The following is a 114,319-nucleotide window of genomic DNA, read 5'->3' on the forward strand; positions in this document are numbered from 1 at the left end:
CAGCATGCCGACCACCACCTCGTCGTAGTTCTGGATGTTGTAGGAAGCCCAGGTGTAGTAACCCAGTCCCCATTGCCCGGAGATCATCTCGGCGGTCACCAGGCAGAACCAGGAGGTGCCCATGCCGATCGCCAGGCCGGTGAAGATGCCCGGTCCGGCGCCGGGCAGCAGCACCTCGCGCAGCAGCGCCCGGCGCCCCGCCCCCAGGCTGCGCGCCGAAGCCAGCAGGCGCGGATCGAGCGCCTCCACGCCATGCACGGTATTGAGCAGGATCGGGAACAGCGCGCCGGTGAAGGTAATGAAGATCATCGAGGCCTCCGACGAAGGGAACATCAGGATCGCCAGGGGAATCCAGGCCACCGCCGGGATCGGCCGCAGCACTTCCAGCGGCGGCAGCAGCAAGGCCTCGGCCCAGGCCGAGCGGCCGATCGCCAGGCCGAGGGCGATGCCCAGCGCGGCGGCCAGCAGATAGCCGGCGAAGACCCGCGCCAGACTGGCGCCGAGGTGCGCCAGGAGCACGCTGGACTGGGCCAGGTTGCAGGCCGCCAGCAACACCGCACCGGGCGTCGGCACGTTGGCGAAGGTCACCAGGCCCAGATTCAGTTGCAGACCGGCGGCGAGCTGCCAGAACGCCAGGCAGGCCGCCAGCGAAGCGGCGCGGGTGGCCCAGCGCCAGGGTCGGGAGATCGGAAGCGAACTCATGGGCGGACTCCGAAGACGCCCGCCTCAGCGGAGCGCCAGCGCCTGCTGGCTGGCGGCGGCAAAGTCGCGTACCTCGCCGCCATGGCGGCGGGCATAGTCCTGGGCCTGCTCGCGGAGCAGGAAGGCGTTGAGGCGACCCTCGCCGTCGCGGACGAACCACGCCTGGTTGGCCAGCAGCTTGATCCCGCTGTCACGATCCTGGGCGTAGATCGCACGAATCGCCTTGCCCTGCGCCTTCAGCTCGGCAAGATCGGCCAGGGCCGACTCCGGCGAAGCGTAATGGCGCACCCTGGCCTCGCCCTTCACCCAGATCTGCGCTACCCGTTCGAACTCCTCGATCGGCCGGCCGCTGCGCGCGTCGCTGGCGCGCAGCGGCGACGGTGCGTAGTCTGCCAGCGCCGCCTGGTAGTCCAGCCCGGCCTGACGGTAGGCCTCGCGGATGTAGCGGTCGTCGACGAAACGCTCGACGTCCAGCCCACGGTCGGCCTTCTTCAGCAGCTTCAGGGTGTCGATGGAGGTCGCCAGCGCCTGGCGGTATTCGGGTTTCCAGGCCTGGTCGCGGGTCTGCAGGCCGAGCGGACCGTGGAACAGGTAATTGACCTCGGCCTCGATGCCGGTGACCTTCTCGATCAGCTCGCTGTATTTCTCCGGTTCGGCGGCCAGCAGTCGATTGGCTTCGATGCTCGCCCGCAGGTAGGCCACCACCACCTCCGGATAGCGCTCGGCGTAGGCGGCGTCCACCAGCGCGCCATGGAAGGTCGGCGCGTTGGCCTGGGAACCGTCGTAGATCTTGCGGGCGAAGCCGCGATTGGGGAACAGCTCGGCGAAGGGTACGAAGTCGGCATGGGCGGCAATCTTGTTCGCCTGCAAGGCCGAACCGGCGATTTCCGGCGGCTGGGCGATGATGGTCACGTCGCGCTGCGGGTCCCAGCCTTGCGCCGCCACCGCGCGCAGCAGCATGCCATGGGCGGTGGAGGCGAACGGTACGGAGATGGTCTGGCCTTTCAGTTCGGCCAGCGACTGCACCGGCGAGCCGCTCGGTACCACGATGCCGTTGCCGCTGCCACGGGTGCTGCCGGACAGCACGCTGATGAACAGGCTGCGCTTGCCGGCGGCGGCGAAGGCCACGCCGTTGAAGGTGCCGGGAAAGTCGGCCATGGCGCCGAAGTCGAGCTTGCCGGCGACCATCTCGTTGGTCAGCGGTGCGCCACTGGTGAAGTTCTTCCACTCCACCCGGTAGTCCGCATCCTTGTAGCGGCCGTCGCGCGGCAGGTATTTCTCCAGCAGGCCCAGCTCGCGGATCAGCAGCCCGCCGGCGGCGCAGTTGATGGTGGTGTCCTGAGTGCCGATGGCCACGCGGATGGTTTCCGCCTGGGCACCCAGGGAAGTCAGGGCCAGCGCCAGGCTGGCCAGGATTGCACGCAGTCGCATGGGGATTCCCCTCGAATCATGGTCATGGGAATCGTCTCCGCCACCCGGACGGTGGTGGGAAACGAGGGGTGTTTCAGGGTGGCGTCCGGGAGTGGCCGGATGGCGGGTTCTGCCTCGCTTGCCGGGAGCGGGCGTCAGCGCAGCAGGTAGGGAATCTCGACCTTCACCGCGCCGGTCGGGCAGTCCTTTTCGCAAGGCATGCAGTACCAGCACTCGTCGTAGGCCATGTAGGCCTTGCGGGTCGTCGGATCGATGGCCAGCAGGTCCATCGGGCAGACCTCGACGCAGACGGTGCAGCCCTTGTCGGCGATGCAGCGGTCTTCGTCGATGGTCACCGGGGCGCTGCTGCGGAAGAAGATGTCCTGGGGTCGGTAGGCCATGGCACGCGGTCCTCGTGGTTCGATCTGGCCCGCTTTCGTGGCGGCGGGCTCGGTGTCTAGCGGTACTACGCCGGGGCGTGGGGCCCTAGGCGGCGTCGTTCCTCAGCCGCAGGCGCTGGTAGGCCTGCTGTTCGCCCTCGTCGATGGCGAACAGGTAGGGTTCGACCGGTTTCCTGAAGCTGGCCATGCGTCCCTGCTCGTCCTTCTTCAGGTGCGCGTGGCAGAACCAGGCAGCGTCGTCGCGCCGCGGATAGTCCACCCGGTGGTGGTACAGGCCCCAGCGGCTCTCGGTGCGGAACAGCGAGGCGCGCGCGGCCATCTCCGCGCAATCGCGGATAACGCTGACTTCCAGGGCGCGCATCAGCTCGTGGGGGTTGTCCGCCTTGATCCGCTCCAGATCCTCGGCGATGGCCTGGATGCGTTGCAGGCCCAATTCCATCTTGCGGGTCACCTTGGGCGGTTGCAGGTAGTCGTTGACCAGCCGGCGCAGCTTGTACTCCACCTGCGCCGCCGGCAGGCCATGCTCGCGCAGCAGCGGCGCCTCGATCCGCGCACGCTCGCGCTCGACCTGGGCGCTGTCGACCGCGCTGAAGGCGCGCCCGGCGACGTATTCGGCGGCGTTGCGCCCGGCGAACCAGCCATAGGTGAAGGCGCCGAGCATGTAGTTGTGCGGCACCGCGGCCATGTCGCCGGCGGCGTAGAGGCCCTTCACGCTGGTCTCGGCCTTCTCGTTGACCCACACGCCGGAGGCCGAGTGGCCGGAGCAGAAGCCGATCTCGGAAATGTGCATCTCGACCATCTGCTGGCGGTAGTCGGTGCCGCGCCCGGCGTGGAACTGCCCGCGACTGGGGCGTTCGTTGCCATGGAGGATGTCCTCGATGGTCTGGATGGTTTCCTCCGCCAGGTGGTCGAGCTTGAGGAACACCGGGCCATTGCCGCCTTCGAGTTCCTGGTGGAACTCCCACATCATCTGCCCGCTCCAGTAGTCGCATTCGATGAAGCGCTCACCCCTGGCGTTGGCGGTATAGCCGCCCAGCGGGCCGGTGACGTAGGCACAGGCCGGGCCGTTGTAGTCCTTGATCAGCGGGTTGATCTGGAAGCATTCCAGGTTGGCCAGCTCGGCGCCGGCATGATAGGCCATGGCGTAGCCGTCGCCGGCGTTGGTCGGGTTCTCGTAGGTACCCATCAGGTAGCCCGAGGACGGCAGGCCCAGGCGGCCCGCCGCGCCGCAGCAAAGGATCACCGCCTTGGCGCGGATCACATGGAAGTCGCCGCTGCGGCAGTCGAAACCGAGTACGCCGTTCACCGCGCCCTCGGCATCGGTGAGCAGGCGGGTGCAGACCAGGCGGTTGGCGATGGGGATCCGCGCACGCTTGAGCTGGCGGTAGAGCACCTTCTTGATGTCGTGCCCTTCCGGCATCGGCAGCACATAGGCGCCCATGTGGTGGACCTTCTTCACCGCATAGTCGCCGGTCTCGTCCTTTTCGAACCTGACGCCCCAGCGATCCAGTTGCCGCAGGGTCTCGAAGCTGTGGCTGGCATAGGCGTAGACCGCCGCCTGGTTGACGATGCCGTCGTTGGCCACGGTGATTTCCCGGGTGTACTGCTCGGCCGTGGCGTGGCCGGGGACGATGGCGTTGTTCAACCCATCCATGCCCATGCTGATGGCGCCGCTGCGCTTGACGTTGGCCTTGTCCACCAGCAGCACGCGCAGTTCGCGGTCGTGCTCCTTGGCCTTGATCGCCGCCATCGGCCCGGCGGTGCCGCCGCCGATCACCACGATGTCGTATTCCTGCTCCAGGGTGTTCATGCCCGCTCTCCCTTCTGCCGATCGATGCGCAGGCGATACTGGAAAGCGTCGCCGCGGTAGTAGAGGTATTCGAAGTCCAGCGGCGCGCCGTCGGCGGCATGGGTCAGGCGCTCGATACGCATGATCGGCGCGCCCTCCTCGACCGCCAGGGCGCGGGTCAGGTCGGCATCGGCGAGCACCGCGTCGATGGCCAGGTCGGCATGGCCGAGGGGAATGCCGCAATCGTTCTCGAGAATCAGGAAGATGTCGCGGGTCACCAGGTCGGCCTTCTCCAGGCGCTCGCCGAGCGCCTGCGGCAGGTAGGTGACTTCCAGCGAAACCGGCTCGCGGTTGACCAGCCGCACCCGCTTGATCTCGCACACAGGGCTGCCCTCTTCCACCCGCAGGCGCTCGGCCACCCGCGCGCCGGCCGGCACGTAGCGCAGGCCGTGCAGGCGGTTGATGACCTCGTAGCCCATCTGCGTCATGGACTCGCCCAGGCCTTGCAGGGTGCTGACGTTCTGGAACGCCTTCGGCCGGGCGACGAAGGTGCCCTTGCCGTGGATCTTGAAGATCAGCCCTTCCTTCTGCAGGTCGCCGAGCGCCTGGCGCACGGTGATGCGGCTGACGTCGAAGGCCTTGCCCAGCTCGTTCTCCGAGGGCATGCGGCTGAGCGGCGGGTAGACGCCGTCGAGGATGCGCCCGCGCAGCAGCTCCTTGAGCTGGCTGTACAGCGGCACGGGGGAAAGCGGGAGCAGTTTGCCCATGGTCGGATTCGCTTGCAGGAGTGGCTGGAATACTTGTTATAACAAGTTATACCGTGATGGTAAACGCCATGAACGATCAAGCGGAAATACCGAAAACGCATATGGATATGGCGCCACCCGTGCGTGGCTCTCGCCGGCCAAAGGACCGGCCCGCAGCGCGGACCGGCCCGCCCCCTCAGCGCAGCGGCCGCCAGAGGGTGAAGGCTACCGGCGGCGTCCAGCCGCTGTTGGAGGTGTGCGCCTGCAGGCAGAGATAGCGCAGCCCCTCGTAGGTCACCCCATCGTCGACCCGATAGGCCTGGTTCTCCCGCCATTGCGGGAATTGCGGATCCACCGCCCCGCCGCTGGTGCTGACCTCCAGGCCTTCGCTGGGCAGCGACTGGTTGCCCTGGGTATCGGTGGCGGTGACGAAATAGCTGTAGCGGGTGTCCGCCGTCAGGCCGCTGTCGGTGGAACCCAGCGCGGCGCTCTGGCCAACCATGGCGCCGTCGCGATAGAGGCTGTAGTAATCGATCGGACGCTGCCCGCTGGAGGCGTTCCAGGCCAGCACCAGGCTGGTCTCGCCGCGCTCCAGCAGACGCAGGCCCTGCGGCGCCGCCGGGCGCTGGTCGCCGCCCTCGCCGTCATGGATGAGGCTGGCGTAGCGCTTGCGGAACTCCCAGTTGTAGCGCTCGCCGCGCTTGTTCAGGCCATCGTCCCAGTTCACCGACCAGGTCATCAGGCCCTTGATCGCGTGACCGGCGGCTTCCAGGCGGCGAAACGCGTTGCTCACCGCGGCGGGATCGATCACGTAGCCGGTAGCCGCCGCATCGACGTTGCTCGGCAGGCCGATGGCCAGGCGCTGCGCCGGGATCCGCACGAAGTCGCGGCTGCCGGTGGCCAGGCTCTCGGTGAGGTAGTAGAGGAAGTCTTCTTTCATCGCGTCGTTGTTCTGCGCGATCCAGGCGCCCTTGCCGCCGTTCGCCTCCTGGACCCACAGGCCGTCGCCGCCCTGGTTGTAGTACTGCGGCGCGATGAAGTCGTAGACGCCTTCCAGGGCCTGCAGATAAGGCACGTACTTGCCGTTCTTGTGCAGATAGGGAAACTCCGGGGCCATGCTGACGATGAAGTGCTTGCCCTGCCCGGCGTAGTGCTCGCGCACCAGCTTGAGGGCCGCCGGCAGCACCCGCTGGTTGTCGGCCAGGTCGATGGCGCTCTGCTCGAGGTCGATGTCCAGGCCGTCGAAACCGTAGGTTTCCACCAGACGGACGATCTCGGCGGCCAGCGCCTGCTCCTGCCCGGCGTGCAACTCGATGTGCGCGTCGGCGCCCCCCAGCGAAATCAGCACCGCGCGGCCCTGGGCGTTGAGCACGCCGACCTGGCGGCGAAACTCCGCGTCGGACAGGTTGTATGGCTGGAAGGTCGGGATGCCGCGCCCTTTCATGAAGGCCACGGCGACCACGTTGTACTCGCTCGGCACGTCATCCAGCGCGATGTTGGCGAACGAGCCTTGCTGGTAGCCGTCGGCGGCGCCGGCCGGCCAGTTGTGCCAGAAGCCCATGAGAATCTTCTTGCCGGCGATGCTCGGCATGGCCGCCGCGGCATCTTCGCGGGCCTGGTGCAACTGGGAAAAGTCGATCCTGATCATTTACCGCTCCTCGGATGAAGGTAGGAAACGCATCCGGAGGGGCTGTCCGACGAACCGCGCCGTGGCCGCCGCGAACGCTTAGAAAAAACAGGCGCGAGCGTCTACCACGGGGCATTCCGGCGTTTGTCACGATCAGGGCGGGGGCATGGTTGCAGAGACGGCGGAAGGCTTCACCTACCACAATTGGCAGAGCCGCGGCGGCGATGCTCCGCGCCGGGTTCAACCGGCTTCGCTGAGTTCGGCGACCACCACTCCGGGAAGGTCTTTCAGCAGTGCCGGGGACAGCAGCAGCTTGGTCTCGCGGACCCCGGCGCCCATCACCACCAACGGCCGTTCGAAGACCGCCGCGTCGACCAGCAGCGGCATGCCTTCGGGCAAGCCGAACGCGGTGATGCCGCCGAACTGCATGCCGGTCAGCTCGGTGGCGACCTCGCGGGCGGCGAAGGACAGCCGGCGGGCCCCGAGCAGCGCCTTGACCGCGCCGTTCACGTCGAGCCGCCGCGAGCCCAGGTTGACCACCGCGGCATAGCCTTCGGCGCCGTCGCGCTTGTAGCGCAGGACCAGGGTGTTGGCGCAGTCCTCCAGGCCAAAGCCGTAGCGTGCGCTGAACGCCGCGGTGTCGGAATGCTCGTCGGCGACGCGGAACACCACCAGCTCGGCGGAAGGCAGGCCGCGCGCGACCTGCTCCGGCAGATGGCGGTGGTAGTCGGCCGGGGCGACGGCGTCGAGCCGGTGGCGTTGGGTGTATTCGCGCAGAACCATGGGCAACCTCGAATGAAGACGGACGGCACCGGCCCCTGCCGCCAGGGGGGCGGCAGGGGCCGGCGGTTCAGGTTGCCAGGTTCGCCGGCACGCCGCCAGGCACATCGGGCGCCAGGCGCTGCCGCAGGATCGCGCAGACCTCCTCCGCCGCCGTCACCACCAGGCCGTGGCCGCCGGCCAGGGTCTCCAGCTCGTAGCGGCTGGTGTGCCGCCGCCAGCCGTCGATGGCCGCCCTGGAGACGCCCGGGTCCTGCTCGCCGAGGATCGCGGTGATCGGTATGGCCAACGGCTCGCGCGGGCGGTAGCGATAGTCGGCGGCCAGGCGCGAATCGGCGCGCAGGGTAGCCAGGCTGATCTCGCGCAGCTCCGGGTCGTCGAGCACTTCCAGCGGCAGCACGTCGTACTCGCGCAGGGTTCGCAGCAACTCGGCGTCGCCCATCGCATGGAAGCGCGGGTATTCCAGGTCCGGCCCCGGAGCGCGGCTGCTGATCACGAACAACTGCCTGGCGCGCAGGCCGTGCAGGCTTTCCAGGCGTGCCGCCAGTTCGTAGGCGAGCATGCCACCGAGGCTGGCGCCGACCAGGGCGAACGGACGGTCGAGCAATGGCAGGAGCGCGTCGTCGATGGCACAGAGCATGGCCTCTACATCGGTGACGAATGGCTCGTCCTGGCGTTCCTGGCGCCCCGGATACTGGATCGCCAGCAGCTCCACGTCCGCCGGCAGGCGCGCGTCCCAACCACGGAAAGTGCCGGCGTTGCCGCCCGCGGGCGGCAGCGCGATCAGGCGCAGGCGCGGCTGCGCGCTCCCGCTGCGCTGCAACCACAGGGCCCGGGCGCGCTCGGTGGCGGGCGGCAACGGCGGCGCGTCGGCGGCATGGCAGCGGCGCACCACTTCGCGGGCATCCGGATCGCCCTGCAACAGCCCCAGGCTCAGTTGCCTGCCGGTCAGCCGGCGCAATTCGGCGATCGCCTGCACGCCCAGCAGCGAATGCCCGCCGGCACTGGCGAAGCCCTGGTCGGCCGCCAGCGGCCGGCCGAGCACCCGGGACAACACCTTGAGCACCCGCCGCAGCTCCACGCTGTCCTCGGCCTGGGCCGCCGTGGGCGGCTGCGCCGGGTCCTCGAGCAGCGCCAGCAACGCCTCGCGGTAGGCGTCGGCCAGCGCCTCGGCGCGCTCGGCGGGGAAACGTCCGGCGGCGTACTGGAAGCCCACCTCGAGGCGCTCGCCGGCCACCTCGAAGTCCACCGCCAGCGGCACGTCGACGTCCACCACCACCTGGTCGAGGATGCCGCCGTGCCTTACTCCCGCCGTCGGCGCGGCGTCGTCCTGGTGGAAGTCGACGAAGTTGAACAGGCTGTCCAGGCGCAACTCGCGGTTGCGCCTGCGAATCGCCGCCAGCGGATGGCGCCGATGTTCCAGGCTCGCGCGCTCGTAGTCGAATGCGCGACGGGCGCTGTCGAGCAGATCGACGGAAGCCGACAGCCGGCACGGCAGGGTGTTCAGGAACAGGCCGAGCAGGCGGTCCGCTCCCGGCTCCTCGGGGCGCCCGTGGCTGACGAAGCCGGTGACTACTTCATCGGCATCGCTGAAGCGGCACAACGCTCGGCCATGCGCCGCCAGCAACAACGAACGCAAGGGCAAGCCGCTGCGTTCGGCCAGGGCGCGCAAGCGCGACAGGCTGTCGGCCGGCACGTCCACGCGGACCGCCGCCATGCGCCGGGGTCCCTCCTCCGCCAGGCCGGGCAACGGCCGGTAGCGGGCGCCGGCCAGGTAGTCGAGCCAGAACAGCGCCGAGGCGGCGTTGGCCTCGGCCTCACGCTCCAGCGCCACGTAGTCGCGGAAGCCTACCGCGGGCGCTTCCGCTTCCCGCGCGACGACACCGGCGAGAAGGTCGGCGTAGACCGCCAGCAGCTCGTCCACCAGGCTTTGCAGGCTCCAGCCGTCCAGCACGCTATGGTGTTCGGCGACGCCCAGGGCGAAGCGCCGCTCGTCCAGCGCCAGCGCGGCGAGGCGCACCAGCGGTGGGCGGCTCCAGTCGAACGGGGTGGCCTGCTCTTCCTCGATCCAGGCACGCAGGCGCAGGCGCCGTGTTTCCCCATCGAGGCCACACAGGTCGTGCACCGGCACCTCGGCGGCGACCGCAGCGGCCGGGTGGACCCATTGCAGGGGAACCTGGCCACCGTGCAGGTCGAAGCCGGTACGCAGGATCGCGTGGCGGCCGATCAGGATCGCCCAGGCGCGCGCCAGCAACTCGCTGTCCAGGCGTCCATGCACCTCGTGCAGGACGACGTTGTGCAACAGCCGTGGATCGCCGCTGGCCTCGCTTTGCAGGAGCATGCCCTGTTGCAGGCTGGTCATCGGATAGGCGTCGTCGAGCCCCTCCGGCAGGCGCTTGCGTTCCGCCGCCGACAACAGGGCGAACGGCTCCAGCGCCCGCGGCGCCGAGCTCGCGGCCGCATCCGCCGGACTCGCCGGAGCGGCCAGCAGGCGCGCCAGTTCGCGGATGCTCTGGTGGTTGAACACGTCGCGCAGGGTAAAGGCAAGCCCCGCCTCGCGCGCCATGACCTGCATCTGGATCAGGCGGATGGAGTCGCCGCCGACCTGGAAGAAATTGTCGCTGACGCCGATCGCCGGGCGTTTCAGCACGCTCTTCCAGATCTCCAGCAGGGCCGCCTCGGTGGCATTGGCCGGCGCTTCCAGGGTCTGCGCGGCCGCCTCGGCGGCCAGCGCCGCCAACAGCGCGCGACGGTCGAGCTTGCCTTCGGCGGTCAGCGGCAGGCGTTCGACCCGGGCGATCCGGCTCGGCAGCATGTAGGCCGGCAGGCGCGCCTCGAGGAAGCCACGCAGGGCCTGCTCGCTCAGCTCGCCGCCGAGGGCCGCGGCGGGGCGCGGCGCGAGCGCGCGCCAGTCGATGCGCTCAGCCAGCGACTCGGCATAGCCCGGGCGCACCGCGTAGCAGTTGTAACGGTCGGTACCCTCCAGCAGCGCGTCCTGACGGATGCTCACCTCGAAGCCATGGCGGCGCAGCAGGTCGCTCAAGGCATCGGCGCGGCCGGCGGTGGCACCGTCGCGCTTGTCATGGACCTCCAGGACGATCTGCCGGACCTTGGCCAGCGCCGCATCGTCGAGACCGAGCAGCACATCCATTTCCGCGCGCTGCACGTCGATCTTCAGCAGGTCGATACGCTCCAGGCCCAGTTCGTCGATCACCTGGTCGAGGCGGCGCAGGCGGCAGCGGTGGGCTTCGGCGCGCAGGCGGTCGTCGAGGATTTCGTCGATGTTGTCCAGCAGCAGGTTGGCCCCGCCCTCCTCGCCCTGGTTGCTCAGGTAGCGTCGGATGACGTCGCGTTCGCCGCTGGCGTCGGCGTACTCGGCGATCCCGGAGAAGGTCGAGTAGCCCGGATAGTAGGTGAAGGTTTCCTCACGCTCGGCGTCGGACAGACCGATGCCGAATACCTCGACCTGCGGTGCGTAGCGTCCGAGGTTGGCCTCCAGGCGCCGGCGGATCGGTGCCAGCGGCTCGAAGGCGACCACTCGCGCGCGCGGCGCGCGGCTGGCGATGTACAGCGAGAACAGGCCGATGTTGGCACCGACGTCGAGGACCACCGCGTCCGGCGGCAGGACGATGCCGTCGCGGCTGTAGACCTCGTCGACGAAGATTTCCTGGTAGACGTACTCGGTTTCGTTGAGGTTCAGTCCGGCGACCCGGTGCCCGCTGGGCAGGTCGACTTCCAGCCAGGACTCGTCCGCGGTCTCCCCGGCGGCGGTGACGAAGGCGACGATCCGGCGATCCGCGCCCGGCTCGGCCGCATCGGCCTCGTCGGTGAGTACCGCCGCCTCGCCCACTGCCGGGTGTTCCAGCAACGCGCTGCGGATCTCGCCCAGTTCGATGCGGTAGCCGTTGATCTTCACCTGTTCGTCGATCCGCCCGAGGAACTCCAGGCAACCGTCGGCGCGCCAGCGCACCAGGTCGCCGCTGCGGTACAGGCGGCCGCTGCCCGGCCAGCCCTCCTCGAGGAAGCGCCCGGCCGCCTCGCCGGCGTCGCCGGCATAGCCGCGCGCCACCCCGGCGCCGCCGATCCATAGTTCGCCGCTGGCGCCACGGGTCTTGCGACGACCGAGGCCATCGACCACATGCAGATCGACGTTGGCCAGGGCGCGGCCGATGGTCGGCCGCGCATGCTCGGCGACCCGCGCCAGGCTGGCGTTCACCGTGGCTTCGGTAGGACCGTAGAGATTGAACACCTGGCAGCGGCGCCAGCCGGCGGCGACCTCCCAGGACGCTTCGTCGAAGCGCTCGCCCCCTACCAGGATGCGCCCGGGCAGCGCCGGGTGGGCATCGTCGAGGCCGGCCTGGAGCAGCAGGCGGAACAGCGACGGGGTGCAGTCGAGCACGTCGATGCGCCGTTCTTCGAGGAACCCCAGCATCCGCTGCGGATCGCTGCGCACCTCCTGCGGCACCAGGACCAGGCAATGGCCGGAGAGCAACTGGAGAATCTGCTTGATCGAGGAGTCGAAGGAGAACGGCGCGTTGACCGTCACCCGCAGGCCCTCGCCCACCACGTTCGCGTATACCGTGCGCGCCAGGGCCTGGGACAGGTTGAGCGCGCTGGCGTGCTCGACCACCACGCCTTTGGGCTGGCCGCTGGTGCCCGAGGTGAAGATCATGTAGGCCGCATCGCGCCCGCCCGGCGCCGGCAGGCTCATGCCGCTGCCGGCAAGCGGCAGCGTCGACAGGTCCAGGCAGGCCCCGGCGAAGGCCTCGCGGGCGCGCCCGGCGCACTCGGCATCGGCAAGAGCGAAGACGATCCCGCCCGCTTCGCGCATCCGCTCCACCCGCGCCGCCGGAAACTCCGGATTGACCGGGGTGTACACCGCCGCCGCGCGCATCACCCCGAGCAGGGCGACGATCGCCTCGCGGTTGCGCCCGGTCATCACCGCCACCGCCTGGCCGGGCCGCACGCCGGCAGCCAGCAGCGCTTCGGCGACCGCTTCGCTGCGCGCGCACAGCGTGGCGAAATCCAGGCTGCCGTGGGCATCCAGCAACGCCGGCGCCTGCGGCTGCAGGGCGGCCCGCAGATCGAACGCGGCCACCAGGGATTCCACCGGCGCGGGCTCCACGCGCTCGCCCTGCCAGGCCTGGTAGCGCTCGCGCTCGGCCGCGCCGATCAACGGCAGCCCGGCCAATGGCAGTTGCCTGTCGGCGGCGATGCTTTCCAGGCATTCGACCCAGGCGTCGAGCAAGCGCCCGGCCAGCGTTCCGTCATGGTCGCGGCGGACCCGCAGGCTGGCCAGCCGGCCTTCGCCGTGGGGCAGCACCTGCAACTCGAGGAACCCGCCCAGCGGCGGCTGACGGCAATCCAGCTCGGCCACCCCGGCGCCATCCAGTTCGCCCGCCAGCCAGGCGAAGCCCAACTCGGCGAGCGGCCAGTCGGGGGCAAAGGGATCGCGCAGGGCCGCTGCCTCCTCCTGGGCGAGGATCGCCGCCTGGAGGGCGTCGAGCCGCTCGCCGACGCTGCCCGCGCGGACATTCTCCAGGCACAGCGGCGCGACCCCGGCGAACGGTCCGGCCAGCTCGGCGAACTCGTTGAACAGGCGCCCCGAGACCAGTCGCGCCATTTCCAGCGGGAGGCCCTCGTCGCCCTGGAACTGCCCGGCGACCTGGGTCCAGGCCAGCAGGGCGGCCGCCTCCGGCAAGCCGTTGGCTGCCAGGCGTTCGAGCAGCGCGCGCGGCAGCAGGCGCCGCGCCGTCCACTCGCCTTCGCCCAGGTCGTCCGCCAGCGCCAGCGGACTCTCCGCCGCAACGGCCGCCTGCTCTCGCCAGTAACCGCTGGCGCTTTCGCCGTCTTCGCCGGCCAGCGCCTCGTTGGCCCACTCGGAGAAATGCTGGAACAGCAGCGCCTCGTCTCCCTCGTCCGCGCTCGCCTGGCCGGCCGGCCCCAGGCCGCGGCGCAGCAGCGCCACCAGGCTGGCCGCATCGACGACGAACGCCGGCGCCGCCAGCAACAGCCCCTGGAGCGTCTCTCCGGCGGCGTCCAGCAGCAGGCCGAGCGCCAGTACCGGCTGGCCTTCCCCGCCCAGGGGCGAAGCGGCGAGACGCGCGCTTTCGCGCGCGAAGCGTCCGGCCCAGTCGCCATCTCCCGGCAGGCGCTCGACCAGCAGATCGGCCGCGCGCCCATCCAGTACCTGCACCGGCAGGCTCATGCCCGGCATCGTCCGGTAGGCCACGCGCAGTTGCGCCTCGCCGTCCAGCGCCCGGCGCAGCCGCTCCAGCGTCGCCACGGGATCGGCCGGGGCGTGCAGGCGCACGCCGACAACCGTATTTTCCGGCCGCTCGGCATGGCGGCGCCAGGCGCGGGTCTGCAAGGGAGACAGCGGGAATCCTTCGAGCGCTTCGCTCGCGGCCGGTTGCACAGCGGATTGCAGGTCTTCTGACGCACTCATGGCTATCCCTCGCACGGGTTCAGGGTTGGTGGACATGCAGGTCGGTCATCGCCACCAGCACCTTGCGCTCGCCGGTGTACGGCTCGCGGCCGTGGACGCTGATGAAGTTGTCGAGCATCAGGACATCGCCGCGCTCCCAGGCGAACGCGCGGGTTTCCTCGCGGTAGGCGGCGCGGATGGTGTCCAGCACCTCCGCCTCGATCGGGCTGCCGTCGCCGTAGTAGGCGTTGCGCGGCAGGCCCTGTTCGCCGACCTCGTCGAGCAAGGCCCGGGCCAGGGCCGGCGGCATGTTGGAGACATGGAACATGTGCGCGTGGTTGAACCACAGCGTCTCGCCGCTGAGCGGGTGGCGCACCATCGCCTGGCGTACCTGGCGGGTATTCAGGCGCTGGTCGTCGAGCCAGGTCCATTGGGTACCGGTCTGCCGGCAGTAGGCCTCGACCTCGGCGCGACTGTCGGTCTGGAAGCCTTCCTGCCAGGTCAGGTCGATCTCCGGCCCGTAGTTGCGCACGTAGCACACCCCATGGCGGAGGAAGCGCTGCCTGATCGCCTCGGGTATCCGAGCGCTGACCCGGCGCTCGTCGGCCAGGGGCGTGCGGCCCTGGGTGGCGGGCGGTGTCTGGCAGTAGAAGTGGATATAGCTCGGCCAGTTGTGCGAGTAGGACATCTCGTGGTGCGGCGGAATCCAGCCGTCCGGCGAGAACTCGGTGGAGGTGAACACCCGGTGCGCCACTTCCTGGCGTGCCGCCGCGCGCTCCAGGTAGTCGAGCATGTTCGGCGAAAAGCTTTGTACCGCCTGGGAGAAGCCCTCCGCTCCGTCTACCGCGAAGCCACGAAACAGGATGCCGCCATGCCGCAGCAGGCTGTCGCGCAGCCCTGCGCCGGCGGCGGCGATCCATTGCCGCAGGTCCATGCCCGGCTGGCGCGCGCGGACGATGCGCAGGTAGTCGTTGGCCGGGTCGAGCAGGCTTTCCTCCACCAGGTCGCCGGCCGAGAGCTGCCGGGGGCGCAGGCGCGGCGCGCTGAACGAGGCGCTCATGCGGCACCTCCGAGCGCCAGGCGCGAAGGTGTCGGCGGGACGTCGGCGGGCGCCAGGCTGGAATACGGCGTGGACATGATGGTGAGGATCCGTCGCGGCCCGCGGAACGGCTCGCGGCCGTGCTGGGCGAGCATGTTGTCGAGGATCAGCACGTCGCCCACGCGCCAGTCGAAGCGCCGCATCTCGCGGTCTATGGCGCTGCGGATGGTCGCCAGGGTCTGCGCCTCGATCGGGCTGCCATCGCCGTAGTAGGTCTGGTACGGCAGGTCTTCCTCGGCGACGCTGCGCAGCAGCGCATCGCGCAGGCCCGGCTCGAGACTGGTGGCATGGAAGAACATGCCGTGGTTGAACCACAGGCGCTCGCCGGTATACGGGTGGCGTTGGAACGCCGCGCGCCTCTGCCAGGTGCGCAGGTGCTCGTCGCCGATCCAGGCATGGGCGATCCGGTGCTCAGCGCAGAACGCCTCGACCTCGGCGCGGCTGTCGGTCTGGAACGCTTCGCGCCAGGACAGGCCGAGGCCGGCGCGGTAGTTGCGCACGTAGAGGATGCCCAGGCGCCCGAAGCGTTCCAGCAATTCGTCCGGCAGGTGGCGGAGCACCAGCCGGTTGGCCGCCACCGGGGTGGCGCCGCCCTCGAGCGGCGCGACCTGGCAATGGAACATGATGTACAGCGGCCAGTCGGCGGTATAGGACTGCTCGTTATGCAGGAAGATCGGCTGGTCCACCGGATGCTCGGTGGAGGTGTAGACCTCGCCGCTGACCTGGCTACGCGGCGAGGAACGCTCCTTGTAGTCGAGCAGTTGCGGGGCGAAGGCAGCGGCGGCTGCGCGGAAGCGCTCTGCCGAGTCGACCTCGAAGCCTCTCAGCAACAGGCCGCCAGCCAGGTTCAGGTCGTCGTGCAGGGACTGGCCCTGCTCGCGAATCCAGTCGGCCAGGGACAGGCCGGGAGCCTGTGCCTCGATCAGCAGCGGCAGGCCGTCGCGCTCCGCCGCCGGGCGCCGCACCAGCGCCTCGCTGCTGCGCGGGCTGAGATTGCGCGGCCGGGCGAAGCCGCGACCGGTGAGACTGGGAGCTGTTCGTTCCATCGCTGTTCTCCGTGGGAGGCTCGGGGTCGTCAGGAAGCGTTGCAGCCCTCCGGCGACATGCGTTTCGAGATAGGTTCGCCGGCATTCGCCAGCAGGCGCCGCTCCCAGGCCTGGTGCAGGCGCTCGATGCGGTGCAGGTCGAAGATCGCGCTGACCCCGGTCCAGACGGCCAGCCAACCCTGCGGCTGGTCTTCCAGCCACAGCGTCAGGTCGAGGCGCGCGCCAGGCACCGGGATGAAGTCGGCTTCGACGCGCACCCCGGCATCCACCGCCGGGGCCGCCCGACCGTTGTGCGCGCCGCAGGCGATGCGGATCGGCAGGCCGCTGGCGCCGCGCTGGCGCAGGGCCTGGGTCACGCATTCGAGGGGCACGTCCTGGTGTTCGAGCAGTTCCAGCAGATCATGGCCGACCTGGCGCAGGCGCCACTCCACGGACTGCTCCGGACGCAGGCCGACCGCCAGCGGCAGGAGGTTGACGAAGCAGCCGACCAGCCCCTGCATTTCCAGGCGCGAACGCCCGGCCAGGGCCACGCCGACGAGCAGGTCGTCGACGCCCAGTTCGGCGCCGAGCACTTCGGCGAAGGCCTGTAGCGCAGCACTGAACGGGCTTACCGAGGTGCGTTCGGCCAGCGCCCGGCAGGCGGCATGGACGGCGGCGGAAACCGGCAGGGCGAGGCGTTGGCCGGCGCGCCCGCCGCTCTCCTCCGGGCGCGCCGGCGCGGCGCCGGGAGCCTTCGCCAGCGGCAACAAACGCTCAGCCCAGCGCTCGGCAACGCGGTCCAGGCGTCCCGAGGCCAACGCCGCGCGCTCGCGGGCGGCAACCTGTTCCGGCGTGCTGGCGAGCACGCCCAGGCGACCGCCATCGAGCAGTGTCTTCAGTTCCGCGGCAAAGACCGCCAGCGACACATCGTCGAAGGCGTAGTGATGGACGCTGAGCAGGAGGTCGGCGCGCGCGCTGTCGCGGGTGACGACCAGCAGCAGGCGTGCCGGCGCCTCGTGGGCGAGGTCGAAGACTCGCGCGCCCTCACGGCGCACGCCATCCTCCAGCAACCGCTCGGCGTGGACGGCGTCGCTCGCCAGCAGGCGTTGCAGGGGCACCGCATGCGCCGCCAGCGCATGCGGCTGCGGCCCGTCGACGCCCGTTTCGACACGCCGGCGCAGCGCCACATGCCGTTCCAGCAACTGGCGCAAGGCCTGTTCGATGGCGTCGGCCGTGGCGCCGACTATGCGCAGGTGGGCCAGCAGGTTGTAGGAGGTGTCCTCCGGCGCCAGTTGCTGGGCCACCCACAGGCGCCGTTCGGCGAGGCTCAGCCCGGCGGCGCCGGCGCTCGGCTCCGGCTCGTCGCCCTCGGGCGCGGCCTGGCGCAGCAGTTCCAGCAGGGCCTCGGGGGTCGCCGGGCCACCGGCGAACGCCTGCAACGGTACGCGTCGGGACAGTCGCTGGCGCAGCGTCGCGAGCAGGTGCACCGCCCGCAGGGAATCGCCGCCGGCGGCGTAGAAGCCCTGTCCGGCGCGCGGCGGCGCACCAAGCTGCGCCTGCCAGGCCTGGTGTAGCGCCTGCTCCAGCGGATCGCTGGGCAGCGCCTGCGGCTCGGCGCCGGTCGCCTGGGGACGCGGCAGGGCCTTGCGGTCGATCTTGCCGTTGAGCGTCTTGGGCAGCTCCGCCAGGACCACGAACGCTGACGGCAACATGTAGTGCGGCAGACTTTGCCCAAGGTGCTCGTTCAGCGCCTTGAGCGGCGGGGCGAACGGCGCCGCCAGGTAGCCGACCAGCCGACGCAGGCCGGCGCTGTCCTCGGTGAGCATGGCGCAGGCTTCGCTCACCCCGGGAAAACTCGCCAGGCACGAGGCGATCTCGCCCAGCTCGATGCGGAAGCCGTTGAACTTGACCTGGTCGTCGAGCCGGCCGAGGTGTTCCAGCACGCCGTCCTCGCGCATGCGTACGCGGTCGCCGGTGCGATAGCGGCGCTCGCCGCTGCCCGGATCGACGCGGAAACGCTCGGCGGTCTGCTCCGGCTTGCCGAAATAGCCACGCGCCAGGCCGATGCCGCCGAGGTACAGCTCCCCGGCCACGCCCAGCGGCAGCGGCGCCTCGAAGCCGTCGAGCACCTCCACCGTGGTGCCGGGCAGCGGTCGGCCGATGGGCGGCTCATCGAGCGCTTCGGCGTGCAAGTCCAGTTCGTGCGCCGTCGAATAGGTGGTGTCCTCGGTCGGCCCGTAGAGATTGACCAGGCGCCGTACCTGGGGTTGGCCACGAATCTGTCGCACCAGGTGGCCGCGCAGCGGTTCGCCGGCCAGGTTCAGCGTGCGCACCCCACCCGGCAGGTCGCCGAGGGCAAGCAGCGCGGCACACACCGAGGGCACGGTATTGAGCAGGCTGATCTCGTCGCGGCGCGGGTAGTCCGGCAGGCTGAACAGGTTTTCCACCAGGTGCAGCGTGCCGCCTTCGGCCAGGGTGCCGAACAGCTCGTAGACCGACAGGTCGAAGCACACCGAGGTCGCCGCCAGTACCCCGCTCCATTCTTCGGCGGCATAGTGCTGGCCGGCCCAGCGCAGGAAGGCATGGGCGCTGCCGTGCTCGATGGCGACGCCCTTGGGGCGTCCGGTGGATCCGGAGGTATAGATGATGTAGGCGAGGTGGTCGGCGCCGACCTCGCTCGCGGGCAGCGCCAGGTCGTTCGCCTGGTCGCCGCCCTCCTCCAGCGTCAGGCATGGCCGGCCCAGCGCGGCGACCCGCTCGCGGGTGCTCGCGTCGACCAGCACCAGCAGGCAGTCGGCGTCGTCGAGCATGTAGGCCACCCGCTCCTCCGGATAGGCCGGGTCCAGCGGGACGTAGCAACCGCCGGCGCGGAGCACGCCAAGCAGGCCGACCAGCAGGCCGCTGTCGCGCCGCAGGCAGACCCCGACCCGCTGCTCCGGAGCCACCCCGGCGGCGCGCAGGCGCACGGCGAGCGCGGCGCTTTCGCGCTCCAGCTCGGCATAGCTGAGGCTACGGTCGGCGGCGTGCACGGCGATGCGCTGCGGTGTGCGCCGCGCCTGGGCCTCGAACAGATGGTGGAGTACGCCGCGCGACGGGGCGGCCTGGGGCTCGCTGCGCAGGGCCTGCAAACGGCGCTCTTCGTCGGCGTCCAGCCAGGGCAGTCGGCCGACGCAGGCCTGGGCGTCGACCAGGCCGCGCGCCAGGCGCGCGAGATGGCCGGCGATACGCCGCAATTCGTCGTACTGGGGATCGCGCAGAGCCAGGCCGACGCTGCCGTCCGCCGCCAGCACCAGGGCCAGCCAGCCGGGGCTGCTCGCCGTCGGCCGCGCCGCCAGCACCTGGACCGCGCAGAGCCCGGCCAGGGCGGCGCGCTCCTGGCCGTCGGCGGATAGCTGCCGCCGGGCGTCATCGAGTTCTTCCGCCAGCCGCGCGCTACGTTCGGCGGACGACTCCATCGCCCGGTAGGAGGAACGCAGCAGCGCGGGCGCCTGCCGCCCGCGAACCGTGATCGGCTCGGGAAAGCCCAGGGTGATCTCTTCGTTGCCGTAGCGTCCCAGCAGTACCAGGAACGCCGCCAGCCAGTGCGCCGCCGGGAACGCTTCCGCGGCCGCCTCCGGCTCGAACCATTGCCAGGCGCAATGCGGGTCGCGCAAGGCGATTCGTCCCGGCAACTCCATCCCCAGCGGGGCGCCTTGCAGGTAGCGCCGCTCCTGCGCAACCTCCGGGCGCACTGCGCGTCCCGCGGTCAGCGCCTTGCCCGACGAAAAGCTGCGTAACGGTAAGCCATGTCGCTCCTGCATCGCTCTCCCCCTTCCGAGGCTGGGCACCGAGCGAAAAACTCTTCACGAAATGGCGACGAGTTACGAGCTAATACAATTGATAGGGTGTTGACAGGTCAGGCCGAATGGCTTTCCGCGAGGATCGGGTACAGCGACGCGACCAACAGCAGCGCCATCCCTACGTTGAACACCCTCAGCCAGCGCGGATCGCGCAGCACGTTGCGCAGCATGCTGCCGAAACCGGCCCAGATTCCGATGGTCGGCGCATTGATCAGGGCAAATACCGTCGAGATCACCACCACGTTGGTGAAGTAGCCCTGCAACGGCGTATAGGTGCTTATGGCGCCGACCGCCATCACCCAGGCCTTCGGGTTGACCCACTGGAACGCCGCCGCGCCCCAGTAGCTCAACGGCTTGCCACGTCCCTCCGGGTCGTTGCCGGCCGGGCCGGACGTGGCGATCTTCCAGGCCAGGTACAGCAGGTAGGCCGCGCCGACGTAGCGCAGGATGGTGTACAGCACCGGATAGGCCTCGAACACCGTGCCCAGGCCGAAGCCCACCGCCATCACCATGATGAAGAAGCCGCAACTGATCCCGAGGATGTGCGGGATGGAGCGGACGAAACCGAAGTTGACCCCCGAGGCCAGCAACATGGTGTTGTTCGGACCGGGCGTGACGGAGGTGACGAAGGCGAACAGGGAGAACGCCAGCAGCAGATCCACGGAGAGCGACATTCGTTCCATCCTTTGAAGTGGGTGCGGGCAAGACGTTACTCCGCTTTGCCGCCGCGCCAGCGCAACAGTTGCCGAGAAAGTTGCCGTAACACTCCACCCGTCCGCCGCCCTAGCGTTGCACTCCCCAGCGCTTCACCGTGAGGCGCTCGATGCTGCCGAACACCAGGTTCTCCACCAGCAGGCCGATCAGCACCACCACGGCCAGGCCGGCGAATACCTTGTCGGTGTACAGCTCGTTGCGGTTCTGGAAAATGTACCAGCCGAGCCCGCCCTTGCCGCTGCTCGCGCCGAACACCAGTTCCGCGGCGATCAGCGTGCGCCAGGCGAAGGCCCAGCCGATCTTCAGCCCGGCGAGAATCGACGGCAGCGCCGCCGGCACCAGGATCAGCAGGACGAAGCGCAGGCCACGCAGGCCGTAGTTGCGCCCTGCCATGCGCAGGGTCTCCGAGACACCGAGGAAACCGGCATAGGTGTTCAGCGCCAGCGCCCAGAGCACCGAATGCACCAGCACGAAGATCAGGCTGTTCTGGCCCAGGCCGAACCAGAGCAGCGCCAGCGGCAGCAGCGCGATCGCCGGCAGCGGGTTGAACATCGCCGTGAGGGTCCCGAGCAGGTCGCGGCCCAACTGCGTGGAGACCGCCAGGCTGGTCAGAACGAAGGCCAGGACGATCCCCAGCAGGTAGCCCTTGAACAGCACCAGCAGGGAGATCCCCGCCTTGGCCGGCAGTTCGCCGCTGGCCAGGCCCTCGCCGAGGGCCCTGGCCGTCTGCAGGAAGCCTGGCAGCAGCAGGTCGTTGCCCTGGACCCGCGCCGCCAGCTCCCAGGCCAGCGCCAGCAGCGCCAGGATCAGCCCCTTGCGCAGCCAGCCCTGTTGCCAGAGACGCTGGCTCAGGGGCAGGCGCCGCTCCAGGGAGACCTCCAGCAGGGGTTCGAGCTGGACTTCGTATTCTTCGCGAACGCGCGTGACTCGACTCATCGATCGGTTCCTCTGCTCAATGGGCCAGCCGGATATCGGCGAAGTCGAGGGTCGCGGCCGCCGTCGGTTCGCCGCCCTCGTCGAACAGCAAGCGGTGGATGCGTCGCGCCGCGGCTTGCAGCGGCTCGCCGCCAAGGCTGTGCAGCCCGAACGGGTGGCCGTGCACTTCGGCCCGGACCCGCCCCGGGTGCGGCGAGAGCAGCAGGATGCGGTTGCCCACCACCAACGCCTCCTCGATGGAGTGGGTGACGAACAGCAGGGTGAAACGCACCTCTTCCCACAGGCGCAGCAGTTCTTCCTGCATCTTTCGCCGGGTCAGCGCGTCCAGCGCGGCGAACGGCTCGTCCATCAGCAGGATCTTCGGCTGCATCGCCAGCGCCCGGGCGATCGCCACCCGCGCCTTCATGCCCCCGGACAGCGTGTGCGGGTAGGCCTCGGCGAAGCCCGCCAGGCCGACCTTCTCGAGGCATTCGTCGGCGCGTCGCTCGGCCTCGTCGCGCGTCACCTGGCCGGACACCCGCAAGGGGAACAGCACGTTCTGCCGTACGGTCTTCCATGGCGGCAACTGGTCGAACTCCTGGAACACCACGATACGGTCGGGGCCGGGCGCCCTGACCGCCTGTCCCTGAAGGCGGATCTCGCCCTCGCTGGGCGTGATGAAGCCGGCCACCGCCTTGAGCAGGGTCGACTTGCCGCAACCGGACGGGCCGAGCAGGACGAAGCGATCGGCCGGGTCGACTTCGAAGCTGACCCGCTGGGTGGCCCGCACCACGCGCGAGCGGGTGCGGTATTCGAGGCTGACTCCGTCCACCGCCAGCAGGGCGTCAGCGGGGAGCGTGGAAGGTTGGCGGGAGGCGGCGTTCATCGGCGTCTCAACTCCCCTGCAACGGCGCGCCGTCCTGGAAGAAATAGTCCTGCCAGGAGGCCGGCTTGTTGCGGATCGCACCGACCCGGTAGAGAAACTCCGCCAGCGGATAGGTGTTCTTCGGCGTGACGCTGAACTCCACCTGCGGATTGGCGATGATCTTCAGCAGCGCGGCTCGGTCGATCTTCGCCCCGGTCACCCGGATATAGGTATCGGCGGCGGCCGCCTTGTCGTTCTGGGCGAAGGCCGCCGCTTCCTTCAGCGCCTCGACGAAGGCCCGGTAGGTCTTCGGGTTGTCCTGGCGGAACTTCTCCGTGGCGAACAGCACGGTCGGCGAATTCGGCCCCAGCAGCTCGTAGCTGTCGAGCACCACGTGGACCTTCGGGTTGGCCAGCGCCTGGTCCTGGAACGGCGGGTTGGAGAAATGCCCGGTCAGCTCGGTGCCGCCGGCCACCAGCGCGGCGGTGGCGTCCGGATGCGGCAGCGCCACGGTGTACTTGTCGAGGCGGTCGAACTGCTTGTCGCCCCACTGCTTAGCCGCGGCGTACTGGAGGAAGCGCGACTGCACCGAAACCCCCACCGCCGGCACGGCGATGCGATCCCCGGCGCCGAAGTCGGCGATGCTCCTGACCCGCGGGTCGTTGCTCAGCAGGTAGTAGGGGAAGTTGCCCAGCGAAGCCACCGCCTTGACGTTCTGGCGCCCGCGGGTACGGTCCCAGATGGTCAGCAGCGGACCGACGCCGGCACCGGCGATATCGATCGCCCCGGACAGCAGCGCATCGTTGACCGCCGCGCCGCCGGACAGTTGGGTCCAGTCGACCTTGATTTGCAGGCCCTCGGCCTGGCCGTGCTTTTCGATCAGGCGCTGGTCGCGGACCACGTTGAGCAGCAGGTAGACGATGCCGAACTGCTCGGCGATGCGGATCTCGCCCTCGGCCTGCGCCGGCCGGCTGGCCAGCAGCGTGGTGGCGAGGCTCAGGCCCAGGCCGAGCGCGGCGACCAGGCGGGTGAAACGGGGAATGCGGTTCATGGAAACGCTCCTGGCGAAAAGGGGGAAGCGCGTGCCGTCGTCAGAACGGCGCGTCGCCCTGGATGGTGGTGCGGTAGAGCTTGCGCCGCAGGTGGGCCGGGCAACCGCCGGCGAGATGGATCAGCGAGCGGTTGTCCCAGAACACCAGGTCATGCGCCTGCCAGCGATGCCGGTAGATGTGCTCGGGGCGCACGCTGTGCGCATACAGCTCGGCGAGCAGTTGGGCGCTCTCGTCGGCCGGCAGGCCGACGATGCGGGTGGTGAAACCTTCGCTGACGAACAGCGCCTTGCGCCCGCTTTCCGGGTGGGTGCGCACGATCGGATGGACCACTTCGCGCACCTCGGCGAGCTGGGCGGCGCTCAGGGTCGGCCGCCAGTTACCCTCGAAGCGCGGTTCGCTGTAGCGGGCGGTATAGGAATGCGCCGCCGTGCGTCCCTCGATCGCCTTGCGCAGGGCCTCCGGCAAGCTGTCCCAGGCCTTGTGCATGTCGGCGAACAGAGTATCGCCGCCCTCCTCCGGCAGCTCCTGGGCATGCAGCATCGAGCCGAGGCTCGGCAGCTCCTTATAGGAAAGGTCGGAGTGCCAGAACTTGCCGGCATCGCCGAGACCGACGGGCTGGCCGTTCTCGACGATGTTGGAAACGATGAGGATCTCCGGATGCCCTGGGAGCAGGAACTGCTTCAGCACATGGATCTGCAACTCACCGAAGCGCCGGCTGAAGGCGATCTGCTGCGCCGGGGTGATGCGCTGCTCGCGGAACACCAGCACATGGTGGTCCAGGTGCGCCCGGTGGATACGGCGGAAGTCCTCGGCGGCCAGGGGCAACCCGAGGTCGAGGCCGAGCACCTCGGCGCCGAACGCGGCATCGAGGGCACGGATCTGCAAGGGAACGTCGGCGCGCGCTGGCGCCGGAAGGGAAACGGACATCGCTGACTCCCACGCAAGCCCGGACACGCCAGGCACGAGATACCGCGCAAGGCGGCATGGATTCGGTGCGGCGCGCCGATTGGTCGGCAGGTACGCGAGAGCCTTTAATTTATTGGAATAAGAAAATTAATTTAAATACCTTTAAAGAATATAAATATGCTGCTCCGTACGGTTCGGCGTCCCTTTGTAAGCACAAAAGTGAATTAATAAATAAAAACTTAGTATTTATGGCTCTAAGCGGCGAAGGGATAGTCTGGCTGCCATCGAACCCGCCGCCCGAGGAATGCCTCATGGACCGCACCGACAACGTCATCGATTTCGCCCGCTACCGCTCGCGCCGCCAGGCACGCCGCCTGGGCGAAATGATGTGGGCGGTGTACGCCTGGCGGGCCGGCTACGCCGTGCCGCAACCGCCAGCCAGGCACGACGAGCGCAGCCGCCGGGCCTGACCGATGAACCTGCCCGCCAGCGATGGCGTTGCCCACCTGGAACTGGCCGCCGGCGTGCATACCGAACCCGATGATCTGATTGGCCAGCGCGTCGCCCACAACCTGCTACGCCTGCGCGGCAAGCGCAATCTCTCGCTGGACGCCCTGGCGCGGATTTCCGGTGTCAGCCGGGCGATGCTGGCGCAGATCGAGTCCGGGCGCAGCGTGCCGTCGATCAAGGTGCTGTGCAAGATCGCCCAGGGTCTCAAGGTGTCGGTGGCAGCCTTCCTCGACGATCGCGCCTTCGCCGGTGTCGCCGTGCTGCCGGCGCAACAGAGCAAGCGCCTGGTCAGCGCCGACGGCGCCTTCACCAGCCGCGCGCTGTTCCCCTTCGATGTGGCGCGCCAGGTGGAGTTCTACGAACTGCGCCTGCGCGGCCTCGGCCAGGAAGACGCCGAAGCCCACGCCCCCGGCACCCAGGAGAACCTGGTGGTGGCGCAGGGGGTACTGGAAGTGCGGGTCAACGAGGAGCGCTTCCTGCTCGCCACCGGCGACTCGATCCTGTTCTACGCCGACCAGCCGCACAGCTACCGCAACCCCGCCGATAGCGAAGCCCTGGCGTACCTGGTGATGACCTACCCGGAGCGCCTGGACTGACCCCCGGCCTTGCTGCCATGGACGAAGAAAGGCCCGCCCGGTCATCCCGGGCGGGCCTTTTCCATCCGGCGACGGATCAGCAGGTGCAGCACATCATCGGCATGCCGTTGCAACTCATCATCATCGGCATGCCGCACTCCATCATCTTCGCCATCAGCATGCAGCAGTTCTTGAACATCTCCATGTCCATGCCCTGCATCGGCATCATCCTGCAGTGCATGGCGTCGCCCTGCATGGAGCACTCCATCATGCACTTCATCGGAGCCATGCCCATCATCGGCATGCCCATCCCCATGCCCATCGTCGGCATCATCGCCATGCAGGCCTGGGACATGCCCATCATCGCCAGGTTGCCGCACTGCATCATCATGGGCATGCCGCAGTTCATCATCATCGCCATCATCTCGGCGCTGTTGCGGAACTGGCCCATGTCCATGCCCATCGCCGGCATCATCTTGCACAGCATGCCGTCGTCCATCGTTTCGCACTGCATGGTCGCCATCATCATCGGCATGCCCATCATGGGCATCATCGGCATGGCGGCATTCATGTTCATCGGCATCTGCATGGCATTCATCATGGCGGTAACTCCTGTAGGCGAAGCGGGGGTAGGTGCGAATGGGGCCGATTCTAGGCAGCGCCGACGCACCGGCAAGATGCCGGTGCAACAGCCGAGCCGGGCGCTGCATGGTGGCTAGCGGCGAGACAGCGAAGATGTTCGGCGCAATGACAGCGGATTCCGCTGCATGGCGGAGGAACGCATCGTCACAGCCGGTATTTCGACGCGATGGATATTCGAAACGGACCTATCCAAATAACCCAGGTGAATAAACGTTCTAAGACCCGCAGCCTTTTTCCCCTTGCCGGGCGCAGCCCCGTCTATTGCGCCGCTTTCCGGTGCTCGGACGATGCCCTGCGGAAGTCGCGCGGGCCGACGCGGAAAGCGTGCGCGGCATTGCCCCAGACCAGCACGGCGGCCAAGCCGATCAGCGGTAGCAGGGTCCAGGGCAGCATCTCGCTGCCCCAGCGCTGCAACACCATGCCACCCAACGCTCCGCCGCCGGCGATGGCCAGGTTCCAGGCCACCACGATCATCGATTGGGCCAGGTCGGCGCCCTCCCCGGCGGCGTCCGCCGAGGCGGTCTGCAGCAGCGTCGCCGCGCCACCGAACGTCAGCCCCCAGAGGGCCAGGCCGGCGAACGCCAGCCAGCTCCAGCGAGCGCCCAGGCACAGCGCCAGCGCCGCCACGGCGAACAGCGCCAGGCTGGCCAGGACCATCCGCCGCAGGTGCCGGTCGACCAGCACGCCGACCAGCCAGATTCCCGCCACCGCGGCGCTGCCGAATACCAGCAGGGCCAGGTCCACCGAGGCGCCCAGGCCGACCTTGGCGAGGAACGGCGCGATATAGGTGTAGAGGATGTTGTGCGCCAGCACCCAGGCGACGATCACCAGCAATACCGGACGCACGCCCGGCGTGCGCAGCACCCCGAGCAGACGCAGGCGCCGCCCGGCCGGCTGGCCAGGGAAGTCCGGCACGCTGCGCAGCACCCAGCCGACCAGCAGCAGCGCGGTCAGCGACAACAGGCCGAAGGCCCAGCGCCAGCCGAGCAGGCCGCCCAGCCAGGTGCCCAGCGGAACGCCGAGCGACAGCGCCAGCGGCGCACCGAGCATGGCCACCGCCAACGCCCGCCCCTGCTGCTCCGGCGGCACCAGGCGCCGCGCGTAGCCGGCCAGCAGGCCCCAGGCGAGGCCGGCGGCGACGCCGCTGCCGAAGCGCGCCAGCAGGGTCAGGCGGTAATCCGAGGAAACGGCGGTTAGGCTGTTGCAGACGAAGAAGATCAGCAGCGCCAGCAGCAGCACCCGGCGCCGCCGCCAGCCCTGGGTCAGGCTCGCCGCCGGCAGCGCGGCCAGTAGCGAACCCAAGGCGTAGACGCTGACCAGTTGCCCGGCCAGCGCCTCGCTGACCGCCAGCCCCGCGCCGATTTGCGGCAGCAGGCCGGCCGGCAGGGTTTCGCTGAGAATGGCGACGAAGCCGGACATCGCCATCGCCAGCAGCGCACTCAGCGGCAGCCGCGGCGCCACGGCCGACGCAGCGGCCCCGGCGTTCTCCGGAAATGCTTCGCGGCGTCCCATCAGCGCAGCTCCGCGGAACGGTAGACGGCGTCGCGCAGGTCGTTGACGAAGCGTCCCGACATTCCCTCGAACAGGGTGTTGGTAAGCGCCACCACCGACAGTTCGCGGGCCCGGTCGACGAACCAGGAATGCCCGTAGGCGCCACCCCAGCGCCAGGTGCCGGGAGCCTCCGGCGATTGCGCGATAGCCGGGTCGCGCAGCACGGAGAAACCCAGGCCGAAGCCGAAACCGGGATTGGCCGGCAGTTCCAGGCCGGGTACCTGGTCGCGACCCATCTCCTCCACCAGGCCAGGCGTCAGCAACGGCGCGCCGCCCTGGCGAAGGATTTCCAAAAGGCGCAGCACGTCGCCGGCGCTGCCGATCATCCCCGCCCCGCCGGACGCATAGGCAGACGGTTCGAAAGCCCGACTCGGCTCGAAGCGAATGCCGACGCTGTCCTCGAACGGCGCCACGGTCTCCCGCCCGGCCATTCGGCGCGGGCGTGGCCGGTCGCTGACGTAGACCGCCGCCAGTCGGCACGCGTCGGCGCAGAGGAAGCCGCTGTCGCGCATGCCGGCTGGAATCCCGACCCGCTGCCGCAGCGCTTCCGCCAGCGGCCGCCCGTCGACCCGCTCCACCAGCGCGCCGAGCACGTCGGTGGCCAGCGAATAGCCCCAGGCGCGGCCGGGTTCGTAGAGCAAGGGCACGGAGGCCAGGCGACGGAGATTCTCGGCCAGGTCGAAACCCGGCAGGTCCATGCCATCGGAAATCCCGGCGCGGGCATAGGGGCCGTCTGCGTCGGCTTCGAGGAAGCGATAGCCGAGGCCGGCGCTGTGGCTCAGCAACTGCCGCGGCGTGATGCGCGCCTCGCGGCCGTCGGCCAGGCGCGGACGGAACGCCGGCAACCAGTCGGCGATCGGCTCATCGAGGGCCAGCCGGCCCTCGTCCACCAGGCTCAGGGCCGCGACGCTGACGATCGGCTTGCTCACCGAGGCCAGGCGGAACAGGCTGTCCTCGCCCATTATCCGGCCGGCTTCGCGGTCGGCCAGGCCGGCAGCCCGTCGATAGAGCCACTGCCCCCGGTGTGCCACCAGCACCACCGCCCCCACCAGGCGCTGGTCGGCGAATGCCGCCTCGATCACCTGATCGACATTTTCCGCCAGGCCGCAGCCTGGCTCTCGTTCGAAACTGGACATGCGGGACTCTCCGCAGATGAAGGATGCGGACAGGCTAAGAGCGCTGCAAAAGCGGAAAAAGACGGATAGAGTTCCGTTCTATCCGGACCATCATGTCCGTAATCGGAGCCTTGCATGGACAGCCTCAGCGGTTTCACCGTCTTCGTCCGCGTCGCCGAGACCCGCAGCATCGTCGGCGCCGCCCGGACCCTCGGCGTCAGCGCCTCGGCGGTGGGCAAGCGGGTCGCCCGCCTGGAAGAGAAACTCGGCGTGCGCCTGTTCCACCGCAGCACCCGCAGCATCACCCTGACCGCCGAAGGCAGCCTGTTCCTCGAGCGCAGCCGGCGCATCCTGGCCGAGATCGAAGCCACCGAGCTGGAGCTGTCGCAAAGCCGCGAGACCCCGCGCGGGCGCCTGCGGGTCAGCCTGCCGCTGGTCAGCGGGCTGGTCCTGCCGACGCTCGCCGATTTCATGCAGGCCTATCCGGACATCGAGCTAGACCTCGACTTCAGCGATCGCGTGGTGGATGTCGTCGACGAAGGCTTCGACGTGGTCCTGCGCACCGGCCAGCCGGTGGATTCGCGGCTGTCCATGCGCGAACTGGGTGAGTTCCAGCTGAAGCTGGTCGGCTCGCCGGCCTACTTCGCCCGCCACGGCACGCCGCGCTGCCCGGAAGACCTGCTGCGACACACCTGCCTGCACTACCGCTTCCCCAATACCGGCCGCCTCGAGGAATGGCCGCTGCGCCGCGCGGACGGCGAAGCCCCGCCGCAGATTCCGGTGTCGATGGTCTGCAACAACATCGAGACCCGCGTCTGCTTCGCCCTGCGCGACCAGGGCATCGCCTGCCTGCCGGACTTCTCGATCCGCGAGGCGCTGCGCGAAGGACGCCTGGTCAGCGTCCTCGACGCCTTCTGCGAGCGCCGCGCGCAATTCTTCCTGCTCTGGCCGTCCGGCCGCCAGGTCTCGCCCAAGCTGCGCGCCTTCATCGACTTCGTCGCGCCACGGGTGATCGCCACGCTGGGCTGAAGCGCGCCTGGCAGGGCCGGTCAAGCCGGCGGCAGACAGGAACAAGACCGCGGCGGCCACGGAGCGTCTAATAGGTACATCCACCCCTTGCCAGGCCGCATCCATGATCAACATCGAGACGCCGACCTACTACACGGCGACCAAGAAGTACGAATTGTCCTTCCCCTCCCTGGAAACCGACCTGGACGCCGACGTGGTGGTGATCGGCGGCGGCTTCTCCGGGATCAACACCGCGCTTGAGCTGGCCGAGCACGGCATCACCGACATCGTCGTGCTGGAGGCCCGCCACCTCGGCTTCGGCGGTACCGGGCGCAACGGCGGGCAGATCATGGCCGGCATCGGCCACGACCTGGAGAAGATCCGCAAGGACGTCGGCGAGGACGGCCTGCGGGCGATCTTCGAGATCAGCGACCTCGGCGCCGACATCATCAAGGGCCGTATCGAGAAGTACGCCATCGACGCCGACTTCTGCCACGGCTACGGCTACATGGGCTTCAACGCACGCCAGGCGAAGACCCTGCTGGCCTGGGAAAAGGAATTCCGGTCGCTCGGCTCGCCCCATGAGATCCGTTACCTGCACGGTGCCGAGGTGCGCCAGATCATCGGCTCGGACGCCTACGGCAGTGCCCTGCTGCACATGGGCGGCGGCCATGTGCACTCGCTCAACCTGCTGCTCGGCGAAGCCAAGGCACTGGCCGGCCTCGGCGCACGGATATTCGAATACAGCCCGGCGCTGGAGGTGCAATACGGCGAGCGCATCCGCGTGCGCACGGCCAAGGGCTCGGTCACCGCGAACAAGCTGCTCTGGGCCTGCGACAGCTTCCTCAACCGGCTCGAACCCGAGCTGCACCGCACCACCATCAATACCTACGCGTTCCAGATGATGACCGAGCCGCTGCCGGACGAACTGATCCAGCGGATCAGCCCGATCCGCGGCGCCTACAGCGACATCCGCCCGGTCATCGACTACTACCGGGTGACCAACGAGAACCGCCTGCTGTTCGGCGCCGCCACACCCTTCGTCGAACGCATCCCCGGCGACCTCAAGGCCTGGAACCGCAAGCTGATGCTGAAGATCTTCCCCTACCTGGAGCACGTCCGCATCGACCTCGCCTGGGGTGGGCCGATGGCTTGCAGCGCCAACCTGTTCCCGCAGATCGGCAGCCTCTCGGGGCGGCCCAACGCGTTCTTCGTCCAGGGTTATTCCGGGTTCGGCGTGACCCCCAGCCACATCGTCTGCAAGGTCCTCGCCGAAGGCATGAGCGAAGGCTCGGCGCGCTACGACCTGCTCAGCTCGGTGCGCCGCATCCCGATCCACGGCAAGGACCACTTCCGCCCGCTGCTGCTCAGCGCGGGCAAGACCTGGCACCAGCTCTCCGGCTACTGGAACGGCCGGCGCTGAAACCTACCGATCACTCTACAAGGAGCATTCCCATGGCCATTACCGCCATCCGCCACGGCATCACCCTCGACGAACTGGACGCCTGGGGCAGCGTCGCCGACCTCGGCTCGGAGATCCTCGAAGGCGAGGTGAAAGCCTTCGGCAAGATGACCGCAGGAGCCCCCACCGACCCGGTCAGCGCCGCCTACTTCGGCACCACCGCCGGCAAGTTCCGCATGACCTATCCGTTCAGCGAACAGGCCACGGTGGTCAGCGGCGAGGTCCGCCTCACCGACGAGTCCACCGGCCAGAGCACACTCTACAAGGCCGGCGACAGCTGGTTCGTCAGCAAGGGCACCCCGGTGCTCTGGGAGGTTGCCGACGGCGGCTTCGTCAAGCATTACTACGCGGTGGCTTGAGACACCGAAGAGACGGCGAGCCGTTACGCAAGGCGTGCGCCTGCGGCGCTGCCCAACCCTCGACACGCCCCCGTAGGGCGAATAACCGCTCGCGGTTATCCGCCGTGAAGCCCGGCGTAACCGCGGATAGCGCCTGCGGCGCTATTCGCCCTACCCGACAAGCCGTTACGCCCGGCGGCGCTACCCAACCCTCGACATGTCCCCGTAAGGCGAATAACCGCTCGCGGTTATCCGCCGTGAAACCCGGCGTAACGGCGGATAGCGCCTGCGGCGCTATTCGCCCTACCCGGCAAGCCGTTCCGTCCGGCGGCGCTGCCCAACCCTCGACATGTCCCTGAACGGCCGCACCGTCGGGCCGCGGGTTCAGGTGCTCTCCCGCGCCATCAGCTCGAACCCCATGTCCAGCGCGCTATCGCGCACCTCCTTGCCGGCGATCAGCGCCAGCAACTGCTCCGCCGCGCGCCGGCCGATGGCTTCGCGCGGGGTGCGGATGCTGCTCAGGCGCGGGACCGTGCAGTCCGAACCCGGCAGGTCGTTGAAACCGAGCACGGCGATCTGTTCCGGCACCTTGACTCCATGGCGCAGGGCCTCCAACAGCGCGCCCTGGGCCAGGTCGTCGTTGCAGAAGAACACCCCGTCGACCTGCGGCTGGCTGGCCAGCAACTGCACGAAGAGTTCGCCGCCGAGGGCCACCGAGGACGGCCGCGGCGTAAGGATTTCCAGCCCCGGGTCGTAGCAGCCGGCCTTTTGCAAGGCGCGGCGGAACCCCTCGCCGCGCAGCAGGGTGCGCTGGTCGAGCTGGGCGCCGATGTAGGCCAGGCGCCTGCGGCCGCGTGCCAGCAGGTGCTCGGCAGCGGCCTCGCCGGCGCGCAACTGGGAGAAGCCGACGCAATTGAGCCCGGCGCCGGAGTCCAGGTCCATCATGTACACGCAGGGAATGCCGCTGGCCTCGATCATCCGCCGGGCGCTCTCGGTGCGCTCGAAGCCGGTCAGCAGCAGGCCGCGCGGCTGGTAGGCCAGGTAGTTGCGGATCAGGTCCTCTTCCTCGTTGCGCGAGTAGTGGAAGTTGCCGATCAGCACCTCCAGGCCCTGCGGCCGCAGTACCGCGTGGATCGCCTCGAGGGTCTCGATGAACAGCAGGTTGGCCAGCGACGGCACCAGCACCGCCACGCTGTGGCTTTGCGCCGAGGCCAGCGCGCGCGCCGCGGGGTTGGCCACGTAGCCGAGTTCGCGGGCGGCGTCGCGGACCTTCTGCGCCAGTTCTTCGGCGACGCTGGCGACGCCGCGCAACGCGCGCGACGCGGTGATCGGGCTGACCCCGGCGCGGCGCGCGACTTCGTTGAGGGTGGGACGTCCGGTGGTTCGCGTGTTCTTGTCGTTCTTGGTGATGCTCATCGTGGCCTGCTTGCCAAACAAAATTCCAGGCACTAAGGTAGCGCTGTCTCGCGACCTGGGCAATCGCCTGAGGCGGCCTGTCCGCCACTGCCCGCGCGGGATTCGACAGACCACAACGACAAGAAGGCGGAGCCAGGCTCGCGCGATTTTTTTCAGGTCGCAAAGACAGCGCTGTCTCACGCTTGAGGTGTTCCATGCATCCACCCCTCCAAGCCCTGGTCATCATGGGTGTCGCCGGTTGCGGCAAGTCCAGCGTCAGCCAGGCCCTCTGCCAGCGCAGCGGCGCCCACGGCATCGAAGGCGACAGCTTCCATCCCGCCGCCAACATCCGCAAGATGAGCGCCGGCATCCCCCTCACCGACGACGACCGCGCCGGCTGGCTGGACACCCTCGCCGAGCAGCTGCGCCAGGCGGTGGCCGCCGGCAAGCTGCCGGTACTGACCTGTTCCGCCCTCAAGCGCGCCTACCGCGACCGGTTGCGCCGCGCGGTGCCCGGCCTCGGCATCGTCTACCTGGAACTGACCCCGGCGGTCGCCGCCGAGCGCGTCGCCCAGCGCCCCGGCCACTTCATGCCGGCGACCCTGATCGACAGCCAGTTCGCCGCCCTCGAGCCGCCGCTCGACGAACCCCTGACCCTGCGCCTGGACGCCACCCTGCCGGTGGAATGCCTGGCGCAGGCCGCCCACGCCTGGTGGCTGGAGCACACCGCCGCCTGAATTCTTTCGCTTGTCCGACAAAGATAGCGCTACCCCGAAAAAGCGCTTCAATGAAACAGCAACTCCGGTAGAACAACGACAAAAGGAGAGCCCTCCATGTTCGGCATGTCACACGATGCCTACCTGCTCCTCGACGCCCTGGTGACCATCATTGGCCTGATCGTGCTGATCACCCGCTTCAAGGTGCATCCCTTCATCGCCCTGATCATCGCCGCCGGCTTCCTCGGCCTGACCTCGGGGATGCCGGTGGAGAAGATCGTCAAATCCTTCCAGGACGGCTTCGGCGGCGTGCTCGGCTTCGTCGGCGTGATCCTCGCCCTGGGCACCATGCTCGGCAAGCTGATGGCCGATTCCGGCGGCGCCGACCAGATCGCCCGCACCCTGATCCGCGCCTTCGGCAAGGAGCGGGTGCACTGGTCGATGATGCTCGCCGCGTTCCTGGTGGGCATCCCGCTGTTCTTCGAGATCGGCTTCATCCTGCTGATCCCGCTGGTGTTCATCGTCGCCCGGCGCAGCGGCGTGTCCCTGATCAAGATCGGCATCCCGTTGCTCGCCGGCCTTTCCGCGGTGCACGGTCTGGTGCCGCCGCATCCCGGCCCGCTGCTGGCGATCGGCGTGTTCGGCGCCGACATCGGCAAGACCATCCTCTACGGCCTGATCGTCGCCCTGCCCACCGCCGCCATCGCCGGCCCGCTGTTCGGCGCGCTGGTCTCGCGCTACATACCCGGCACGCCATCGGCGGAACTGGTCGAGCAGATCGCCCACGAGCCCGAGACCCAGGACCTGCCCAGCTTCGGCGTGACCCTGGCGACCGTGCTGCTGCCGGTGTTCCTGATGCTGCTGAAGACCTTCGCCGACGTCGCCTTCCCCGATGGCCACGCGTTCCGCGCCTGGATGGACATGATCGGCCATCCGATCAGCGCCCTGCTCCTGGCCCTGCTGGTGGCGCTCTATACCTTCGGCTACGCCCGTGGCTTCGACTCGAAGAAGATCCTCAGGCTGCTCGACCAGAGCCTGGCACCGACCGCCGCCATCGTGATGATCATCGGCGCCGGCGGCGGCTTCAAGCAGATGCTGGTGGCCAGCGGGGTCGGCGACGTCATCGGCCATCTCGCGGTGAACGCGCAGATCTCGCCGATCCTGCTGGCCTGGCTGGTGGCCGCGGTGATCCGCATCGCCACCGGCTCGGCCACCGTCGCCACCATCACCGGGGCCGGCATCGTGGTGCCGGTGATCGACCTGATTCCCGGCGTCAACCGCGAGTTGCTGGTGCTCGCCACCGGCGCCGGCTCGCTGATCCTATCCCATGTCAACGACGCCGGGTTCTGGCTGGTCAAGCAGTACTTCAACATGAGCGTCAGCGAGACCTTCAAGACCTGGACCGCGATGGAGACCATCCTCTCCGTGGTCGGCCTGGTCTTCATCCTGTTGCTGTCGCTGGTGCTCTGAGCACCAGCCCGACCGGAGTTCAGCCATGACCGAACCAATGCAACGCCCCGACCACGAAGCCTCGCGCTGGCCGCGCGACTTCGATATCCGCCAGCGCTATGCCGAGCAGCAGGAACTGCTTGAGCCACCGCCGGCGCGGCCCCGCGAAGAGCCTACCGCCGACGCCTGAAGCCAGCCGGCGCCATGCCTTTGCTCCCGCCCCCCACGAAGCGGGAGCAAAGGCTGATTTCCGGCAAGGGCGCGACGGTTTTCCTGCTGAAACGATTTACCTTCGATCCGGACCGCGCTACAACAGTCCCACGCCTTTCATCCACGTCATTCGAGGACCCGCCATGACCGCCCCGCTCCACCTCGATTCGCTGTTTCCCAGCCTCGACGCCATTCCCGAGCAGTACCGCCCCGACGCCCCCATCGAGCAGCGCGACTACCTGGTCGACGGCCAACTGCGACATTGGGACGGCCCGCTGGCGCCGGTACGCAGCCCGGTATTCCTCGCCGAGGCCGACGGCGAGCGCCAGGTGATCCTCGGCAGCACCCCGCTGCTCGACGCCAACGCCGCGCTCGCCGCGCTCGACGCCGCGGTGCGGGCCTACGACCACGGCCAGGGCCTGTGGCCGAACCTGCGGGTGGCCGAGCGCATCCAGCACGTCGAACGCTTCCTGGCGCGGATGCGCGAGCAACGCGAGGCGGTGGTCAAGCTGCTGATGTGGGAAATCGGCAAGAACCTCAAGGACTCCGAGAAAGAGTTCGACCGCACCTGCGACTACATCGTCGATACCATCGAAGCGCTGAAGGAACTCGACCGCCGCTCCAGCCGTTTCGAACTGGAACAGGGCACCCTCGGCCAGATCCGCCGGGTTCCGCTGGGCGTGGCGCTGTGCATGGGGCCGTACAACTACCCGCTGAACGAAACCTTCACCACCCTGATCCCGGCGCTGATCATGGGCAATACGGTGGTGTTCAAGCCGGCCAAGTTCGGCGTGCTGCTGATCCGCCCGTTGCTGGAAGCCTTCCGCGACAGCTTCCCGCCAGGAGTGATCAACGTCATCTACGGGCGCGGCCGGGAAACCGTGTCGGCGCTGATGGCCAGCGGCAAGGTCGACGTGTTCGCCTTCATCGGCACCCATTCTGGCGCCAGCGACCTGAAGAAGCTGCACCCCCGCCCGCACCGCCTGCGCGCCGCCCTCGGCCTGGACGCGAAGAACCCGGGCATCGTCCTGCCGCAGGTCGACCTGGACAACGCGGTGAACGAGGCGGTCACCGGCGCGCTGTCCTTCAACGGCCAGCGCTGCACCGCGCTGAAGATCCTGTTCGTCCACGAAAGCGTGCTGCGACCGTTCCTCGACAAGTTCAGCGCGCGCCTGGCCAGCCTCAAGCCGGGCATGCCGTGGGAACCGGGAGTGGCGCTGACGCCGCTGCCGGAGCCGGGCAAGGTCGACTATCTCGAAGGCCTGCTGAACGACGCCCTGGCCAAGGGCGCACGAGTGGTCAATGCGGGCGGCGGCGAGCATCGGCAAAGTTTCTTCTACCCCGCTCTGCTGAGTCCGGTGAGCCCGGACATGCGCCTCTACCACGAGGAGCAGTTCGGTCCGCTGGTGCCGGTGGTGCCCTATCGCGAGCTGGACGAGGTGATCGACTACGTCCTGCGCTCCGACTACGGCCAGCAGTTGAGCCTGTTCGGCAACGACCCGGCGCAGATCGGCCGGCTGGTCGACGCCTTCGCCAACCAGGTCGGCAGGATCAACGTCAACGCCCAGTGCCAGCGCGGCCCGGACAGCTACCCGTTCAACGGCCGGAAGAATTCGGCGGAAGGCACCCTGTCGGTCCATGACGCGCTGCGGGTGTTCTCCATCCGCACCCTGGTGGCGACCCGCGACACCGAGGCGAACAAGACCCTGGTCAGCGAGATCATCCGCAACCGCGCGTCGAACTTCCTCACCACCGACTACATCTTCTGAAGCGCCTGTCCCTCTCCCGCCGGGAGAGGGACCTGCCGCCACCTCCCCCACTGTCCGCCAGGCAGCAGCCGCGCAACAGGCTGCCGCCCCGGCAACACCTCCTGCTCGCGCGAACCCGCGCAACCAGTGGCCTGCGCGGGTCGGCACAGGCTGTGCAACGGCCCGGACTCCAGGGTAGCCGTCGACCGGACGGCCCCGCTGCCTACCAGGAGTCCGCATGAACGCCCGCGTCCATCCCGAAGCCACCGCCGCCAGTCTCTCCGAAGGCGCCGACTACGAACTGCTCGCCCAGCGTTTCCGACCGATCTTCGCGCGCATCGCCGAAGGCGCCGTCGAGCGCGAACGGCAACGCGAACTGCCCCACGAGGCGATCGCCTGGCTCAAGCAGGCCGGCTTCGGCGCCGTGCGCGTGCCGCGCGAGCACGGCGGCGCCGGCGCCTCGCTGCCGCAGTTGGTTCAGTTGCTGATCGAACTGGCCGAGGCCGACTCCAACATCACCCAGGCCCTGCGCGGCCACTTCGCCTTCGTCGAGGACCGTCTCAATGCCGAGCCCGGCCCTGGCCGCGACCGTTGGCTGCGGCGCTTCGTCGAGGGCGACCTGGTCGGCTGCGCCTGGACCGAGGTCGGTTCGGTACGGCTGGGCGAAGTGCTCACCCGCGTCTCGCGCAAGGACGACGGTCGCTGGGTGGTGAACGGCAGCAAGTACTACAGCACCGGCAGCCTCTTCTCCGACTGGATCGATCTGTATGCCCAGCGCGACGACACCGGCGCCGACGTGATCGCGGCGATCCGCACCGACCAGCCCGGCGTGCGCCAGAGCGACGACTGGGACGGCTTCGGCCAGCGCACCACCGGCAGCGGCACGTCGCTGTTCGAGGACGCCGAGGTGGAGGAAGAGAACCTCATCGACTTCGCCAGCCGCTTCAAGTACCAGACCGCGTTCTACCAGTTGGTCCTGCTCGCGGTGCTGGCCGGCACCGGCCGCGCCGCCTTGCGCGACGTCGCCGCCGAGGTGCGCGGGCGGACCCGTATCTACAGCCACGGCAATGCCCCGCGAGTCAGCCAGGATCCCCAGGTGCAGCAGGTGGTCGGGCGCATCGCCGCGCGCGTCTACGCCGCCGAGGCGGCCACCCTGCGCGCCGCCGAAGCGGCCCAGCGTGCCTACCTGGCGCGCTTCGTAGGCGACCCGCAGGCGGAGAAGGAGGCCAATGTCGCCGCCGAGATCGAATCGGCCAAGGCCCAGGCGATCGTCGCCGAACTGGTGTTGCAGGCCACCAGCGAGCTGTTCGACGCCAGCGGCGCTTCCGCCGTCGGCCGCGGCAAGCAGCTCGACCGCCACTGGCGCAATGCGCGCACCGCCGCCTCGCACAATCCCCTGATCTACAAGCAACGGATCGTCGGCGACTGGGAGATCAACGGCAGCGAGCCGCCCTACGTCTGGCAGATCGGCAGCGGTCCGGCCACGGCGTCCCGCTGAACCTCGCCCATCCCATCGCAAGGAGTTGCCATGAGCGCACTGGAAAAGAACGCCGCCGATCCCTATCGGCAACCGCTGCCACGGACCCCGGCCCGGCGCATCGCCGACGACGCCGAGGCGATCCGCGTCGCCCGCGAACTGGCCGGGCTGTTCGCCGAGGAAGCCTCGCTGCGCGACCGCCAGCGCCGGCTGCCGGTGGCCGAACTGGAAGCCTTCTCGCAGAGCGGCCTATGGGGCATCAGCGTACCGCGCGCCTACGGCGGCGCCGAGGTCGGCTACCGGACCCTGGCCGAAGTACTGAAGATCATCGCCGCGGTAGACCCGTCCCTGGCGCAGTTGCCGCAGAACCACCTGGCGGTGCTCGACCATTTGCGCCTGGACGGCAGCGAGGAGCAGAAACGCTTCTTCTACGGCCTGGTGCTAGACGGCGTGCGCTTCGGCAACGCCTTCTCCGAACGCCACAGCCGTACCGTCGCCGAATTCCAGACACGAGTGCTGGCGGATGGCGACGGGTTCCGCATCGACGGCCGCAAGTTCTATTCGAGCGGCGCCCTGCTCGCCCACTGGGTACCGGCCGTCGGCCTCGACGCCGAGCAGCGCGCGCACCTGGCGTTCATCCCGCGCGACGCGCCGGGGCTGACGGTGATCGACGACTGGTCCGGCTTCGGCCAGCGCACCACCGCCAGCGGCACCGTCATCCTGGACAACGTGCGGGTGCCGGCCGAGCACGTCATCCCGGTGCACCGCGCCTTCGACCGCCCCACCGCCGCCGGCGCCGTATCGCAGTTCATCCAGGCCGCCATCGACGCCGGCATCGCCCGTGGCATCCTCGCCGAGACCGTGCAGCAGGTGCGCCGCCACGCGCGGCCATGGATAGACGCCAACCAGCAGCATGCCTGGGAAGACCCCTACACCATCCAGCAGGTCGGCGACCTGCGCATCCGCGTGCGCGCCGCGGAAGCCGTGCTCGACCTGGCGGCCGACGCCATCGAAGCGGCGCTCGCCGCCCCCGACGAGGAGAGCGTGGCCGCCGCCTCGATCGCCGTGGCCGAGGCCAAGGTGCTCACCACCGAAGCCGCCCTGCTCGCCGCCAACCGGCTGTTCGAACTGGCCGGCACGCGCTCGACCCTGGAGGAACTCAATCTCGACCGTCACTGGCGCAACGCCCGCACCCACACCCTGCATGACCCGGTGCGCTGGAAATACCATGCCATCGGCAACTACCAGTTGAATGGGGTGAAGCCACCGCGGCACGCCTGGCTCTAGGAGCCGTCCCGGGCCCTGGGGCGGATATCGCCACTGGCGTCATCCGCCGTCCGCCCAGGTCAGGCCGGCAGCGCGTTGCGCCCGGCCTCCTTCTCCCAGAGGGCCCGCAGGTCGCGATAGCCGGCCGCCGGATGGGAATCCGGCAGCCGCGGGCCGTCGCCGAACAACTTCTCGCGCAGGGTTCCCGGCGCATATTCGGTCTTGTACACCCCGCGCTTCTGCAACTCCGGCACCAGCAATTCGACCACGTCGCTGAAGGTTTCGTGGGCCAGCGCATAGGCCAGGTTGAAGCCATCCACGTCGGTGTCCTCCACCCACTCCTGCAACAGGTCGGCGACGGTCGCCGGGCTGCCGACGAACAGCGGGCCGAAGCCGCCGATACCGACCCAGTCGGCCAGCTCGCGGACCGTCCAGGTGCGCGTCGGATCGGCGCTGGAAAACGCTTCCACCGCCGATTGGATCGCATTGGTGTGGATGTGCCGCAGCACCTGGTCCGGCCGATACTGGCCGAAGTCGATCCCGGTCCAGCCGGAGATCAGCGCCAGGGCCCCTTCGTAGCTGACGAAGGCGCGGTATTCGTCGAACTTGGCCCTGGCCTTGGCGTCGGTTTCGCCCAGCACCACCGTCTGCAGGTTGAACACCAGTACCTTGCGCGGATCGCGGCCGGCCTCGGCGACGCGCTGGCGGATGTCGGCGACCGCCTGCTTGAGCACGGTCTTCGATGGCGCGGCGACGAACACGCACTCGGCGTGCTCGGCGGCGAAGCGCTTGCCACGACTCGACGCGCCGGCCTGGTAGAGCACCGGCGTGCGCTGCGGCGACGGTTCGCAGAGATGGATGCCGGGTACCTGGAAGTGCTCGCCGACATGGCGGATCTCGTGAATCTTGCCCGGGTCGCTGAAGATCCTTCGGCGACGGTCGCGGAGCACCGCGCCGTCCTCCCAACTGCCTTCGAAGAGCTTGTAGAGCACCTGTAGGTATTCGTCGGCATAGTCGTAGCGGCGGTCGTGGTCGAGCTGGGCCTGCTGACCGAGGTTGCGCGCGCCGCTTTCCAGGTAGGAGGTCACTACGTTCCAGCCGATCCGGCCCTTGGTCAGGTGGTCCAGGGTCGAGAGTCGGCGGGCGAAGGGATAGGGATGCTCGAAGGACAGCGAGGCGGTCAGGCCGAAGCCCAGGTGGCGAGTCACCGCGGCCATCGGCGTGATCAGCGCCAGCGGGTCGTTCACCGGTACCTGGGCGGCCTGGCGGATCGCCGCGTCGCCATTGCCGTCGAGCACATCGTAGATGCCCAGCACGTCGGCGATGAACAGCCCGTCGAAACGGCCGCGTTCGAGCAACCGCGCCAGGTCGGTCCAGTACTCCAGGTCCTTGTACTGCGAGGAGCGGTCGCGCGGATGCGCCCAGAGGCCGGGCGACTGGTGGCCGACACAGTTCATTTCGAAGGCGTTGAGACGGATTTCGCGCGGCATGGGGACTCCTTGGCTTGCCTGTGCATCCGGCACCCCGTGCACAGCCCGTGCCGGGCCGCGGGGCCGCGCCGGACAAGGCCTGGGTGGCAAGCCCCTGTCGCTGTGCGGGCGCAACTGCTGGGCAAGTGTTGGTGGATCAACACATTCGCCCGCCCCACCCGAGCCCCGAACCCCGTAGGGCGAATAGCGCCCCGGCGCTATCCGCCAGCGCACCGGTACCTCGCCCTACCCGAGCGCCCCGTGCGCCCAGCGCCGGTAGAGTCCGCGCGCCGCCGCGTCGAGCAGGTAGCCGAGCAGGCCGATCAGCAGCACCATCGCCATCAGCTCGGAGTACGCCAGGCGGTCGCGGGTGTCGAGGATGTAGTAGCCGAGCCCGGCGCTGACGCCAAGCATCTCGCAGGGCACCAGGACGATCCAGAGGATGCCGATGGCCAGGCGCACGCCGGTCAGCACATGGCCGAGGATGCCCGGCAGGATCACCCGGCGCAGGGTTTCCCAGGGCGTGGCGGCGAGGCTGCGGCTCAGTTGCAGCCAGCGCGGGTCGAGCTGGCGCACGCCGGCGGCGGTATTCAGCAGGATCGGCCAGAGCGCGGCGAAGGCCAGCAGGAAATAGATCGGCTGGTCGCCCACGCCCATCAGCATCACCGCGATGGGCATCCACGACAGCGGCGAGATCATCCGCAGGAACTGGAACGCCGGAGTGGTCGCCGCTTCCAGGTTGCGCGAGGCGCCCACCAGCAGCCCCAGCGGCACTCCCACCAGCAGCGCCAGGAACAAGCCCAGCAGGACCCGTTTCAGGCTCACCAGCACGTGCTCGTAGAGTTCGCGGCGTTCCAGCAGTTCACCCAGGCTGAGCAACGTCGCCTGCGGCGAGAAGCGTGCCGAAAGGCCGTCGGCGGCGCCGAACAGGGCCACGCCGAGCCACCACAGGGCGAACAGCGTCAACAGCCCGGCGACGCCTAGCGCGCCCTGGCGCAGCGTCTGCCTCACGGGCTGATCTCCTCGCTGCGCTGGAAGCCCTCGGCGAGGCCGAACGCCTGCAACCCGCCGACCTCTGCCAGGGCCTGGCGGACGAAGCGGTCGTCCACCAGGTCACTGGCCACCTGGCGCGGATCGAGGCTGGCGAGGAAGGCATTATTGCCTTCGATCAGGGTGTCCTTCAGCCGCCGCACCAGTTCCTCGGTATAGCTCGGATAGGGATAGGGCTGGAAGTCGATGCGCCGCTCCTGCCAGTCGGCGTGGCGGATCGCGCCGCTGGCGAGATAGGCCTGCTGCTCCTCGGCGCCCGGCGCCAGCACCCGGCCGAGGACCTCCGGTGCGTGCGGCGTGTAGCGGTTGGCTCCGGCCTTGGACAGCAACTGTGCGGCCTCGGCGCGGTGCCCGCGAGTCCATAGCTGGGCCTTGACGATGGCGTTGACCACCTTTTGCGACCACTGCGGCCGCCGCTCCAGGTCGTGTTCGTGCATGAACACCACGCAGCAGGCGTGGTTGCGCCAGACATCGCCGGTGAAGCGCTGTACCCGGCCGACCTTGAGGTTCTCCGCCAGGGCGTTGAACGGCTCGGCGACGATGTAGCCGTGGATGCGCTTGCTGGCCAGCGCCGGTGGCATGTCCGAAGGCGGCAGCACCACCAGGTTGACCTCGTCGGCGGCCAGCGCCGCGCCCACCGCACGGCTCACCGCGCGCAGGCCGTTGTCGCGCAGCAGTTGCTGCAACACCACGTTGTGGATCGAGTACCAGAACGGGATCGCCACGCTCTTGCCGCCGAGCTGGCGCACGTCGGCGATCTCCGGAGCCACCGTGAGCCCCGAGCCGCCGACGTGGTTCCAGGCCACCACCTTGGCCGGCACCTTGCTGCCGTAGCGGGCCCAGACGGTCATCGGCGACAGCAGGTGGATGACGTTGACCTGGCCGGAGATGAACGCCTCGATCACCTGCGCCCAGCTACGCAACAGCACCGGCCGTTCGGCCTGGATGCCCTCGGCCTCGAACAGGCCGTTGGCATGGGCCACCAGCAAGGGCGTGGCGTCGGTGATCGGCAGGTAGCCGATGCGCACCGGCGCGTCGGGTTCGGCGGCGGCACGCGCCTGCAGGCTGCTCAGCAGCGGCAACGCGCCGGCAGCGCTGAGCAGCGCGGCGAGCTTGAGGATGTCACGTCGGGAATGGGTCGGGTCGTCCAGGCACATGGGAGGCCTCCGGCTGAGCGATGGGATGGGCATGGGTGCGGCTCGCCCGCCGTAGGGTTTTCAGGATCTCGATGCGCAACGCGCCCAGTTCCTCGACCAGCTCCGCGCGTGGCTGCGGCAGGTCGATGCGCCACTCGCCGAGGGTCCGCGCCGGGCTGTCACCCAGTAGCAGGATGCGTTCGGAGAGCAGCAGGGCCTCGTCGATATCGTGGGTGATCAGGACCACGGCGGTGCCGCGCTCGTGGATCGCCCGCAGCAGCAGCTGCTGCATGTCGGCGCGGGTCACTTCGTCCAGCGCGCCGAAAGGTTCGTCGAGCAGCAGCACCTTCGGCTGCCGCGCCAGGCAGCGGGCCAGCGCGGTGCGCTGGGCCATGCCGCCGGAGAGTTGCGCCGGGTAGCGGGCACGGGCGTGCTCCAGGCCGACCGCGGCGATCGCCTGGTCGACGCGGGCCTGGCGGGTGGCCGCGTCGAGGTGCGGCTGGCGGGCGAAATCGAGGCCGAAGGCGACGTTCTTCTCCAGGTTCAGCCAGGGCAGCAGGCTGGGGTCCTGGAACGCCACCGCGACGCCCGGATGCGGTCCGCGCAGGGGCTCGCCGAGTACCCGCACGCTGCCGGCGGCCGGCTCCTGCAGGCCGGCCAGCACGCGCAGCAGGCTGGACTTGCCGACGCCGCTGGGACCGAGGATCGAGACCACCTCGCCGGCGCCCAGGCGCAATTCGAAATCGCCGAGCACCGCCTGCCAGCCGGCACCGCGCGGATAGCCGAGGGCGATCCCGCGAGCGTCGAGGAGCGCCTCGCTCATGCCTTGGCCTCGGCCTGGCGTTGCAGTTCGGCGCGCAGTTGCACCAGGCTCGGCGTAACGATCGGGACGAACGCCGACTCGCGCCAGCGGCGGGCGAAACCGGCGCCGTGCTCGCTCAGGTAGGCCTTGCCGCCGCTGGCCTGCAACTCCAGTTGCACGGCATTGGCGGCGGCTTCGGCGAGCCCGATGCGGATGCGGAACAGGCGTGCCGGCTGGCTGGCGAACTCGCCGCTGGCCAGTCCGGCGTGCAGCGCCGCCACGTGTCCGTCGAGGGTTTCGCGCTGTGCCGCCAGCTCGCCATCCAGGAGCGAACGGCTGCCGCCCAGGTGCCGCTGCACTTCGTCCAGTGCGCGGCGCGCCAGGCCGATGGCCATGCCGCATTGCAGGCCGAGGAAGGCCGGGCGCACCCGTGGCAGGAACTGCCGGGCGTCGTCGTGCAACAGCCAGTCGCGCCCGACCGCCACCGCGCGCAGATCGAGGGCGGCGGTGTTGCTGCATTGCAGGCCGAGCAGGCGCAGGTCCGCCGAGCGCTGCAAGCCGGCGAGGCCTTCGGGAATCGCCAGGACGAAGGGCTTGCCGCCCTCCCCGTGTTCGATCGCCGCCGCCACCACGAAATCGCCGCTGCGCAGGTTGGTCACCCACGGCAGGCGACCGTCCAGGCGCCAGCCGGCCTCCTCCGCGTGCGCCACCACCTGCAGCGCCTCGATCCCGGAAAGGAACTTCATCGCGTTGGACAACCCGGTGGCGCCGGCCAGGCGGCCGGCCAGCAGGTCGCCGAGCAGGCGTTGGCGCAGTTCCTGGTTGGGACTCTGCAACAGGTACTCGATGAAGGCGCGCTGGCCCCAGAAGACGAACGCCGCGGTCAGCGAGCGCGCCGCCACTGCGGCCACCCGCTCCACCGCGTCGGCGAGCGTGCCGCCGGCGCCGCCGAGGCGTTCCTCCACCGCCACGCCGAGCACGCCGGCGGCGGCCAGGCGCGGCAGCAGCGCGGCGGGATCGGCGTCGCCGCGGTCGAGGGCGTCGGCCTGGCGGTCGAGCCAGTCGCTCAGGGTCGGGTCAAGCATGGTCGTCACTCCTTGCGCCGGCGCGGCATGCCGCCCGGCAAGCGCAGGCTCAGGCCTGCGGGTTGGTCCAGCGATATTGCTCCAGCTCGGCATTGAGCGGCGTGCGGGCGAACACGTTGGCGAAGTTGCAGAGCGTCGCCAGGCTCACCCCGAGGATCACTTCCAGGGCCTGGGCCTGGTCGAAACCGGCGGCGCGGAAGGCTTCGAACTGCTCGTCGGTGACCGCACCGCGGCTGGCGATCACCGCGCGGGTGAAGTCGGCCAGGGCTTCGTAGCGGGCATCGGGCAGTTCGCCGCGGGCGCGCAGGGCCTCGATCACCGGCTCCGGCAGGCGCGCCTTGTTGCGCGCCACCGCGGTGTGCCCGGCAACGCAGAAGTCGCAGCCATGGGTGGTGGCCGCCACCAGTTGCACCACTTCCCGCTCGGGCAGGCCGAGGCTGGCCTTGGCGTTCAGCCCGGACACGGTGAGGTAGGTTTCCAGGGCGGCCGGCGCATTGGCCAGCACGCCGAGCAGATTCGGGATATAACCCGAGTTGTTCAGCGCGGTCTGGAGGAACGGACGCGCCGCCTCGGGGGCGTTTTCCAGGGTGAGCACGGGAACGCGTGACATGCTTTCGACTCCGGTGGTTGAGGTGTCGAAGAAGTCTCTTGGTAATAAGAAATCCATTCAATATTCTAAAGTCGCTATCACTTGCTCTTGAGTCTTTCCCTTAGATGAATTCGTCCAACCCCCTTGTCGATTGGTTATTAGACAGCCTCGAAGTCGACACCAGCCTGTTCCATGTCGGTCGCTACTGTGGCGGCTGGCATGCCTCCACCCACGGTCTGGCGCGTGCCAGCTTCCACCTGGTGGTGCAGGGACACTGCTGGGCGCACGTCGCCGGAAGCGCCCGGGGCTGGCGACTGGACAGCGGCGACGCGCTGTTCTTCCTGCGCGACGTCGAGTTCCGCCTGTCCAGCGAGGCCACCGCCGAGGCAGCGCGCTGCCAGCCGCGTGGCGAAATGCAGGCGCTGGAGTGGAACGCGGCGGACGGTGCCGGCCTGGTCTGCGGGTTCTTCCACTTCCATTCGGGATTGTCCGGGCTGATCGTCGACGCCCTGCCCGACTGGCTGATCCTGCGCGCCGGCGATCCGGCGCTGGACGCGGCGCGACGCCTGTTCGCCCTGATCGTCGACGAGTGCCGCCGCCAGCCGGCGCCGTCGCCGGTTCTGCTGGAGCGCCTCAGCCACCTGCTGTTCCTCTACGTGTTGCGCCAGCAGGTGCTCGACAACCCGACCCTCGGCGGCCTGGTGGCACTGGCACGCCAGCCGCAGTTCGCCGGCCTGCTGGAAGCGCTGATCGAGGCACCCGAACAGCCCTGGAGCCTGGAACAGATGGCCGAACGCACCGGACTCTCGCGCTCGGCCTTCTTCAAGCGCTTCAACGAACTCAGCGGTCAGTCGCCGGGGCAGGTCCTGCTGGCCCTGCGCATGCACCGCGCCTGCGCCCTGCTGCGCGCCGACGCCAGCGTCGCCGAGGTCGCGGCGGCGGTCGGCTACCAGTCCACCGCCGCCTTCACCCGTGCCTTCCACAAGGCCACCGGGCAGCAGCCGGGGGCCTATCGCAAGGCCAGCCGCTGATCACCAGAGACCGATCGGTACCAGGCGCCCGCCTTCCGGCTCGCCGTAGCGGAACGCCTGGCCGCGCAGGTCGATCTCCGCGTTGCTGATGGTAGTCCGCCGCTTCAGCCCGCGCAGCCAGTCGAACAGCATCCCGGCATGGGCCTCGCGCACCGCCGCATGCGCCGGGTCGGCGCCGAGGTCGCGCAATTCGCCGGGGTCGCTGGCAAGGTCGAACAGTTGGGCGCGGAAGCCGTCGTAGGCGATGTACTTCCAGCGCTCGCTGCGCACCATGTACATGCGGCAGGCATCGATGGGTCGGCCCAGGCGCTCCCGCGCCGGCGCCTGGAAGGCGTAGTCGTACTCGGCGATGGCGTAGCGGCGCCAGTCCGCCGGCGGCGCGCCATGGACGAAGGGCAGCAGCGAACGGCCCTCGATGCGATGGCTGGCGGGCTCGACGGCGAAGGCTTCGAGGATGCTCGGCAGTACGTCGATGGACTGCACCAGCGCCTCCTCCACCCGGCCGCGGGTGGCGTCCGCCTCGGGGCGCGGATCGCGGATCAGCAACGGCACGCCCACCGCCGACTCGAGGAGGAACTCCTTCTCGCCCAGGCCGTGGTCGCCGAGGAAATCGCCATGGTCACTGGTGAAGACGATCAGGGTATCGTCCCAGCGCCCGCTGGCGCGCATGTGCTGGAAGAGCCGGCCGAGCTGGTCGTCGACCTGGCGGATCAGCCCCATGTAGGTAGGTATCACCTGCCGGCGCACGTCTTCGCGGGAGAAATTGAGGCTCTCGCGATGTTCGCGGAAGGCGCGGTACACCGGGTGGTCGCTTTCTTCGCCGGGCGCCGCGCGTAGCGCCGGGAGCACCTGGTCGGCGCGGTACAGCGCGTGGTACGGCGCCGGCGCGATGTAGGGCCAGTGCGGCTTGATGTAGGACAGGTGCAGGCACCAGGGACGCTCGCCCTGCTCGTCGATGAAATCCATGGCGCGACGGGTGGTATAGGCGGTCTCGCTGTGCGCCTCCGGCAAGCGTGTCGGCAATCCGGCATGGCGCATCCGCCAGCCGCTGAGGATTTCCCCGTCGGCGCTGGCGGCGGAGTTGGCCCAGTCGTGCCAGGGGTTGTCGCCGGTGAAGCCGAGGCGCCGCAGGTAGTGGGTGTAGGGCGCGCTTTCGCGCTTGTCGGCGAAGGCCGGGTCATCCGGGTAGACCCCGTCATTGCGGTCGTAGGGCTCGAAGCCGGCTTCGGCGAGGGCCGCGCCGCGCGCGCTGGCCGGATCGATGCCGAACCGCCGCATGCCTTCCAGGTTGGCCGTGGCGTGGGTCTTGCCGACCAGCGCGGTGCGGACTCCCGCGGCGCGCAGGTAGTCGCCCAGGGTCAGTTCCTCCAGCGGCAGCGGCACCGCGTTCCAGGCCACCTGGTGGCTGCTGACGTAGCGCCCGGTGTACGAGGACATCCGCGACGGCCCGCAGATGGTGCCCTGGGTATAGGCACGGGCGAAGCGCACGCCCTCCGCGGCCAGGCGGTCGATGTTCGGCGTGTGCAGATAGGGATGGCCGTAGCAGGACAGGTAATCGCGACGCAGTTGGTCGCACATGATGTAGAGGACGTTGCGGATCGGCTTGGGCTGGCTCATGACGGCTCGCGAAAAGGAAACGACGCTTCATTTCGCGGCCCGCCGCGTCCGGCGGCAAGCGCATTCGGAACATAGTTGGCATGCGTGCGACGCAATTCAGGTGGCGTCGTCGACCCGCTTCAGTTCGTCGATCATCGCCTCCGCCAGCGGCGACAGGCTGTAGCCGGCGCGGCTGACGATGCCGTAGCGGGTATGCAGTTCGTCGAGGTCGTCGGGCAGCTCGCGCACCCGCAGCGGACGCAGGCCTCCCTGTCCCGGCGGCGCCAGGTCGCCGAGGCCGCTGCTGATGCCGATGGCATCCGAGGCGAGAACCACGCCGAGCAGGCTATGGCCGTTCTCGCACTCGATGGCCGGGCGGAAGTCGGGACGCCCGCTGAGGTCCACCAGCACCTTGCGGATGTTCGGCGGGCTGATGTTGGTCGCCAGCGGGAAGCTCAACAGCTCCTCGGCGGAAACGCTCTCGCGAGCGGCCAGCGGATGCCCCTCGCGGCAGCAGAAATGCCAGCGCCGGGGACGCAGGCGCGAGGTCCGGTATTGCGGGTCGGCCTCGAAATGCCGGGTGTCGGCGACGAAGAACTCGAACTCCTCGGCCTGCAGGCGGCGGTTCAGCGCCTGCCAGTGTTCGACCTGGAAACTCACCCGCGCCTTCGGATAACGCACGTTGAAGCGCCCCACCGCACGCGGCACCAGCCAGGTGGCGGGAGCCGGTCCGGCGCCGAAGCGCAGTTCGCCGGCCTCCAGGCCGTTGAACAGGGCGATCTCGTTGGCCAGGTTGTGCGCGCCGCTGACCAGCCGGCGCGCATGTTCGAGGACGATCAGGCCCTGCTTGGTCGGACGCAGGTCCTTGGCAGCGCGGTCCACCAGGCGGCAGCCAGCGCTGTGTTCGAGCGCCTGGATGCTGCGGCTGAAGGCCGATTGCGAAAGGTTAACCGCCAGCGCCGCGGCGACGAAGCTGCGGTGCTCGTGAAGGGCGATGAAGTGGCGGAGCTGGCGGAGATCGATATGCATTTTCTACATGGAAAATATCGGGCGAATGCAATTGCCGGGGACGGCGTGGGCTTTTTATAAAGGCAATCTCTTATTCCGTAAAAGCAATATAAAACATAAATAAATAACCATACGGAATTAGCAGTCACCCCTTCATCCAGGACCCACACATGAATCGCCGACCCGCGTACCGCTCCATCCCGTCGTCCCGCAGCGCACCGTTCCGCCGTCGCCTGCTGCCCCTGTCGATCTGCCTGGCCTGCGCCGGAGGGGCGCAACTGGCCGGCGCCGACGACACCCCCGCGGGCACCGAAGAGGCGCGCCAGGCGCAGCCGGCCACCACCCTGCAGACCGTCACGGTGACCTCGCGGCGACGGGTGGAAAACTCCCAGGATGTGCCCACCGCGATGAGCGTGCTCGGCGGCGAAACCCTGGAGAGCCAGCGCATCTACCGGGTGCAGGACCTGCAGCAACTGGTGCCGAGCACCAACGTCGCCTACGTCCACGCGCGCCAGTCCAGCGTGTCGATCCGCGGCCTCGGCAACAACCCGGCCAGCGACGGCCTGGAAGGCAGCGTCGGGCTGTACCTCGACAACGTCTACCTCGGCCGCCCCGGCATGGCCTCGTTCGACCTTCTCGACATCGAGCAGCTGGAGGTCTTGCGCGGCCCGCAGGGCACCCTGTTCGGCAAGAACACCACGGCCGGGGTGATCAACATCGGCACCCGTGCGCCGAGCTTCACTCCGGAGCGCAGCGTTGAGATATCCGGAGGCGAGGACGGCTACTTCCAGGCCAGGGGCACGATTTCCGGACCGCTCGGCGAGACCCTCGCCGGGCGCCTGTCGGCCTACCGCACCCGCGACGACGGCTACGTGAAGAACCTCCACGACGGCAATACCCTCAACGGCGGCGCACGCCAGGGTTTCCGCGGGCAGTTGCTGTTCAAGCCGAACGACGACTTCAGCCTGCGCTGGATCGGCGACTACAACGAGGAAGACTCCGACAATGGTGTCCTTACCCTGTTCAGCAGCGGCCCCACGGTGAACGGCGTGAACCGCTACGAACAGCGCGCCGCCGCGGCCGGCGCGACGCTGGTGGACGGCCATCGGCGCAAGGTCAACTTCGACTCGGACCAGCAGGTCACGGTGTTCCAGGGCGGAACCTCGGTGGAAGCCAACTGGAAGCTGGCCAACGACTTCACCCTCACTTCCATCAGCGCCTACCGCTGGTGGGATTTCACGCCGCGCAACGACGACGGCCTGGACGTACCGGCGGCCTATAACGCCGGAGTCTCGGTGCGCGACAAGCAGTGGTCGCAGGAAATCCGCCTGGCTTCGCCCAGCGGCGGCTTCTTCGACTACGTGCTCGGCGCCTACTACTTCGGCCAGGACCTCGACAACAAGTCCTTCACCGACTACGGGCCCAGGGCAGACATCTGGAACGGAACCCCCGCCGGCGCCCTGAGCGACGTCAGCACCCGCGGTCGCGGGCACATCGACACCGACAGCTACGCGCTGTTCGCCCAGGGCACCTGGCACCTAACCGAGCGCCTGGACCTCACCGCCGGCGTGCGCGGCACCTACGAGGAAAAGTCCGCCTGGGTCGAACGCTACGCCCCGCTCGGCGGCGCCGCGGTGAGCGGCGCGGCGGCGGCCGCGCGCAACGGCAGGGTCGGCGCCTACGACAGCGGCGACATCGGCCTGCACAGCGTCAGTCCGTCCGCTCTGCTCAGCCTCAGCTACCGCTTCAGCGACCAGGTTCTGGGCTACGCCTCGCTGTCCCACGGCGAGAAATCCGGCGGCGTCAACCTGACCGTGGCCAGCGCTCCCAGCGCCGGTGCCGACTCGCTGCTGATTGGCACCGAGCGCGCCAACGATGCCGAGCTGGGGTTGAAGACCACCCTCCTCGACAACCGCCTGATCCTCAACGGCAACCTGTTCTGGACCGTGGTCCACGGCTACCAGGCCAATGCCTACGACGAGGCCAACCGCACCCAGTACCTGACCAATGCCGGCGATGTGCGCTCGCGCGGCCTGGAGTTCGAAGCGACGGCCCTGCCGATCCGCGGCCTGACCCTGAATTTCAATGCGTCCTACAACGACGTTCGCTACCTGTCCTACAAGAACGCCCCGTGCGCCCCCGAGGTGGCCTTCCAGACCGGCGCCCCGGCGTCCTGCGACCTCAGCGGGCACCAGGTGGTCGGTGCCTCGAAGTACATCGCCAACCTCAATGGCGAGTATCGCTGGAAGCTCGACGATGGCCTGGAGCCCTACCTCACCGCCAGCTACGCGTTCCGCTCCAGGGCGGTGGGCACCATCGACGATTCCGCATACGGACAGATCCCCAGCTACGCCCTGGTCAACGCCTCCGCCGGCCTGCGCGGCGACTACGGGGACGGCCAGTGGGACCTGTCCCTGTGGCTGAAGAACGCTTTCGACAAGACCTACTTCACCAGCCTCTGGAATTCCGCCAACGGCGGCTACGCCGGCGTGCTCGGCACGCCGCGCACCCTGGGCGTGACCGCCCGCTACGACTTCTGAACCGATCGCCGAGGAACCCGCCATGCCCAGATTCCCGATGCTCCTGCTCAGCGCCGCGCTGCTCGCCGCCGGCGCCCATGCCGCGCCCAGCGTCTACCCCACCGGAGTGACCCGCTACGACCCGCAGAAGGCCTTCAACCAGTACGTGATCTTCAGCGGCGCAGACCGCAAGACCCACCTGATCGACATGAACGGCAACGAGGTGAAGCGCTGGGACTACCCCGGCTTCCCCGCCGCCGTGATCGACCCGGCCCTGAACGGCGGCAAGCGCGGCCATGTGCTGCTGCAACTGGCCGACCTGGCCGCTCCGGACAAGCTGGCCTCGCCCGGCAACGGCCTGGCCAACCAGGCCCTCGGCGAGCTGGACTGGGATGGCAAGGAGGTCTGGCGCTGGGGTGACCAGGCGCCGGGCGGCGCCGCCCATCAGCACCACGACCAGCGCCGGCTGGCCAACGGCAACACCCTGCTGCTGGCGAACAAGGTCCACGCGGTGAAGGGCTTCGCCGTGCCCCGGGTAATCGATGACGTGATCTACGAGGTCACGCCGCAGGGCAAGCTGGCCTGGAGCTGGACCGCTTCGGAGCATCTCGACGAATTCGGATTCACCGCCGACCAGTTGAAGCGGGTACGGGCCAGCGAGAACCCCGACTACCTGCACATCAACAACCTCGCCCCGCTCGGCGAGAACCGCTGGCACGCTGCCGGCGACCGGCGCTTCGCCCCGGACAACCTGCTGCTCGACTCACGCAACGCCAACTTCATAGCGATCGTCGACAAGGCCAGCGGCAAGGTGGTCTGGCGCCTCGGCCCGAACCTTCCGCCGATCGACCCGAAGAGCGCCCGTAAGCTGCCGCGCCCGGTGGACCAGATCAGTGGCCAGCACGACGCCCACCTCATTCCCGAGGGCCTGCCGGGCGCCGGCAACCTGCTGGTGTTCGACAACCAGGGTGACGCCGGTTACCCCTCGGTACAGCGCGGGCTGGTCTCCGGCTCGCGGGTACTGGAAATCGACCCGCTGAAGAAGCAGATCGTCTGGCAATACACTGCCGAGGACTCGCAGCAGCCCGGCTGGGCCTTCTACAGCGCCTTCATCAGCAGCGCGCGGCGCCTGCCCAACGGCAATACGCTGATCGACGAAGGGCAGAACGGACGCTTCTTCCAGGTAACGCCCGGCGGCGAGATCGTCTGGGAGTACGTCAGCCCCTACTTCGGCAAGGCGCCGCGCGGCGACGCCCGGAGCAACTGGGTCTACCGCGCGCTGCCGGTGGCCTACGACTGGGTGCCCGAAGGTACGCCGCGCGAGGAGAAGGCGGTGAACCTGGCGGTTCCCGGCGCCACGCCGCAGGTCACGGCGCGGCGTTGAAGCGGATGGCGGCGGATAGAGCCACGGCCCGCTACCCGCCCCTGCGGCCACCCGGCGCCACGCAGGGGAGCGAGGCTCGCGGGTGGTCCCCTGCACAGCCCCGCCGCTTCGGGCTAGGATGTGCCTTCGTTCCCCCGGTCGGCCCGCGCCCATGCCCAGAGCCAGCAAAGTCACCGATCCGTCCTACGAGCTGATGGACGATCACGAAGGCCATTCGCTGATCTACCGCCAGCACGGCTTCCCCAGCCCGCTGGTGCGCTGGCACTTCCACAAGGAATACGAGCTGCACCTGATCGTCGCCAGCTCCGGCAAGGTATTCATCGGCGACTACATCGGCAACTTCGCCCCCGACACCCTGTTCCTCACCGGTCCCAACCTGCCGCACAACTGGATCAGCCAGGTGGAGCCCGACGAGGTGGTGGCCCGGCGCGACATGCTGGTGAACTTCACCGACGAGGTGCTGGAGGACGGCAGCGGCGTATTCTCCGAGCTGAACCGCCTGGCCCCGCTGCTGGCGCGGGCGCGCTACGGCATCGAGTTCCGCGACCCGGCGCTGATCGGCGAAAGCCGGCGACTCTTGCAACGCATCGCCGACAGCGGCGGCATGACCCGCCTGGGATACTTTTTTATCCTCATGGAACAGCTCGCCGAATGCGAGGACTACCAGTTGCTCTCTACCGTCACTTCCTCGCAACTGGCCGACGAGCACAACGTCGAACGGATCAACCGGGCGGTGGACTACATCTTCCAGCACTACGCCCAGGACCTCACCCAGGAGCAGGTCGCCGCCCACCTGGGCATGACCCCCACCTACTTCTCGCGCTTCTTCAAGCAGGCCGCCGGGCGCGGCTTCGTCGAGTTCGTCAACCGCTTGCGTATCAGCAAGTCCTGCGAGCTGCTGGCCCGCAGCGAGCTGCCGGTGACCGAGGTGTGCTTCGAGTCGGGCTTCAGCAACCTGTCCAATTTCAACCGGCGCTTCCAGCAGCTCAAGGGCATGACGCCCACCGGCTACCGGCGCCTGGTGACCCAGCGGCTGACCGAGCAGAACCTGCTCTGAGCCTCCAGCGCCCCACCCCGGCGGTGCAAAAAAGTATCGGTCGAAGTGCAGTCGAGGCTTTGTCGGTTGCGTGACGCGCCTGTGTAATCGGCAGCGAGCGACACAAAAACAATAATGTCTTCCGCGCCGCCCGCCGGCCCGGAAGAGGAGTTCACCGATGAACGACTCGATCAAGGCCTGCCTGGCCGCCGCCTGCCTCGCCCTGCCCCTGCTGGCCCAGGGCGCCGAGACCCTGACCATCGCCACGGTCAACAACAACGACATGATCCGCATGCAACGCCTGTCCAAGGTGTTCGAGGAAAGCCACCCGGACATCTCGCTGAAATGGGTGGTGCTCGAAGAGAACGTCCTGCGCCAGCGCCTGACCACCGACATCGCCACCCAGGGCGGACAGTTCGACCTGCTCACCATCGGCATGTACGAAGCCGCGCTGTGGGGCGCCAAGGGCTGGCTGGAGCCGATGAGCGGGCTGCCCGCCGACTACGCCCTGGACGACCTGTTGCCCTCGGTGCGCGACGGTCTCTCCGTCAAGGGCACGCTGTACGCCCTGCCGTTCTACGCCGAAGCCTCGATCACCTACTACCGCAAGGACCTGTTCCAGCAGGCCGGGCTGCGGATGCCCGAGCAACCGACCTGGACCCAGCTCGGCGAATTCGCCGCCAGGCTCAACCGCCCGGACCAGGGCCAATACGGCATCTGCCTGCGCGGCAAGGCCGGCTGGGGCGAGAACATGGCGTTGATCGGCACCCTGGCCAACGCCTTCGGCGCACGCTGGTTCGACGAGCGATGGCAGCCCGAATTCAGCGGCGGCGAATGGAAGAAGGCTCTCGACTTCTATGTCTCCACCCTCAAGCGGTACGGCCCGCCCGGCGCCTCCAGCAACGGATTCAACGAGAACCTGGCGCTGTTCAACAGCGGCAAGTGCGCGATCTGGGTGGACGCCAGCGTCGCCGGTTCGTTCGTCACCGACAAGAGCCAGAGCAAGGTCGCCGACGCCACCGGCTTCGCCTTCGCCCCCCGGGAAGTTACCGACAAGGGCGCCTCCTGGCTGTATTCCTGGGCCCTGGCGATTCCCGCCAGCTCGCGCGCCAAGGACGTGGCGAAGGCCTTCGCCACCTGGGCCACCTCGCAGGCGTACGGCAAGCTGGTGGCGGACAGGGAAGGCGTGGCCAACGTGCCGCCCGGCACCCGCGCCTCGACCTACAGCGAGGCCTACCTGGCCGCCGCGCCGTTCGCGCGGGTCACCCTGGAATCGCTGAAGCGCGTCGATCCCAACCATCCGACGCTGAAGCCGGTGCCCTATGTCGGCATCCAGTTGGTCACCATCCCCGAGTTCCAGGCCATCGGCACCCAGGTCGGCAAGCTGTTCTCCGCCGCCCTCACCGGGCAGATGAGCAGCGACCAGGCGCTCGCCGCCGCGCAGCAGAGCACCGCCCGCGAGATGAAGCGCGCCGGCTATCCGAAGTAGTCCGCCGCCGGGCGCAGCCGCGCCCGGCGCGGCGCTGCTCGAGCGCTTGTCCTTGAAGATCCAGACGGAGTCGCCATGAACACCTCGGCCCTCGATACCCCGCTCCCGGCCCGTCCCGCCCGCCGCCGTCTCCAGCGCCGCCGGCGCGGCCCTGGCTGGCTCCTGGTCAGCCCCTCGGTGGCGCTGCTGCTGTTGTGGATGATCGTGCCCCTGGGCATGACCCTGTATTTCTCGCTGATCCGCTACAACCTGCTGTATCCCGGCGAGAATGCCTTCGTCGGCCTGGAGAACTTCACCTTCTTCGTCACCGACGCCGGCTTCCTGCCCGGCGCGCTGAACACCCTGCTGCTGGTGGGCAGCGTGCTGGCGATCAGCGTGGCGTTCGGCGTGCTCATCGCCGCGCTGCTGGAGGCCGGCGAATTCTTCGGCCGCGGCGCGGTGCGGGTGTTGCTGATCTCGCCGTTCTTCATCATGCCGACGGTGAGCGCGCTGCTCTGGAAGAACCTGATCTTCCACCCGGTCTCGGGCATCCTCGCCGCCGTCTGGCGCCTGTTCGGCGCCGAGCCGGTGGATTGGCTGGCGCACTATCCGCTGCTGTCGATCATCCTCATCGTCTCCTGGCAATGGCTGCCCTTCGCCATCCTGATCCTGATGACCGCCATGCAGTCCCTCGACCAGGAGCAGAAGGAGGCTGCCCGCCTCGACGGCGCCGGTCCGCTGGCGATCTTCTGGCACCTGACCCTGCCGCACCTGGCGCGGCCCATCGCGGTGGTGCTGATGATCGAGACGATCTTCCTGCTCTCGGTGTTCGCCGAGATCTTCACCACCACCAGCGGCGGCCCCGGCTACGAATCGACCAACCTCGCCTACCTGATCTACAACCAGGCGCTGCTGCAGTTCGATGTCGGCATGGCCTCGGCCGGGGGCCTGATCGCGGTGCTGATCGCCAATATCGCCGCCATCGTGCTGGTGCGGATGATCGGCAAGAACCTTACCGAGCGCAGCTGAGGAACCCGCCATGCTGACACTCAAGCAATCCCGCCGCCTGCGCAATGCCCTGCTCGGCCTGCTCTGCTGGGGCATCGCCCTGCTGCTGTTCTTCCCGATCTTCTGGATGCTGCTGACCAGCTTCAAGAGCGAGATCGACGCCTTCGCCACGCCGCCGCAGTTCATCTTCCAGCCGACCCTGGAGAACTACCTGCACATCAACGAGCGCAGCGACTACTTCGCCTACGCCTGGAACTCGTTGCTGATCTCCTCCTCGGCGACTCTCCTGTGCATGCTCGTCGCGGTGCCGGCGGCCTACTCCATAGCCTTCTTCGAGACCCGCCACACCAAGCGCACGCTGCTCTGGATGCTGTCGACCAAGATGCTTCCGCCGGTCGGCGTACTGATGCCGATCTACCTGCTGGCCAAGCAGTTCGGCCTGCTCGATTCACGGCTGGCGCTGATCATCGTCTACACCCTGATCAACCTGCCGATCGTGGTCTGGATGGTGTACACCTACTTCAAGGACATCCCCGTGGACATCCTCGAAGCAGCGCGCCTGGACGGCGCCGGCACCTGGCAGGAGATCGTCCGCGTACTGCTGCCGATCGCCCGCGGCGGGCTCGCCTCGACCCTGCTGCTGTCGCTGATCCTGTGTTGGAACGAGGCCTTCTGGTCGCTCAACCTGACCTCCTCGGCCGCCGCCCCGCTGACCGCCCTGGTCGCCTCCTATTCCAGCCCCGAAGGACTGTTCTGGGCCAAGCTCTCGGCCGTCTCCACTCTCGCCTGCGCGCCGATCCTGGTCTTCGGCTGGATCAGCCAGAAGCAGCTGGTACGCGGCCTTTCCTTCGGCGCCGTGAAATGAAGCGCATCCCCATCCTTTCGTCCACGGAGGTATTCCGCCATGGCTGATCTCAAGATCCGCAACCTGCAGAAAGGCTTCGACGGCCAGGCCATCATTAAGGGCATCGACCTCGACGTCCGCGACCGCGAGTTCGTAGTCTTCGTCGGCCCCTCCGGCTGCGGCAAGTCGACCCTGCTGCGCCTGATCGCCGGCCTCGAAGAGGCCAGCGGCGGCAGCATCGCCCTCGACGGCACGGACATCACCGACACCCCGCCGGCGAAACGCGACCTGGCGATGGTCTTCCAGACCTACGCGCTGTACCCGCACATGACGGTGCGCAGGAACCTCTCCTTCGCCCTTGACCTGGCCGGCGTCGACAAGCGCGAGGTCGCCGCCAAGGTCGACGCCGCCGCACGCATCCTCGAACTGCAAGCGCTGCTGGAGCGCAAGCCGCGCCAGCTCTCCGGCGGCCAACGGCAGCGGGTGGCGATCGGCCGGGCGATCGTGCGCAACCCGAAGATATTCCTCTTCGACGAACCGCTGTCCAACCTCGACGCCGCCCTGCGCGTGCAGATGCGCCTGGAACTGGCGCGGCTGCACCAGGAACTGGCGGCGACCATGATCTACGTGACCCACGACCAGGTCGAGGCGATGACCCTGGCGGACAAGGTCGTGGTGCTCAACGGCGGGCGCGTCGAGCAGGTCGGCTCGCCGCTGGAGCTTTACCACCATCCGGCCAACCTGTTCGTCGCCGGCTTCCTCGGCACGCCGAAGATGGGCTTCCTGCGCGGCCATCTCAGCCGCAACCAGGGCGAGCGCTGCGAGGTCGCCCTCGAATGCGGCGCGCGCGTCGGCCTGCCGCTATGCGCCGGCGAGCTGGCCACCGGCAGCCCGGTGACCCTCGGCATCCGCCCGGAACACCTGAACATCGCCCGCCCGGGCCATGCCTTCCAGGGCCTGCTGCGGGTCGCCGCCGACGTCAGCGAGCGCCTGGGCAGCGACAGCTTCTGCCATGTCCGCGCCGACTCGGGGGAAATGCTCACCCTGCGCGTGCGCGGCGATTTCGCACCGGACTACGGCGCCCCCCTGGAGCTGGGCTTCGATCCGGAGCACTGCCACCTGTTCGACAGCAACGGCCAGGCCCTCGACAAACGACTGCAACAGGCGGCCTGAAGCCGCCAGCGGGAACCCACCGATGAAACTCAACCGGCAGCACCTCCCCCTGCTGGCGACCGCTGTCGCCCGCCCGTCCTACGACCCCGCGCAACTGCGCCAGGGCATCGTCCACATCGGCGTCGGCGGCTTCCACCGCGCGCACCAGGCGGCCTACACCGACGCCCTGATGAACCGCGGCGAAGCCCTCGACTGGGCGATCTGCGGCGCCGGCCTGCGCAGCGACGACCGCGCCATGCACGACGCCCTGGCCGCCCAGGACTACCTCTACACCCTCTACGAGCTGGGCGACCAACCGGACACCGAGGTCCGCGTGATCGGCGCCATCAGCGGCATGCTGCTCGCCGAGGACGGCGCCGAGGCGCTGCTGGAAAAACTTGCCGAGCCGGCCATCCGCATCGTCTCGCTGACCATCACCGAAGGCGGCTACTGCATCGACGATGGCAGCGGCGAGTTCCTCGCCGAGTTGCCGCTGGTGCGCCACGACCTGGCCAACCCGCGGACCCCGCGCGGGGTCTTCGGCTTTCTCTGCGAGGCTCTGCGGCGGCGCCGCGACACAGGCGTGCCGGCGTTCACCGTGATGTCCTGCGACAACCTCCCGCATAACGGCGAGGTGGCGCGCAAGGCGCTGCTGGCCTTCGCCGAACGGCTCGACCCGGGGCTGGCGCGCTGGATCGCGACGCACGTCAGCTTTCCCAACGCCATGGTCGACCGCATCACCCCGATGACCAGCCCCGCCCACCGCCGCCAACTGGCCCAACGGCACGACGTGGAAGACGCCTGGCCGGTGGTCTGCGAACCCTTCGTGCAATGGGTGCTGGAAGATCGTTTCAGCGCTGGGCGCCCGGCCTGGGAAAAGGTCGGCGTGCAGTTCACCGACGACGTCACGCCCTACGAGGAGATGAAGATCGGCCTGCTCAACGGCAGCCACCTGGCGCTCACCTACCTGGGCTTCCTGCGCGGCTACCGCTTCGTCCACGAGACCCTCGGCGACCCGCTGCTGCGCCGCTACGTGCGGGCCTTCATGGACCGCGACGTGGCCCCGCTGCTGGCACCGGTACCGGGGATCGACCTGGAACGCTACAAGGACAGCCTGGTCGAGCGCTTCGCCAACCGCGCCATCGCCGACCAACTGGAACGGGTCTGCTCGGACGGCTCGTCGAAGTTTCCCAAGTTCATCGTCCCCACCGCCAATCGGCTGATCGCCGCCGGCCGGCCGCTGGAACGGGTGGCCCTGGTGGTGGCGGCCTGGGCGCTGTACCTGGGCGGGGTCGACGAGCATGGCGAACGCTACCCGATTCCCGATCCGCGCGCCGCCGAATGCCAGGCGCTGGTTGCCGAACGCCACGGCCTGGGCCGGCGCCTGCTCGGCGTGGAGACCGTGTTCGGCCCGGCGATCCCGGCCTCGGCGGCCTTCGTCGAGGCCTTCGAGCGGCTCTACGACAGCCTGCGCCGACACGGCGTCAGCGAAACCCTGCGCCAGGTACTCGGCGAATGACTCCGGAGGGCCGCATGCACGGATTGTTCCTCGGCATCGATTGCGGCACCCAAGGCAGCAAGGCGCTGCTGCTCGACGCCGGCAGCGGCCGCACGCTGGGCCTGGGCAGCGCCGCGCAGCGCCCGCCGGAAGGCCGCGACGGACGCCGCGAGCAGGACCCGGCGGACTGGCTGGAAGCCATGGCCAGCGCGGTACGCATGGCCCTGGAAGAAGCCGCGGTGGACGGCCGCGAGGTCCGCGCCCTGGCGGTTTCCGCCCAGCAGCATGGGCTGCTCCTGCTCGACGCCGAGGGCCGGGCGCTGCGCCCGGCCAAGCTCTGGTGCGACACCGAGAGCGCGGCGGAGAACCGCGAGCTGCTGGAAGCCCTCGGCGGCCCGGCCGGCTCGCTGGAACGCCTGGGGCTGGTGCTCGCGCCGGGCTACACGCTGTCCAAGCTGCTCTGGAGCAGGCGCCGCTTTCCCGAGCTGTTCGCCCGCGTCGCGCACATCCTCCTGCCCCACGACTACCTCAACCACTGGCTCACCGGCCGCGTCTGCAGCGAAGCGGGCGACGCCTCCGGCAGCGGCTACTTCGACGTGCGCCGGCGCACCTGGGCCAGCGACGTGCTGGAGCTGGTCGAGCCGGGCGGACGCCTGGCGGCGGCGCTGCCGGAGCTGATCGAGCCCGGCGCCTGCATCGGCAACCTGCGCCCCGAAGCGGCCGCCGCCCTCGGCCTGGCTCCCCACACGCGGGTCGCCTGCGGCGGCGGCGACAACATGCTCGCCGCCATCGGCACCGGCAACATCCGCCCCGGCCTGCTCACCGCCAGCCTGGGCACCTCCGGCACCCTGAGCGCCTATGCCGAGCGGCCGCTGGTCAGTCCGCACGGCGAGCTGGCGACCTTCTGCGCCTCGTCCGGCGGTTGGCTGCCGCTGGCCTGCACGATGAACCTCACCGGCGCCTGCGGCCTGGTACAGGACCTGCTGCACCTCGACCTCGACGAATTCTCCCGGCTGGCCGCCCAGGCGCCGGTCGGCGCCGAGGGTCTGCTGATGCTGCCGTTCTTCGACGGCGAGCGGGTTCCGGCGCTACCGCACGCCAACGCCAGCCTGCATGGCATGACCGCGGCCAACCTGAGCCGCGCCAATCTTTGCCGGGCGGTGCTCGAAGGCACCGCCTTCGGCCTGCGCTACGGCCTCGACCTGCTGCGCGCCAGCGGCCTGCCGGGCGAGGAAATCCGCCTGGTCGGCGGCGCGGCGAAGAACCCGCTGTGGCGGCGGACGCTCGCCGACCTGCTCGGCCTGCCGCTGGTCTGTCCGCGGCAGACCGAGGCCGCCGCCCTTGGCGCGGCGCTCCAGGCGGCCTGGAGCCTGGGCCGCGAAAGCGGCGCCGGTGAAAGCCTGGAAGCCCTGTGCCGGCGCTGCGTGGCGCTCGACGAGTCGACCCGCACCCAGCCCCAGGCGCGACAACAGGCGGCCTACGAACAGGCCTACCGGCGTTACCTGGAGCACCTGCCTCCGCGATAATGGTCGCTTTCCTTCCTCTTCTGGCGTTTTGGAGATCTGCATGTACCTGGTGTGTGGCGAGGCCCTTTTCGATGTCTTCAGCCTGGAAAGCGCTGCGCGCAGCAACGAGCTGGGCTTCACCGCGATCGCCGGCGGCTCGCCGTTCAACGTCGCCGTCGGCCTGCGCCGGCTGGGCGTGGAGGCGGCGCTGTTCGGCGGGCTGTCCAGCGACTACCTGGGCACGCGGCTGCGCCGGGTGCTCGAAGAAGAAGGCGTGGACTGCGGCTTCCTGGTGCCCAGCGACGCCCCGACCACCCTGGCGATGGTCGGCCTCGACGCCAGCGGCTCGGCGCAATACCAGTTCCGCGGCGACGGCTGCGCCGACCGCCAGGTGCGCCTGGAACACCTGCCGACGCTGGATGGGCGGATACGCGGTTTGCACGTCGGCTCCTATACCCTGGTGGTGACACCGGTGGCCGACACCCTGCTGGCGCTGGTCCGGCGCGAGAGCGGCCGGCGCCTGGTCAGCCTGGATCCCAACGTGCGCCTCGACCCGCAGCCGGACATCGACCTCTGGCGGCGCCGGGTCGAGGCCTTCGCCAGTCATGCGCACCTGATCAAGGCCAGCGAGGAAGACCTGGCCCTGCTCTACCCCGGCCGCGACCCCGGCGAGGTGGCCCGCGGCTGGCTGAACCCGCGCTGCCGGCTGGTCTTCGTCACCCACGGCGGCGCCGGCGCCAGCGTGCACTGCACCCATGGCAGCTGGAGTCGCCCGGCGGATACCGCCCTGGCGCTGCGCGATACGGTCGGCGCCGGCGATACCTTCCAGGCGGCGACCCTCGCCTACCTCCGCCGCCTCGACGCCGACAGCCCGGCCGGGCTAGTCGCGCTGTCGCGGGAAGCGATCGACGCGATGCTCGCCTTCGCCATCCGCGCGGCGGCGGTCACCTGCTCGCGGGTGGGGCCGGACCTGCCGTTCGCCCACGAGCTTTGAGGCCGGCCGTGCGGAGGGTCAGGCCGAGAGCTGCCGCCCGGTCTAGCGCCCCGGCCGCGCCAGCCACTCCCGGCCCTTGAGCATGGCGTTCCAGTACACCCAGGGCAGTACGTGGCGCTTGAGCAGCCAGGCGAAGCGGCTGGCCGCGGTGGGCTCCAGCGGGAAGGTCGGCAGCAGCTTGCCGGCGTAGCCGAACTCCGCCAGCACCACCCGGCCGCGCTCGACGGTCAGCGGGCAACCGCCGTAGCCGTCGTAGCGCAGCGGCAGGCCACGGCCGCTGCGCAGGCCGAGAAGGTTCTCGGCCACCACCACGATCTGCTTGCGCGCCGCCGCCGCGGTCTTCGCGTTGGCGGTGCCGCAGACATCGCCGAGGGCGAAGATCTCGCCATGGCGGACATGTTGCAGGGTCGCCGGGTCGACTTCGCACCAGCCGGCCGCGTCGCCCAGGCCGCTGGCGGCGACGAAGGTCGGCGGCAGTTGCGGCGGCACCACGTGCAGCAGGTCGAAGTCCTTTTCCGCCAGATTGGTGTTGCCGTCGGCGTCCTTCACCTCGAACCAGGCCTTGCGCGCCGCGCCGTCGACCTTCACCAGGTTGGAATTGAACGCCAGCTCGGCCGAATACTTGCGCACGTACTCCATCAGCGGCGGAACGAAATCGGCGACACCGAACAACGCCGCGCCGGCCAGGTCGAACTCGACCTCGATGTCTTGCAGCACGCCCTCCCGCAGCCAGTGGTCGCAGGACAGGTACATGGCCTTCTGCGGCGCCCCGGCGCACTTGATCGGCATCGCCGGCTGGGTGAACAGCGCCTTGCCGCCGCGCAGGCCGCGCACCAGCTCCCAGGTGTAGGGCGCCAGGTCGTAGCGGTAGTTGGAGGTGACGCCGTTGCGCCCCAGGGTCTCCTCCAGGCCCTCGATGCGCTCCCAGGCCAGGCGCAGGCCGGGGCAGACGATCAGGTTGCGGTATTCCAGGCTGTCGCCGCCCTCCAGCAACAGTCGGCGCGCCTCGGGGTCGACCCGCTCGACGCGGGTGCGCAACCACTCTACGCCGGGCGGGACCAGCCCGGCCATCGGCCGCGCGGTGTCGCCCTGTGCGTAGGCGCCGCCACCGACCAGGGTCCAGCCCGGTTGGTAGTAGTGGGTGTCCGCCGGCTCGATCAGGCTGATACGCAACCCCGGCGAACGTTTCAGCAGGCTGGCGATCACGCCGATGCCGGCCGCGCCGCCGCCGATCACGGCGATGTCGGTGGTGAGTTCTGAAGCGTTAGCGCTCTGCATGGGAGTTCCTTCGACGATCCGAGTGGGTGGGCGCGCGCCAGGCCGCCGCGCGCGAAACCCTATCACCCTAGCAGCACGGCGCTGGCGCGCGGCATCCGGCTGTAATCCGCCGGTAACTGTTGCCCTGGCAACAGCGGAGCAACAGGTAGCGCCCGCGGACCAGCAGAAACTGTTGGAGAAAACCTCCAACTCTTTGATTTTTCTATGGATTAGCAAACGGCACGGCTTGTGCAAACAGACCCGGCAGAGGCTTGGCGATCGCGCCAGCCACCTATCCGAACTGCCAGAGGTGCCCAGCGAGCATGTCGTTACCGCCTGTTTCCCCTCCCTCCTCCAGGCGTTCCACCCGCACCACCGAACCCGCGAGCCGCGCCACACCGATGCCGCTGGCGGAACCACCACGCTGCAAGGCTGAACCATGACCGACGAAACCGCACCCAAGGATCTTCGTGACCAGGCGCCCCGGCTACTCCCGGCACGCCTCATCGAGAACGACGCCCAGGCGTTGCAGGCCGCCCACGAGGTAGCCGGACTGGCCCGTCGCGAAGCGGCGCTACGCGACCGCGAACGACGCCTGCCCTGGCAGGAACTGGAACTCTTCACCCGCCTCGGCCTGGGCGGCATCGGCATTCCCCGCGCCCATGGCGGCGCGCAGGTTTCCCATGTGACCCTGGCCGAGGTGTTCCGTGTCATCTGTGCCGCCGACCCGGCCCTCGGACAGATTCCGCAGAACCAGTTCGGCCTGCTCAGCGTGATCGACAACGTCGCCAGCCCGGCGCAGAAACGCAAGCTGTTCCGTGGCATCCTCGACGGCCGCCGGCTGGCCAACGCCGGCCCGGAGCGCAATACCCGCCACACCCTGGAGCTGAAGGCGCGGGTCCGTCGCGACGGCGACGGCTACCGGGTCAGCGGCGAGAAGTTCTACTCCACCGGCGCCTTGTTCGCCCACTGGGTGGCGGTCAAGGCCATCGACGAGGAAGAGCGCGCGGTGATGCTCTTCGTCGAGCGCGGCGCTCCCGGCCTGCGCATCGTCGACGACTGGTCCGGCTTCGGCCAGCGCACCACCGCCAGCGGCACGGTACTGCTGGACGAGGTTCCGGTAGCCGGCGACATGCTGATCCACAACGGCCTGCTGGCCGAGATCCCGAGCCTCCAGGGCGCCGTCTCGCAACTGATCCAGGCCGCCATCGACGCCGGCATCGCCCAGGCGGCGCTGGACGACGCCCAGGCTTTCGTCCGCGAACGCAGCCGGCCCTGGATCGACGCCCAGGTCGAACGCGCCAGCGATGAGCTCTACAGCATCGCCGAGGTCGGCCGCCTGCAAATCGAGCTGCACGCCGCCAACGCCCTGCTGGAGAAGGCCGGCCAGGTCCTCGACGAAGTGGCCGCGCGGCCGGTGGACGCCGAGTCGGCGGCACGCGCCTCGATCGCCGTGGCCGAGGCCAAGGTGCTGAGCACCGAGATCAGCCTGGCCGCCAGCGAGAAGCTCTTCGAGCTGGCCGGCAGCCGTGCCACGCTCGCCGAGTTCAACCTCGACCGGCACTGGCGCAACGCCCGCACCCATACCCTGCACGACCCGGTGCGCTGGAAAGTCCACGCGGTCGGCGACTACTACCTGAACGGCGCCCGTCCGGCGCGTCACTCATGGATCTGAGGAGCGCCCGATGAGCCTCGCACACGCTACGCGCGACAATCCCACGGCCGCTGCCCATCGCATCGGCAGCGACGACGAAGCCCTGGAAACGGCCCGCGAGCTGGCCGCCCTGTTCGCCCGCGAAAGCATCCAGCGCGACCGCGAGCGGCGCCTGCCGCTGGAAGAACTGGAACTGTTCTCCCGCTCCGGCCTGTGGGGCATCGCGGTGCCCCGCGAATACGGCGGGGCCGGCGTCTCGCGGGTGACCCTGGCGAAGGTGGTGGCGATCGTCAGCGCCGCCGACAGTTCCCTGGGGCAGATTCCGCAGAACCATTTCTACGCCCTCGAAGTGCTGCGGGTGAACGGCTCGCCGGCGCAGAAAGGTCGCCTGTTCGGCGCCGCCCTGGCCGGCGAGCGTTTCGGCAACGCCCTGGCCGAGATCGGCACGCGTACCGCCAGCGAGCGCCGTACCCGCCTGCGCGCCGACGGCGACGGCTACCGCCTGGACGGGCGCAAGTTCTACTGCACCGGCGCACTCTACGCGCAGCGGGTGCCGACCCTGGCGGTGGACGACGAGGGCCGCCAGCAACTGGCCTTCGTCCCGCGCGACAGCGCCGGGCTGGAAATCGTCGACGACTGGTCCGGCTTCGGTCAACGCACCACCGGCAGCGGTTCGGCGCTGTTCGACCGGGTAGCGGTGGCCGCCGAGGACGTGGTCTCGTTCCAGGACGCCTTCGAGCGCCCGACCACCGTCGGCCCGCTGGCACAGATCCTCCACGCGGCGATCGACGCCGGGATCGCCCGCGGCGCCTTCGAGGACACCCTGCGTTTCGTCCGCGAGCGCGCCCGGCCCTGGGTCGACTCCGGCGTCGACAAGGCCAGCGACGACCCACTGACCATCCATGAGATCGGCCGCCTGGCGATCCGCCTGCACGCCGCCGAAGCGCTGCTGGAGCGTGCCGGGCGGGTGCTCGACCGGGCCACCGCCGAGCCGGACGCGGAAAGCGTGGCGGCCGCCTCGATCGCCGTCGCCGAAGCCCGCGCGCTGACCACCGAGGTCGCCCTGTTGGCCGGCAGCAAGCTGATCGAGCTTGGCGGCAGCCGCGCCTGTCTCGCCGAACTCGGTCTCGACCGCCACTGGCGCAACGCCCGCGTACACACCCTGCACGACCCGGTGCGCTGGAAGTACCACGCGGTCGGCGACTACTACCTCAACGGCCGCCTGCCGCCACGCCGCGGCACGCTCTGAACGCCGAAGGAACCGCCATGAGCAAGAAGCAGATTCTCCTAAACGCCTTCAGCATGAATTGCGTCGGCCATATCAACCACGGCCTCTGGACCCACCCGCGCGACCGCTCCAGCGACTACCGCAAACTGCGCCACTGGACCGAGCTGGCCCGGCTGCTGGAGCGCGGCCTGTTCGACGGCCTGTTCATCGCCGATATCCTCGGCGTCTACGACGTCTACCAGGGCGGCATCGAGGTGACCGCCCGCGAAGCCGTCCAGTTGCCGGTGAACGACCCGCTGATGCTGGTCTCGGCCATGGCCGGGGTCACCGAGCACCTGGGTTTCGGCGTCACCGCCAACCTCACCTACGAGGCGCCCTACCCGTTCGCCCGGCGGCTCTCGACCCTCGACCACCTGAGCGACGGGCGGATCGGCTGGAACATCGTCACCGGCTACCTGGAAAGCGCGGCCAAGGCCATGGGCCAGTCCGCGCAGATCGAGCACGACCGCCGCTACGACCGCGCCGACGAGTACCTGGAGGTCCTCTACAAGCTCTGGGAGGGCAGCTGGGAAGACGACGCGGTGCTCGCCGACCGCCAGCGACGGGTCTACGCGCGGCCGGAGAAGATCCACAAGATCCGCCACCATGGCGAGTTCTACCAGGTCGAGGGCTACCACCTCGCCGAGCCCTCTCCACAGCGCACCCCGGTGCTGTTCCAGGCCGGCTCCTCGGAGCGTGGCCTGGCCTTCGCCGCGCGCCACGCCGAATGCGTGTTCGTCTCCGGACAGACCCGCGAGGCCACCCGCCAACTGGTGCAGCGCATCCGCGCGGCGGTGGTCGGCGCCGGCCGTCGCGCCGAGGACATCAGGATCTTCATGGGCATCAACGTGATCGTCGCCGCCACCGCGGCCGAGGCCCGCGACAAGCATGCCGAGTACCGCCGCTACGCCAGCCCCGAGGCCGGCCTGGCGCACTTCGCCAGCTCCAGCGGCATCGACCTGTCGCGCTACGGACTCGACGAGCCGATCCGCTACGAGAAGAACAACGCCATCGAGTCGGTGGTGAAGAACCTCACCGTGGCGCGCACCGACTCCACCGTGCGCAAGCTCCTCGACCAGTTGGCCCTGGGCGGCCGCTACGTGACCCTGGTAGGCGACCCGCGCCAGGTCGCCGACGACCTCGAAGGCTGGATCGCCGATACCGGCCTGGACGGCTTCAACCTGACCCGCACCGTGGAGCCGGAGAGCTACGCCGACTTCATCGACCTGGTGGTGCCCGAGTTGCAGGCACGCGGCAGCTACAAGACCGCCTACGCTCCCGGCACCCTGCGGGAGAAGCTCTTCGGCGGCGGCCGCGCGCGCCTGCAGGCGGAACACGCCGGCGCCGCCTTCCGCCAGCCCCCGGCCGCGCGCCAGCGCCAGGCCTGACCCCACTTTCCCTTTCGTTCAGGAGCCCACCATGCTGAACACCCTGAAAACCCTGAGCCTGGCCGTCCTCCTCGGCAGCGGCCCGGCCCAGGCCGCCGACGCCCCGCTGAAGATCGGCACCACCGCCGCCTTCGCCCCGCCGCTGGAAGTCGCCGTGAGCGAAGCCGGCAAGCAGGGACTGAAGGTCGAACTGGTCGAGTTCAGCGACTGGAACGCCCCCAACATCACCCTCGCCCAGGGCGACATCGACGCCAACTACTTCCAGCACGTGCCCTTCCTGGAAAACGCCAACCGCGAAGGCGGCTTCCAGTTGAAGCCGTTCGCGCCGGGGATCATCAACAACGTCGGGCTCTATTCGAAGCGCTACGCCAGCCTCGCAGAGTTGCCGGAAGGCGCCAGCGTGGCCATCGCCAACGACCCGATCAATGGCGGCCGCGGCCTGCAACTGCTACAGAAGGCCGGCCTGCTGAAGCTCAGGGACGGCGTCGGCTACAAGGCGACCCTCGACGATATCGTCGACAACCCGAAGGACATCCGCATCACCGAGCTGGAGGCGGTGCAACTGGCGCGCGCCCTCGACGATTTCGACCTGGCCCAGGGTTACCCGCACTACCTGCGCCTGGCCGGGACCATCGACCCGACCCGGGCACTGCTGTTCGACGGGATCGACAACCGGGAATACGTGATCCAGTTCGTCACCCGCGGCGACTACCAGGACCGCGACGGCCGCCTGGCGCGCTTCGTCGACATCTACCAGCATTCACCGGTGGTCCGCGCCGCGCTGGACAAGGCCCATGGCACGCTGTACCAGCCGGGCTGGGAGTGACGGCCATGACCGTTCCCCCGAGCCTGCTGCCCCTCGAACCGTTCCCGACGGCGCCCGACACGCGCGCCTCCACGCCGCACATCCGTCTCCACGGCCTGGGCAAGCGCTACCCCGGTGGAGTCCAGGCCCTGCGGGAGATCGACCTGGAAATCCGCCGCGGCGAAGTGTTCGGCATCATCGGCCGCAGCGGCGCCGGAAAGTCCTCGCTGATCCGCACCCTCAATCGCCTGGAGCGTCCCAGCGAGGGGCAGGTGCTGATCGACGACGAAGACATCGGCGGCTACGACGGCCAGCGCCTGGTCGCCCTGCGCCGACGCATCGGCATGATCTTCCAGCACTTCAACCTGATGTCGGCCAAGACCGTGTGGCAGAACATCGCCCTGCCGCTGCGGGTGGCCGGGGTGCCCCGGGCACGGATCGAGGAGCGGGTCGCCGGGCTGCTGCAACTGGTCGGCCTGGAGGAAAAACGCGACGCCTATCCGGCGCAGCTCTCCGGCGGGCAGAAACAGCGCGTCGGCATCGCCCGCGCGCTGGTGCACCAGCCGCAGATACTGCTCTGCGACGAAGCCACCTCGGCGCTGGACCCGGAGAGCACCCAGGCGATCCTCGCGCTGCTGCGCGACATCAACCGCCGGCTGGGCCTGACCATCGTGCTGATCACCCACGAGATGGCGGTCATCCGCGAGATCTGCGACCGCGTGGTGGTCCTCGAATGCGGCCGCATCGTCGAACAGGGCGAAGTCTGGGAAGTCTTCGGCGATCCGCGCCATGCCGTCACCCGAAGCCTGCTCGGCAGCCTGCGCGCCGCCCTCCCGGCCGACCTCCAGGCGCGCCTGCGCCAGGCTCCCGGCGCCGGCGACCCGGTGCTGCTCGATCTCCAGTACACCGGCGCCAGCCGACGGGTGCCGGACCTGCTGGCCATCGCCAGGGCCATCGGCCAGCGCGTCGACCTGCTCCACGGCGGCATAGAGCGTATCCAGGGCCGCGCCCTGGGGCGCCTGCTGCTACAGGTCGGCGCGCCGCCCGGCGAGCTTCCCGGCGTGCTGGCCAAGGCCGCGCTGGTGGCGGACAAGGTGGAGGTGCTCGGCCATGTCGCCCATGCTTGAACGGCTCTGGCAAGGTTTCCTCGATACCCTGCTGATGATCGGCGCGTCCTCCGCCATCGTCCTGCTGGTGGGTATCCCGCTGGCCCTGGTGCTGGTCACCACCGGGCCGGGCGGGATCTTCGAGGCGCGCCTGCTCAATCGCATCCTGGGCGGTCTGGTCAACGTGCTGCGCTCGGTACCCTTCCTGATCCTGATGGTGGCGCTGATTCCCTTTACCCGGATGATCGTCGGCACCAGCTATGGAGTCTGGGCCGCGGTGGTGCCGCTGACCATCGCCGCCACGCCGTTCTTCGCGCGGATCGCCGAGGTCAGCCTGCGCGAAGTCGACCACGGCCTGGTGGAGGCGGCCCAGGCGATGGGCTGCGAACGCCGCCACATCATCTGCAACGTACTGTTGCCGGAGGCGCGACCGGGCATCGTCGGCGGCTTCACCATCACCCTGGTGACCATGATCAATTCCTCGGCCATGGCCGGCGCGATCGGTGCCGGCGGCCTGGGCGACCTGGCCTACCGCTACGGCTACCAGCGCTTCGACACCCAGGTGATGCTCACCGTGATCATCGTCCTTGTGCTGCTGGTCACGTTGATCCAGTTCGGCGGCGACCGCCTGGCCCGCCTGCTGAACAAACGCCTGTAGAATCCGCCCTCCCGGCCTGGGAGGGCTGGCGCTTTGCCGAGGGCGACAGGAACCAGCGTCGCCGCGACAGCGCATCTTTCCCCGCGCCGGACAGACCTGTATCTGTCGTCCTCCGGTCATCCGGCGACGCCAGACTGGTCGGCAATCCCGTGAAAAAGAAAGAAGGAAAGGCGCCTCATGCGGCAAAGATTCTGGCAAGGAACATTCAAGACCCTGGGCCTCCTCGGCCTGACGGCGGGGCTCGCCGCCCAGGCCGCGGAGCCGTCCGGCAAGGCCCTCAGCGCCGCCGCCGGCGTGCCCTGGCCGGCGGTCATCGCCCACCGCGGCGCCTCGTACGACGCCCCCGAGGAAACCGCCGCGGCCTACCTGCTGGCCCGCGACCTCGGCGCCGACTATCTGGAAGCCGACGTGCAGCGCAGCCGCGACGGCGTGCTGGTCGCCCTCCACGACGACACCCTGGAGCGCACCACCGACGTCGCCGAGGTCTTCCCGGAGCGCGCCAAGGACCCGGTGAGCAGCTTCACTCTCGCCGAACTCAAGCGCCTGGACGCCGGCTCCTGGTTCAATCGCGCCTTCCCCGAGCGCGCCCGGCCCGGCTTCGTCGGCCTGCGCATCCTCACCCTCGACGAGATGCTCGACATCGCCGAGGGCGGCGCCAACAAGCCGGGCCTGTACCTGGAGACCAAGGTACCGGCGCAATTCCCCGGCATCGAAGACGACCTGCGCAAGCTGCTGGAACGCCGCGGCTGGCTGCAACCCCGCGAGCGCGCCGCCGCCGGGCATGTCGACGTGGCCCACGGCAATGGCCGGGTGATCCTGCAGACCTTCGAGAAGAGCAGCCTGGAGCTGCTGCAAGAAAGCATGCCGCAAGTGCCGAAGATTCTCCTGCTGTGGCTCGGCGACGGTTACCTGGAAGCCCGTTCGCCAGTGACCTTCAAGGAATCCGGGGAAACCGACAAGGCGGCCTTCTACGCCAGGCAGGAAGTGAAGTCCGAAGCCGAGTTCGGCGCCTGGCTGGACTGGGCCAAGGCCCACGGCGCGCTGGGCACCGGGCCCTCGGCGACCCTCAGCGAACGCGGCGAACAGAGCTACGCCGACCTGGTGAAACCCTGGATGAACCGCATGACCCACGCGCGCGGGTTGTTCATCCATGCCTACTCGGTGGACTCGGCGGAAGACTTCAAGGCCCTAGGCGCGGCCGGCGTCGACGGTTTCTTCACCAACCGCACCTCGGAACTGCTGAAGTTCCAGGGCCGCCCGGCGGCGCAAGACATGGACGCGCTGCTGCGCCGGCACGGCTACTGAGCCTCGGCCTGGCCGGCGGATGAGCGCGGGCGGCCATCCGCAGTTCCCGCTTCGGCGGCGCGGCGCTAGCCGGCGCTGTCGCTGCCGAAGCGTGCCAGCTGCATCTCGCGCAGCCGGCTGAGGGTGCGACGGAAGGCGAAGGCCAGGTAGCCCTCGGTATAAAGTGCCTCCAACGGCACCCTGGCCTCCAGGTAGAGCGGCACCTTGCGGTCGTAGCATTCGTCCACCAGGGCGATGAAGCGCCGCACGCCGTCGTCGTGCACCGACAACTGCGGCAATTCGCGATCCCCCGCCTCCACCAGTTGCGCGCCGTCCTCGGTGCCACGGGCTATGCGGCCTTCGCGCTGGCTGGCGCTCAGGCACGGCAGGTCGTCCATCAGGATCGCCCGGTAGCGGTCGCAAAGGCCGATGAAGTCCAGCGCCGACAGCGGCGCCTCGCAGAGCTGCGCATAGCTGCACCAGAGCACCGATTCGCTGTGCCGGTGCACCGCCAGCGGGCGGTGCCCCAGTTCGATGGGCTGCGTGGATGCCGCTTCGCCGGCACTCAGGCGCGCGAAGAGTTCGGCGAAACCGCTCGCCTGCCCCGCCTCCACCACCCAGTAGCGTTGCTCGGCCCGGCCGGGATGCAGGCGGTGGTCCTGGCCGCCATCCACCGCGACCACCGCCATGTGCCGCTGGATCGCCTCGATCGCCGGGAGGAAGCGTTCGCGGTTGAAACCGTCGGCGTACAACTGCTCCGGTGGCTGGTTGGAAGTGGCCACCAGCACCACGCCCTCCTCGAACATGATGCGCAGCAGGCTGCCGAGCAGGATGGCATCGCCGATATCGCTGACGAACAGCTCGTCGAAGCACAGCACCCGCACGTCCCGCGCCAACTCGCGGGCCAGGGCGCGCAACGGGTCGGCTGTACCGGTCAGTTCGAACTGGCGCTGGTGCACCCATTGCATGAAGTGGTGGAAGTGCTGGCGCCGCGCGGGCACGCGCAGGCACTGGTAGAAGTGATCCATCAGCCAGGTCTTGCCGCGTCCTACCGGTCCCCACAGGTAGACGCCCTGGATCGCGCCGTGGCGGTGAGCTTCATGCAGGGCCTGGAAACAACGCTCCAGCGCCTCGGCGGCGCGCCGCTGCGCCTCGTCGGGAGCGAAACCGCGCTGTTCCACGGCCTGGCGATAGACGGCGAGCGGCGACATGGCCGGCAGATCGGGAGAGGTATCGGGCATCGGGCAGTTCCACCTGGCGCAGAGCGCGGAGCCAGACGCTCCGCAAAGCGCCGAGTCTACTGCGCCCGGCTGGGTTTGGGCGAATGCCGCAGCGCCGGCACGGCGGATAGTTGCGGGAGGTTGGCCGAATAACCGCTTGCGCTTACCCGCCGCGATCCCGAGCGCCTGAACTCAGATCGACAACCGCACCGCCCGCTCGCCATCGATCCGCTGGCCACCGCGCTTGTTCACCACCAGTTCGCCGATGGCGATCAGCCGCGTGCGCGTGACGTTGCGGCTGAGTCCCAGCAGGTTGGCGGTATGCACCTGGTTGCCGTGGCAGAAACGGTACGCCGCGCGCAGCAGGGCATCTTCGACCCGCCCATGGAGGTTCTCGCCCTGCTCTTCGAACAGACGCTGGAAAGCCTGCTGCAACAAGTGCTCGGCGGCGCCGCTCGCCGGGCCCCCGCGCGCCAGCTCCTCGCCACGCTCCAGGCGCAGGTTGGACAGGTGCAGGTCATCCGCGCGGATCAGCCCGTCGCGGCAGATCAGCAAGGTATGGTGGATGACGTTCTCCAGCTCGCGGATGTTCCCCGGCCAGGAATAGGCACGCAACTTCTGCGCCGCCTCCGGGCTCAACTGGCTCTGGCCGTAGCCCAGGCGACGGCTGTATTCGGCGATGAAGTGGCGGGTCAGCGGCAGGATGTCGCCGGGTCGCTCGCGCAACGGCGACAGTTCGAGACTGACGACATTGAGCCGGTAGTACAGGTCCTCGCGGAAGTGCCCGGCATTGATCGCCCGCTCCAGTTGCACGTTGGTCGCCGCCAGCACGCGCACGTCGATGGGGATGCTCTTGCGCGACCCCAGGCGCACCACCTCGCGCTCCTGCAACACGCGCAGCAACTTGACCTGGATCGGCATCGGCAGGTCGCCGATCTCGTCGAGGAACAGGGTGCCGCCGTTGGCCTCCTCGAACCAGCCGGCCTTGGCCGCCAGGGCGCCGGTGAAGGCACCCTTCTCGTGGCCGAACAGCTCGGCTTCCACCAGTGACTCGGAGAAGGCCCCGCAGTTGACCGCCACGAACGGGCCGTTGCGCCGCGCGCTGAGGTTGTGGATATGCCGCGCCACCAGTTCCTTGCCGGTGCCGGTCTCGCCGATCACCAGCACGCTGGCCTCGCTCGGCGCCACCTGGCGCAGGTGTTCGAGCAGGGCCTGGGACTTCGGATCCTCGAAGACCTGGGCGGTGGCGCGGATCGAGGTCGCCAGGTTCGGCGAACGTGGCAGCGTCAGCAGCCGGTCGGGAGTACGGGTAGAAGCGTTCATGAGTAGAAGGTCGGTTGCGGCGGTGACTGGTTCAGCGCCCAGTCGCCCAGCTCGCGGATCTTGTAGTCCAGCGGGTCGTGCAGGGTCTGGGTGCGCAGGTTGCGCCAGTAGCGGTCCAGGCGCAGGGCGGCGTGAGTGGAGCGGGCGCCGGTGACTTCGAACATGCGGTTGCACAGGTCGAGGCCGTTGCGCGTCGCGGCGACCTTGGCGGCGGCGATGGCCAGGGCCAACTGGCCGCGCTCGCTGGCGTCCAGCGCCGGGCCCTTGGACCAGGCGGCGTCGAGGCGCTGCGCGGCGCGCTCGACCAGCGCCCGGGTGCTTTCCAGGCCGACCCAGAATTCGCCGTAGCGCGCCAGCACATAGGGGTCGGCATTGGCCTCGGCGACCTCGGAGCGGAACCACGGTCGCGCTTCGCGCAGGGTGTACTGGCGAGCCTCCTCGAAGGCGCCTTCGGCGATGCCGAGGAACACCTCGGTGAAGATCAACTGGGCGATCAGCGGCCGCAGGCAGGCGAACGGCGTGCTCAGCGGCCCGGGATCGAGCAGCAACTCGCTCTCCTCCACCCGCACCCGCTCGAAGATCGCGCTGCCGCTGTCGGTCTGCCGCTGGCCCATGTTGTCCCAATCCTGGCCCAGGCTGATACCGCTGCGCGCGGTGGGGATGGCGGCAATCAGCAGCGCCCCGCCCTCGCCGTCCAGTGCCGAGGCGATGAGCATCTCCGAATCGCGGGCGCCGGAGCAGAAGCTCTTCTTCCCGGAGAACTCGCGCCAGCCGTCGAAGCGCCGGGCCACGGTACGGTTGTCCAGCGGGTTCAGCGCGTTGCCCCAGAACCAGCGGTTGCGCGCGGTCAGCTCGAACCACGGCTGCCATTGCTCGGGCCGCGAGAACAGGCGCACGGTGGCCAGCATCAGGTGCTGGAAGCCATAGACGTGGGCGATCGAGCTGTCGACCCGGGCCAGTTCGCGCACGGTTTGCAGGGTTTCGCTCCAGCTCGCCCCCAGGCCGCCGTATTCGCGCGGGATGATCAGCGACAACAGGCCGCTGCGGCGCAACGCGTCGCGCTCGGCCTTCGGGGTACCGCCGGCGACGTCGCGCTCGGCGGCGTTCTCGGCGAAATCGGCGGCCAGGCGCCGGGCGATCTGCAACGGCGTTTGCGCCTCGGGGCGGGTCTTCGCATTCACAGGGGGTTTCTCCTCGGGGGCCCGGCTGCTCAAGCGCCGGCGCGAGCCGGCAGCACGTCGTTGGCGATCATTTCGCCGAACGGCCCGGTCAGGTTGGTCAGCCCACGGCCGGCCAGGCTGGCGTAGGGTTCGGGCAGCAGCGGGAAGACCAGTTCGGCGAAGCGGTAGGCCTCTTCCAGGTGCGGATAGCCGGAGAAGATGAAGCTGTCGATGCCGAGCTCGGCGTATTCCCCGATGCGCTCCGCCACCTGCCGCGGATCGCCGACCAGCGCGGTGCCGGCGCCGCCGCGCACCAGGCCGACCCCGGCCCAGAGGTTCGGCTGGATCTCCAGGCGATCGCGGCGGCCGCCGTGCAGCGCGGCCATGCGTCGCTGGCCTTCGGAGTCGAAACGGGCGAAGGACTGCTGCGCGGCGGCGATGGTTTCGTCGGAGATGTGTTCGATCAGCCTGTCCGCGGCGCGCCAGGCTTCTTCGGCGGTTTCGCGGACGATCACATGCAGGCGGATGCCGAACTTCACCGTACGCCCATGGCGAGCCGCTCGCTGGCGCACGTCGGCGATTTTCGCCGCCACCGCCGGCAACGGCTCGCCCCAGGTCAGGTAGACGTCCACCTGTTCGCCGGCCAGTTCGTGGGCGGCCTCCGAGGAACCGCCGAAGTACAGCGGCGGATACGGCCGTTGCAGCGGCGGATAGAGCGCCTTGGCGTTCTCCACGTGGATGTGCTTGCCGTGGAAGTCCACCGCCTCGCCCTGCAGGACGCGCCGCCAGACCCGAAGGAACTCGTCGGTGACCTCGTAGCGCTCGGCGTGGCCGAGATGGATGCCGTCGCCGCGGTTCTCGTCGGGATCGCCGCCGGTGACCACGTTGATCAGCAGGCGCCCGCCGGACAGGCGGTCGAGGGTCGCCGCCATCCGCGCCGAGACGGTCGGCGAAACGATTCCCGGACGGATCGCCACCAGGAAGCGCAGGCGCTCGGTCAGCGGCGCCAGCGCCGAGGCCACCACCCAGGAGTCCTCGCAGGAGCGTCCGGTGGGGATCAGCACGCCGTGGTAGCCGAGGCTATCGGCCGCCTGTGCCACCTGTTTCAGGTAAGGCAGCGAGACCGGCCGCGCGCCCTGGCTGGTGCCGAGGAAGTGGCCATCGCCGTGGGTCGGGAGGAACCAGAACACGTTCATCGGCGCACCTCAGGCGATCTTCAACAGTTCGGAGCGTCCGCCGAACAGCGGCGCGGCGCGCTCGGCGGCGAGGCGGATGCGCGCCTTCAGCGGCTCGCTGACGATCCGGTAGTTGTCGAAGTCGGCCTCGCTGGCGTAGACCCCGATGGGCAGGGTGATCGCCTGGAAGAAGCTGAACAGCGGGCGCAACTGGTGGTCGAGGACCAGCGCGTGGCGCTCGGTGCCGCCAGTGGCGGCGAGCAGCACCGGGGTGTCGATCAAGGCGTTGAGGTCGATCAGGTCGAACAGGTGCTTGAGCAGGCCCGGATAGGAGCCACGGTAGACCGGCGAGGCGACCAGCAGCAGGTCGGCGCTTTCGATCTCGTCGAGCACCGCCTGCAGTTCCGCCGGCGCCTGGTTGCGCGCCAGGGTAGCGCCCAGCGGCGCGGCGATGTCGGTCAGCTCGATGACTCGGCTGTCGATCGGCAGCGACTGGCCAAGCTCGGCGATCAGGGCCTGGGTGAGTACCAGGGTGCGGGACGGGCGATAAGTGCCGCCGGAGACGGCGACGACTTTGAAGGGGCTGGTCATGGGATTTCCCTGTGGACTGTTGCGCTAGGTGCAGTGCCCTGGAGCAAGGGCCGTACCAACGGGGAAATGTGCGTTTTCCGGGCAGTTGCGGCGGGTTTCCGGCCTCGGCCTGTCAGCCACGCAACAGCGCTGCTGTCCGACTGTTGCCCGGGCAACAGTTCAGTTCAGCTTGTAGGCCTGGAGCAGGAATATCTGGAATGCCCGCGCCGAATACTGGTCGCCCGGCGGCAGGACGAACGGCGGCAGGCGCCCCTTGCGGCGCTTGACGTCGGCCCAGCGCTGGCCATTGCGCGAATGGAACTGGCAGAACGGCTGGTCGCCCAGGTAGAACACCCCCGGCCGCGGCTCGCGGATGCGCGGCCAGCGGCGCAGGCAATCCAGCAGCGGGCCGAGGTCGGCGAGTTGTTCCGGCGAACAGTACGGCATGCAGCGATCCTCTTCGCCGGGTCGGGAAACCAAGGTTGCTGTGACTGGAGGACCGGGCGGACTCGGCGCGGCCGGGAAAGCGGCTACCGGGAGCGAGCGACACAGGCGAGCGGAGCGAGGCATGGCGACGTCCCTGGTCCGGCCAACGAGATTCACCGCTCCGTTGTAGAACAGCCGCCGTCCGGGTTCTTGCCGGTTTTGTGGGGGAATTGTGAAAGACTGTAAAGCACCACGCTCACTTGCCCACCAGCGAGACCACGTTGTGTCGTGGCGAGGTTTCCAGCTCGCCGATCTTCTCCAGGCGGGCGCGCACGATGTTGCGGCTGATCCCCAGCAGGCGTCCGGTCTGCAACTGGTTGCCGTGGCAGAAGCGATAGGCGGCGCGGAACACGGTTTCCTCGATGTGCTCGTAGAGATCCTCGCGGTTTTCCTCGAACAGTGCCTGCAGCGCCGCTTCCAGCGCCGAGCCGGCGGCGCTCTCGGGGGCGCGGCGCAAGCCGCTCGGCTCCTGGCGCGCACGCATGTCGATGAGGTGCAGGTCGGCCGGCTGGATCAGGCGGTTGCGGCAGACCAGCAGCGCGTGGTGGATGGCGTTCTCCAGCTCGCGGATATTGCCCGCCCAGGAATGCCCGAGCAGCTTGCGCTCGGCTTCCGGGCTCAGGCTCGCGCTGGTGTAGCCGAGGCGCCGGCAGTGCTCGACGATGAAGTACTCGGCCAGCGGCAGGATATCGCCGCGGCGCTCGCGCAACGGCGGCAGTTGGATGGTCGCCACGTGCAGGCGGTAGAACAGGTCCTCGCGGAAGTGCCCGGCGACCACCGCGTCGGCCAGGTCAACGTTGGTCGCCGCCACCAGCCGCACGTCGATGGGGATCGGCCGGCGCGAACCGAGCCGCACCACCTCGCGCTCCTGCAGCACGCGCAGCAGCTTGACCTGGATGCTCGGCGGCAGGTCGCCGATCTCGTCGAGGAACAAGGTGCCGCCGTTGGCCGCCTCGAACCAGCCGGCCTTGCTCTGCAACGCACCGGTAAAGGCGCCCTTCTCGTGGCCGAACAGCTCGCTCTCCACCAGGCTCTCGGCGAATGCACCGCAGTTGACCGCGACGAACGGGCCGCCGCTGCGTCCGCTGAGGGCATGGATATGGCGCGCCACCAGCTCCTTGCCGGTGCCGGTCTCGCCGATGACCAGCGCGTTGGCCTCGCTGGGCGCCAGGCGCTCGATGCGCTCCAGCAGCTCGCGGGAACGGGGGTCGTTGAACACCAGCACGGTGGCGCGCACCGATTTGGTCAGCTCGCGGGCGTGGGGATGGGTGATGACGGACATGCTGGGTTCCGAGCCGGGGAATGTGCGCCCATCTTGCCCCAGGAACCCATAGATTAAAAAATTCTGAATTCGTATTTATATATTCGAATAAAAAATATAACCCCGCTCATTAGGGCAGTACGCCAAGCAGCGACCAGACTCGGCGCGCCTCCGAGTCCGCATTGATCAGCTCCGCCAGCAACTCGCTCAGCGGCTTGTTGCCCCACTCCACCGCGCGCTTGATCAGGTAGGGAACCGGGCTGTGCGGCTCGGTGCGCGCCAGGTAGTCAGCGATCAGCAGCAATTGCCGGTAGGCGTCCTCGCGACTGGTCGGCGCGCCAGCCGGCCCGCTCGGCGCGCTCGCCGGGACGCTTTCCTCGCCGTCCGCGTCGCCTCCGCTGGCATCCGCCTCCGCGACCGGGGGCTGTTCTTCGGACAGCGGCGCTTGCGGGTGCATGGCGATGAACTCCTTGAGCAAGGCCAGCCATTGCGCGATGACCTCGCGCAATGGCTGGCAACTGGGGGCGAGTTCGCCCAGGCAGCGGTCGCACCACTGTTCCAGGCGCTGTAGTTGCTGCTGGCAGGCGAGCAGGCTGGCCTGCTTGCGCTGCCATTGCACCAGGGGCTCCGCGCGCAACGCTTCGTCTAGCTTCTTCTGCTGAAGTTGCGCCGCTTCCAGCGCCGCCTTGGCGCTCTTGCTGTCGCCGCTGGCGACCTGCTGGCGCTGCAACCTCTGCCAGGCATAGAGGGTGATCTCGGCGAACGCGCCCTGCCCCATCAGCGGCAGGCGCGTGTGCAGCAGCTCGGCATAGCGGCGCAACAGCCAGTCGATGGGCGGCACCCGCCACGACTGGTCGCCGTCCTGGGCTTGCGGATGCACCTCCTCGGGGTAGCGCTCGCAGAGTTCCGCCAGCAGCACCAGCGCGCGCTGCAATCCGCCCAGCCCGCCGCGTTGCAGCCAGGCCTCGCCGAGCCAGGCGGCGAGCATCAGGTCCTTGCTGCGCCGCTGCAACAGTTCGCTGGCCAACTGCTCCACCGCGGCCCAGTCGGCGCGCTTGGCCTCCGCTTGCCAGACGCCGGTCGGCAGGCTGCTGTCGTCCTCCCGGCGCAACTCGCGCAGGCGGTCGTAGTCCGGGTCGTAGCGCAGGCTGGGGCCGCACGGCTGTCCGGGGTCGATCGGTTCGAGCAGCACTTCCAGGGACAGGGCGTTGCCGGAAAGAGGCAGGGTCATGGGGTACCTCCGGTGCTGGCGACGGTGGCCGGCAACAGCGTCGCGAACGGCGATTGCGGCGCGCGCACCGGCAGCGGCTGGATGGACAGCGGGGTCTTGCCGCCCAGGCTCATCAACGACAGGCGGAGGAACATCCGCGCCTCGTTTTCCGGGCTGTAGGGCGCATACACCGGCAGTTGCAGGACCAGCGGAAACTCCGTGTAGTCGACGTTCGGCGGGCGCTGCCGGGAGAAGTGCGCGCGCATCATGCGCAACAGCGCCCAGGAGCCCTGGTAGCTCCAGCCGGCCTCGAGGTCGGCCACCGCCAGGCTGGCCTGGCGCGGGTCGTCTGCCGGACGCTGCGAGCCGTTCTTCGCCCAGCGCAGCATGATTTTCAGCGGATCGCCGACATTCCAGGTCAGGCCCTTGTCCTGCGCGCCGGGGAAACGGCTTTCCTGGTCGCCCGAGTACAGGCTCCAGGCGATCACCTGGTCGGCGCCGCGTTCCAGGCTGCGGTCGCTGCGCCAGTCGATGTCCAGGGCGACGCCGAGCAGGCCCGACTTGTCGCGCTCGAACAGCGGGCCGAGCCAGCGCTGCGCCTGCTCCAGGCGGCGGACGAAGTCCTCGGCGGCCGGCAGGTCCGGCGAGCGAACCTGGGCCAGCCCTTCGCGCACCTGCGGCAAGCGCGTCTCCATCAGTTTCAGCAGGTGCCGCACCCGCCCCGGCTCGGCATCGACCGCTTCCAGGCTGTAGGCGAACGGGAAGCGTCCGGCGAGGTACTGGTTGAAGTAGTCGGCGAGGTCCTTCCAGGCCTGCGCCGCCTGCTGCTGTTGCAACGACTGGCAGCGCCCGAGCGCGCCCTGGCGCAGGTCCACCAGGCGCGTCGCCAGGTCGCTGCGGCTGGACGGCAGGAGCACGCCGTTGAGAATGTCGGAGCAACTGCCGATGTCCATCTGGTTGAAATCGTTACCCACCAGCTTCGCCAACTGCGCCGCGGTGCTCGCCGGGTTGTCGGCCTTGAATTTCTGCAGTTCGGCATTGAGCGCGCTGAAGCGCACGAACGCGTTGTAGTCGGCGGTGGCCAGGCTGGATTGCTGCGCCTGCAACCACTCCAGCGCCGGGGCGTGGCGTTCGGCGACGGCCGCCATGGCATTGAACTGGCTGTTCAGGCTTTGCTTCAGCTCGGCACTGTCCTGGGCGCGGAACATCTGCAGGCCGAAATTCGGCGCGCCCGACCAGCGGCTGAAATCGACCGGCTCGCGCAGCACCGCCTGCTCGTCGATGTCGCGCAGGGCCTGGCCGATATCGGCCACGGCCAGCGCGTTGAGGCTGAGCAGCAGGCGCGCGCCGGCCTGCAGGTCCTGCAACTCCAGCAGCGCCGCCTGCAACACCTGGACCTGCTTGACCTGCACGTCGAAACGCGAGGCATTGCGACTGGCCAGGCTACGACTGCGCGGCCCGAGGCTTTGCCACATGGCCTCGGTCGCCGCGCTGGCGGCGGCGTGCAGGACCGAATAGCGATAGCGCGGGTTGAGCGATGGCAGGGTGCTCTCGTAGTAGCCGGTGAAGTCGTTGAAGAAGCTCAACGCCTGAGTCACGCCGATATCGTCGATGCTCAGCAAGGAGTGGTCCGCCAGTGTCTTGTCCGCCAGGGCCACGGAGACGAAGTCCTTGGTCTTCAGGTCATCGATGGCGCGTTTCAGACCGAGCAGGTCATCGGCCAGCTTGAGCGTCGCCCCCTGTTTCACCAGCAGGCCGTCGCCGGCAGCCTCCGGAGGCGCGATCCATTCGCTGCGAAACTGCTGCTGCAACTGCACGGTGAGGTTCTGCAGTTCCTCCACGCGGTTTCCCAGCAAGCTGCTTTGCTGGGCGCTCTTGAGCAGGTTCTGGTAGCCAGGGACGAGATCCTGGCCGACGCCATTGCCCCAGATCAGGTTGATGCGGTTGACCTGTTGCTGCAGGTGGTTGATCAATTCGCCGATCCCCAGCAACTGGGCCGCCGTGGCGTCTCGTTCCTGGCCGAGCTGCGCGAGTTCCTGGGTCAGGGCATTGCCGGTGCGTTCCAGGCTGTCGGTGAGGAAGTAGGCGTTCAGCCAGCGTGCCATCAGGTCATGGAAGTTATCCGCCGCCGTGGCGGCGACCCGGCCCAGGTCGAGGGCGGCGAGATCGGCCGGACGCTCGGCGAACAGCGTGCGGTTGTAATAGGCCAGGCGCGCCAGGCTGCCGGCGTTGTAGCTGCTGCCCAAGGCATCGTTACTCAGTTGCAGAAGGTCGTCGAGCGGCGTCCTGCGGTTGTCGATGGCCTGGGCGAACAAGCGATTGTGGCGCTCCAGCGTAGTGGCGCGGGCGACCAGGTCCTTCGCCGCCAGGTAGTCCTTCCACTGGCTGGGGTCGTCGCCCTCCTTCAGGCCGGGTTGGCCATCGCTGCGGATCGCCCGCAGGTCGCTCGCCTCGCCTTCCAGCAGGCTGCGCAGCGGTCGCACCAGCAGGCGCTCGGAAACGCGGCGATACGCGTTGTCGATACGTGCATCCAGGGAGGAAAACCAGGAACTGGGAAACGCCAGCGAAGTGAAGCGCCAGCGCGGCGCCTGTGACACCAGTTGCCACCAGGCCTGGACGTTCTGCCGGACCTGGGCGGCGCGCCGAGTGTCGTCGTCGAGCGGCTGGTAGCGCTCACTGGCGCCATGCAGCAGTTGCGACAGTTCACCGGCGTCGCGCAGCGCGTCGCGCCAGACCCAGGTCATCAGGCCGCCCCAGAGCAGGCACAGGCACAACGCGGCGAGGCCGATCCCGCGCTGCCAGCGCTGACGCAGCTGGAGGATGCGCGGCACCGCCTGGGCCAGGCCTTCCTCGGCAAGGATCCGCCGTGCCCACAGTTGGCTGGCGAAGCTGCTGCGCCGACGCGGCGCGTCGACCGCCGGCAGGACTTCGTCGGCTGCCGCGCCCGCCGCCTCGCTGCCGCTCAGGTAGAGACCGCGAAAGCGCGGCGCCTCGCCTCTGGCGTTGCCCTGGAAGACCGGTTCGAGCAGCGCCTGCAACGAACCGCGGAGGCTTTCCAGGCGTGGCGGCAGGCAATACAGCTCATTGTCCACCTGGCCGCGCAAGGTACCGAGTTCGACGATCGACTCGGTCAGGGTGGCGGTGATTTCCTCCAGCGCCTGCTCGCACCAGCGCGACTGCCAGGCCGCTTCGGCGGCGAACGGCGAGGACCAGCCGAGGGCGCGCTCGCGCGCCTCCTCGGGCAGCGCCGCGAGAAGTTCCTGGAAACCCGGCAGGTCTTCCAGGCCAGTGATCACCACGTAAACCGGCAGGCTCAGGCCAAGGCGCTGGGTCAGTTCCACGTAGCGACGGCGCGCGGCGAGGCCGAGGTTGGCCGCCTGCTCGCCATCCTGCAACCGCGCCAGCGGAATGTTCCAGACCACCCCGTCCAGCGCGCGCCTGCCGCGCAGGCGCAGGAACAGACGCAACAGGCGCAGCCAGGCGCCGCTTTGCCGGCGCAGGCCCTCGTCGGGCAGGAACACCGACTCGGGCACCAGCAGGATCGCCCCCTCGCCGTCCGACCACCAGCGGCCGAACCAGGCCGGACGCGCCACCGGCAACAGACGCCAGGTGGAGCACAACTGCTCGCCCTCGGTCTCGTTGCCGAGCATCAGCAGCCACGGCGCTTCGTAGCGGCCCTGCCAGCCCTGCTCGCGCTCCATCTGCCGGACCGCCGCGTAGAAGCTGCGGATCTCCGTACCGCCCCGGGTCCGCCACCACCAGCCCAGCGTCCCCAGCAGCAGCGCCAGCAGCACCAGGAGGAGAACCAGCATGAACAGCGTCGCGCCGCTCATGGCGCCTGCTCCGCATCGGCCAGGTGGGTCACCGCCGCCATTTCATGCTGGATGTCGCGCCAGAACAGGTGTCCGATACCGCTCATCAACAGCACCAGCCCGAGCACCGCCAGGCCCAGGCGGAAACCGTCCGGCAGCGCTGCGCGCACCGGCAGACGCCGTGGCGGCGCAGCGGCGGGCTGCTCAAGGCGACGGCCGAGGTCGGCGGCGTCCGCCTCGCGCTGCCAGGCGAAGGCGAACAGCGCCTGCCGCCACTTCTCGTGCAGCGCCTCGCCGCGCGGCCCGCGCAGGCGACCGCGGAAGCCGAGGATCAGGCATTGCAGGTAGACGTTGGCCAGGTCGCGACTGGCCGGGGCGCGTTCGTCGAGCAGGCGCTTGATCGCCAGCGGCAGGTATTCGCCCGCCTGGCGACTGCCGTAGAGATGCGACTCCAGCGGTTTGTCCTGCCAGGCGCCCTGCCCCGGCCAGGCGCTGAAGACCAGGGTCTCGTCGACCAGGGCGACGAAGGCATAGACCATCGCCTTGACCTGCACGCCCGCCGCGTCGCCGACGCTGGCGAAGGCGCTGCGCCACAGACGCCGGGTGATGCGGGTGGACAGTTCGAGGGCGCGCTCGACCATCCGTGGCACATCCTGGGCGTCCCGGTCGAGGGCGCCCCAGGCCTCCAGCCATTCCTGCCAGGCCTGGCGGAATGCCGTGCTGAGCGGTTGCTCCTGGTACGCCTGGGAAAAAGGCCCTGCACTCCCTTCGGGCATTGGCGGCTCCTTCCTGTCTAGGTGTTGTCGCTGCCGTCGGCGACGAACAGCACGATCTGCCAGGGACTGCTGGCGACCCCGCTGACCGGCGCGACGATGCGCAGCGGCTGGCCGGCATCGAACCAGTCGCCGGCACCCTGCACGACGAACAAACGGGTGTCGTCGCCAACGCTGTAGGCCACCTGTTCCTGGCGATTCATCGGCTGCCGCGGCAGCCCGCTCATGCGTTGCCGGGCGAGCAACGGCAGGTGCGGGTCGGAGGCGACGATGGCGCGCTCCAGCCAGTCAGCCGCCGCCTGTTCGCCGGCGCCGGCGGGCATCCGCAGGCCGACCACCAGGCGCTGACGCGGCGCCGGATCGGGCAGGCGCACGGAAAATACCTGTTCCTCCTGCTCGAACGGCAGGCAGCGGTAGCCCGCGCGGATCGACTCGATGGCGCGCTCCAACCAGTCCAGCAGCGGCTCGTAGCCACGCCGCAGGTCGAGGAAGTCGAGCGCTTCGAAGGCCGGCACGCCGGCCAGCGGATCGAGCGCCGCCCAGGCACCGGCCAGGCCCAGCAGGCTGCCGTGCAGGGCCAGCGGCGAGGCCGCACGGCTTGCCAGCAGGCCTTCGACCTCCGGCAGGCGGGTCCAGAGCGCGGCAAGCTGGCGACGGATTTCCACCGCGTCGTCCTGGTTGCCCGCCTGCTGCGCCAGGCGCAGGCGCCCGCCGAGGAACAGCGCCTTCTCCCGGGCCCGCGCGCAAAGCGACTGCACGCGTCTGCCCAGGGGCGACTCCGGCAGGATCAGTGGCGTCGGCGGGACGTAGGGCAGGCTGACATAGGCGCCGCCCTCCTTCGCCACGCGCAGCAACGGCAGGCACACGGAGTCGGCCTTGCCGTCGTCGCCGACCAGCCGCAGCGACGCTCGCCAGACGGTGATCGGCTCGGGGTGCTCGCCGCTGGCCAGGTCCGGCAGCGGCGCGCCGACCCGCGATTGCAGACGGCCCTTCAGCGGCAGCAACTGACCCGCCCGCCACAGCGGACTGACCGCCAGGTGGACGTTCAGCAACGGCCCTTCGGCGGCCGCCAGCGCTGTCTCCAGATCGAACTCCAGCGGCGCGTCGACACCAGCCTGCACGCTCACCGGCAGGCCGTCGGGCAGGATCGCTTCGAGGTGCAGGACCCGCACTTGGCCGGCGCACAACGCAGAGGGGTCCAGTTCCAGGGCGGTCACTCCCCAGAACCAAGGGTTGCAGGCCTGTCCGATGCGCGCCGCCAGCGCCTCGGCACGCAATCCCTGCAACTGGAAATGCTGGGGAAGCAGTTGCATCCCTTCGTGCCAGCACACCGCGTCAGGCAGAACACTCATACGACTCCCCTTCGACGTCCTACGTTGTCGTGCACGACGGTCGCTCGCCTGCCCCTCCGCTAACGCGTGGCGGGATCGTTGACCAGTCGCATTTCCCGGGTATCCAGACGCAGCCAGACGCGCTGCTGCTGGTCGAGGCGCAAGCGGTGCGCGCCGGGTGTGTTATAGCCGGCGAAGACCAAAAGTCCAGTTGCGCGGTCGCCGCGCAAGGGGAAGGACTCCGACTCGATGAACTGCCCCGGGACCAGCTCCAGGCTCCATACCGCGAACTGCTGCCGGTAGTCGCGGCGGTACTGCTCGCGATTGGCGAACCACTGGCTGGCCGGCAGTCCGGCCAGTTCCTTGAACAGCTCCGCATCCTTCACCGCGACGAAATCCACGGCGATCGGCGAGTCGTCGTTGGCGCGCGCGGCGACATCCAGGGTCAGCCGCTGCAACTCGACCCGCGGCGCGAAGAAATACGAGCAGCCGGCCAGCGCCAGGATCGCCAGCGCCAGGGAGAGTTTCCGACATATGGTGAAACATCCGTGCTTCATGGGAGTCCAATGAAAATTTTATTTTGCAAATCCATAGACCTGTTCTAGCGTCTTTTGTAGTTCGTCGCCAGTGACGGACCAGAGGGATCGCCAAGGACAGGTTCTGCGCCGTTTTCCCTGTCATGCCTGTGATCCAGCAAGGGACTGCGATGATCAGGGCATCCCCCCGATGCATTGCGCCCCCACCATTGCATCGGAGTCAGCCGCCATGGCCGAGAGTACGCAGCACAAGCTGGACCGGGTGCGCCCGCCGCGCGTGCAGATCACCTACGACGTCGAGATCGGCAACGCCATCGAGAAGAAGGAGCTGCCCCTGGTGGTCGGCATCCTCGCCGACCTCTCCGGCAAGCCGGATACCCCGCCGGCGAAGCTGGTCGAACGGCGTTTCGTCGACATCGACCGCGACAACTTCAACGAGATCCTCTCCTCCATCTCTCCCCGCGCCACCCTGCAGGTCGACAACACCATCAGCGGCGACGACAGCAAGCTGAACGTCGAGCTGCGCTTCAACCACATCGAGGACTTCGACCCGGTCAACCTGGTGAAGCAGGTGGTCCCGTTGCGTCGCCTGTTCGAGGCGCGCCAGCGCCTGCGCGACCTGCTGACCAAGCTCGACGGCAACGACGACCTCGACCAGCTGCTGCAGGACGTGGTGGCCAACACCGAAGGCCTGCAGGAAATCAAAGCGGCCCGCCCGGAAGCCGAAGCGGCCCCGGCCGGCGACAGCGAACCCCCGGCCGACCAGCCGGCCTGACCCTCTTCCCGGAGAAGCCGCCATGCCCAAGTCATCCGCCGCCGAACAATCCGGCGAGAGTTCGACCCAGACCCTGTCCCTGCTCGACGAGATCATCGCCAAGGGCCGCATGGCCCACGACGACAGCCAGCAGGACTATGCCCGCGACATGCTCGCGGAATTCGCCACCCAGGTCCTCGACGAGGGCATGGCCGTCGACAAGGACACCGTGGCGATGATCAACGACCGCATCAGCCAGATCGATGCGCTGATCAGCGACCAGCTCAACCAGATCATCCACCACCCCGAGTTGCAGAAGCTGGAAGCCTCCTGGCGCGGCCTGCACCAACTGGTGAGCAACACCGAGACCAGCGCGCGGCTCAAGCTGCGCCTGCTGAACGTCGGCAAGAACGAACTGCAGAACGACCTGGAGAAGGCGGTCGAATTCGACCAGAGCGCACTGTTCAAGAAGATCTACGAAGAGGAATACGGCACCTTCGGCGGACACCCCTTCAGCCTGCTGATCGGCGACTTCACCTTCGGTCGCCATCCGCAGGACATCGGCCTGCTGGAGAAGCTGTCGAACGTCGCCGCGGCTGCCCACGCGCCGTTCATCGCCGCCGCCAGCCCACGCCTGTTCGACATGAACAGCTTCACCGAACTGGCCGTGCCACGCGACCTGACCAAGATCTTCGAGAGCCTGGAGCTGATCAAGTGGCGCGCCTTCCGCGAGAGCGAGGACTCGCGCTACGTGTCGCTGGTGCTGCCGAACTTCCTCTTGCGCCTGCCCTACGGCCCGGAGACGCGACCGGTGGAAGGCATGAACTATGTCGAGGACGTCAACGGCACCGACCACTCCAAGTACCTCTGGGGCAACGCCGCCTGGGTCCTGGCGCAGCGCATCACCGAGGCCTTCGCCAAGTACGGCTGGTGCGCGGCGATCCGCGGCGCGGAAGGCGGCGGCGCGGTCGAGGGCCTGCCGGCGCACACGTTCCGCACCAGCTCCGGCGACCTGTCGCTGAAGTGCCCGACCGAGGTGGCGATCACCGACCGCCGCGAGAAGGAACTCAACGATCTCGGCTTCATTTCCCTGTGCCACAAGAAGAACAGCGACGTGGCGGTGTTCTTCGGCGGCCAGACCACCAACAAGGCCAGGCTCTACAACACCAACGAGGCCAACGCCAACGCGCGCCTGTCGGCGATGCTGCCGTACGTGCTGGCGGCATCGCGCTTCGCCCACTACCTGAAGGTGATCATGCGCGACAAGGTCGGCAGCTTCATGACCCGCGACAACGTGCAGACCTACCTGAACAACTGGATCGCCGACTACGTGCTGATCAACGACAACGCACCGCAGGAAATCAAGGCGCAGTACCCGCTGCGCGAGGCGCGGGTGGATGTCAGCGAGGTGGCCGGCAAACCGGGGGCCTACCGCGCCACGGTGTTCCTCCGGCCGCACTTCCAGCTCGAGGAACTCAGCGCGTCGATCCGCCTGGTCGCCAACCTGCCGCCGCCGGTAGCGGCGTGAGCTCGCCCCCGCCGGCAGCGCCGGCGGGGCGCCCTTCCCGTTCCAGACAGCCCCTCTCCAGGAGTCAGATGCGATGGATGCGATCATTCTCGATTTCGGCAGCGACATCAAAGGCGACAGCCTGCTCGTCGGCTACGAAAACAAGATCGAAATCATGTCCTACAGCCACAACGTGGCGATGCAGGTCACCAACGACGTCAGCAACTCGGAACGCACCTCCGGCAAACCCCACGTCGGCGAATTCACCCTCACCAAGTTCATCGACACCTCGACCCCGACCCTCAACGAGTATTGCTGCGCCGGCAAGCCGATCGCCGAGGCGACCATCACCATCGGCCGCAACGCCGCCGAGGGCAACGGGCAGATCATGCCCTTCATCGTCTACACCCTGAACAACGTGGTGCTCTCCAACGTCAGCGTCAGCGGCGGCGCCGGCGGCAAGCCGGTGGAAACCCTGTCGCTGAACTTCACCAAGATCAAGTGGGAGCTGACCGCGCAGAAGGACGACGGCACCAAGGAAGGCACGGCCGCCTCGACCTGGGACCTGGCCGCCAACCAGTTGGTCAAGTGACCGAGCGCCGACATGTCCGGAGCCCTGCCGCCACTGTTCGAGCGCCTCAGCGCCGAGGCCGACGAACGTCCAGCGTTCGACGACCGGGCGCTGGCCGAGTCGGTCCGCGGCGAGCTGCTGCGCCTGCTCAATACACGGCGTCCGGCGAATGCGCGCAGCGGCATCCTCGCCTATGGGCTCGCCGACTGGACCGCCGTGCAACGCCTGCGCGCCGAAGACCGGCGCCAGCTGGCGCGCGAGGTGCGGGTGGCGGTCGAGCATTTCGAGCCGCGCCTGCAACTGGCCGAGGTCGAGGTCGAACCTGACCCGGGCAATCCGCAGCGCCTGCGTATCCAGCTCGGCGGCAGCCTGCGCAGCGGGTCGCGCCTGACGCCTGCGCTGTTCGTCATCGAACAGGGCAACGATAGCCTCGAGGTGCGCCATGAGCGATTCGATTGATGCCGACCTGCTCGACTACTACCAGCGCGAGCTGACCTGGCTACGGCACGCCGGCGGCGCCTTCGCCGAGCGCTATCCGAAGGTCGCCCGGCGCCTGCAACTGGCCCCCGGCGAATGCCCCGACCCGCACGTCGAGCGTCTGCTGGAAGGCTTCTCGCTGCTCACCGCGCGCCTGCAACGGCGCCTCGACGACGACTACGCGGAGTTCAGCGACGCCCTCCTCGAACAGCTCTACCCGCTGGCGCTGCGCCCGCTGCCGTCCTGCGCGATCGTCCAGTTCGAACCGGACCCGACCCAGGGCAACCTCGCCGAGGGCTACCGGCTGCCGCGCGACACCGCGCTGTTCGTCACCACCCGCGGCGGCGACAGCGTGCATTTCCGCAGCAGCGCCGAGGCGACCCTGTGGCCGCTGGCGATCGACGAAGCGACCCTGCTCGGCGGCGAGGAGGCGCAAGCCCTGACCGGAGTCGGCGCCGCCCGCTCGGCGTTGCGCCTGAGCCTGCGCTGCCTGGGCGAGTACCGCTGGGAGGAGCTGTCGATCGAGCGCCTGCGCATCCACCTGGCGGCTTCGCCGATGGGCTGCGCGATCCTCTACGACCTGCTCGCCGCGCATACCGTGCAGGTCATGGCGGGGGCGCCCGGCACGCCGCCGGCGGCGCTCCGCGGACTGCCGGAGATCGTCGGCTTCGCCGCCGACGAGGCGCTGCTGCCGGAGGAAGACGGCGGACATCCGGGCCTGCGCCTGCTCGCCGAGTACTTCGCCTTCCCCGACAAGTTCCACTTCTTCGACCTGCCACTGTCCGGCGCGCTCGCCGACGGACAGACGCTCTACCTGTACCTGGTCTTCGATCGCGCACCGACGGCACGCCTGCATTTGCAGGCGGAAGACTTCCAGCTCGGCTGCGCGCCGGCGATCAACCTCTTTCCGCGGACCTCGGAGCCGCTGCGCCCGGACGGCACCCGCAGCGAGTACCGCCTGGTCGCCGACAGTCACCGCGAGAACAGCGTGGAAATCCATAGCATCCGCGCCGTGCGCTCGGTGGCCGGGAGCACCGTGCAGCCAGTCCCGGCCTACTATGGCTGCCGCCACGACAGCCACCTCGGCACGCTCTACTGGCACGCCCGGCGCATCGCCGGGCTGACCCCGAACCGGCTGGGCAGCGACCTGCTGCTGAGCCTGGTGGATACCGGCTTCGACCCGTTACGCGAAGCCCCGGCCTTCAGCCTGACCGCCGAGCTGCTATGCACCAATCGCTATCTGGCCGAGCGCCTGGGTGCCGGCACCGCGCTGGGCTTCGAACGGCCCGGGCCGGTCGCCGCCGCACGCCTGCGCAACGCGCCCAGCGCGCAGAGCCAGCCGCGCCTGGACGGCCAGTCGCGCTGGAGACTGGTCTCGCAGCTGACCCTCAACCACCTCTCGCTGGTGGAAGGTCCGCGCGCCCTCGAAGCCCTGCGGGAAATCCTCGCCCTGCACAACCTGCGCGACGACGCCAGCGCCCGCCGGCAGATAGAAGGCCTGCGGCAACTCGACTGCCAGCGGGTGGTGGCGCACGTCGGCGAGGATGCCTGGCGCGGCTGGCGCAATGGCCTGGAAATCCGCCTGCGACTCGATCCGCAACACTTCGTCGGCGCCAGCGGCGTGCTGTTCTCCGCCGTGCTGGCGCAGTTCTTCTCGCTGTATGCCACCGCCAACCGCTTCGTGCGCACGGTCCTGGTGGAAGCCGACAAGGAGGTGAAGACATGGCAACCCCAGGCCGGCTCGCCGCTCTCCCTCTGAGTCAGCGGCTGCGCCGCACGCCGCAGCGCTTCGAACTGTTGCAGGCGCTGCTGCTGCTCGAACGCGAGCGTCCCCAGGCGTTGCCGCTGGGCACCGGCAACGCGCCGCCGGCGGAGGCCCTGCGCCTGCGCGGGCCGCTGCTGCCGCTGTTCGCCTCGAGCGAGGTGGAAAGCCTGCTCGACGACCCGCAGCAACCGGTGCTGTCCACCCCGGTGTTCGGCCTCGGCGGCCCCGACGGCCCGTTGCCCTATGCCTACCAGGAATGGCTGCAACAGCGTGCCCGGCAGAAGGACCATGCCCCCGCCGAGTTCCTCGACCTGTTCCAGCACCGCCTGCTCAGCCTGCTCTACCGGGTACTGCGCAAGCATCGCGTGGCGCTCGGTTTCGCGGTGCCGGCGGCGACCCCGGTGCAGGCGCAGCTACGCGCCCTCAGCGGCCTGTTGCCGAAAGCCCTGCAAGAGCGCCTGGCGCTGCCGGACAGCGCGGTGCTGGCACGCACCGCGCTGTTCGCCGGCGGGCGTCGCTCCCTGGCCGGCTTCGCCGGCCTGGTGCGCCAGCACTTCGGCGTGGAGGCACGGCTGGACGCCTACCAGGGCGCCTGGAAGGAAATCCCCGCGGCCAGCCGCAGCCGGCTGCAACGCGGCGGACGCAACCTGCGCCTGGGTCGCGACGCCATAGCCGGCACGCGCACCTGGGACGAGCACGCCGGCATCGCCCTCAGTCTCGGTCCGCTGGATGCCCGCGAAGCCGCCCGCTTCTTCCCCGACGGCGACGCCCATGGCCAGTTGGCCAGCCTCGCCGCGCTGTACTTCGGCCCCGACCTGGATTGTCGCCTGAGCCTGCTGGTGAGCGGCGGCGCGCCGCTGCGCCTGGAGCGCGGTGCACCGCCCAGGCTGAGCTGGAACACCGGCCTGCGGCGCGTCGAAGACGGCCAGCGGCAGCGCATCGATCTTGACCTGCGGCAGCCGGAGGTAGCCTGAAATGGAACTCGCCGCCCTGATCGGCCGCCTCAACCCGGACTGTCGCCGCGCCCTGGAGCGCGCCGCGCAACGCTGCCTGCAACGCACCCATCATTACGTAGAGATCGAGCACCTGCTGCTGGAGCTGCTGGACATCGACGGCGGCGACTTCGCCTGCCTGCTGCCGCGCTTCGGCCTGGAGCGCGACGCCCTGGTCGCCGAGATCAACCTGTCGCTGGAGCTGTTCAAGGCCGGCAATACCCGCACTCCGGCGCTGTCCGCGCACACCATCGGCCTGCTCGAGGACGCCGTGGTCCACGCCAGCGTGCTCGGCCAGGCGCAGATCCGTTCCGGCCTGCTGCTGCTCGCCCTGCTCGACCGCGAGGAGCGCCGCGCCCTGTTGCTGAACAGCGCGTCGTCGCTGCTGCGGATTCCCCACGAGGCCTTGCAGGCCAACCTGCTGGAGTGGATCCAGGCCTCCCGCGAACAGCCGCCCGCGCCGAACCGCCCGGCGGCAGGCGGCGACAAGCCGGAAAGCGCCCCGGACCCGCTGCTCGACCAGTACACCCAGGACCTCACCGCCGAAGCCCGCGCCGGGCGCATCGACCCCATAGTCGGGCGCGACGGGGAGATCCGCCAGTGCGTCGACATCCTCCTGCGCCGGCGGCAGAACAACCCGATCCTGGTCGGCGCGCCGGGCGTCGGCAAGACCGCTGTGGTCGAGGGCCTGGCCCTGCGCATCGCCGCCGGCGAGGTGCCGCCGTCGTTGCAGGAGGTGATCCTGCGGGTGCTCGACCTCGGCCTGTTGCAGGCCGGCGCCAGCATGAAGGGCGAGTTCGAGCAGCGCCTCAAGGGCGTGATCGACGCCGTGCGCAACAGCGCGCAGCCGATCATCCTGTTCATCGACGAGGCGCACACGCTGATCGGCGCCGGCGGCGCGGAAGGCGGCAGCGACGCCGCCAACCTGCTCAAGCCGGCCCTGGCGCGCGGCGAGTTGCGCACCCTGGCGGCCACCACCTGGCTGGAATACAAGAAATACTTCGAGAAGGACCCGGCGCTGACCCGGCGCTTCCAGCTGGTCCAGGTCGAGGAGCCGGACGAGGCCACCGCCGTGGAGATGCTGCGCGGCGTCGCCGGCAAGCTGGAACTGCATCACGGCGTGCAGATCATGGACGCGGCCATCGTCGATGCGGTGAAGCTGTCGCATCGCTACATCTCCGGCCGCCAGTTGCCGGACAAGGCGATCAGCGTGCTCGACACCGCCTGCGCGCGGGTCGCCCTCGGCCAGCACGACGTGCCGCCGCCGCTGGAAAGCCTGCGCCATCGCGAGCAGGCGCTGGAAGAGGAATTGCAGCGGCTGCGCCGGGAACAGGCCACCGGCCTCGACCACAGCGCGCGTATCACCGCCCTGGAAAGCGAGTCGGGCGATAACCGCCGGACCATCCGCGAGCTGGAGACCCGCTGGGACGAGGAACGCGAAGCGGTGCGCGAACTGCTCGACATCCGCCGCGAACTGCTGGCCCTCAGCGAAAGCGCCGACGCGGCCAAGCCCGACGAGGAACTGGACGGTCGCATCGACCACCTGGCCGCCGAACTGGCGCGCCTGGCGGCCGGCCTCGAAGCCATCCGCCAGGACGACCCGCTGGTTCCCGAGCAGGTGGACTCGCGTACCGTGGCCGCGGTGATCGCCGGCTGGACCGGCATCCCGGTGGGCAAGATGCTCGCCGACGAAGCCCACGCCATCCGTTCCCTGGCGCAACGAATGGGCCAGCGGGTGATGGGCCAGGAGGCCGCCCTGGGCGCCATCGCCCAGCGCATCCAGGCCTATCGCGCCGGACTCAGCGACCCGGCCAAGCCGGTCGGCGTATTCCTCCTGCCCGGCCCCACCGGCGTGGGCAAGACCGAGACCGCCTACGCCCTGGCCGACGCCCTTTACGGCGGCGAACGCAACCTGATCAGCATCAACCTCTCCGAGTACCAGGAGGCCCACACCGTCAGCCAGCTCAAGGGCGCCCCGCCCGGCTACGTCGGCTACGGCAGCGGCGGCGTGCTCACCGAAGCGGTGCGCCGCAAGCCCTATTCGGTGGTGCTGCTGGACGAGATCGAGAAAGCCCATCCGGACGTGCTGGAAGCCTTCTACAACGTGTTCGACAAGGGCGTGATGGAAGACGGCACCGGCCTGGTGGTGGACTTCAGGAACACCGTGATCCTCGCCACCAGCAACGTCGGCGCCGAACTGCTGCTGGACAGCCCGGCCGAACAGGTCGCCACCCCGGCCTTCGACGAGCGCCTGCGCAAAGTCCTGCTGCAAACCTTCCGCCCGGCGTTCCTCGCGCGCATGACCGTGGTGCCTTACCGGCCGCTGGAGGAAGCCACCCTGGAAGGCATCGTCGTGGCCAAGCTGGAAAAACTGCGGGAACGCTACAAGGCCGCTACCGGCAAACAGTTCGACTTCGACCCGGCCATCGTCAAGGCCGTGCTCGCCAAGTGCAGCGCGGCGGGCGCGCGGGATATCGAGAATGTGTTGATGGCGGAGGTGACGGGGAAGTTGGCGGAGTGGGTGTTGGAGTAGCTACAAGCATCACCACTCCGTTACTTGGTCAAGCAGCAACTGTCTGGCACGCGCACTGAAGTTATTCAGAAGCATCAATTAGGAGGAGCTGTGTCGATCACTAAGAGCGGATCTTTCAGCGGAGTGAAGCCCAATGAGCGTGACAGCGTTCCATTCCACTGGAAGCGCACGCAGTTGGTCCCGGACATTTCGTGGAAGTATCACCACATCATCCCCTGGCAGACACTGCGCGATACTTGGCAAGCCTTGCTGATGTGCGACTACTGGAAAGGGTGCGTGCTCTACGTAAAAGTCATCGGAGTGGTTTCGTGGGGGCCCTTGATTTCCAGGCTGATGAATGCCCAGATGACCCAAGAGGACTGCGATGAGCTTTACGCCAAACTCTCCTGGCCTGCCTGGAACATTGTCGAAGGGCCCGCCGACAGGGACGATGAGGGTGGCACCGACCTAGATCTTTTCAGGCACGGCCTTCAGGGGACAGAGCCGGCAAGAATGCAGGCGTTGCAGCGGCTGTATGACGCCATGGAAGACTTTCTCTCACTATTCAACCGGAGAGAATTTGAGGCTACACGGCTGACAGTCTACAACCCCCGAGGGGGAGCACCAGCAGTCGACGAAGCTCGCCGCGAGGCCCTACACACCGCGCTACAAGGCATGCTGCCGTACAAGGATCAGGCCTTCATTCCCTATCGGCCAGAGATGTGGATCGTGACTTTGGAAGGGCGCGAGCATCGCAAGTATCCAACTTGGCTGCGGACGCCCAGATACAAAAAAGCCGACGGCTCCCCACCTAAAGCAGCACCGCACGCTGTCGAGCAAACTGGCCTGACGCAATGCCCCAAATGCGGCAATAAATTCCGTACAAATACTGCTGTCCAGATATTCGCCGAGCACCGCTCCTGCCCCAGGTGTGGCACTGCGGTGTATGTGGCGAAACATGCCTTTAAGGACCCTACCTTCCCCTGAACAATCCAGATAAAGGTAGGGTTGCCATTTCTACATGGCAGCCCCCAGAAGCACAAGGATGTAAAAAGCATGCCCTCCATCAGAATCCTGACCTGGAATAGTACTGGCGAAAGCTTTCCGAAGGCGGCAAGTCTGGCTGCCGAGGCTGCCACCCATGCCGCTCACGCCACACACCCGGTGATCGATATTTACCTCATTCAGGAGGCTCAACAAGGTGCAGGAGGCGCCATCAGTAACTATCTGACTGGCCTCGCTGGCTACACCGTGCATCACATCCATGAAAATCTTGGAGGTGGGGGCAAGGGTTATATCTGTGCTACGCGCAATGCGAGTGTGACTGTGTCCACTCCCCTTGCACTCTGGAACTATGCAGCCGATCCGGGATTCATGGCCTGGGCAGGCCATACTGCCTTACAGGCATCCAGTTGGACGCCACCTGCCAGAACACCCGCCTATAGCCTTCTGCAGGTCGGCGGCAGCAACATCCTGCTAATCACCTGGCATGCCCCCCTTGGCGTGTCCTTGCTACCGATCATCGTGGGCTCGATGAGCGGTGGAGCCTTGATCGACGCTTATCTGGCGCTGGATCAAAGCGGACTGCTCAACAACCCGATGCTCGCGATCGGCGTCGTCCCGGACTTCATCGTCATCGCAGGCGACATGAACGCCAAGCCGGCAGCACTGGGCAAGAGCTATGCCGGCTATACCCCACTGGACAACTTCACCGGGGTTGCCAATAACCTCGACCACATTATGGCGACATCGCCGCCACATACCGCATTCAACTTTTCCGAGGACTACAGCACCGCCACTGCTAGTACCCACGACATTCTCTGCGCCCGAATGAACTGGTGACCGACCATGTCTCGCTGCACTGATACCAGCAGCCTCTCATTAGTCGCCGAGTTGTTGAGCGACCTAAATCTGGAAACCCTAGCCGGAGGCGAGAGGCTGAATACATTGGACAGCATGTCTCTCCAGGGCAACAGCTCCACGTCGCTGACACTATCCAACACCGTCGCCTCGCACCTCAGCGCCACCCTGCACAACGACTCCCAGCAACGCCCCCTCGACGCCCTGGTCGCCGAAATCCACCAGCTCCCCGCCGACGCAACTGCCGACCGTTTTCAACTCGTACTCAGACCATGGCTCTGGTGGCTGACCCTGGCCAGCAACAACCGCGTGTTCCAGAACCTCGCCACCAGCGACATCGTCACCACGATCTTCAAGGCCCACGGCTTCACCGACTTCAAGCTGTCGCTGACCGGCAGCTACGAGCCCCGTGAATACTGCGTGCAGTACGGCGAGACCGACTTCGCCTTCGTCTCGCGCCTGCTGGAGGAGGAAGGCATCTTCTGGTTCTTCATCCACGAAGTGGGCAAGCACACGTTGGTGCTGGCGGACAGCAACGACGCCTTCCCGCCGATCCCCAACGGGCCCAAGGTGCCATACCTGGACCAGGAGATCGGCGTGCGCGAACTGCACGGCATCCGTTCGGCGCAGTACTGCCTGCAGGCGGTCGCCGGGACCTACAGCGCCACCGACTACGAGTTCACCACACCCAGTACTTCGCTCTATTCCCAGGCACAGGCCGAGGCCGGGCCGCGCGCACGGTACGAACACCCCGGCGGCTACACCGCCAAGGGCCGCGGCGATGCGCTGACCAAGCAGCGCGTGGACGGCCTGCGCAGCCAGGAGACGCGCCTGATCGGCGAGAGCGACTGCCGCTGGCTGGTGCCCGGCCACTGGTTCACCCTCAGCGGGCATGACGACGATTCGCTGAATATCGACTGGGTGCTGACCTCGGTCACCCATGACGCCAGTCACGCGCACTACCGCAACCGCTTCGAGGCGATCCCCAAGGCCACCGCCTACCGCCCCGCGCGGGTCACGCCCAAGCCGCGCATGCACACCCAGACCGCCCTGGTGGTGGGCAAGGCCGGCGAGGAGATCTGGACCGACCAGTACGGCCGGATCAAGATCCAGTTCCCCTGGGACCGCGACGGCAAGAACGACGAGACCTCCTCCTGCTGGGTGCGCGTGGTGCTGCCCTGGAGCGGCAAGGGCTTCGGCATGCAGTTCGTGCCGCGCATCGGCCAGGAAGTGATCGTCACCTTCATCGACGGCGACCCGGACCGCCCGCTGGTCACCGGCTGCGTCTACAACGGCGACAACGCCCTGCCCTACGCGCTGCCGGACAACCAGACGCAGTCCGGGATCAAGACCAACTCGTCGAAGGGCGGCGGCGGTTTCAACGAGCTGCGCTTCGAGGACAAGAAGGACGCCGAGGAAGTCTTCCTCCAGGCGCAGAAGGACCTCAACGTCAACGTGCTCAACGACAGCACCGCCAGCATCGGCCACGACGAGACCCTGACGGTGCAGAACGCCCGCACCCGCACGGTGAAGGAAGGCGACGAGACCGTCACCCTGGAGAAAGGCAAGCGCACGGTGACCATCCAGACCGGCAGCGACAGTCTGGATGTGAAGGACACGCGCACGGTGACGGTGGGCGCCGACCAGACCCACAGCACCGGCGGCAACTACAGCCACAAGGTCAGCGGCAACTTCGAGCTGACGGTGGACGGCAACCTGACCATCAAGGTCAGCGGCACCCTCGCCCTGCAGAGCGGCGGCAGCCTGACCCTGAAGAGCGACGCCGACCTCGCCGCCCAGGCTGGCACCTCGCTGACCAGCAAGGCCGGGACGTCGCTGACCAACCAGGCCGGCACCTCCCTCACCAACAAGGCCGGCACCAGCCTGACCAACGATGCCGGCGTCAGCCTGACCAACAAGGCCGGCGCCGAACAGACGGTGGACGGCGGCGGCATGCTGACCATCAAGGGCGGCCTGGTAAAGGTCAACTGAGGAGAAGCGCATGGCGGCATCCGGCAAGCTCGACCTGGTTCGTGGCGACAGCCATCTCGCCGGCAACCTGCTCGACGGCAGCCTGGAAGGCCCGTTGCGCATCGACGAGCACGACAGGCCGCAGGCCAGCCTCGGCTACCGGCAGGGCCAGTTGCACGGCGCCAGCACCCTGTTCCATCCCAACGGCAAGGTCTCCGCGCAACTCGCCTTCGTCGACGGCAAGCTGCACGGGCCGGCGAGTTTCCATGCCGCGGAAGGCTGGTTGCAGCGCAAGGCGCACTACCGCAACGGGCTGCTCCACGGCGAAGCGTTCAACTATTTCGCCAACGGCCAGGTGGCCGAGCGCGAGCATTACCGCGACGGCGTACGCGACGGGGTCTACCAACGCTTCCATGGCAATGGCCAACTGGCCTTCGACGGACGCTACCTGAACGGCCAGCTACTGGACGGCGCCCAGCCGTTCGCCGACGACGGCCGGCCGCTGGACAGCGAGGGCAAGCCCATGGCGCGCTGGCGCTGGTGGTGGACCAGGCTGGCGGAGCCCTAGGCGCGCATCGGCCAGGCGGCGCTCAGGGAATCAGCATCTGCACCTGTCCCGGCACGCTGATCTTGATCACCCCGCCCCAGGTGCAGATCAGCGTGCCATTGGCGTCCAGCGCGGGCATCCCGCCCAGCAGCAGGGTCGGCGGGCCGCCGGGGATCCACGGGCTGGCGGTGGCGGGAATGCACGGCATCGGCGTCAGTACGCCGAGGGCGGCGGCGGTGGCGGCGGCCACCACGGGGTTGGCCGGGCTCTGGCAGAGGCCGAAGGTGGGAATGTTCAGCAGCGGGATGTGGTCCATGATGTTCGCCGCCGGCATCCCGCTGGTCAGGGTGCGGTTCTGCGGCAACACGTTGAGCACCGTCGGCGCCGCCCCGAAGCTGCATTGCAGGGTGGCGCCGGCGCAGACCTGCGGGCAGCCCATGCCGTCCTCCCGAGCGCGATGGCGTTGTAGCAGGATAGACCAGCCCATCGCGCTCGCCGTGGGGCTGGCTTGCTGTTTTTCTGACGAATGCCCGACATGCGTGTCGCCAGCGGCGCTAGAATTCCGCTGTCATGCGGGGCGGAGCCCCGCGACAGGGATCGACGAAAAAGGATTTTCGGCGGATCGAACGGTGCCCGCAGCGCCCTCGCCGGCCGGCCCGCGGCCGGTCGATGCAGGGGTTGCAGTACCCTGGCCGCCCCCATGGACGGGACGACAATGCCTAGCACAAGAAGCCTCCCCGCACGGGTCATCGTCGCCGATGACTATCCCCTGTTCCGCGATGGCCTGAGACGGGTCGTCCGCCGCTACCTCCCGCAAGCCGCCGTAAGCGAAGCGGGCAGCTTCGACGAGGTGCTGCGCCTGGCCTCGAGCGTCTCGCCGGAACCTCCCGCCCTCTTCGTCCTCGACCTGCTGCTTCCCGGCTTCGCCGCCTCCCAGTCCATCGAGCGCTTGCGTCGCGCCTATCGGCACAGCGCAATCGTCATCGTCTCGATGCTCGACGACCCGCGTCTGGTGGACGAGGTGCTGGCCGCCGGCGCCGACGGCTACCTCGGCAAATCCCTGGAGGCCGGGGAGATCGGCACGGCGTTGCAGACGCTCGGCAGCGGCGAACCGGTGGTGCGCCTGCGCGGCGGGTCGAGCGCCGGCAGTCGGCAACGCGCCCTCCTGGACGCCCTGACCCCACGGCAGCAAGCGGTACTGCGGCTGATCGCCGATGGCCTGTCGAACAAGGAAATCGGCCGCGCGCTGTCGATCTCTCCGTTCACCGTGCGCGTGCACGTTTCCTCGCTGCTGCGCGCCCTGGAAGTGAACACGCGGACGGCCGCCGCGGCGCTGGCGGTGAAGGCCGGTTTCTAGGCAGGTTCCACGCGGCCGTACCCGGAGTTCCCGCGCAAGCATCCGAGAATGCCGAAACGAGAAGTCTGCCGCGATTTTCCGCGAAGTCTCCTCGCGGCGCTGAAGCCCGTCGCGGCGGACCAGTCCCATCCATGAGGGGCGCGCCTGCGCGCCGGCCTCACCGGGAGCGGCGACGCTCGTTTTCAGCAGAGGAACGGCACATGATCGACAGGGTGAAGCCGCTGATGGCGGCATGGGTTCTGGTCTTCGCATCTTCTTCGTTCGCCAGCGAAACGGCGGGAAAATTGCCACGAAAGCCAGCTCTAGGGCCGGAAACCGCGGGGGCGCCCCTGGTCATTCCCGGCGAGACCGACAGGCTCGCTTCGCTCTACGCCCGCGCACGGGGCGAAGGCGGCAAGGTGGTGCTCTGGGCCGGCGGCGACGCGCCGAACCAGATGGACTGGTTGAAGACGGCCTTCGAGAGCCGCTTTCCCGGCGTGATCCTGGACGTCACGGTGGACCTTTCCAAGTTCCACGACCTGCGCATCGACCAGGAACTCGCCGCCGGCACCCTGACGCCGGACGTGGCGATGCTGCAAACCACCTTCGATTTCGACAAATGGAAGGCCCGCGACGTGCTGCTGCGCTACAAGCCGGTCGGCTTCGCCCGGCAGAAGAAAGGCTACGCCGATCCCGACGGCGCCTATGTCACGGCCTACAACAACGCCTTCGTGCCGACCTACGCTTCCGTCCGGCTGCCAGCGGAGCGCTATCCGACGCGCTTCGCCGATTACCTGAAGCCGGCCTTCAAGGGCAAGCTGGTGCTGACCTATCCCCATGACGACGATGCGGTGCTGTACGTCTACGACAAGCTGGAACGGCGCTACGGCAGCGGTTTCCTGCGCGCCCTGGCGGCGCAGAAGCCGAACTTCCTGCGCGGCACGGCGGCGCCGGCGGCCTCGGTGGGCACCGACTCCATCGGTTCGCTGGGCAACCTGACCGGCTATGCGACCGACAGCGATACGCCGGCCGGCTACTTCATCCCGACCGACGAGCCGTTCATCGTCTGGAACCAGCGCGCGGCGATCTTCAAGGCCGCCCGTCATCCGGCCACGGCCAAGCTGCTGCTGTCCTACCTGGGCTCGGCCGAGTTCCAGTCCAGCTACGGCGGCTGGCGCGCCCGCGCTGACGTCGGCGAAGCGCCTGGGCTGCCGCCACTGGAGTCGCTGAAGAACGTCGACGTGCACGATTTCACCCGCTGGATGGCCGATCGCCAACGGGTGGCCAGCCTGCGCAGGCACATGGCGCAAATCTTCGGCCCGGTACGCGGCGAGTCGCCGTTGCGCGACCCGGCGCTGATGAGCCTGCTGGGGCTGACGGCGAACGACATCGTCGCCCTGCCCGAACCGGACCTGCCGATCTACTGAACCGCCATGACGGCCTCGCGCACGGACGACGCGGGGTCGTCGATCCTGGAGAATTGCCTATCAGGTTTCGACGGCAAGCAGGCGGCCTGGAGCGGCTGGGAAGACTCCCACTTCTTATAAAATACTTTTAATGAACGATTTATCCTATTGATTAATAAGATAAATAAAATACTAGAATTCACTTTAAGTTGAGACGACAAGGCGGCGCATAACGCTACCCGTTGTCCGCCCTGGCGTCCGCTTGCCGCCTTCGCTGCGCAGGGCGAACGAGGCCACCCGCGTTATCCGCCGACAGGCCTCTGCCAGGGAAGGACGACGGCACGGAAAACTCTTCTTCGACAACGACTTCCGCGTAGAACCTGATCCATCGCCTGCGCTCGCGCGAACTCACGCAGGCGACGACCAGGACGAAGGACCTAGGCCTTCCGCCACCCCTGCAACTGATTGCGGATCGGCAACTCGCGGATGCGCTTGCCGGTGGCGGCGAAGATCGCGTTGCACAGCGCCGGCGCTATCGGCGGCACGCCGGGCTCGCCGACCCCGCCCAACGGCAGGTCGCCATCCGGCTTGAGCAGATGCACCGACACCGCCTTGGGCGCCAGCGGCATGCGCGCCAGCTCGTACTGGTGGAAATTGTCCTGCTGGACCTTGCCATCCTTGAAGCTGATCTCGCCCAGCGCCGCCAGGCCCAGGCCCATCACGCAGGCGCCTTCGAGCTGCGAGCGGATGCGCTCGGGGTTGATCTGCGGACCGCAGTCGGCGGCGATGGTGGCCTTGTGCACCAGCAGCGCGCCGTCGTCCTTCACCTCCACCTCGATCACCACCGCCACGTAGGTGACGAAGCTGTAGTGCGCGGCGATTCCCCGCGCCCTGCCCCTGGGCAGCTCGCCGCCCCAGCCGGACTGGCGCGCCGCCTCCTCGATCACCCCGCGCAGGCGGCCGACATCCAGCGGGTAGCGCTCCGGCGACTCGCCGTAGTTCCAGCTGTCGCCGAGTTCGGCGGTGTCGATCCGCCGCGCCGGGCCGAGCAGCTTGAGCAGGTAGTCCTTCGGGTCCTGGCCGGCCTTCGCCGCCAGTTCGCCGACGAAGCTCTGGATGGCGAAGGCGTGGGGGATGTTGGAGACCGAACGGAACCAGCCGACCCGGGTGTGCGCCGGGGCCTCGGGGTTCTCCAGGCGCACGTTGGGGATGGCGAACGGCAGGTTGGTCAGGCCCATGCCCAGTTCGAAGGCGCCCTGGTGCTTGCTGTCCGGGCCGAACAGTGCGGTGATGCTCGGCGCCACCGAGCGATGCAGCCAGGCCTGCGGCAGCCCGTCGGCGCCAAGCACGGCCTGCAGGCGCTCCACCGAGACCGTGTGGAAATAGGAGAAATGCAGGTCGTCCTCGCGGGTCCACTGCACGCGCAGGTGGCGACCGGGGAACGCCTTGGCCAGGATCGCCGCTTCCAGCACGAAGTCGGGCTTGGACTTGCGGCCGAAACCGCCGCCGAGCAGGGTCACGTTGACCGTGACCTTGTCGAACGGCAGTTTCAGGCGCTCGGCGATGCGCTCGCGGGTCACTTGCGGCGCCTGGGTCGGGGCCCAGACCTCGCAGGCGCCGTCCTTGTACCAGGCGGTGGATACCGGCGGTTCCATCGGCGCCTGGGCCAGGTGCGGCAGGTAGTACTCGGCCTCGACGATATCCCCGCCCTTGGCGAATAGCGCCGCGGCATCGCCGCTGTCGCGCACCACCTTGCCCGGCTTGCGCGCTGCCTCTTCCAGTTGCTTGCGGTAGGCCACCGAGTCGTAGCCGCCGTTGACCCCGGCGTCCCACTCGACCACCAGCGCCTCGCGCCCCTTGATCGCCGCCCAGGTGTTCTGCGCCACCACGGCGACCCCGCCCAGCGGCTGGAACTCGGACGGGATCGGCCGGCCCTCGATCTCGATCACCTTGACCACCCCCGGCACCTTCAGCGCCGCGGCGGCGTCGTAGCGCTTGAGCTTGCCGCCGTAGACAGGCGGCCGGGCGACCACGGCGTAGAGCATGTCGTCGAAGCGCGCGTCGAAGCCGAAGCCGGCGCGGCCATTGACGATATCGGCGCCGTCGATGGCGCGCGCCACGTCCTTGCCGATGTAGCGGAACTGCTCGGGCTTCTTCAGCAGCAGCTTGTCGCGCGCCGGCACTTCGAGACCCGCGGCGGCCTCGGCCAGTTCGCCGAAGGACAGCGAACGGCCGCTGGGCGCATGCAGCACCTTGTTCTGTTCGGCGCGGCACTCGCCCAGCGGGACCTTCCACTGGTTGGCCGCGGCCTGTTCGAGCATCTGTCGCGCCGCCGCACCGCAGCGGCGCATGGGTTCGAACCAATGGCGCATGCTGCGCGAGCCATCGGTGTCCTGGTTGCCGTAGCGCGCTTCGTCGCCGGGCGCCTGGATCACCTTGACCCGGCTCCAGTCGGCCTCCAGCTCGTCGGCCACCACCATCGCCAGGCTGGTGCGCACGCCCTGGCCCATTTCCGAGCGGTTGCAGACGATGCCGACCGTGCCGTCCCGGTCGATGCTCACGTAGATCTTCGGGTTGTCCACCCAGCCGTGGGGCATGGCGTCGGCGCCGAAGGCCTTCTTCTCGGCGGCCAGGGCGTCGCGCCAGCCCCAGTTGGCAGCCACCAGCAGCACGCCGGTGGCGCCGACGCCCTTGAGGAAACCGCGGCGGCTGAGATTGCCGATGACCAGATCGTCGGGGTACGAGCGCTTCATGCCTTGGCCTCCTGCAACTTGGCGGAGGCGTTGTGGATCGCCGTCTTGATCCGGTTGTAGGTGCCGCAGCGGCAGATGTTGCCGGCCATGGCCGCCTCGATCTGCTCGTCGCTGGGCGCGGGGTTGCTCTTCAGCAACGCCGTGGCCGACATGATCTGCCCGCCCTGGCAGTAGCCGCACTGCGCCACGCCGATGTCCAGCCAGGCCTGCTGGACGACTTCGCCGACCTTGTCGGTGTGCAGGTGGTCGATGGTGGTGACCTTCCTGCCCTGCGCCAGGCTCACCGGCGTGATGCAGGAACGGGTGGCCTGGCCGTCGATATGGATGGTGCAGGAGCCGCACAGGCCCATGCCGCAGCCGAACTTGGTCCCGGTATAGCCGACGACGTCGCGGATGGCCCAGAGCAAGGGCATATCCTCGGTGACATCGAGCTGATGATCCTTGCCATTGAGGTTCAGGGTAATCATCGGTGCACGCCTTTTCTGGTTTCTGGTTATGGAGTCGCACGGCGACTGCGCCGCCCCCCCATGGGCGCGGCGAGTCTCTCATCGGACTGAAGGGAGATTATTGGCGAGAGGACTGCGGCGCATAACCTGGCAGAACTGAACGTATCGTTGAATGGAATTCAACGATACCCAAGCCGGGCGGGAATCGCCCGGGCGAGGCAGCATTCCCGGTGGCCCGCTCCTCGCCGCTCGCCGGAAAGCGAGCGGCTCGGCCAGGGGAAACGGCGTTAGCCGCGCCGCACGCGCAGGCGCTCGGCGTGGTAGATCAACGGCCCATGCTGGTCCTCGGCACCGCTGGGGTCGTCCAGCAGCACGCCGGTGATGCGGCCCTGGCGGAACAGCAGGCGGATCGCCAGCAGGTTGGCCCTGGGGTCGCCCTTGAGATCATGGAGGGAACGCGGGGTGTCGGCATCCAGCTGACAAAACACCGATTCGAGCAAAACATCGGAAGGTTCTAACGCCATGCAGTCGTATCCGTCGAGAAGTACCGGTCACCTTGCCTTGCACTGGGTGCCGGTCAAAGCCCATCCCTGGAAAAACGCCTTTCCGCGCATTGAAACAATGCGCAACGATTTTCCTCGCGACGCAGTGTCGCCTACCGCCAGAGCCGTTGCCAAGAGCCGTACATCCCTGCGGCGTGCCCCTGCGACAACGTTGCAATACTTTCTTCACACGAGTTTCGCTACAAAGGTATCTCGCCGGAACCGAGGGTTCCTTTATCCACCCACCCATAACCGAGAAAGCAAGCGGAGGCACCCATGAACCACACTGCATCGATCCCCGCCCTGCCCACGGCCTATGACCTGCTGAACACCCGCATCCAGCGCATCATCCACGCCCCGGCCGCGCAACAGGCCTGCCAGGCCTGCATTTCCCGATTGCCCGGCGAAGACGAGGGCGACTGGGCCCACCTGCTGGAAAGCTTCGACCGTTCCAACCAGTGGCTGCTCGACCCGCAGCGCGACGGCAGCATCGTCCTGCGCTGGAGTTCCGCCGCCTGATCCTGTTTGCCGCGCGGCCGTCGAGCCGCGCGGCTTGCGCTCTTCCCTTCCCTTCCCTTCCATTCGCTGTTCGCGGCTATCGCGGATAGCTTCCCGGCAACAGGATGTCCCGGCCGACCTCGCGGATGTCGGTATGGCCGCAGAAGGCCATGGTCAGGTCCAGCTCGCGGGCTATGATCTCCAGCGCCCGCGTCACTCCGGCCTGCCCCAGCGCGCCCAGCCCGTAGAGATAGGGACGGCCGATCATGGTCCCGCGCGCACCGAGGGCGATGGCCTTGAGCACGTCCTGCCCGGAACGGATGCCGCTGTCGAGCCAGACCTCGATGCGCTCGCCCACCGCCTCGACGATCGCCGGCAGCGCGCTGATGGTCGAGGGCGCGCCGTCCAGTTGGCGTCCGCCATGGTTGCTGACGACCAGCGCATCGGCGCCGGAGTCGGCGGCCAACCGCGCATCCTCGGCATCGAGAATGCCCTTGAGTACCAGCTTGCCGCCCCAGCGCCGCTTGATCCATTCGACGTCGCCCCAGTTCAGCCGCGGGTCGAACTGGCGGGCGGTCCACTCGGACAGTGAGCCCATGTCGTCGACGCCCTTGACGTGCCCGACGATGTTGCCGAAACCGCGACGCCGGGTGCCGAGCATGCCCAGCGCCCAGCGCGGCTTGGTGGCGATGTTCAGCAGGTTGGCCAGGGTCGGCCGCGGCGGCGCCGAGAGACCGTTCTTCAGGTCCTTGTGGCGCTGGCCGATGATCTGCAGGTCGAGGGTCAGCACCAGCGCGTCGCAGCCGGCGGCCTTGGCACGGTCGATCAGGCGTTCGATGAAATCGCGGTCGCGCATCACGTAGAGCTGGAACCAGAACGGCTGGCCGACTTCCGTGGCGATGTCCTCCAGGGAACAGATGCTCATGGTCGACAGGGTGTAGCGCACGCCGAACTCGGCGGCGGCGCGGGCGGCGAGGATCTCGCCGTCGGCATGCTGCATGCCGGCCAGCCCGGTGGGCGCGATGGCCACCGGCATGGCCATCTCCTGGCCGAGCATGCGGGTGCGCAGCGAGCGGTTCTCGATATTCCGCGCGACCCGCTGGCGCAGCTTGATCGCGGCGAAGTCGTCCTGGTTGGCGCGGTAGGTGCCTTCGCTCCAGGAACCGGAGTCGGCGTAGTCGTAGAACATCCGCGGCACGCGCTTGCGCGCCAGGCGGCGCAGGTCTTCGATATCGGTGATGACGCTCATGCAGTCCACTCCTTCGGGGGTGGCTGGATGGTAGAGCGCGACGTACCGCCGCAGGCGGAATAATTGTCGGCATCGGCGGAAGGAAATTCCGCCGTTTCAGTCGTCCGCCGCCGGAAGGAATTCCCTGCCCTGGACCACCGCCTCGCGGCAGATCGCCGCCAGCCAGGCGGCGAAACGCTGGCTGGCCGGCGAGGCCTGGTGGCTGCGCAGGTGGTAATGGTGGGTCGGCGCCGAACGCAGCGGGAACAGCACCACCAGCCGCCCCTCGGCAAGCCAGGCGCGCGCCAGCGAGGGTCGCGCGAGGGCCACGCCCTGGCCGTTGGCGGCGGCTTCCAGGGTCATGCCCAAATCGAGCAGGCGCGGCCCGGCGCAGGGCTCCGGCCAGTCCAGCCCGGCCACGCGGAACCACGGCTGCCAGGGCTCCAGCGGCGAGCGCAGCAACGGCAGGCCGGCGAGCATGGCTGGCGTCCAGGGCCGCGGCAGGCCGAGCAGCAGCCCCGGCGCGGCCATCGGTAGCACGCGCTCCTCCAGCAGCCGCTCGCCGGCCGCCACGCCATGGCTGTCGCCGCGCACCTCGACATCGGCCAGCGGCAGGTCCTGGCCGTCCGAAGGACTCGACAGGAGAATCTCCAGCTCGATTTCCGGACAGGCCTCGGCGAAGGACGCCAGGCGCGGAATCAGGATCTGCCGGGCGAAGGTCGGCGGCGTGCGCAGGGTCAGCCGCTGCTGGCGCTGGACCTGGCGACGATGCAGCGGAACCGCCGCGAGCTGGGCGAGGATCGGCGCGATCTGTTCGAGGTACTCGCGGCCGTGGGAGGTCAGCGCCAGCGAGCGGCCGTCGCGCTGCAACAGGCTCACCCCGAGCATCCCCTCGAGACCGGAAACCCGCTTGCTGGCGGCGCTGCCGGTGATCGACAGGAGTTCGGCGGCGCGCTCGAAGGTACCCAGCCGGGCAGCCGCTTCGAACGCCTGCAACGCTTCGATGGAAGGAAAACGGAAATCGTCGGGATTGAGCATGGGGCAGACTTTACCCGCTGCCCGAGATCAGGGATACCGCGTCAGAGCCGCTGCTCGTTGGCCGCGGCGCGGCGCTCGGGCGCCGCGGAACCGGCGGCACCGCCCCAGGAAGCCTTGCCGGGGCTGTAGACATCCTGTTCGTCGAGGGTCACCAGGCCGCTTTCCACCAGGCGCCCGAGGACCTGGCGGATGCTCACCAGGGACAGCGGCGTACCGGTTTCGGAGAGACGCCGGTGCAGGGTGCGGATCGGCACCCGGCCCTGCTCCCCCGAGGCTTCCCAGAGCGCATCGATCACTTTCAGCCGGGCCAGGCTCATCTTCAGGCCGGCCTCCTTCAACATCTGTTTGACGGGCGAATGGGTCATCGTGACGCTCCTTTCGTGGACGAGTGGGTAGCGGGTCCCCGCCGAAGCCGAGCATCCCTGCTCGCTGCCTGCACGTGTTCCCTGGAACCGGGCGGCTGTGGGCCGCCTCTATGGTTAAAGACGAACGAGCGCGGAAAAACCGTCAGTTTTTTTCCCATCAGATCTGATAGGCATTGCTTATCATTCGCGAATGCTTAGCCGTTGCAGTTGCGGGTCGGCGTCGATCTGCCTGTCGCTGAACGGCAAGGTCTGCCATTGCTGGCGGGAAAACAGCTCGGTCTGGTCGCGGTAGTGCGGCGAGCGCGGATCGCTGGACTGGGAGAAAGCCAGCAACCCGCGAGCCTTGGGCCCTTCCTCGGGGAAGGTCACCAGCTGGATGTAGCTGGTGCCGCCGACCACCTCCAGGTGGTCGCCCTTGCGGACGCTCTGGATCGCGTTGTAGACCCCGAAATGGCCATCGCCGCCGGGAATCGCGATGCGTTCCTGGCCACGGGTGCTCACTTGCAGGTCGCCCCAGCGCGCGCCGTCGGGAATCCCGCTCTTCTCCACCTCCGCCGCCGCGTCCGCCAGCGCCTGGCGCACCTGGGTCGCCACCTGCGGCCGGTCGAGGGCGATGCCTTGCGGCGTATCCAGGGGACGTTGCGCATCGAACGGTTCCTTCCACGCGCCGTCGAGTTCGGCGAAGCGTTGCATGAAGCGCTGGAAGTAGACGAAGCCGCTGCCGCTGTCGAGGTTGGCGCCACGGTCCCACTGCGCCAGGGCCGCGCAGGCACGGGCAAGGGAATTCTCGCCCTGGTTGTCGCGGCACAGGCGGAGCAGGTCCGGCAGCACCTGGTCGGCGCTGAAGACATGGTTGGCGGTGACCATTTCCTCGAGCGTCTTCGCCTCCAGCGGCTGCTTGCCCTGTAGCCGGCTCAGGGCGTAGCGCGCCCGCGGACCGATGGGCTTCTCCTGGCTGACCAGGGGCGAGAAGCCCTGCAGCGGGCTCGCCGGGTTGGTCAGCCAGGCGCTGTCGTTGGAGTTCTGCACGAAGTCCCTGCGCAACAGCACCGGCAGTTGCGCCGCCGGGGTGATGCCAGCCTGGGCCGCGGCCGGGTCGCGACTCCAGGCACAGCGGCTGTCCTGCCCCTGGAGGGCCGGCAGGCCTTCGGCGACCAGTTGCGGAATGGCGCAGGCGGGAATCAGTTCCGGCTTCAGGTAGGGCACCACCGACTGGTTCATGTACAGGGCGTTGCCCTGCTCGTCCGCGGCCAGGGTGTTGACCCAGGGGATGCCCTGTAGCGCCTCGACGCGCCGACGCAGATCGGCGACGTCGCTGGCCTGGTTGATCGAGTACCACTGCTGCAGTACCCGGGTGTTCTCCAGGTTGGCGTCACGCAGCGCATATGCCTCGCTGCGGTTCCAGTCCAGCTTGCCGGGCCAGACCACCAGCGGGCCGTAGATCGACTGGTAGACCTTGTGCTCGACGCGCGACAGCTTGCCGTCGGCGCCGCGCACCTCGATCGCGACGGACTTCTCCTCCAGCGGCAGCGAACGACCGTCGACCAGGTAGCGCCGCGGGTCCTTCGGGTCCAGCGCCAGGCGATACAGGGTGAAGTGGCTGGAGGTATCCACCGTGTGGGTCCAGGCCAGGTGGCGGCTGAAGCCGATGTTGACCAGCGGCAGACCGGGCAGCGAGGCCCCCATCACGTCGAGCCGGCCGGGAATGGTCAGGTGCATCTGGTAGAAACGCATCGCGCCGTTCCAGGGGAAGTGCGGGTTGGCCAGGAGCATGCCCTTGCCGTCCGCCGAACGTTCGCTGCCAACGGCAATGGCGTTGCTGCCGCGCTCCAGGCGGAAGCGCTGGCGCCGCTGCTCGGCGACCTGGAACGCCTGCTCGCCGCTCAGGGCGACCTTCTCCGTGCCGGGCGGCGCGGCGGCCACCAGCGCGTCGGCGAACTGGCCGACCCCGCCTTCGACCAGCAGGCGCCGGGTCAGGCGCAGCAGGTCATCGGTCGCGATGGCCCGCAGCCAGGACTGGCCAAGGCAACTGGTGGTCTTGCCGTCGGCCTCGCGGAGGAAGCGGTTGAAACCGGCGGCGTAGCCTTCGAGCAACTGGCGTACCGCGGGCGTCTGCGCCTGCCAGAAGGCTTGCAGCGCCTCGGGTTGGTTGAGCCAGGCGTAGAAGATGTCGGACGGCAGGTTGTCCAGCTCGGCCGACGACTTGCCCTCGCTGCCGAAATAGCGCGCCCGCTCGCCGCGCGCGGTGACGATCTCCTCGGCCAGCAGGCAGGCGTTGTCGCGCGCGTAGGCGTAGCCGATGCCATAGCCCAGGCCGCGCTCATCCTTGGCCCGGATGTGCGGCACGCCATAGGCGGTCCAGCGGATGTCCGCGGCCAGCCCGGTCGGCCGCGGCATATCGGCCTGGACCGGCATCATCGAACCCAACAGCATGCCGGCCAGGCCGGTCAGTACGGTACGCATCCCCATCGATGTCGTTTCTCTGCAAAGTGGTGGCCGGAACGGCCGGGACATGCAACGAAAACGCCCTGCGTGCCGGGCATCCCCTGGCGGGGAAACGGGCAACACAGGGCGTGGCGGCGTGGCGCCGGTCAGCTGGCCAGGGCGTGCTCGTGCAGGGCGCGGGCCGCAGTACCGGGCTTCAGGTGCTGGTACAGGGAGCCGGAGATTTCCTCGGCACGCACCGGCAGCACCGACAGCAGGGTGTCGCTGAGGCCATGGCTGGCCTGGCTGAAGCCCTGCGCGTAGATCGCCACCTTGCAGCGCTCGTCGGTCTGCAGGCGGTAGTCGCGGCCGATCTCGTGGTCGCCGAGGTACTCCGCCAGCGGTTCGAGCAGTTGGCGGTGCAACTGGCGCTCATAGCCGGTGGCCAGGATCACTGCGTCGTAGGTCTCTACGCTTAGCTCGCCGCTACCGGCGTCGCGCAACGCCAGCTCGATGCCCTGGGCGGTGGCGGTCGCGCGCTCCACGGTGGTCATGCAACGGAAGGCGTGGCGCGGGATGCCGGAGACTTTCTGGCGGTAGAAGACGCCGTAGATGCGCTCGATCAGGTCGGTATCCACCACCGAATAGTTGGTGTTGTGGTATTCGCGCAGCAAACGCTCGCGTTCGGCATGTTCGCGGCTGTAGATGAGATCGGTGAACTTCGGCGCGAACACTTCGTTGACGAACGGGCTATCGTCCGCCGGCTTGAGCGCCGAGGCACGCAGGATCATGTCGGCCTGCACCGACGGGTAGCTGTCGTTGAGGTCGATGAAGGCCTCCGCCGCGCTCTGCCCGCCGCCGATGATGGCGATCTTCATCGGCTTGCCGCTGCTGCAGGGCTGCTTGGCCATGTGCTCCAGGTACTGGCTGTGGTGGAACACCCGGCCGTCGCCCTTGAGCGCACGGAACACCTGCGGGATACGCGGGGTGCCGCCGGGACTGACCACCAGGGCGCGGGTGGTGCGCACCAGTTCCTCGCCGTCGGCGTTGCGCGAGATCACCCGCAGCGCCTCGACCTGGCCGGCGCTCAGCATCGGCTCGATGCGCAGGACCTCTTCGCCGTAGCGGCTCTGCTCCTGGAAGTGGCTGGCGACCCAGCGCAGGTAGTCGTTGAACTCCATCCGGCAGGGATAGAAGGTGCCCAGGTTGATGAAGTCGACCAGGCGATCGTGCTTGTGCAGGTAGTTGACGAAGGAATACGGGCTGGTGGGGTTGCGCAGGGACACCAGGTCCTTGAGGAAGGAGATCTGCAACTCGCTCTGCGACACCAGGGTGTTGCCGTGCCAGCGGTAGTCGCCCTGCTTGTCCAGGAACAGCACTTCCAGGGCGCCCTGCGCCTGGGCCCGTTCCTGGAGGGCAATCGCCAGGGCGATATTGGAAGGGCCGAAGCCGACACCGATGAGATCGTGAACCACGGCGGTTGCAGTTGCCTGAGTCATTTCCAGTTCCTCTGGATTGGCCCCCTTTCAAGCGGGAGCGATAAGTCGAGAGCAGCCCTGGAGGGCCATCTGTTGACTAGGAACGAGGACAGGGAAATGAAATTTAAGCGTTGCCGAGCACGAATAGCGAAATCAGTCGGCTTCCCATTCGCGCATGCGCACCCGACAGTGCTTCATCGCGTTGACGATGTGCTTTTCCACCAGGCTGCGGGAAATATTGAGATGTTCGGCGATCTGCGAATGGGACAGGCCGTCCAGCTTGCGCAACAGGAAGGAACTGCGGCAGATGGCCGGCAACTCGGCCAGCGCGCGCTGCAGGTTGTCCAGGCGCTGCCCCTGGTCGACCACCGTCTGCGGCGAGGGACTGGCCAGGCCCTCCTCGTCGTCCAGGACCTCCAGGGGTTCCGCCCGGCGCACCCGGCTACGACGGTGCTCGTCCACCGCCAGGTTGAGCGCCGTCCGGTACAGAAAAGCCTTCGGATGCTCGATCTGCGCTTGACTGGAGCGCTCCAGAACGCGCAAATACGCGTCGTGGGCGACATCCGCCGCTGCATGTCGATCCCCGAGCCTGGCACTGAGGAATCGCAGCAGCTCCCGATAATGGTTTTCCAAGACGACT

General features: G+C 68.6%; 94 protein-coding genes (1 of these 94 running past the window's edge). 43 read left to right on the plus strand and 51 right to left on the minus strand.

Annotation, left to right across the window (positions count from 1 at the left end):
- From HMPREF1224_RS13290 to HMPREF1224_RS13365, 16 genes are all read right to left on the minus strand, one after another.
- Positions 1-702, minus strand: partial view of an ABC transporter permease gene (locus HMPREF1224_RS13290; RefSeq protein ID WP_003113102.1) — the 5' portion only. Its footprint begins 96 nt before the window's first position; 702 of the gene's 798 nt are visible here — the first part of the coding sequence; its start codon is at positions 700-702; its stop codon lies off the left edge, out of view.
- A 24-nt stretch (positions 703-726) separates the two neighbouring features.
- Positions 727-2,133 (minus strand): ABC transporter substrate-binding protein, encoded by a 1,407-nt coding sequence (locus HMPREF1224_RS13295; protein ID WP_003113101.1) that lies wholly within the window; start codon positions 2,131-2,133, stop codon positions 727-729.
- A gap of 134 nt (positions 2,134-2,267) precedes the next feature.
- Positions 2,268-2,513 carry a 4Fe-4S dicluster domain-containing protein gene (locus HMPREF1224_RS13300; RefSeq protein WP_003089354.1) on the minus strand — a complete coding sequence of 82 codons (246 nt, stop codon included), beginning with the start codon at positions 2,511-2,513 and terminating at the stop codon, positions 2,268-2,270.
- An 85-nt stretch (positions 2,514-2,598) separates the two neighbouring features.
- Complete coding sequence (locus tag HMPREF1224_RS13305) at positions 2,599-4,323, minus strand: fumarate reductase/succinate dehydrogenase flavoprotein subunit (protein ID WP_004343632.1); 1,725 nt, start codon at positions 4,321-4,323, stop codon at positions 2,599-2,601.
- The gene (locus HMPREF1224_RS13310; RefSeq protein ID WP_003113099.1) at positions 4,320-5,069 is read right to left on the minus strand and encodes a GntR family transcriptional regulator; all 750 of its coding nucleotides are present in this window, start codon (positions 5,067-5,069) and stop codon (positions 4,320-4,322) included. The genes HMPREF1224_RS13305 and HMPREF1224_RS13310 overlap by 4 nt, the downstream gene beginning before the upstream one ends.
- Before the next feature lie 175 nt (positions 5,070-5,244).
- Positions 5,245-6,696, minus strand: a complete 1,452-nt coding sequence (locus HMPREF1224_RS13315; protein ID WP_010792998.1) for a carbohydrate-binding protein — start codon at positions 6,694-6,696, stop codon at positions 5,245-5,247.
- A gap of 219 nt (positions 6,697-6,915) precedes the next feature.
- The gene (locus HMPREF1224_RS13320) at positions 6,916-7,458 is read right to left on the minus strand and encodes a YbaK/EbsC family protein (RefSeq protein ID WP_003089366.1); all 543 of its coding nucleotides are present in this window, start codon (positions 7,456-7,458) and stop codon (positions 6,916-6,918) included.
- Positions 7,459-7,525: 67 nt separating this feature from the next.
- A complete protein-coding gene (locus tag HMPREF1224_RS13325) occupies positions 7,526-13,903 on the minus strand; it encodes a non-ribosomal peptide synthetase (RefSeq protein WP_010792999.1) in 6,378 nt (2,125 codons plus the stop codon).
- A 19-nt stretch (positions 13,904-13,922) separates the two neighbouring features.
- Positions 13,923-14,942 (minus strand): TauD/TfdA family dioxygenase, encoded by a 1,020-nt coding sequence (locus HMPREF1224_RS13330; protein ID WP_003113096.1) that lies wholly within the window; start codon positions 14,940-14,942, stop codon positions 13,923-13,925.
- Positions 14,939-16,027 carry a TauD/TfdA family dioxygenase gene (locus HMPREF1224_RS13335; RefSeq protein WP_010793000.1) on the minus strand — a complete coding sequence of 363 codons (1,089 nt, stop codon included), beginning with the start codon at positions 16,025-16,027 and terminating at the stop codon, positions 14,939-14,941. Before HMPREF1224_RS13335 ends, HMPREF1224_RS13330 begins: the two co-directional genes overlap by 4 nt.
- 29 nt (positions 16,028-16,056) lie before the next feature.
- Positions 16,057-19,737: a non-ribosomal peptide synthetase gene (locus tag HMPREF1224_RS13340; RefSeq protein ID WP_170842728.1), complete on the minus strand. Its 3,681-nt coding sequence runs from the start codon at positions 19,735-19,737 to the stop codon at positions 16,057-16,059.
- 164 nt (positions 19,738-19,901) lie between these two features.
- A complete protein-coding gene (locus tag HMPREF1224_RS13345) occupies positions 19,902-20,519 on the minus strand; it encodes a LysE family translocator (RefSeq protein WP_003113093.1) in 618 nt (205 codons plus the stop codon).
- Positions 20,520-20,628: 109 nt separating this feature from the next.
- A complete protein-coding gene (locus HMPREF1224_RS13350; RefSeq protein WP_003117834.1) occupies positions 20,629-21,495 on the minus strand; it encodes an ABC transporter permease in 867 nt (288 codons plus the stop codon).
- Positions 21,496-21,511: 16 nt separating this feature from the next.
- A complete protein-coding gene (locus HMPREF1224_RS13355) occupies positions 21,512-22,360 on the minus strand; it encodes an ABC transporter ATP-binding protein (protein WP_003113091.1) in 849 nt (282 codons plus the stop codon).
- Positions 22,361-22,367: 7 nt separating this feature from the next.
- Positions 22,368-23,390, minus strand: a complete 1,023-nt coding sequence (locus HMPREF1224_RS13360) for an ABC transporter substrate-binding protein (RefSeq protein ID WP_003089389.1) — start codon at positions 23,388-23,390, stop codon at positions 22,368-22,370.
- A 40-nt stretch (positions 23,391-23,430) separates the two neighbouring features.
- Complete coding sequence (locus HMPREF1224_RS13365) at positions 23,431-24,318, minus strand: TauD/TfdA dioxygenase family protein (protein ID WP_003144063.1); 888 nt, start codon at positions 24,316-24,318, stop codon at positions 23,431-23,433.
- A 290-nt stretch (positions 24,319-24,608) separates the two neighbouring features.
- Here HMPREF1224_RS13365 and HMPREF1224_RS13370 point away from each other — a divergent pair, with 290 nt between their 5' ends.
- Both HMPREF1224_RS13370 and HMPREF1224_RS13375 read left to right on the plus strand, forming a co-directional pair.
- Positions 24,609-24,767 carry a hypothetical protein gene (locus HMPREF1224_RS13370; RefSeq protein WP_003089396.1) on the plus strand — a complete coding sequence of 53 codons (159 nt, stop codon included), beginning with the start codon at positions 24,609-24,611 and terminating at the stop codon, positions 24,765-24,767.
- 54 nt (positions 24,768-24,821) lie between these two features.
- On the plus strand, positions 24,822-25,403 hold the full coding sequence (locus HMPREF1224_RS13375; RefSeq protein WP_003122724.1) for a helix-turn-helix domain-containing protein: 582 nt from the start codon (positions 24,822-24,824) through the stop codon (positions 25,401-25,403).
- A gap of 76 nt (positions 25,404-25,479) precedes the next feature.
- Here the strand turns inward: HMPREF1224_RS13375 and HMPREF1224_RS13380 are convergent, their stop codons facing one another.
- The 3 genes from HMPREF1224_RS13380 to HMPREF1224_RS13390 all read right to left on the minus strand — a co-directional run bounded on the left by HMPREF1224_RS13380 (position 25,480) and on the right by HMPREF1224_RS13390 (position 28,711).
- Entirely contained in the window at positions 25,480-25,983 is a 504-nt protein-coding gene (locus HMPREF1224_RS13380) for a hypothetical protein (RefSeq protein ID WP_003113089.1), read from the minus strand.
- Between the two features lie 299 nt (positions 25,984-26,282).
- A complete protein-coding gene (locus tag HMPREF1224_RS13385) occupies positions 26,283-27,536 on the minus strand; it encodes an MFS transporter (RefSeq protein ID WP_003124611.1) in 1,254 nt (417 codons plus the stop codon).
- A complete protein-coding gene (locus HMPREF1224_RS13390; protein WP_003122721.1) occupies positions 27,536-28,711 on the minus strand; it encodes a serine hydrolase domain-containing protein in 1,176 nt (391 codons plus the stop codon). The genes HMPREF1224_RS13385 and HMPREF1224_RS13390 overlap by 1 nt, the downstream gene beginning before the upstream one ends.
- A gap of 114 nt (positions 28,712-28,825) precedes the next feature.
- On the opposite strand from HMPREF1224_RS13390, the gene HMPREF1224_RS13395 reads away from it, so the two are divergent.
- The 3 genes from HMPREF1224_RS13395 to HMPREF1224_RS13405 all read left to right on the plus strand — a co-directional run bounded on the left by HMPREF1224_RS13395 (position 28,826) and on the right by HMPREF1224_RS13405 (position 31,519).
- The gene (locus tag HMPREF1224_RS13395) at positions 28,826-29,719 is read left to right on the plus strand and encodes a LysR family transcriptional regulator (protein WP_003113086.1); all 894 of its coding nucleotides are present in this window, start codon (positions 28,826-28,828) and stop codon (positions 29,717-29,719) included.
- Positions 29,720-29,822: 103 nt separating this feature from the next.
- Positions 29,823-31,121 carry an NAD(P)/FAD-dependent oxidoreductase gene (locus tag HMPREF1224_RS13400; RefSeq protein ID WP_003124609.1) on the plus strand — a complete coding sequence of 433 codons (1,299 nt, stop codon included), beginning with the start codon at positions 29,823-29,825 and terminating at the stop codon, positions 31,119-31,121.
- Between the two features lie 32 nt (positions 31,122-31,153).
- Complete coding sequence (locus tag HMPREF1224_RS13405) at positions 31,154-31,519, plus strand: cupin domain-containing protein (RefSeq protein WP_003111385.1); 366 nt, start codon at positions 31,154-31,156, stop codon at positions 31,517-31,519.
- 363 nt (positions 31,520-31,882) lie between these two features.
- On the opposite strand, the gene gntR is transcribed toward HMPREF1224_RS13405, so the two are convergent.
- Positions 31,883-32,914: an HTH-type transcriptional regulator GntR gene (gene gntR, locus HMPREF1224_RS13410; protein ID WP_010793002.1), complete on the minus strand. Its 1,032-nt coding sequence runs from the start codon at positions 32,912-32,914 to the stop codon at positions 31,883-31,885.
- A gap of 194 nt (positions 32,915-33,108) precedes the next feature.
- Here gntR and HMPREF1224_RS13415 point away from each other — a divergent pair, with 194 nt between their 5' ends.
- From HMPREF1224_RS13415 to HMPREF1224_RS13435, 6 genes are all read left to right on the plus strand, one after another.
- Positions 33,109-33,630, plus strand: coding sequence for a gluconokinase, GntK/IdnK-type (locus HMPREF1224_RS13415; protein ID WP_003124607.1), 522 nt, complete (start codon positions 33,109-33,111; stop codon positions 33,628-33,630).
- Between the two features lie 96 nt (positions 33,631-33,726).
- On the plus strand, positions 33,727-35,079 hold the full coding sequence (locus HMPREF1224_RS13420) for a GntP family permease (protein ID WP_003107128.1): 1,353 nt from the start codon (positions 33,727-33,729) through the stop codon (positions 35,077-35,079).
- A 25-nt stretch (positions 35,080-35,104) separates the two neighbouring features.
- Positions 35,105-35,248 carry a hypothetical protein gene (locus tag HMPREF1224_RS45225; protein ID WP_003089416.1) on the plus strand — a complete coding sequence of 48 codons (144 nt, stop codon included), beginning with the start codon at positions 35,105-35,107 and terminating at the stop codon, positions 35,246-35,248.
- A 163-nt stretch (positions 35,249-35,411) separates the two neighbouring features.
- Positions 35,412-37,037, plus strand: coding sequence for an NADP-dependent glyceraldehyde-3-phosphate dehydrogenase (locus tag HMPREF1224_RS13425; RefSeq protein WP_010793003.1), 1,626 nt, complete (start codon positions 35,412-35,414; stop codon positions 37,035-37,037).
- A 217-nt stretch (positions 37,038-37,254) separates the two neighbouring features.
- Complete coding sequence (locus tag HMPREF1224_RS13430; protein WP_003144055.1) at positions 37,255-38,514, plus strand: acyl-CoA dehydrogenase family protein; 1,260 nt, start codon at positions 37,255-37,257, stop codon at positions 38,512-38,514.
- Between the two features lie 30 nt (positions 38,515-38,544).
- Positions 38,545-39,780, plus strand: coding sequence for an SfnB family sulfur acquisition oxidoreductase (locus HMPREF1224_RS13435; protein ID WP_003160291.1), 1,236 nt, complete (start codon positions 38,545-38,547; stop codon positions 39,778-39,780).
- Positions 39,781-39,839: 59 nt separating this feature from the next.
- Here HMPREF1224_RS13435 and HMPREF1224_RS13440 read toward each other — a convergent pair whose 3' ends face one another.
- From HMPREF1224_RS13440 to HMPREF1224_RS13465, 6 genes are all read right to left on the minus strand, one after another.
- Positions 39,840-41,249, minus strand: a complete 1,410-nt coding sequence (locus tag HMPREF1224_RS13440; protein ID WP_003107490.1) for an LLM class flavin-dependent oxidoreductase — start codon at positions 41,247-41,249, stop codon at positions 39,840-39,842.
- A 225-nt stretch (positions 41,250-41,474) separates the two neighbouring features.
- On the minus strand, positions 41,475-42,239 hold the full coding sequence (locus tag HMPREF1224_RS13445) for an ABC transporter permease (RefSeq protein ID WP_003107734.1): 765 nt from the start codon (positions 42,237-42,239) through the stop codon (positions 41,475-41,477).
- Positions 42,236-43,435: an ABC transporter substrate-binding protein gene (locus HMPREF1224_RS13450; RefSeq protein ID WP_003122715.1), complete on the minus strand. Its 1,200-nt coding sequence runs from the start codon at positions 43,433-43,435 to the stop codon at positions 42,236-42,238. Before HMPREF1224_RS13450 ends, HMPREF1224_RS13445 begins: the two co-directional genes overlap by 4 nt.
- Positions 43,401-44,237 (minus strand): ABC transporter ATP-binding protein, encoded by an 837-nt coding sequence (locus tag HMPREF1224_RS13455; protein WP_003115101.1) that lies wholly within the window; start codon positions 44,235-44,237, stop codon positions 43,401-43,403. The genes HMPREF1224_RS13450 and HMPREF1224_RS13455 overlap by 35 nt, the downstream gene beginning before the upstream one ends.
- Complete coding sequence (locus HMPREF1224_RS13460) at positions 44,234-45,301, minus strand: acyl-CoA dehydrogenase family protein (RefSeq protein WP_003117847.1); 1,068 nt, start codon at positions 45,299-45,301, stop codon at positions 44,234-44,236. Before HMPREF1224_RS13460 ends, HMPREF1224_RS13455 begins: the two co-directional genes overlap by 4 nt.
- 49 nt (positions 45,302-45,350) lie before the next feature.
- Positions 45,351-45,911: a carboxymuconolactone decarboxylase family protein gene (locus HMPREF1224_RS13465; protein WP_003089433.1), complete on the minus strand. Its 561-nt coding sequence runs from the start codon at positions 45,909-45,911 to the stop codon at positions 45,351-45,353.
- A gap of 104 nt (positions 45,912-46,015) precedes the next feature.
- Here HMPREF1224_RS13465 and HMPREF1224_RS13470 point away from each other — a divergent pair, with 104 nt between their 5' ends.
- Complete coding sequence (locus HMPREF1224_RS13470) at positions 46,016-46,921, plus strand: AraC family transcriptional regulator (protein ID WP_003089436.1); 906 nt, start codon at positions 46,016-46,018, stop codon at positions 46,919-46,921.
- Here the strand turns inward: HMPREF1224_RS13470 and HMPREF1224_RS13475 are convergent, their stop codons facing one another.
- On the minus strand, positions 46,922-48,538 hold the full coding sequence (locus tag HMPREF1224_RS13475) for an alkaline phosphatase family protein (protein WP_010793004.1): 1,617 nt from the start codon (positions 48,536-48,538) through the stop codon (positions 46,922-46,924).
- Between the two features lie 96 nt (positions 48,539-48,634).
- Positions 48,635-49,546, minus strand: a complete 912-nt coding sequence (locus HMPREF1224_RS13480; protein ID WP_003105356.1) for a LysR family transcriptional regulator — start codon at positions 49,544-49,546, stop codon at positions 48,635-48,637.
- 149 nt (positions 49,547-49,695) lie between these two features.
- On the opposite strand from HMPREF1224_RS13480, the gene HMPREF1224_RS13485 reads away from it, so the two are divergent.
- From HMPREF1224_RS13485 to HMPREF1224_RS13530, 10 genes are all read left to right on the plus strand, one after another.
- Positions 49,696-52,065, plus strand: coding sequence for a TonB-dependent receptor (locus HMPREF1224_RS13485; protein WP_003117849.1), 2,370 nt, complete (start codon positions 49,696-49,698; stop codon positions 52,063-52,065).
- 22 nt (positions 52,066-52,087) lie between these two features.
- Positions 52,088-53,428, plus strand: a complete 1,341-nt coding sequence (locus HMPREF1224_RS13490; RefSeq protein ID WP_003124602.1) for an aryl-sulfate sulfotransferase — start codon at positions 52,088-52,090, stop codon at positions 53,426-53,428.
- 151 nt (positions 53,429-53,579) lie between these two features.
- Positions 53,580-54,485, plus strand: coding sequence for an AraC family transcriptional regulator (locus tag HMPREF1224_RS13495; protein WP_003089438.1), 906 nt, complete (start codon positions 53,580-53,582; stop codon positions 54,483-54,485).
- 157 nt (positions 54,486-54,642) lie between these two features.
- Entirely contained in the window at positions 54,643-55,953 is a 1,311-nt protein-coding gene (locus tag HMPREF1224_RS13500; protein ID WP_010793005.1) for an ABC transporter substrate-binding protein, read from the plus strand.
- A gap of 75 nt (positions 55,954-56,028) precedes the next feature.
- Positions 56,029-56,961, plus strand: a complete 933-nt coding sequence (locus HMPREF1224_RS13505) for a carbohydrate ABC transporter permease (RefSeq protein ID WP_003105364.1) — start codon at positions 56,029-56,031, stop codon at positions 56,959-56,961.
- Positions 56,962-56,971: 10 nt separating this feature from the next.
- Positions 56,972-57,805 carry a carbohydrate ABC transporter permease gene (locus HMPREF1224_RS13510; RefSeq protein ID WP_010793006.1) on the plus strand — a complete coding sequence of 278 codons (834 nt, stop codon included), beginning with the start codon at positions 56,972-56,974 and terminating at the stop codon, positions 57,803-57,805.
- Between the two features lie 39 nt (positions 57,806-57,844).
- The gene (locus tag HMPREF1224_RS13515) at positions 57,845-58,957 is read left to right on the plus strand and encodes an ABC transporter ATP-binding protein (protein WP_003115000.1); all 1,113 of its coding nucleotides are present in this window, start codon (positions 57,845-57,847) and stop codon (positions 58,955-58,957) included.
- Positions 58,958-58,979: 22 nt separating this feature from the next.
- Entirely contained in the window at positions 58,980-60,455 is a 1,476-nt protein-coding gene (locus HMPREF1224_RS13520; RefSeq protein WP_003105368.1) for a mannitol dehydrogenase family protein, read from the plus strand.
- Positions 60,452-61,960, plus strand: coding sequence for a xylulokinase (gene xylB / locus HMPREF1224_RS13525; protein ID WP_073654950.1), 1,509 nt, complete (start codon positions 60,452-60,454; stop codon positions 61,958-61,960). Before HMPREF1224_RS13520 ends, xylB begins: the two co-directional genes overlap by 4 nt.
- Positions 61,961-62,000: 40 nt before the next feature.
- Positions 62,001-62,933, plus strand: coding sequence for a carbohydrate kinase family protein (locus HMPREF1224_RS13530; RefSeq protein WP_010793008.1), 933 nt, complete (start codon positions 62,001-62,003; stop codon positions 62,931-62,933).
- A 42-nt stretch (positions 62,934-62,975) separates the two neighbouring features.
- Here the strand turns inward: HMPREF1224_RS13530 and HMPREF1224_RS13535 are convergent, their stop codons facing one another.
- Complete coding sequence (locus HMPREF1224_RS13535) at positions 62,976-64,211, minus strand: NAD(P)/FAD-dependent oxidoreductase (RefSeq protein ID WP_003106867.1); 1,236 nt, start codon at positions 64,209-64,211, stop codon at positions 62,976-62,978.
- Positions 64,212-64,629: 418 nt separating this feature from the next.
- On the opposite strand from HMPREF1224_RS13535, the gene HMPREF1224_RS13540 reads away from it, so the two are divergent.
- The 7 genes from HMPREF1224_RS13540 to HMPREF1224_RS13570 all read left to right on the plus strand — a co-directional run bounded on the left by HMPREF1224_RS13540 (position 64,630) and on the right by HMPREF1224_RS13570 (position 72,373).
- Positions 64,630-65,865: an SfnB family sulfur acquisition oxidoreductase gene (locus HMPREF1224_RS13540; protein WP_003106870.1), complete on the plus strand. Its 1,236-nt coding sequence runs from the start codon at positions 64,630-64,632 to the stop codon at positions 65,863-65,865.
- Between the two features lie 10 nt (positions 65,866-65,875).
- A complete protein-coding gene (locus HMPREF1224_RS13545; protein ID WP_003089457.1) occupies positions 65,876-67,093 on the plus strand; it encodes an SfnB family sulfur acquisition oxidoreductase in 1,218 nt (405 codons plus the stop codon).
- Positions 67,094-67,110: 17 nt separating this feature from the next.
- A complete protein-coding gene (locus HMPREF1224_RS13550) occupies positions 67,111-68,499 on the plus strand; it encodes an LLM class flavin-dependent oxidoreductase (protein WP_003106871.1) in 1,389 nt (462 codons plus the stop codon).
- A gap of 31 nt (positions 68,500-68,530) precedes the next feature.
- Positions 68,531-69,325, plus strand: a complete 795-nt coding sequence (locus HMPREF1224_RS13555) for a MetQ/NlpA family ABC transporter substrate-binding protein (RefSeq protein WP_003115004.1) — start codon at positions 68,531-68,533, stop codon at positions 69,323-69,325.
- Positions 69,322-70,431 (plus strand): methionine ABC transporter ATP-binding protein, encoded by a 1,110-nt coding sequence (locus HMPREF1224_RS13560; protein WP_003144045.1) that lies wholly within the window; start codon positions 69,322-69,324, stop codon positions 70,429-70,431. The genes HMPREF1224_RS13555 and HMPREF1224_RS13560 overlap by 4 nt, the downstream gene beginning before the upstream one ends.
- On the plus strand, positions 70,415-71,068 hold the full coding sequence (locus HMPREF1224_RS13565; protein ID WP_003111646.1) for a methionine ABC transporter permease: 654 nt from the start codon (positions 70,415-70,417) through the stop codon (positions 71,066-71,068). The genes HMPREF1224_RS13560 and HMPREF1224_RS13565 overlap by 17 nt, the downstream gene beginning before the upstream one ends.
- 177 nt (positions 71,069-71,245) lie before the next feature.
- Complete coding sequence (locus HMPREF1224_RS13570; RefSeq protein WP_003122702.1) at positions 71,246-72,373, plus strand: glycerophosphodiester phosphodiesterase; 1,128 nt, start codon at positions 71,246-71,248, stop codon at positions 72,371-72,373.
- Positions 72,374-72,438: 65 nt separating this feature from the next.
- Here the strand turns inward: HMPREF1224_RS13570 and zapE are convergent, their stop codons facing one another.
- The 12 genes from zapE to HMPREF1224_RS13630 all read right to left on the minus strand — a co-directional run bounded on the left by zapE (position 72,439) and on the right by HMPREF1224_RS13630 (position 87,230).
- A complete protein-coding gene (gene zapE, locus HMPREF1224_RS13575) occupies positions 72,439-73,593 on the minus strand; it encodes a cell division protein ZapE (RefSeq protein ID WP_003111446.1) in 1,155 nt (384 codons plus the stop codon).
- A gap of 171 nt (positions 73,594-73,764) precedes the next feature.
- The gene (locus HMPREF1224_RS13580; protein WP_003111445.1) at positions 73,765-74,895 is read right to left on the minus strand and encodes a sigma-54 interaction domain-containing protein; all 1,131 of its coding nucleotides are present in this window, start codon (positions 74,893-74,895) and stop codon (positions 73,765-73,767) included.
- Positions 74,892-76,076 (minus strand): acyl-CoA dehydrogenase family protein, encoded by a 1,185-nt coding sequence (locus tag HMPREF1224_RS13585; RefSeq protein ID WP_003104714.1) that lies wholly within the window; start codon positions 76,074-76,076, stop codon positions 74,892-74,894. The genes HMPREF1224_RS13580 and HMPREF1224_RS13585 overlap by 4 nt, the downstream gene beginning before the upstream one ends.
- Positions 76,077-76,105: 29 nt before the next feature.
- Positions 76,106-77,251 carry an FMNH2-dependent alkanesulfonate monooxygenase gene (gene ssuD / locus HMPREF1224_RS13590; protein WP_003104713.1) on the minus strand — a complete coding sequence of 382 codons (1,146 nt, stop codon included), beginning with the start codon at positions 77,249-77,251 and terminating at the stop codon, positions 76,106-76,108.
- Between the two features lie 9 nt (positions 77,252-77,260).
- The gene (gene msuE / locus HMPREF1224_RS13595) at positions 77,261-77,821 is read right to left on the minus strand and encodes an FMN reductase (RefSeq protein WP_003089470.1); all 561 of its coding nucleotides are present in this window, start codon (positions 77,819-77,821) and stop codon (positions 77,261-77,263) included.
- 159 nt (positions 77,822-77,980) lie between these two features.
- The gene (locus HMPREF1224_RS13600; protein WP_003089476.1) at positions 77,981-78,247 is read right to left on the minus strand and encodes a hypothetical protein; all 267 of its coding nucleotides are present in this window, start codon (positions 78,245-78,247) and stop codon (positions 77,981-77,983) included.
- 235 nt (positions 78,248-78,482) lie between these two features.
- Positions 78,483-79,568 carry a sigma-54 interaction domain-containing protein gene (locus HMPREF1224_RS13605; RefSeq protein WP_003089480.1) on the minus strand — a complete coding sequence of 362 codons (1,086 nt, stop codon included), beginning with the start codon at positions 79,566-79,568 and terminating at the stop codon, positions 78,483-78,485.
- A gap of 109 nt (positions 79,569-79,677) precedes the next feature.
- A complete protein-coding gene (gene tssA, locus HMPREF1224_RS13610; RefSeq protein WP_010793009.1) occupies positions 79,678-80,778 on the minus strand; it encodes a type VI secretion system protein TssA in 1,101 nt (366 codons plus the stop codon).
- A complete protein-coding gene (locus HMPREF1224_RS13615; protein WP_010793010.1) occupies positions 80,775-84,590 on the minus strand; it encodes a type VI secretion system protein in 3,816 nt (1,271 codons plus the stop codon). The genes tssA and HMPREF1224_RS13615 overlap by 4 nt, the downstream gene beginning before the upstream one ends.
- Entirely contained in the window at positions 84,587-85,345 is a 759-nt protein-coding gene (locus tag HMPREF1224_RS13620; RefSeq protein ID WP_003104706.1) for a DotU family type IV/VI secretion system protein, read from the minus strand. Before HMPREF1224_RS13620 ends, HMPREF1224_RS13615 begins: the two co-directional genes overlap by 4 nt.
- Before the next feature lie 17 nt (positions 85,346-85,362).
- Positions 85,363-86,694 carry a type VI secretion system baseplate subunit TssK gene (gene tssK / locus HMPREF1224_RS13625; RefSeq protein WP_003122697.1) on the minus strand — a complete coding sequence of 444 codons (1,332 nt, stop codon included), beginning with the start codon at positions 86,692-86,694 and terminating at the stop codon, positions 85,363-85,365.
- Positions 86,695-86,753: 59 nt separating this feature from the next.
- Positions 86,754-87,230: a hypothetical protein gene (locus tag HMPREF1224_RS13630; protein WP_003124582.1), complete on the minus strand. Its 477-nt coding sequence runs from the start codon at positions 87,228-87,230 to the stop codon at positions 86,754-86,756.
- A gap of 208 nt (positions 87,231-87,438) precedes the next feature.
- On the opposite strand from HMPREF1224_RS13630, the gene tssB reads away from it, so the two are divergent.
- The 11 genes from tssB (at position 87,439) to HMPREF1224_RS13685 (ending at position 100,186) form a co-directional block, all read left to right on the plus strand.
- The gene (tssB, locus tag HMPREF1224_RS13635; RefSeq protein ID WP_003089493.1) at positions 87,439-87,984 is read left to right on the plus strand and encodes a type VI secretion system contractile sheath small subunit; all 546 of its coding nucleotides are present in this window, start codon (positions 87,439-87,441) and stop codon (positions 87,982-87,984) included.
- Positions 87,985-88,006: 22 nt separating this feature from the next.
- Positions 88,007-89,491, plus strand: a complete 1,485-nt coding sequence (gene tssC, locus HMPREF1224_RS13640; RefSeq protein WP_003089494.1) for a type VI secretion system contractile sheath large subunit — start codon at positions 88,007-88,009, stop codon at positions 89,489-89,491.
- A gap of 73 nt (positions 89,492-89,564) precedes the next feature.
- Positions 89,565-90,062: an Hcp family type VI secretion system effector gene (locus tag HMPREF1224_RS13645; protein WP_003089495.1), complete on the plus strand. Its 498-nt coding sequence runs from the start codon at positions 89,565-89,567 to the stop codon at positions 90,060-90,062.
- A gap of 12 nt (positions 90,063-90,074) precedes the next feature.
- The gene (gene tssE, locus HMPREF1224_RS13650; RefSeq protein WP_010793011.1) at positions 90,075-90,500 is read left to right on the plus strand and encodes a type VI secretion system baseplate subunit TssE; all 426 of its coding nucleotides are present in this window, start codon (positions 90,075-90,077) and stop codon (positions 90,498-90,500) included.
- On the plus strand, positions 90,484-92,277 hold the full coding sequence (tssF, locus tag HMPREF1224_RS13655) for a type VI secretion system baseplate subunit TssF (protein ID WP_010793012.1): 1,794 nt from the start codon (positions 90,484-90,486) through the stop codon (positions 92,275-92,277). The genes tssE and tssF overlap by 17 nt, the downstream gene beginning before the upstream one ends.
- Positions 92,241-93,257: a type VI secretion system baseplate subunit TssG gene (gene tssG / locus HMPREF1224_RS13660; protein WP_010793013.1), complete on the plus strand. Its 1,017-nt coding sequence runs from the start codon at positions 92,241-92,243 to the stop codon at positions 93,255-93,257. The genes tssF and tssG overlap by 37 nt, the downstream gene beginning before the upstream one ends.
- A gap of 1 nt (position 93,258) precedes the next feature.
- Positions 93,259-95,808 carry a type VI secretion system ATPase TssH gene (tssH, locus tag HMPREF1224_RS13665; protein WP_010793014.1) on the plus strand — a complete coding sequence of 850 codons (2,550 nt, stop codon included), beginning with the start codon at positions 93,259-93,261 and terminating at the stop codon, positions 95,806-95,808.
- A 90-nt stretch (positions 95,809-95,898) separates the two neighbouring features.
- A complete protein-coding gene (locus HMPREF1224_RS13670) occupies positions 95,899-96,774 on the plus strand; it encodes a hypothetical protein (protein WP_003116944.1) in 876 nt (291 codons plus the stop codon).
- 69 nt (positions 96,775-96,843) lie between these two features.
- Positions 96,844-97,629 (plus strand): hypothetical protein, encoded by a 786-nt coding sequence (locus HMPREF1224_RS13675; RefSeq protein WP_003116945.1) that lies wholly within the window; start codon positions 96,844-96,846, stop codon positions 97,627-97,629.
- Between the two features lie 6 nt (positions 97,630-97,635).
- A complete protein-coding gene (gene tssI / locus HMPREF1224_RS13680; RefSeq protein ID WP_010793015.1) occupies positions 97,636-99,639 on the plus strand; it encodes a type VI secretion system Vgr family protein in 2,004 nt (667 codons plus the stop codon).
- 10 nt (positions 99,640-99,649) lie between these two features.
- Entirely contained in the window at positions 99,650-100,186 is a 537-nt protein-coding gene (locus HMPREF1224_RS13685) for a toxin-antitoxin system YwqK family antitoxin (protein WP_003114514.1), read from the plus strand.
- 22 nt (positions 100,187-100,208) lie between these two features.
- Here HMPREF1224_RS13685 and HMPREF1224_RS13690 read toward each other — a convergent pair whose 3' ends face one another.
- Entirely contained in the window at positions 100,209-100,604 is a 396-nt protein-coding gene (locus HMPREF1224_RS13690; RefSeq protein WP_003089513.1) for a DUF4280 domain-containing protein, read from the minus strand.
- Between the two features lie 276 nt (positions 100,605-100,880).
- Here HMPREF1224_RS13690 and HMPREF1224_RS13695 point away from each other — a divergent pair, with 276 nt between their 5' ends.
- Together HMPREF1224_RS13695 and HMPREF1224_RS13700 are read left to right on the plus strand one after the other, a co-directional pair.
- The gene (locus HMPREF1224_RS13695; protein ID WP_003110901.1) at positions 100,881-101,522 is read left to right on the plus strand and encodes a LuxR C-terminal-related transcriptional regulator; all 642 of its coding nucleotides are present in this window, start codon (positions 100,881-100,883) and stop codon (positions 101,520-101,522) included.
- Between the two features lie 200 nt (positions 101,523-101,722).
- Positions 101,723-102,928, plus strand: coding sequence for an ABC transporter substrate-binding protein (locus HMPREF1224_RS13700; RefSeq protein WP_010793016.1), 1,206 nt, complete (start codon positions 101,723-101,725; stop codon positions 102,926-102,928).
- A gap of 416 nt (positions 102,929-103,344) precedes the next feature.
- On the opposite strand, the gene HMPREF1224_RS13705 is transcribed toward HMPREF1224_RS13700, so the two are convergent.
- From HMPREF1224_RS13705 to HMPREF1224_RS13715, 3 genes are all read right to left on the minus strand, one after another.
- Entirely contained in the window at positions 103,345-105,660 is a 2,316-nt protein-coding gene (locus HMPREF1224_RS13705; RefSeq protein ID WP_003114512.1) for a xanthine dehydrogenase family protein molybdopterin-binding subunit, read from the minus strand.
- Positions 105,657-106,127, minus strand: coding sequence for a (2Fe-2S)-binding protein (locus tag HMPREF1224_RS13710; protein WP_003089521.1), 471 nt, complete (start codon positions 106,125-106,127; stop codon positions 105,657-105,659). The genes HMPREF1224_RS13705 and HMPREF1224_RS13710 overlap by 4 nt, the downstream gene beginning before the upstream one ends.
- A 266-nt stretch (positions 106,128-106,393) precedes the next feature.
- Entirely contained in the window at positions 106,394-106,630 is a 237-nt protein-coding gene (locus HMPREF1224_RS13715; protein ID WP_003104944.1) for a hypothetical protein, read from the minus strand.
- A 294-nt stretch (positions 106,631-106,924) separates the two neighbouring features.
- Here HMPREF1224_RS13715 and HMPREF1224_RS13720 point away from each other — a divergent pair, with 294 nt between their 5' ends.
- The gene (locus HMPREF1224_RS13720) at positions 106,925-107,167 is read left to right on the plus strand and encodes a DUF1654 domain-containing protein (RefSeq protein ID WP_003089526.1); all 243 of its coding nucleotides are present in this window, start codon (positions 106,925-106,927) and stop codon (positions 107,165-107,167) included.
- A gap of 76 nt (positions 107,168-107,243) precedes the next feature.
- Here HMPREF1224_RS13720 and lldA read toward each other — a convergent pair whose 3' ends face one another.
- The 6 genes from lldA to fpvI all read right to left on the minus strand — a co-directional run bounded on the left by lldA (position 107,244) and on the right by fpvI (position 114,312).
- Positions 107,244-108,395: an L-lactate dehydrogenase LldA gene (gene lldA / locus HMPREF1224_RS13725; protein ID WP_003104946.1), complete on the minus strand. Its 1,152-nt coding sequence runs from the start codon at positions 108,393-108,395 to the stop codon at positions 107,244-107,246.
- 96 nt (positions 108,396-108,491) lie between these two features.
- Complete coding sequence (locus HMPREF1224_RS13730; protein ID WP_003114511.1) at positions 108,492-109,412, minus strand: LysR substrate-binding domain-containing protein; 921 nt, start codon at positions 109,410-109,412, stop codon at positions 108,492-108,494.
- Between the two features lie 41 nt (positions 109,413-109,453).
- Positions 109,454-109,777 (minus strand): transcriptional repressor, encoded by a 324-nt coding sequence (locus tag HMPREF1224_RS13735; protein WP_003089535.1) that lies wholly within the window; start codon positions 109,775-109,777, stop codon positions 109,454-109,456.
- Between the two features lie 180 nt (positions 109,778-109,957).
- Positions 109,958-112,246 carry a bifunctional acylase PvdQ gene (gene pvdQ / locus HMPREF1224_RS13740; protein WP_010793017.1) on the minus strand — a complete coding sequence of 763 codons (2,289 nt, stop codon included), beginning with the start codon at positions 112,244-112,246 and terminating at the stop codon, positions 109,958-109,960.
- A gap of 122 nt (positions 112,247-112,368) precedes the next feature.
- A complete protein-coding gene (gene pvdA, locus HMPREF1224_RS13745) occupies positions 112,369-113,700 on the minus strand; it encodes an L-ornithine N(5)-monooxygenase PvdA (RefSeq protein WP_003114509.1) in 1,332 nt (443 codons plus the stop codon).
- A gap of 132 nt (positions 113,701-113,832) precedes the next feature.
- Positions 113,833-114,312: a pyoverdine signaling pathway sigma factor FpvI gene (gene fpvI, locus HMPREF1224_RS13750; protein ID WP_003103620.1), complete on the minus strand. Its 480-nt coding sequence runs from the start codon at positions 114,310-114,312 to the stop codon at positions 113,833-113,835.
- Positions 114,313-114,319: the final 7 nt, after the last annotated feature.

Origin of the sequence: Pseudomonas sp. P179 (assembly GCF_000478485.2) — a bacterium.
Taxonomy (GTDB): Bacteria; Pseudomonadota; Gammaproteobacteria; order Pseudomonadales; family Pseudomonadaceae; genus Pseudomonas; species Pseudomonas aeruginosa.

Coding starts and splice junctions, on each gene's coding strand:
- HMPREF1224_RS13505 (WP_003105364.1), top strand. CDS start 56,029: ATGAACACCTCGGCCCTCGATACCCCGCTCCCGGCCCGTCCCGCCCGC.
- HMPREF1224_RS13530 (WP_010793008.1), top strand. CDS start 62,001: ATGTACCTGGTGTGTGGCGAGGCCCTTTTCGATGTCTTCAGCCTGGAA.
- HMPREF1224_RS13695 (WP_003110901.1), top strand. CDS start 100,881: ATGCCTAGCACAAGAAGCCTCCCCGCACGGGTCATCGTCGCCGATGAC.
- pvdQ (WP_010793017.1), bottom strand. CDS start 112,246: ATGGGGATGCGTACCGTACTGACCGGCCTGGCCGGCATGCTGTTGGGT.
- HMPREF1224_RS13455 (WP_003115101.1), bottom strand. CDS start 44,237: ATGAGCGAGGCGCTCCTCGACGCTCGCGGGATCGCCCTCGGCTATCCG.
- HMPREF1224_RS13645 (WP_003089495.1), top strand. CDS start 89,565: ATGGATGCGATCATTCTCGATTTCGGCAGCGACATCAAAGGCGACAGC.
- HMPREF1224_RS13360 (WP_003089389.1), bottom strand. CDS start 23,390: ATGAACCGCATTCCCCGTTTCACCCGCCTGGTCGCCGCGCTCGGCCTG.
- HMPREF1224_RS13365 (WP_003144063.1), bottom strand. CDS start 24,318: ATGTCCGTTTCCCTTCCGGCGCCAGCGCGCGCCGACGTTCCCTTGCAG.
- HMPREF1224_RS13620 (WP_003104706.1), bottom strand. CDS start 85,345: ATGCCCGAAGGGAGTGCAGGGCCTTTTTCCCAGGCGTACCAGGAGCAA.
- HMPREF1224_RS13310 (WP_003113099.1), bottom strand. CDS start 5,069: ATGGGCAAACTGCTCCCGCTTTCCCCCGTGCCGCTGTACAGCCAGCTC.
- HMPREF1224_RS13350 (WP_003117834.1), bottom strand. CDS start 21,495: ATGAGTCGAGTCACGCGCGTTCGCGAAGAATACGAAGTCCAGCTCGAA.
- HMPREF1224_RS13570 (WP_003122702.1), top strand. CDS start 71,246: ATGCGGCAAAGATTCTGGCAAGGAACATTCAAGACCCTGGGCCTCCTC.
- HMPREF1224_RS13615 (WP_010793010.1), bottom strand. CDS start 84,590: ATGAGCGGCGCGACGCTGTTCATGCTGGTTCTCCTCCTGGTGCTGCTG.
- HMPREF1224_RS13720 (WP_003089526.1), top strand. CDS start 106,925: ATGAACCACACTGCATCGATCCCCGCCCTGCCCACGGCCTATGACCTG.
- HMPREF1224_RS13390 (WP_003122721.1), bottom strand. CDS start 28,711: ATGTCCAGTTTCGAACGAGAGCCAGGCTGCGGCCTGGCGGAAAATGTC.
- HMPREF1224_RS13550 (WP_003106871.1), top strand. CDS start 67,111: ATGAGCAAGAAGCAGATTCTCCTAAACGCCTTCAGCATGAATTGCGTC.
- HMPREF1224_RS13420 (WP_003107128.1), top strand. CDS start 33,727: ATGTTCGGCATGTCACACGATGCCTACCTGCTCCTCGACGCCCTGGTG.
- HMPREF1224_RS13295 (WP_003113101.1), bottom strand. CDS start 2,133: ATGCGACTGCGTGCAATCCTGGCCAGCCTGGCGCTGGCCCTGACTTCC.
- HMPREF1224_RS13415 (WP_003124607.1), top strand. CDS start 33,109: ATGCATCCACCCCTCCAAGCCCTGGTCATCATGGGTGTCGCCGGTTGC.
- zapE (WP_003111446.1), bottom strand. CDS start 73,593: ATGCCCGATACCTCTCCCGATCTGCCGGCCATGTCGCCGCTCGCCGTC.
- pvdA (WP_003114509.1), bottom strand. CDS start 113,700: ATGACTCAGGCAACTGCAACCGCCGTGGTTCACGATCTCATCGGTGTC.
- tssA (WP_010793009.1), bottom strand. CDS start 80,778: ATGACCCTGCCTCTTTCCGGCAACGCCCTGTCCCTGGAAGTGCTGCTC.
- HMPREF1224_RS13470 (WP_003089436.1), top strand. CDS start 46,016: ATGAATTCGTCCAACCCCCTTGTCGATTGGTTATTAGACAGCCTCGAA.
- HMPREF1224_RS13480 (WP_003105356.1), bottom strand. CDS start 49,546: ATGCATATCGATCTCCGCCAGCTCCGCCACTTCATCGCCCTTCACGAG.
- HMPREF1224_RS13630 (WP_003124582.1), bottom strand. CDS start 87,230: ATGAAGCACGGATGTTTCACCATATGTCGGAAACTCTCCCTGGCGCTG.
- HMPREF1224_RS13425 (WP_010793003.1), top strand. CDS start 35,412: ATGACCGCCCCGCTCCACCTCGATTCGCTGTTTCCCAGCCTCGACGCC.
- HMPREF1224_RS13710 (WP_003089521.1), bottom strand. CDS start 106,127: ATGATTACCCTGAACCTCAATGGCAAGGATCATCAGCTCGATGTCACC.
- lldA (WP_003104946.1), bottom strand. CDS start 108,395: ATGAGCGTCATCACCGATATCGAAGACCTGCGCCGCCTGGCGCGCAAG.
- HMPREF1224_RS13510 (WP_010793006.1), top strand. CDS start 56,972: ATGCTGACACTCAAGCAATCCCGCCGCCTGCGCAATGCCCTGCTCGGC.
- HMPREF1224_RS13730 (WP_003114511.1), bottom strand. CDS start 109,412: ATGCTCAATCCCGACGATTTCCGTTTTCCTTCCATCGAAGCGTTGCAG.
- HMPREF1224_RS13385 (WP_003124611.1), bottom strand. CDS start 27,536: ATGGGACGCCGCGAAGCATTTCCGGAGAACGCCGGGGCCGCTGCGTCG.
- HMPREF1224_RS13515 (WP_003115000.1), top strand. CDS start 57,845: ATGGCTGATCTCAAGATCCGCAACCTGCAGAAAGGCTTCGACGGCCAG.
- HMPREF1224_RS45225 (WP_003089416.1), top strand. CDS start 35,105: ATGACCGAACCAATGCAACGCCCCGACCACGAAGCCTCGCGCTGGCCG.
- HMPREF1224_RS13400 (WP_003124609.1), top strand. CDS start 29,823: ATGATCAACATCGAGACGCCGACCTACTACACGGCGACCAAGAAGTAC.
- HMPREF1224_RS13675 (WP_003116945.1), top strand. CDS start 96,844: ATGCCCTCCATCAGAATCCTGACCTGGAATAGTACTGGCGAAAGCTTT.
- HMPREF1224_RS13440 (WP_003107490.1), bottom strand. CDS start 41,249: ATGCCGCGCGAAATCCGTCTCAACGCCTTCGAAATGAACTGTGTCGGC.
- HMPREF1224_RS13690 (WP_003089513.1), bottom strand. CDS start 100,604: ATGGGCTGCCCGCAGGTCTGCGCCGGCGCCACCCTGCAATGCAGCTTC.
- HMPREF1224_RS13460 (WP_003117847.1), bottom strand. CDS start 45,301: ATGCTTGACCCGACCCTGAGCGACTGGCTCGACCGCCAGGCCGACGCC.
- HMPREF1224_RS13335 (WP_010793000.1), bottom strand. CDS start 16,027: ATGGAACGAACAGCTCCCAGTCTCACCGGTCGCGGCTTCGCCCGGCCG.
- HMPREF1224_RS13305 (WP_004343632.1), bottom strand. CDS start 4,323: ATGAACACCCTGGAGCAGGAATACGACATCGTGGTGATCGGCGGCGGC.
- tssF (WP_010793012.1), top strand. CDS start 90,484: ATGAGCGATTCGATTGATGCCGACCTGCTCGACTACTACCAGCGCGAG.
- msuE (WP_003089470.1), bottom strand. CDS start 77,821: ATGACCAGCCCCTTCAAAGTCGTCGCCGTCTCCGGCGGCACTTATCGC.
- HMPREF1224_RS13495 (WP_003089438.1), top strand. CDS start 53,580: ATGCCCAGAGCCAGCAAAGTCACCGATCCGTCCTACGAGCTGATGGAC.
- xylB (WP_073654950.1), top strand. CDS start 60,452: ATGACTCCGGAGGGCCGCATGCACGGATTGTTCCTCGGCATCGATTGC.
- HMPREF1224_RS13500 (WP_010793005.1), top strand. CDS start 54,643: ATGAACGACTCGATCAAGGCCTGCCTGGCCGCCGCCTGCCTCGCCCTG.
- HMPREF1224_RS13450 (WP_003122715.1), bottom strand. CDS start 43,435: ATGTGCCTGGACGACCCGACCCATTCCCGACGTGACATCCTCAAGCTC.
- HMPREF1224_RS13490 (WP_003124602.1), top strand. CDS start 52,088: ATGCCCAGATTCCCGATGCTCCTGCTCAGCGCCGCGCTGCTCGCCGCC.
- HMPREF1224_RS13605 (WP_003089480.1), bottom strand. CDS start 79,568: ATGTCCGTCATCACCCATCCCCACGCCCGCGAGCTGACCAAATCGGTG.
- HMPREF1224_RS13370 (WP_003089396.1), top strand. CDS start 24,609: ATGGACCGCACCGACAACGTCATCGATTTCGCCCGCTACCGCTCGCGC.
- HMPREF1224_RS13345 (WP_003113093.1), bottom strand. CDS start 20,519: ATGTCGCTCTCCGTGGATCTGCTGCTGGCGTTCTCCCTGTTCGCCTTC.
- HMPREF1224_RS13555 (WP_003115004.1), top strand. CDS start 68,531: ATGCTGAACACCCTGAAAACCCTGAGCCTGGCCGTCCTCCTCGGCAGC.
- HMPREF1224_RS13485 (WP_003117849.1), top strand. CDS start 49,696: ATGAATCGCCGACCCGCGTACCGCTCCATCCCGTCGTCCCGCAGCGCA.
- HMPREF1224_RS13380 (WP_003113089.1), bottom strand. CDS start 25,983: ATGATGAATGCCATGCAGATGCCGATGAACATGAATGCCGCCATGCCG.
- HMPREF1224_RS13330 (WP_003113096.1), bottom strand. CDS start 14,942: ATGAGCGCCTCGTTCAGCGCGCCGCGCCTGCGCCCCCGGCAGCTCTCG.
- HMPREF1224_RS13430 (WP_003144055.1), top strand. CDS start 37,255: ATGAACGCCCGCGTCCATCCCGAAGCCACCGCCGCCAGTCTCTCCGAA.
- tssB (WP_003089493.1), top strand. CDS start 87,439: ATGGCCGAGAGTACGCAGCACAAGCTGGACCGGGTGCGCCCGCCGCGC.
- HMPREF1224_RS13395 (WP_003113086.1), top strand. CDS start 28,826: ATGGACAGCCTCAGCGGTTTCACCGTCTTCGTCCGCGTCGCCGAGACC.
- HMPREF1224_RS13540 (WP_003106870.1), top strand. CDS start 64,630: ATGACCGACGAAACCGCACCCAAGGATCTTCGTGACCAGGCGCCCCGG.
- HMPREF1224_RS13300 (WP_003089354.1), bottom strand. CDS start 2,513: ATGGCCTACCGACCCCAGGACATCTTCTTCCGCAGCAGCGCCCCGGTG.
- HMPREF1224_RS13700 (WP_010793016.1), top strand. CDS start 101,723: ATGATCGACAGGGTGAAGCCGCTGATGGCGGCATGGGTTCTGGTCTTC.
- HMPREF1224_RS13405 (WP_003111385.1), top strand. CDS start 31,154: ATGGCCATTACCGCCATCCGCCACGGCATCACCCTCGACGAACTGGAC.
- HMPREF1224_RS13735 (WP_003089535.1), bottom strand. CDS start 109,777: ATGACCCATTCGCCCGTCAAACAGATGTTGAAGGAGGCCGGCCTGAAG.
- HMPREF1224_RS13685 (WP_003114514.1), top strand. CDS start 99,650: ATGGCGGCATCCGGCAAGCTCGACCTGGTTCGTGGCGACAGCCATCTC.
- HMPREF1224_RS13545 (WP_003089457.1), top strand. CDS start 65,876: ATGAGCCTCGCACACGCTACGCGCGACAATCCCACGGCCGCTGCCCAT.
- HMPREF1224_RS13435 (WP_003160291.1), top strand. CDS start 38,545: ATGAGCGCACTGGAAAAGAACGCCGCCGATCCCTATCGGCAACCGCTG.
- HMPREF1224_RS13315 (WP_010792998.1), bottom strand. CDS start 6,696: ATGATCAGGATCGACTTTTCCCAGTTGCACCAGGCCCGCGAAGATGCC.
- HMPREF1224_RS13475 (WP_010793004.1), bottom strand. CDS start 48,538: ATGAGCCAGCCCAAGCCGATCCGCAACGTCCTCTACATCATGTGCGAC.
- tssG (WP_010793013.1), top strand. CDS start 92,241: ATGGCAACCCCAGGCCGGCTCGCCGCTCTCCCTCTGAGTCAGCGGCTG.
- HMPREF1224_RS13355 (WP_003113091.1), bottom strand. CDS start 22,360: ATGAACGCCGCCTCCCGCCAACCTTCCACGCTCCCCGCTGACGCCCTG.
- HMPREF1224_RS13520 (WP_003105368.1), top strand. CDS start 58,980: ATGAAACTCAACCGGCAGCACCTCCCCCTGCTGGCGACCGCTGTCGCC.
- tssK (WP_003122697.1), bottom strand. CDS start 86,694: ATGAGTGTTCTGCCTGACGCGGTGTGCTGGCACGAAGGGATGCAACTG.
- HMPREF1224_RS13705 (WP_003114512.1), bottom strand. CDS start 105,660: ATGAAGCGCTCGTACCCCGACGATCTGGTCATCGGCAATCTCAGCCGC.
- HMPREF1224_RS13465 (WP_003089433.1), bottom strand. CDS start 45,911: ATGTCACGCGTTCCCGTGCTCACCCTGGAAAACGCCCCCGAGGCGGCG.
- tssC (WP_003089494.1), top strand. CDS start 88,007: ATGCCCAAGTCATCCGCCGCCGAACAATCCGGCGAGAGTTCGACCCAG.
- HMPREF1224_RS13325 (WP_010792999.1), bottom strand. CDS start 13,903: ATGAGTGCGTCAGAAGACCTGCAATCCGCTGTGCAACCGGCCGCGAGC.
- HMPREF1224_RS13580 (WP_003111445.1), bottom strand. CDS start 74,895: ATGAACGCTTCTACCCGTACTCCCGACCGGCTGCTGACGCTGCCACGT.
- HMPREF1224_RS13600 (WP_003089476.1), bottom strand. CDS start 78,247: ATGCCGTACTGTTCGCCGGAACAACTCGCCGACCTCGGCCCGCTGCTG.
- HMPREF1224_RS13535 (WP_003106867.1), bottom strand. CDS start 64,211: ATGCAGAGCGCTAACGCTTCAGAACTCACCACCGACATCGCCGTGATC.
- tssE (WP_010793011.1), top strand. CDS start 90,075: ATGTCCGGAGCCCTGCCGCCACTGTTCGAGCGCCTCAGCGCCGAGGCC.
- HMPREF1224_RS13565 (WP_003111646.1), top strand. CDS start 70,415: ATGTCGCCCATGCTTGAACGGCTCTGGCAAGGTTTCCTCGATACCCTG.
- gntR (WP_010793002.1), bottom strand. CDS start 32,914: ATGAGCATCACCAAGAACGACAAGAACACGCGAACCACCGGACGTCCC.
- ssuD (WP_003104713.1), bottom strand. CDS start 77,251: ATGAACGTGTTCTGGTTCCTCCCGACCCACGGCGATGGCCACTTCCTC.
- HMPREF1224_RS13320 (WP_003089366.1), bottom strand. CDS start 7,458: ATGGTTCTGCGCGAATACACCCAACGCCACCGGCTCGACGCCGTCGCC.
- HMPREF1224_RS13715 (WP_003104944.1), bottom strand. CDS start 106,630: ATGGCGTTAGAACCTTCCGATGTTTTGCTCGAATCGGTGTTTTGTCAG.
- tssH (WP_010793014.1), top strand. CDS start 93,259: ATGGAACTCGCCGCCCTGATCGGCCGCCTCAACCCGGACTGTCGCCGC.
- tssI (WP_010793015.1), top strand. CDS start 97,636: ATGTCTCGCTGCACTGATACCAGCAGCCTCTCATTAGTCGCCGAGTTG.